The sequence below is a fragment of the Neorhizobium sp. S3-V5DH genome (assembly GCF_004343065.1).
Classification (GTDB): domain Bacteria; phylum Pseudomonadota; class Alphaproteobacteria; order Rhizobiales; family Rhizobiaceae; genus Neorhizobium; species Neorhizobium huautlense.
The window spans coordinates 232-110346 of sequence record NZ_SMCL01000001.1; the positions used below are offsets into that span (position 1 = coordinate 232).

Genomic DNA, 110115 nt, shown 5'->3' on the forward strand with positions numbered 1-110115 from the left:
TGGACGTGGCCTCTTTCATGCCACCTCCTTTGCGAGTGGGACGCGCGGTGCGGCGTGCCCGGATTCAGGCGCCGGCTTCGGTGAGCAGTTTCATCTCCTTCACTGAGTTCGCGAAAACCCAGGAAAGGTAAGCCAAACGGCGCAAAGCGTGACTGTCCTAAGAACATCTGCATCTCAGAGATCCGTTCTCTCCATGGACGTGGCCTCTTTCATGCCACCTCCTTTGCGAGTGGGACGCGCGGTGCGGCGTGCCCGGATTCAGGCGCCGGCTTCGGTGAGCAGTTTCATCTGGTCGTCCGAGAGCGTCAGGTTGCCGGCGGCGATGATCGCGTCGAGCTGGCCGATGCTGGTGGCGCTGGCGATCGGCGCGGTGATGCCCGGCCGCTGGATAAGCCAGGCGAGCGCGATGGAAGCAGGCTCGGCATTCGTCTCGACGGCCACCTCATCGAGAGCGGCAAGGATGCGGTATCCCTTGTCGTTCAGATAGGTAAGCGCGCGGCCGCCGCGGGCCTTGCCCTCTGCATCCGTCCTGTCGCGGTATTTGCCGGTCAGGAAGCCGGAGGCGAGACCGAAATAGTTGATGACGCCGATCTCTTCCCTAAGGCAGAGTTCGGCAAGCGGTCCTTCGAATGAGTTCCGCGTATAGAGATTATATTCTGGCTGGAGCACGTCGTAGCGGGGCAGGCCGGCCTTGCTTGCAGCGTCGAAGGAGTCCTGCATCATCCCGGCATCGTAATTCGAGCAGCCGATCGCGCGGATCTTGCCCTGTTCCTTGAGTTTTGCGAAGGCGCTGAGCGTTTCCTCGTGAGAGGTGGTCTCATCGGGCCAATGGGCGAGATAGAGGTCGATATAGTCCGTCTGCAGACGACGCAGCGAATTGTCGGCTTCTTCGAGGATCCATTTGGCCGAGAGGTCCCGCTTTCCCTGACCCATATCGGATCCGACCTTGGTGACGATGATCGCTTCGTCTCGCGAGCGGCCGCTTTTCTTTAGCCATGCACCGATGATCGCCTCGGACTCTCCACCCTGATGGCCGGGGACCCAGCGGCTGTAGGCGTCGGCGGTGTCGATCGTATTGAAGCCTGCATCGAAAAAACGATCGAGCATGGCGAAGGAGGTTTTTTCGTCCGCGGTCCAGCCGAATACGTTGCCGCCGAAAACGACGGGCGAAATGGAAAGACCGGTCCGGCCGAGTGCGCGCAGCTCCATGACATTCTCCAAAATTTCTAAATAAGCGGGGGTAGGTAGGGGAAAGGAACCTGAGATTAACGGATGTACCGCCGCCGACCAGCCTCTATTTCGATCGCCAGATCATTTTTTCAAGCGCGAGTAACCCTCGCGTCCATTGCGCCGGCCGGAGGGGCCTCATATGGTGCGGCCCCGCAATGTGTTGATGGAGGGCCTTATGCTGCGTTTTGGAATCCTGTCGACAGCGAGGATCGGCCGCGAGCTGGTGGTGCCGGCCATTCAGGATGCTGAAAACTGCGTGGTGACCGCGGTTGCCAGCCGCGATATCGCCAAGGCCCGCGCCATGGCGGACCGTTTCGGCGCGCCCCATGCCTTCGGCTCCTACGAGGAGATGCTGGCCTCGGACGTCATCGACGCCGTCTATATCCCGCTGCCGACGAGCCAGCATGTGGAATGGTCGCTGAAAGCGGCGGAAACCGGCAAGCATGTACTGTGCGAAAAGCCGATCTCTCTGAAAGCCGCCGAAATCGAGAAGCTGATTGCTGCGCGGGATCGCCACAAGGTGCTGATCGCGGAAGCCTTTATGGTGACCTATGCGCCGGTCTGGCTGAAGGTGCGCGAGCTTCTGAAGGATAAGGCGATCGGCGAGCTGAAACACGTGCAGGGCGCCTTTACCTATTTCAACCGCGACCCTTCCAACATGCGCAATATCCCGGAGCTTGGTGGCGGCGCTCTGCCGGACATCGGGGTTTATCCGACCATCACGACGCGCTTCGTAACGGGTGCCGAGCCGGAGCGCGTGCAGGCCGTCACGAGACGGGATCCGGAATTCGGCACCGACATCTATTCGAGCGTCAAGGCGGATTTCGGTTCGTTCGAGATGACCTTTTACGTGGCGACCCAGATGGCCGGCCGCCAGGTCATGGTCTTCCACGGAACCGAAGGCTACATCGAGGTGAAATCACCCTTCAATGCCGATCGCTGGGGTGCGGAAGAGGTCGAGCTTACAAACCAGAAGCACGATATTTCCCAGATCTTCCGTTTCCAGGACAGCCGCCAGTATCGCAGGCAGGCGGAAGCATTCGCGCATGCCGCCAAGGGCGAACCGGCCGAGGTGGTGACGCTCGAGAACTCGCTGCTGAACCAGCGGTTCATCGACGCCATCTATCGCGCAAGCGACCATGATGGTTGGGAAAAAGTCTAGGGCTGTCGGTTCTTACTGGCGGAAGACGAAGCGCGAATAACCGAAGAAGCTGTAGAGCATGGCCGCAAGCGACGCGAAAACGATCGCCACAACGGGCTGCAGGAATGGCGCGCGGTAGAGAAGCAGGGAATAGACGGCGTAGTTGAGGAGCGCCGACGTGACGCCGACCGCCCAGTAACGAAAACCTTCGGCGGCCAGTGAATGGCGGGAGCGGCCGAACGTGCGGTTGCGGTTGATGAACCACGTCCAGGCCATGGCGGCCATGATTGCCGGAACGCGGGCCGCAAAAGGGCTGAGCCCGATGACGGTGATGAGGAGGTGAGTGAGGGCGGCATCGACCAGAAATCCGCTGCCGCCGGCAACCACGAACCAGAAGAGCCGTTTCATGCAGCACTCTTGTCGGTTCTGCCGCGTTTGTCGGAAAGGGTTTTCGGCTGCGGCTGCGAAGACGTCTCGCGTCGGGGCAGGTTCATGTAATGGATGCGGAGCTGTTCGGCGCGGGCGCGCGAGACGGAATCGAGGATCAGCGCTGCAGTAAATATCAGCAAGGACATCAGCATCAGCACCAGGGAGAAGACCCAGGTGGGCATGCGCTCGACGAGGCCGGTCTGGAAATAGGCAACTAATACAGGCGCCATGAAGATCATGCTTGCTGCCATGAAGGCGCTGCTGATGATGCCGAAGAAGGCGAAAGGCCGCGTTTCCTTCATCAGCATTGCGAACATCCAGAGGATCTTGAAACCGTCCCTGAACGTCGAAAGCTTGGAATGGGAGCCTTCCGGCCGCCGACCGTAGTCGAGTTCGATCTCGCAGACCGGCAATTTGAGCCGGGAGGCATGGACTGACATCTCGGTCTCTATTTCGAAGCCGCCGGAAACGGCGGGAAAGCTTTTGACGAACCGCCGCGAGAAGGCGCGGTAGCCGGAAAAGATGTCGGTGAAATCGGATCCGAAGATCGTCCGGTAGAGGAGATTGAACAGCCTGTTGCCGACTGCATGGCCTTGGCGCCCGGCATCGGCATGGACGCCGCGACGGGTGCCGACCACCATGTCTGCGCGCTCCGTCCGCAGCGTGCGGACCAGCTCTTCGGCGTCCTGCGGTGCATAGGTGCCGTCGCCGTCGGCCATCACGTAGATGTCGGCCTCGATATCGGCGAACATCCGCCGCACCACATGACCCTTGCCCTGCCGCCGTTCGCGCATCACCTCCGCGCCGGCAAGCATGGCCTGAAGCGCCGTACCGTCGATGGAATTGTTGTCGTAGACGTAGATGCGCGCACCCGGAAGCGCCTCCCGGAACCCGCGGACCACGGAAGCGATCGTCGTTGCTTCATTGTAGCAAGGCAGCAGGATGGCAATATCCGGATGGCCTGTCAGCGCGTCGGTCATGATTTTCACTCGATACACGGAAAATCCAACGCAGGAACTGACTGCGCCGTCGGCTTTACTATTTCTTGGGAAGGTTAAGGCTACGTTTCCGCCACCTCGCGAGATGAAAACTTCCCGGATGAATATGGCGGAAAGCACGATGGACAGGCCCGGTGGAATTGTGGCGGATCGGCTGGCCGCGCCGTTGTTCTCCAGGTTGTGGCCCTCGGTCGCAGTCTATTGGCTCGTGACTGCCGCGATGAGCCTCCTCATTTTTCTTCCCAGAAGTACCGACTATATCGGTCGCGACAACGACGATGTCATGCGACTCGTCGAGGTGCGCGATCTTCTGGCCGGGCAGAACTGGTTCGACCTGATGCAATACCGCCTGGGGCTTGCGGAAGGCACGCTGATGCACTGGTCGCGTCTGGTCGATCTGCCGATCGCCGGGCTGATCAAGCTGTTCTCGCTGTTTCTGGAGCCGTTGCAGGCCGAAGCTGTGGCGGCGACGCTCTGGCCGTTCCTGCTGATGCCTTTCCTGCTCTTCCCGCTCGGCCTTGCCTGCCGGCGACTCGGTGGCGCGTCCGCCATGCATGTCGGGCTCGGGCTTGGCGCGATTTTCATTTTCACCTGCGTGCGCTTCTCCCCCGGCGCGCTGGATCATCACAACGTCCAGCTTGTCCTCGCCATGTGGATCGCCGCCATGCTGGTTGATCCGCAGAAGAGGGCTTCGAGCTACGGAGTTGCGGCATTCGCCTGCGCCCTCGCGATGGCGGTCGGTGCCGAAACAGTGCCGCTCGTGGCCATTGCTTGCGTCATCGTCGCCCTGCAGTGGCTGTGGCATGGCGAGGCATTCGCCCGTCCCGCCCGAGCCTTCGGCCTTTCCCTGACCCTGTCGATTTCGGCCTTTTTCTTCCTGACGGTGCCGCCGCGTTTCTATAGCGTGGTTACCTGCGACAATCTCTCCTTCGGCTTTTATACGCTTTCGGCGCTGGGGGGTACGGCACTTTTCCTCATGGCGAGCCTGCCGAGAACGCCCCCGCGAGCCGGCCGCTTGATGTTGGTCGCGATAACCGGCGGCCTTATCCTTCTGGCGGCTGTCCTCGTCGCGCCGGCCTGTCTTGGAGATCCGCTCGGATCGCTGGACCCCATGCTGGTCGAGTTGTGGCTGAAGGCCGTGACCGAAGCGCGTCCATTTCTGACTGAGATGGCTGCCGAACCGGGTGTTGCGGGCGGCTTCTACGCTGTCGGCTTTTTTGCGATCGTCATATGTCTGTGCCGCAGCCTCAGAGGTGAGGCGGTGGAAATCCATATCATCCTCGCTGCGCTGGTCGGTGTCTCGTGGGGCGTGGCGTTGGTGCAGGTGCGGGGTGCGTTCTTTGCCAATATGCTGAGCATCCTGCCGTTGTCGCTGCTGATCGCCGACCTCAGACAGCGTGCTGCAGCCAGACCAAAGCATATCGGCCTTGCGCTCGGTTACATAGGCACCGTTTTGGCTTCCGTGCCGATCATCTGGGCTTTCGGCGGTGTGATTGTGATCAACGGCTGGAGAGACGGCTTCGACGTTTCCGCGCTTTCCCAGCCGGGAGAGCCCGATGCGTCCGGTGCCGAGACGGGCGAGTGCGGCAGCGCCGCAGACATGGCAAGCCTCAATAAACTCGACACCGGTGTGGTCGCAGCCCCGTCGAACAGCGGAGCGGATATTCTGCGTTGGACGCCGCACAGGGTCCTGTCTGCCCCCTACCATCGCAATCAGAAGGGCATGCTGACGGAACTGCACATCGGCCTCGCCCAGCCAGCGGAGGCCGAGGCCTTCCTCAGAGGGGCAGGTGTGACGATTGTCGCTTTCTGTGAGACCGATCCGCAGACCCGGAGCCTGATCCGCCTGAAGGCCGACGGCTTCTATGCGGGCCTCGCACGCGGCGCGGTTCCGGGTTATCTGCAGCCGGTGGGCGAAATCAGGAACGGAGGCTTTCAGTTCTATCGGGTGCTGCCGGCAGGCGGTTGAACTGAAAAATCGGTCAGGCTCAGGTAGCGCTCAGACGCCGGACGATGAGGAGACAAGCCAGGAAATTGATCAGGCCCGCATTGTAGCCGAGCATCGCGATGAGGAGATTGAGATAGGACGCCGGGCCGGGCGAGGTGATCGTCGCGAGCGCGAAAGTCACGACAATCAGGAACGCCACAAAGGCCATGGAGAAGGCGGACCGTAGCATGCCGGCACAAACGCCTATCGATGCAGCGGTCAGGAACAGCACCTCAAATCTCCGTTTTGCCCTGTATTGCCGGGAGGATATGAGGCACGTCCTAAGAAATGCTTACCCGCCTTCGTCAGAAATTCCCGGCATCGGGCGAAAATGGCTCGATCTGGGCCACAGCAGAATCCGATAACCTGGCCGCGACCGCGTCAGGTAGGACGTATGGCCTCAATGCGCGCGGGACCTCACCCTTCCAGACGAGGTTGATGTAGTAGCCCGACAGGGGAGATGTCAGCGCAACCACCTCACCTTCGAACGCAGCCGTCTCGCCAGTGGCTTCACTGAGGGTCCCGTCGCCCGGAATGGCATCCGCTCGGAGACCGACCGCGCTCAGTACGGAAACCGCCTGGGACCTATCCTGGAAGCGAAGCAACAGGCGTTCAGGCTGCATAAGGGGCCATCGTTATCAAAGCAGCCAGGCGATCTCGGTAAATGTCGCTCCATGCCATTGTCGCTCTCCTCTGCTCCCCGGAGGGGACAGGTCATTCTCCAGGGCAAGATGTGGCCGAGACAAAAAAAGAAAAGGCGCATGATAAGCAGGCAATCGCACCGGCCAACGAGAGCGGCGCGACTGAGGCGCCCAAGGGAATCGCCTTGAGATGAGCTATTTTGGATTTGATCGTCCACGGTTCTGTGGTTACGGCAGTGATGAATTTGCCGGCCATATCCTCTAGAAGGAAGAAATGAACAGCCTGATCCCCAACGATTCGCCGACGAACCTGACCGAGTTTTCGGTGTCGGAGCTTTCGGGCTCGATCAAGCGCACGGTCGAGACCGCGTTCGACCATGTGCGGGTGAGGGGCGAGATTTCCGGATACCGCGGCCAGCATTCGTCGGGGCATGCCTATTTCTCTCTCAAGGACGATCGGGCGCGCATCGACGCGGTGATCTGGAAGGGCACATTCCCCCGCATCAAGTTTCGCCCCGAGGAGGGTATGGAGGTGATTGCCACCGGCAAGGTCACCACATTCCCCGGTTCGTCGAAATACCAGATCGTCATCGAGAACCTCGAACCCGCAGGCGCGGGCGCGCTGATGGCGCTGCTGGACGAGCGCCGCCGCAGGCTTGCCGCCGAAGGATTGTTCGACCAAAGCTGCAAACGGTCCTTGCCGTTCCTTCCGCATGTCATCGGCGTCGTGACCTCCCCGACGGGGGCGGTGATCCGCGATATCCTGCACCGTATTTCCGATCGCTTCCCGGTGCATGTCATCGTCTGGCCGGTGAAGGTTCAGGGCGAGGGTTCCGGCGACGAGGTGGCGGCTGCCATCCGCGGCTTCAACGCGATCGAGCCGGGCGGCCCTGTAAGGCGGCCGGACGTGCTGATTGTCGCCCGCGGCGGCGGCAGCCTCGAGGATCTCTGGAGCTTCAATGACGAGGCGGTCGTGCGCGCAGCGGCCGATAGTCGGATTCCGCTGATTTCCGCTGTCGGCCATGAGACGGACTGGACGCTGATCGACCACGCTGCCGATGTCCGGGCGCCAACCCCGACCGGGGCTGCCGAAATGGCGGTGCCGGTGAAGGCTGATCTCGATGCCCAGATAGCGAACTTGACGGCGCGGCTGCGCGGCTGCGCCACCCGACAGATGGACCACCGGCGGCAATCCTTGCGGGCGCTGGTTCGGGCACTCCCTTCGCTCGACCAGTTGCTGGCTTTGCCACGCCGCCGGTTCGACGAGGCTGCCGCCGGCCTCGGTCGCGGGCTGGAGCGTACAACAGTCGTCAAACGGCGCAGTTTCGAGCGCGTTTCCTCCGGCCTGAGGCTCGACCTGCTCACCAACAGGCTGGCCCAGCAACGGCAATTGCTGGCAGACCGGCTCACGCGCAGCGAGCGCTGTCTGGAGCGTCAGCTGCTGAAGGAACATAATCGGCTTTCGAAGGCAGGCGCTTCGCTGTCCGCCTTGCCGCCGCGGCTGCTCGGTCAACTGGCGCGCGAACGCCAGCATCTGGTCTCGCTTGGCCGTCATGCCGATACGGCCATGTCGCATACGCTCCTACGCGGTCGCTCTGCGATTATGGCGCAGGATAGGGTGTTGCAGTCGCTTTCCTACAAGAACGTATTGAAACGCGGCTTTGCGGTCGTTCGCGGCGAGGACGACAAGCCGCTTACGCGCGCCGCCGGGATCGGCGAGGGGCTTGGTGTATCGCTGGAGTTCGCCGATGGCCGGATCGCCGCGATCACGGGCGGTGAGGGCGAGGCAACTGGTTCGACCCCGCCCCCCCAGGCGAAGAAACGGCCTGCCAAGACCGAACCCGCGGGCGACGCGCCGAAGCAGGGCAGTCTTTTCTGATGCATGTGCTCCTGGTTCTGGCCCATCCCTTGCCGGAGAGTTTCGCAGCCTCCGTTGCGCGGACGATACGGGAAACGCTGGAGGCGAATGGCCATACGGTCGACCTGCTTGATCTCTACGCCGAGAATTTCGATCCACGGCTGACCGAGAAAGAGAGGCGCGGTTATTTTGATGTGCCCTACGACACCTCCGATGTCGCCGATCTGGTTGCAAGGTTGCGTCAGGCCGAAGCGTTGATGCTGGTCTTCCCGCAATGGTGGTTCAACCTGCCGGCCGTGCTGAAAGGCTTCTTCGACCGCGTTTTCGCTCCCGGCGTGGCATTTCGCCATGACAAGGACGGCGGCAGGATCGTACCGCTTCTCACCAATATCCGCCACTTTTGGGCTTTCACGACGGCCGGTTCGCCGTGGTGGGTCGTCCGGTTCTACATGGGCGACCCGGTGCGGCGGCAGCTCAAGCGCGGCATCGCCATCTTCTGCAACAGGAAGGCCGATTTCCGCATGCTGGCCCTGCACGACATGGACCGTGCAACCGACGGCAAGCGCAGGCGGCACCTGGAACGCGTGAAGGCCGCGCTCCAGGATTTCCGGTAGATCTCAGCGAAGCCGCATCCCCGCCTTCTCGTCGAAATGCAGGGGCTTGTCGAATTTCTGCAGCGGCGCTTCCGGGACTGAGCCCACCGTCACGCCGTACTGCCAATCCGGCGGGCAGATCGCGATGTAGCGGGCATAACCGCCGACCCCGCCGCCGAATTTGGGATAACCGATCGCCACCAGCGCGCCCGTTTCCGGCACCTTGTCGAGATTGGCCACGCCTTCGGCCTGTGCGAAGCCATTGTGCATTAGCCAGTGCTCGCCTTCGAGTGTCGGCGTTGTATCCGTGTCCAGCGGCTCATGTCCGTGAAACAGGATCTTTCGTTCCAGATGCAGGAACTTCAGTGCGTCGAGGGAAACGCCGGGGAAGGGACGGGTGGTGGAGAGCGAGGGATCCGGCCATTTCTTGTACCAGCCGGATCGCACGAAGACGACGGAGCCTTCCGGAATGCGCCCGTGCTTTTCTTCGAAACCCGTGATGTCGGCGACCTGAAGGTGATAGCCCGCGTCAGCCTTCACCTTGTCTTCGATATTGATGACCACGAGCGGCCGCACCGCATAGGTCGCGGGGATTTCATCGATGGCGGCATATTCGGGCGCCCAGTGGGCCGGCGGATCGAGCTGGGTGCCGAGCTGATCGGTTGCGAGATTGTAGGTGGAGGCGTTGAAGCCATGTTTCTCGTAGGTGAAGGTGTCGCCCTTCTTGGCATAACCTTCGAGATCCGTGCCGGCTGCTGCCTGCCCGAAGCTCGATTTCCCGAAGCCCGCCCAGACAGGAATGTTCGGCGTGATGGTATGGGTGAGATCGACGTATTTGGCGCCTTTCAGCGTCTCGTTATAGACCTTCCACAGCCCGGGCTCCTCGGCAAATGCAGTGGTGATCGGGGCAATATAAAGAAGCGCCGCAGCAATCGGCGCAGCCAGACGAACAAATGAGCAAAACATCGCGACTTCCCTCTTTGGCTTTCGTCATCGTCAGCCGGAACCTGGAATATGCCGGCACTCTCAATCTCCTGCTGCAACGGAGGAAAAGTCAACTTCGGACCAGACACGTAAATGCAACAGAAACGTGTTACCTTCGACCGGATACAATGGGAGGGGCACATGAGATTGGCGGCATTCAACGTTGAAAACCTGTTCGACCGCGCCAAGGCGATGAACCTCGAAACCTGGGCCGAAGGTAGAAAGGTGCTGGAGCAGTTCGCCGAGCTGGACAAGCGCCTGGGGCAGGTAACATACAGCCCGGCGGACAAGGCGCGGATGGCGGAGCTGGTTGTCGAACTCGGCATGGAGAAGAGCGACACCGGCCCATTCGTCATTCTCAGGCGCAATAGAGGCAATCTCCTCAAGCGGCCGAGGACCGGTGGTGTTGTGATCACCGCAAACGGACGGTTCGATTGGGTGGGGTCACTCGAATTGCGTGATGAGCCAGTGGACGAAGAGGCCATGCGAAACACCGCCCGCGTGATGCACGACATTGAAGCGGATGTTCTGGGCGTTGTCGAGGCCGAAAGCCGACCGGTTCTTTGGGCCTTCAACAATCAGATTCTTCCCGCGATCGACGGCAAGCCTTATCGGCAGGCGATGGTGATCGACGGCAACGACGATCGCGGGATCGATGTCGGCATCATGACGCGCGAGAAATACGTCATAGACATGATGCGCAGCCATGTGGACGACCGCGGTGCGAATGGAGATCCGGTCTTTTCCCGCGATTGCCCGGAATATTACATCACGACCCCGAGGGGAACGAAGCTGGTGGTTCTGGTCAACCACTTCAAGAGCAAGGGTTTTGGCAGCGCTCAATCCTCCGACGCACGCCGCAAGGCGCAGGCGGCCCGGGTTGCGGAGATCTACGAACAATTGCTGTCCGCCGGCTTCGAACACATCGCCGTCATCGGCGATCTGAACGACACGCCGGACAGCGCGCCGCTGGCACCCTTGATGCAGACGTCGCTCAAGGACGCCTTCGTTCATCCGCAATTCGACGACGGCGGCTATCCGGGAACCTTCGGGCTCGGCAATGCCGACAACAAGATCGACTATCTTCTGCTTTCGCCCAAACTCTTTGAGACGGTGGAACGGGGCGGAGTCTTCCGCAAGGGCGTCTGGCCGGGATCAAGGCCGAAGCGCTGGGACACCTATCCGCAGGTGACAAGCCCGGAGCAAGCGGCGTCCGACCATGCCGCCATCTGGGTCGATCTGGATATCTAGGGTTTTCAGGCCCACTCACCCTTGCGCATGACCGCGACCCTGGAGCCGTCGGCTCGGATGCCGTCGATATCCACCTGGTTGGAGCCGATCATCCAGTCGATGTGGATGAGGCTGGAATTGCCGCCTTGGGCCTTGATCTGCTCCTGGCTGAGCGAGGCGCCGTCGAGGAAGCATTTCGAATAGCACTGGCCGAGCGCGATATGGCAGGAGGCGTTTTCGTCGAACAGGGTGTTGTAGAAAAGCACGCCGCTTTTAGAGATCGGCGACGAATGCGGCACCAGTGCCACCTCGCCGAGCCGCCGGGCGCCGTCGTCCGTGTCCAACACCTTGTTCAGCACCTCCTCGCCCTTTGAAGCCTTGGCCTCGACGATCCGGCCGGCCTCGAACTTCACCTGGATGTTGTCGATCAGCGTCCCCTGGTGTGACAGCGGCTTGGTGCTCGACACATGACCCTCGACCTTGAGCGCGTGCGGCGTGGTGAAGACCTCTTCGGTCGGAATGTTCGGATTGCAGGTGATGCCGTTCTTGGCGGTGGAAGCTCCGCCGTGCCACTCGTGGCCGTCGGCAAGGCCGACCGTCAGATCGGTGCCGGGACCGGTGAAGTGGAGGGCCGCGAATCGCTCGCCATTCAGCCAGGTCGAGCGCTTCTTGAGATTGGCGTTGTGTTCCGCCCACGCCGTGATCGGATCGGCGACATCGACGCGCGATGCCGCAAAGATCGCCTCGGCGAGTTTGCCGACGGCGACATCGTCGGGGACATCCGGAAATACCTGGCGAGCCCAGGAGGGATTGGGATAGGAAACGATGTTCCAGTTGATGTCGAAATTGGCGATCTTTTCGAGGGCCGGCTTGTAGGCCATCGAATTGGCCTTGTTGGCGCGGGCTACCTTGGCGGGGTCCTGAGCCGCGAGCAGCATCGGATTGTCTCCGGAAATCGCAAGCCGCGCCGCCCCATTCGCATAGGCCCTCGCCATGCCTTCGTAGAGCCAGTCGGAGGCCCTGTCGAAGCTGGCGTCCGGGGCATGCTCGTAGCGGGCAAGCGTCGTCTCTTCGTCGGAATAGAAGGTGGTGACGAGGCCCGCGCCGGCCTTGTAGGCATGTTTGGTGATCAGGCGCACGAGCGGCAGGGCCGGAAGTGGTGCCGTGATCACCAGATCCTGACCCTCTTCGAGCCTGAGCCCCACTTTGACGGCCACTTCCGCAAGCTTTTCGAGTTTCTGAGGATCGACGACGGTCTGAAAATTCGGCACGATTGTCATGGATGGCCCTCTGCTTTCTCTATCCGGTTCCTGAGACTTAAAGAGCTTTGGGGCGAAAATGAAGACGCGAGCCCGAGAAACCGGCTCAGGGCTTCATCTTGGAATCCGCTACCCTTGCCGCAGCGCGGCTTCGAGCGCTGCAATGTTATTTGCATGGACGTCCTCGTAAGGCGCGAAATAGATCACCGCGCCAGAGGCAATCTCCTCGGCGACGAAGGTACGGAGCGACGGCTCGACTGGTTTGCCGGCGGCGAAAGCGCCCGCCAGCCGCTGAAGATAGGCATGGTTGGCGTCGATCAGGCGCGGTCCATAGCCGCCGGAGGCGATACGATCCGCATCGCCATGCGCCGGCAGTACTTTTCCGATCGGCCAGTCCCGCATTCGCGCGAGTTCGGCGATATGGGTTCCGATCTCGGCCGCTTCCGAAATATAGGTGATCGTATCCTCGAGCGTATCGCCGGCAAACAGCAGCTTTTCATCCGGCAGCCAGAGCACGTTGCCATCGGCGCTGTGGATCGCGAAGTGATGCAGTTCCACATTGCGATGACCGACCGTGAATTCGAGCCGTCCTTCGAAAACCGTTGTCGGCATGACGAGTGGCCGGATCGGCGGATTGGCGTTTTCAATCTTGTCGCGGTTCTGCTCGAGTTTCTCCGCGGTCAGCCGAAGCGCGATGATCTCACAATCGGCGAATACCGCATTTCCGGCAATGTGGTCCTTGTGCCAGTGGCTCAGCACGACGCGGATCCTGGTGACGCCAAGGCCTTGCAGATGATGCCGGATCGCCTGGGCGTGCTCGATGGATATGTGCGTGTCATAGACCAGCGCCTCATCCCGGTCGACCACGACATAGGAGGCAACGCCGAGGGAATAGGCGCCGTCGTCCAACCAGTTGGCTGCCTGCGCATGGAGCCGCTTGCCCGCGACGCGGCCGTCGTAATAGGCGAAGATGCCTGGATAGGGTTCAAGGATGCGAAGCGTCTCGGTCGTTTCAAGCATTGCAAGCCTCATGCGACCAATGGGGCGGCAACCGCCTTCAGGACATCGCGAGCGGCCTTTGGATCAAGCCTGACCTGCAAGCCGCGCTGCCCGCCATTGATATACACGTACGGCTCGTCGAGCGCAGCGATTTCGATTGCCGTCGGAACCACCTTCTTCTGACCGAAGGGACTGATGCCCCCGACATGATAGCCGGTGGCGCGCTCCGCCTCGGCAGGCTTCATCATCGCCGCCGACTTGCCGCCGAAGGCCGCGGCGAGCTTCTTCATCGAAACCTCGCGATCGGACGGCACGACGACGCAGACCGGCTTGCCGTCCACCTCCGCCATCAGCGTCTTCAGCACCCGGCAAGGCTCCTCGCCGATCGCCTCCGCCGCCTGCAGGCCGATCCGGTCCGCGTTCGGGTCGTAGTCATAGGTGACGATCGTGAAGGCGACGCCGGCCTTCCGAAGGGTCTGGGTGGCACGCGTTGTCTTCGACATGGCTTCAGTCCCCGCCGAACGCCTCTTCGTAGATCTCGGGTTTGAAGCCGACGATCAGCTTGCCATCGGCTTCCAGCACCGGACGCTTGATCATCGAAGGCTGAGCAGCCATCAAATCGATCGCCTTCTGGCGGTCAAGGCCGTCCTTGTCGGTGTCATCGAGCTTCTTGAAGGTGGTTCCCGCCCGGTTCAGTACGGTTTCCCAGCCGGCGCGGCTGGTCCAGTCTTCCAGACTGGAGCGCTCGATACCGGCGATCTTGTAGTCGTGAAAGTCATAGGTGACACCTCTGCGGTCGAGCCATTCCCGCGCTTTCTTCATCGTGTCGCAGTTCTTGATGCCGTAGATCGTGATCGCCATCGAATACCCCATATGCCGTGAGGGATCGATATCAACAGGCACCCTCCTCATGCAAGTCGTTGATCTGGCGCAATCGGCGTTATGTGACGGTTGCATGGCTCCCCTGTGCTGTTGTGCGTTGCACAAACGAGGGTCCGAGCTCATATTTTAGCGGAAAGAAAAGGAGAGATTGTCATGATCGCACAGAAGAAGAACCGTGGCGCATTTGGCCGGGCCTTTGCCGTCGTCAGCGCCGCAATTGCAGTTTCGGCTGCCGTAGAAAACCATCGTCGCCCGAAGAGCCATGATCTGAACACCCTCGGCATCGACCCCAAGGCTTTTGATCAGCTCGTTTAACTGGCTTCCGGCGAAACAGCCGCGAGTGTAACGGCTTCATCCGAAAGTATAGTTTCGCGCGCATTGCGCGCGGAAACTGTCCGTTAACCATAGCTATCCTATTATCTCCTAATATTTTGGAGGTTGAGGTGAGCGGGCAGGTCCTGAAAATAGCCGAGCGGCCGGATGCGGACGCGCTCGATGCCGAAGTCCTGAAGAATTCCGTCGTAAAGCTGGCTGGTGAGGCTTCGGCTCTCGGTCTCCACCTCGTCGATATCGCGGGTGTTGTACAGGATACCGCCGCCCAGTCTTCGCAGCACGCAGCGCTTCTGGGGCGTCTGACGCAGTCGGCCCAATCGATCGCCGAAGTCAACGGCCAGATCGCTCGCTCACTGCATGAATCCGATGAATTGACCACGAGCGCCCGCCAGGTGTTGGGTGCGCAGGCCGAGCAGCTTTCCGGTTCCGTCACCGCCATCGATCATATGGTCAATGCCTCGCAGGAGATCGGCGCGGAAATCAAACTATTTTCCTCCGCATTGGGTGATGTCGGGCGGCTGGCGGACGCGATCGGCACGATTGCCCGGCAGACGAACCTTCTGGCGCTTAACGCGGCGATCGAGGCGGCGCGCGCAGGCGATGCGGGCAAGGGTTTTGCGGTGGTTGCGGCCGAGGTTCGGGCGCTGTCGCTGCAGACCTCTCAGACGACCAGTTCCATTCAGGCGACGCTCGACCAGCTGAACAGCCGCATCGACCGGCTTGTGGCGGCCGGCGAGGGCGCAAGCCGCTCCGCCGAAGGCGTGAAGACGACTGCGATGAAAGTGCAGGGCTCCTTCAAGGGCGTCGAAGACGTGATGACCCGGATCCTCGACAACGCATCCGCGTTGGCGGGCACCACCGAAACCGTCGACCGGCAATGCGGCGAATTCGCCTCCTCGATTGCCTCCGCTGCCAGCGCGATCCTGAAATCCAACGATCAGCTTCAGCAGACCTCTGCCCGTGTCGGCGATATGGTGACGATTTCCGAACGGATGATCCAGGCGACCGCCAACGCCGGCGTCGAGACGCCGGACAGTCCCTACATCCGGCAGGTGATAAAGCTTGCCGCCGACGTCTCGACCGCTTTCGAAGCAGGTGTCAGATCGGGCCGCATCGACATGGCCTCGCTTTTCGACCGGCAATATGCGGCGATCCCCGGCACGGATCCTGTTCAATACATGACCCGCTTTACCGAGTTCACGGACGCGGTCCTGCCGCCGATCCAGGAAGGCGCGCCGGAAGCCGACGAACGGATCGCCTTCTGTGCCGCTGTGGACGAAAACGGCTATCTGCCGACCCACAATCGCAAGTTCTCGCAGCGCCCGCGTCCCGGTGATCCGACCTGGAACACCGCCAACTGCCGCAATCGGCGCATCTTCAACGACCGCGTCGGGCTCGCCGCGGGCCGCAACAAGGAACCATTTCTGCTGCAGACTTACCGCCGCGACATGGGCGGCGGCCAGTTCGTGCTGATGAAGGACATTTCCGCGCCGATCACCGTGAACGGCCGTCATTGGGGTGGCCTGCGCCTGGCGATCCGGGTCTAAGCCCGCGCGGCCTCCAACGTGGAACCCTCTTCATAGGCTGCATCAAGCCTGGCGATGTCGATCTTCCTCATCGACAGCATCGCCTCCATGACCCGGTTGGCCCGCATGGCATCGCTGTCGGTCAGCATTTTCGGCAGTCTGGCGTAGTTGACCTGCCATGCGAGCCCGAACCGGTCGGTCAACCAGCCGCAGGGCTGTTCCTGCCCGCCTTCGGCGAGCTTTTCATAATATGCATCGATTTCCTCCTGCGTCTCGCAATGGATGAGAAAGGACACCGCGCCGTTGAACTTTGCCCACGGCCCGCCGTTGATCGCGGCAAAGCTCTGGCCTTCAAGCTCGAAACCCATGGCCATGACCTGCCCCCTGGGGCGCGGTCCGGCATCGCCATAACGAGAAACCTCGGTGATGCGGGAGTTTTCGAACACCGATACATAAAAATTGACGGCTTCTTCCGCATTGTCTTCGAACCAGAGATGCGGAACGATCTTGTGCTTCTCGATGGCCATTTTTCTCTCCTCTATCGGGTGACGTTCTTAGAACGTGGCGGAACCAGCCGATCCGACATCGCTCCGAAAAATATTTATGCCTTTAGACCATCAGTCTCAGTTGTTCGAAGCTTGGTGGGTAAGGTACGGTTTTCGGATCGAACGCCCATCGACCGAGTTCTTCGTGGCGGGTCTGGCCGTGATAGCTATAGACGAGCATGAATTCGCCGGAGATCCACGCGTAGTTGCGCGTGAGAGGCAGGGGTTCGATATTCCTGCAATCATAAGCGAGCGTTACATGCGGCGTGAGCGCGCTCGCCTGAAAACTCGGAAGATTGTGTTGTGCCAAGGCACGCCCGAGCATCCTCACGAACTGGCCAACCATGGCATTGCCCTTGGGACGATAAAGGGCAAGATGGCGACTGTTGCCAAACAAGCCGGCACTGTCGAGGGTTATTGGGATCGGTCGCGCCTGAATGCCGGCCGCGATAGCCCTGGCTCTCTCGATCAACCGTGAAGGAGGTTTGTCGAACCGCCCCATGCAGAGCAGGCTCAAATGCAGGAGATGTGGCGGATAAGCGTCCCGTCCGCGCTGAACCGCCAGATGAGTTGCGGCATCCTCATGCATCCGCAAGGCCACGGGGTTTGTAGGCCGCAGGACGAACATCAGGCTGCTTTCCGGTCGGGCAGGGACAACCGGCATCGACGGCCATCCGTCGCTGCCCAACAGCGGCAGCTGGTCGGTCGTAACTTTCCGATTCGTCCCCCTGCTTCCCATCTCCGTGCTCCGATTTGAGTTGGAAGCAGATTAAAGGGATCGATGCCTCTAGTAAAGAACAAAAGAAGAACATTTGCGTCGGCGAGGTTTTCGTGAGGATAGTCCCCTTCGAAGCAAGAAACGGGTTGAATCTCTTTGCGCGAAGGACGATTTTGGAGGATCGACATGTGGAGGTCTGCCCATGGCTGCGCATCAATATCTCGTTTTTGAAACGGCCGGCGGTTTCTGCGGCATTGCGTGGAACGACAAGGGGATCACGCGCTTTCAGCTCCCTACGAAGGCGGCGGAGTCGACGGAACGGCTGCTTCTCCGTCGCCTGCCGACGGCGAAGCCGGGACAACCGACGGTAAAAATCCACGAAGCCGTGGAGGCGGTGAAGCGGTATTTTGCCGGCGAATCGGTGGATTTTTCACGCTTCACGCTGGATCTCGACGATCAGGACGATTTATTCAGGGAAATTTATTCCGCCGCCCGGCGGGTGGGATGGGGCCATACCACGACCTATGGCGCCATCGCCAAGGAATTGGGGGCAGGCCCGCAGGCTGCCCGGGATGTGGGCCAGGCAATGGCAAAGAACCCCGTGGCGTTGATCATTCCTTGCCATCGGGTGCTTGCCGCCGGCGGCAAGCTGGGCGGCTTCTCGGCACCCGGAGGCGCCATGTCCAAAGCACGCATGCTCGAGCTGGAAGGCGTCAGGCTCGGCCCGCCGGAACCGGCCCAGCAATCGCTCGGCTTCTAGGCCCGGAACGCGTGTCTTCGCGGAAAGGGCGACCCGATGTTTAGGTCGCCTTTTCACTCGCGTCGGTTGACACAGAACAACCTGTTGCAAGGGCAGGCATGGCAGAAAGCGGGAAAGGAGGAAGGAGATGCCTGCCGCCGCCGCCAAACCCCAATTGAAAGAAATCACCGTCGAGGAATATGCCAAGCTCAGGAGCCTGATCGATAGGATCGGCGAAGAGCAGGCGATGAGAAAACGCGAAGACGATACGTCGATCAAGGACGTCGTCGCTCACCGGGCCCATTGGATCGAACTGTTCCTTGGCTGGTATCGTGACGGCCAGACCGGGCAAAAGGTTGAAATTCCCGCGAAGGGCTACAAATGGTCCGAGCTCAAAACCTTCAATGCCGACCTGCGGGCAAGGCAGGCGGATCTCAGCTGGCTTGACGCACGGGCGTCACTGGAAGGCTCTCATCGGAGACTTCTCGACTTCATCGATCGTCACGACGACGATGATCTTTATGCCGGTCCAATGAAAGGCGGAAACAGCCCGTGGACGACCGGACGCTGGGCCGAGGCGGCGGGCCGGTCGCACTATAGATCGGCTGCGAAATGGATCCGCGCTTGCCTCCGGTCCGACCTGTCCGGAAACTGACCTTCAGCGCGAATGTTCATCGCACATGCCAAGCGCGTTTTTATCCCGCACCAGTGGACGAAAGAGGTTGCTCCAACTGAGCCGACGGTCGTCCGCTATCCGTCGGATTTGGATACTGCCGGTTAAGCCGAAATCATTCCCACTCGATCGTGCCGGGCGGCTTCGACGTCACGTCATAAACGACCCGGTTGATGCCGCGCACCTCGTTAATGATGCGGGTGGCCGTACGGCCGAGGAAGTTCATGTCGTAGGGGTAGAAATCCGCCGTCATGCCGTCGACCGAGGTGACGGCGCGCAGTGCGCAGACGAAGTCGTAGGTGCGATAGTCGCCCATCACGCCGACCGTCTGCACCGGCAGAAGCACGGCGAAAGCCTGCCAGATCGTGTCGTAGAGGCCGGCCTTGCGGATTTCGTCGAGATAGATCGCGTCCGCCTTGCGCAGGATGTCGAGCTTTTCGCGGGTCACGCCGCCGGGGCAGCGGATCGCAAGTCCCGGACCTGGGAAGGGGTGGCGACCGACGAAACGGTCCGGCAGGCCGAGTTCGCGGCCAAGCGCGCGGACCTCATCCTTGAAGAGTTCGCGGAGCGGCTCGACGAGCTTCATGTTCATGCGCTCAGGCAGGCCGCCGACATTGTGATGGCTCTTGATCGTTACGGACGGGCCGCCGGAAAAGGAGACGCTTTCGATCACGTCCGGATAAAGCGTGCCCTGGGCGAGGAAGGCGGGTGCGCCCTTGCCGTCTTCGGCAATCTTGTTGGCTTCCGCTTCGAAAACCTCGATGAACAGACGACCGATCGTCTTGCGTTTCACTTCCGGATCAGAGACGCCGGCAAGCTCCGTCAGGAACAGGTCGGAGGCATCCACATGCACGAGCGGAATGTTGTAGTGGTCGCGGAACATCTTGACCACTTCCTCCGCCTCGTTGAGGCGCATCAGGCCATGATCGACGAAGACGCAGGTGAGCTGGTCGCCGATTGCCTCGTGGATCAGCACTGCCGCGACCGAAGAGTCGACGCCGCCCGAGAGGCCGCAGAGCACGCGGCCGGAACCGACCTGTTCGCGGATCTTGCGGATCATCTCGGCGCGATAGGCCGCCATCGTCCAGTCCGACTTCAGCCCGACGATCTTGTGCACGAAGTTGGAAAGCAGCTTCGCGCCATCCGGCGTGTGCACCACTTCAGGATGGAACATGGTCGTGTAGTAATGGCGGCTCTCGTCGGCGGCGATCGCGAAAGGCGCGTTCTCGGACGTCGCGATGACCTCGAAACCTTCGGGCAGCTTGGTGACGCGGTCGCCATGGCTCATCCAGACCGGATAACGGTTACCCGTTTCCCAGAAACCATCGAAGAGCGGGCTCTTTGCCCTGATCTCCACGTCGGCGCGTCCGAACTCTGCTGCGTGACCGCCTTCCACCTCGCCGCCGAGCTGCAGGCAGAGCGTCTGCTGCCCGTAGCAGATGCCGAGGATCGGAACGCCGGCATCGAAAACCGCCTGCGGCGCACGCGGGCTGCCTTCCGAGGTCACGGAGGCCGGACCACCGGAAAAGATCACGCCCTTGGGCCGAAGCTTCTCGAACGCGGAGGCCGCGTTCTGGAACGGATGGATTTCGCAGTAGACGCCGGATTCGCGGATGCGACGCGCGATGAGCTGCGTCACCTGGCTGCCGAAATCGATGATGAGGATGCTGTCGGGATGAGCTGCCAAGGTCGTGTTTTGGGTCATGGCGAGCCTTTAAAGAAAAGTTGTTTTTAACGCAACTGCTCAGAGGACCAATTTGCCATTCTCAAGCGCGTTAAAAAGGCCGTCCACCGCGTCCGCCAGCTTCACGTCGATCACGTGCAGATATTCCCTCCAGTCGTTGACGTGCTTGAGCTCTTCCTTTCCGTCCGAAATACCACGCAGGCCGATCAGGGGAATTGCGAAAAGCTGGCAGCAGCGCATCACTGCGAAGGTTTCCATATCCACCATGTCGGCTTCGATGAGATCGTATGCGGCGCCGGAGACGACGTTGCCGCCTGTCGAAAGCGAGGCCTCCGGAATGCCGGGGATGCGCAAGAGGAGCGGCATGGTCGCCGGATGTTCGAGGAAAGGCGTCCGGCCTTTCTCGAAACCGAGCGGCGAGGCGTCCATGTCGCGATAGGCGACCGAGGAAACCTGGCAGATTTCGGTTTGCTCGAGACTGCGCGAACCGGCCGAGCCGAGCGAGACGATAAGATCGGGCAGCTTGCCCGATGCCTCCAGCTTCGTCAGCGCATGGCTCAACACAATCGCGGCCTCGACAGGCCCGACACCGGTCATCAGCGGTTTGATGCGGGATCGGAGCGCCGGGCCGTATTCGGCGTCGACCGCCATGACGAAGAGAATGGATTTGCCGCTGGCGGACGTCGGTTCGGCCATGGAAAGTGCGGTGATCATCCGATGATGTCCTCCCGGCCGCGGATCACCATCATGGTGCCCGTCATGGAGGCGATGAGTTTGGCGGGACCGTCTCCGATGGCATAGGCACGGCCATCCGCGACGATGATCGTGGATCCCGGCTTGGTGATCTCGCCGCGGAAGAGAAACCGTTCGCCGCGGCCCGGCGACAACAGGTTCACCTTGAATTCGATCGTCAGGATGGAGGCTTCCGGCTCGATCACCGTATAGGCGGCATAGCTGCAGGCGGAATCAAGCGCGGCAGAGATGACGCCGGCATGCAGAAAGCCATGCTGCTGGGTGAGCTTCGCATCAAACGGCAGCTCGATCTCCACCATGGCCTGTTCGACGCGTGCCAACTCCGCCCCAAGCAGGCCCATGGCGCCCTGGCGTGCGAAGCTTTGCTTGACGCGTTGACGAAAATCGCCCGTATCTCTCCCGTCCATGTTTCATCCCTTTCGCAGCTGCGAAATTGGCATGGGCAAAAGTGTTCCGCAAGCGGGGGCCGTTGACGTCGTTAATTCAGGAGAACGATCGCGAGATTGAGCAACGTCGCGAAGCCGACCCAGAAGGCATAGGGGACAAATAGCCAGGCCGCCCAGCGGTTCGGCCGCCAGCTTGCGGCGATGAACAGCAGGATCGAGATCAGCAGCGGCACGATGATGACGAGACCAAGTTTAGGGTTCTGCAGACCAAAGAAGGCGGGCGACCAGGCGAGGTTCAGGACGGCTTGAATGGCGAAGATCTGCAGGCGACGCCTGTTGTTTTCATCATACCAGGTGGCGGCAAGCGCCCCGCCGATCATGCCGTAAAGGACGGTCCAGACCGGACCGAAGACCCAGTTCGGAGGATTGAAGAAAGGCTTGTTCAGCGACTGGTACCATTCGCCGGGCTGGTTGCTGAGGCCACTCAGCGCGCCGATCGCCACGCTGGCCAGGATGAAGATGAAAAATATGAGGGTCTTGTTCATGAGGCCGCAATTAGGGCGATGCGCCGACGGAAAAAGATCACGCTAATCGAACGATATGCTGATCCCAGGCCACCTTGCTGCGGGTCTCGTTGAACTGGCCGTCATAGGAGGAAACGGCGATGCCGCTTGCTGCGGGGGCAACCCCGGCGGCGTCGCGGACCAGCTCTTCCTTCAGTACGGCCCCGGTCCTTGCGTCGAGAGTGACGGCCGCACCGACGGGGGAAGTCATGCCGACGATGCCTTCGCGGCGGTTGACGGCGATCGCGCCGACATAGTTGCCAAGCCGGATGGTGGTCTCCTCCGGCAGCGAAACGAACGAGAGGTCCCCGCCTTCCGAGAACCAGCCGGCGAGTGGCGGCAGCGCATTGCGCGGGCCTTCCCACTGGCAGGCGAACCAGATGCGGCCATCCGCGCCGATATCGAGATGCCGGGTCGAAAGCTGGCGGAGCGCGGGAGGCAGGCCGTGCCGCTGGACGAGCGCACCCGTCCCGGCATCGAGCAGGACCAGCGACGGTTCCATATGGTCGAGATTGAGCTTGGTGCGGCCGAAGTCCGGGTGGGTTTCGATGCCGCCATTGGCGATGATCAGGAGCGTGCCATCATCCGAGACGGTCATGTCATGCGTTCCGATACCGTGCGCGTCGAATTCGCCGATGCGGCGGAACTTGTCTCGCGCGTCGTAGACACCGATCATGCCGCGATTGCCGTCGAAATCGTTCTCGCTGGCGTAGAGCAGGGCGCCATTGGACGAAAAGTGCCCGTGGCCGTAGAAATGCCGGCCTTCGGGCGAGGTGATGACGACCGGCTCCGTCTGCCTCGACAGATCGAAGACCATGGCGAATGTCCCGGGGCGCCGGGCAAATGCGACGGTACGGCCGGTGGCTGAGCTATGGGCCAAGCCATGGGCGCGAGCGGGTAGTGACGCTCGATCGATGATTTCGCCGCGCTCGGAAATCGTGGCGATGCCGAAGGAACCGTCAGATTCGCGAAAGCCCGCCGCATAGACCGCATCGGCCCGTTCCAGCGCCATCAGCGAGCGTGGCGAAAGCGAGGCGGTAAAAGATATACCCGCCGCCTTCAGGAAGCCGCGCCGGTCGATCGCCTCGCCGCGCCACATGGCCGTCAGTCTCCATCCGAAAAGGAAAAGCCGGAGCCGAGGCCGATCGCGCCGCCATAACCCTCGCTCAGGCTGATAATCACTTCGCGACCCTGGAAGAGCAGCGTGTCGAGCTTTTCGCGCTCCTTTGGATCCTCCACCGCTCTTTCAAGGTCGGGCGTTACCTGCTGTGAAAGCTCGGCCATGGATTTGAGGAGAGCCTTTGTGGAGGCGAGGATCGGCCGGTCGGATTGCTTCAGGAGGTTCGCCATCCCGGACGCCTCCAGCAATGCTGCCAGACCCTCGATATTGCCTTTGACGGAAGGCCAAGTCGTTCCGGAGCGCCAGAACAGCGCCTGTTTGGGGAATTTCGCCTTTTCCGGCCCCTTGTAGAAGGTCTCGATGCGTTGATCGCGCACGGTTTCGGCCCCGTGCACCAGGATGCCGAGGAGCGCTGTGGCCGCCTCGCCGCCGGTGCGGAAGACGGGATTGGAAGGCCCCGGTTGTTTCCAGGCTTCTTGAATGCCGTTCGGCGCATCCCAGATGCCGGAAATCTCCTCGGAAACATTGGTGATGTTGCCAGCGACAGCAGCGGCGTAGCGGCAGCGAAAGCCGTTCTTCTCCCTCGAAAGGGCCTCCGACCCGGTGCCGAAGAGGAGATATTCCAGGGCGCCGAAACCTTGCGTCGCGACGCTCTTCGTCGCAAGCGTGGCGGGATCTGTGGCCGTTTCATCCGATTTCGACAAGATGCCCTGAACCTGCTTGAGGCCGGTGCTCTTGCGATCGGGATAAAACAGGATGCGTTCGAAGCGGTTCTGCTCGATGACAGGCCCGACCCGAATGATCTCTATGTGAGCCCAGCTTACCGCGGCGGCACGGAAGGCGCTCTTGGCAGAGTCGTGATTTGCCGCCGAGGGCGTCCCGCAGAGCGTCTTCACGACGGACGTCATCTTCTCCGCCGATCGATGGAAGGCGCTGTAGCCTGGCCGTATAAAGCCGTCCACGGCCGCCGTCATGACTTTGGAGACCTCCGCTTCCGGCAGATCGATCGAGGATGCGGGTTCGCTCTCCTGCGCCAAAGCCATGGCGGGCAGGAGCGAGATCAGGCCGGCGGCAAGGATCATGCGCATCAGAGCGACTCCAGGAATTTGACCAACGCGGCGCGGCCGTCTTTGGAAAGCGAGGCGAATGCATCCCGGGCATTTTGCCCTTCTCCGCCGTGCCAGAGGATGGCTTCCGTGAGGTTGCGGGCTCGCCCGTCATGTAGGAAGAAGGTGTGTTCGTTGACGGTTTCGGTCAGCCCGATGCCCCAAAGCGGCTGGGTGCGCCACTCGCGGCCGTCGGCAACGCCGACCTGCTGCCCGTCGGCCAGACCTTCGCCCATGTCGTGCAGGAGGAAATCCGAATAGGGCCAGATCAGCTGGAACGCATGCGCCTTATTGCCGGCATCGCGGCGGGTGACGAATTTCGGCGTATGACAGGCAGTGCAACCGGACTGGTAGAAAAGCTCCTTGCCCCTGAGTACGGTGGGGTCCGCGATATCGCGTCTTGCCGGCACCGCTAGATTCTCGGAATAGAAGGTGACGAGTTCCAGCACCGGATCTGGCGCTTCGACCGGTCCGAGCCTTTCCTGCACGCCGGTCGGCATCGCAAGGCATTCGGCTTCCGCCTTGGTGCAATCGCCATGATCGAAGGGTTTGTCCGGCGTTGAAATGCCAAGGTCGCCAGCAAACGCTCCGGAGCTCTGGTCACGGACGGAGCCATTCTGGGCTTTGAAGCCGAAGCGGCCGAGTTTCAGGTCGCCCGTCTTGTGGTCGCGTGTCAGCGCGGGCTTGCCCGATATCCCATCGCGGTCCTTGTCGTCGGGATCCGCCTTGGCGAGGATATCCGCCTCATGGATCGCCTGGATGAGGCCCATGCCGATCATCGGAGGCGCCACGCGCGGCGATAACGTCACGTCTCCTTCGAGCGGACCATGGCCGAGATCGACGGCGGAATAGGTGGGTTTGCGCAGTTGCACCACCTCCCCATCACCAAGCGTTATCGGGATCTCCTCATAGGAAATCTGCATCTGGCCTTCCGATTTCAGCCCCGGCACCGCCAGATCCTGCAACTGCTCACCATAGGTCGCGTCGGGAAAATTGAGCTTTCGGATATCGGCGATCGCCTCGCGCTCGTCGTCCGTGCGGGCGGGGCGGGCAAGCCGGAGGAACATGGAAGTCGAATCCGCAGAACCTTCGGGCGGATGCCCGCGTCCATCCTTCAGATGGCAGCTTTGGCATGCCCGGGCATTGAAGAGCGGCCCCAGGCCGTCGGAAGCCTGGGTCGAGGAGGGCGAGGAAACCCAGAGCTTGCGGAACAACGCGTTGCCGAGCTTGAACTTTTCTTCCTCGTCGAAATCGAGATTGACGGAAAAATGCGAAAAGGCGTCTCCGTTGACGAGCGCCCTGGTCGTCGCCGCGCCGCCCTGCATCGTCTCGAATTGCTCCGGCTTGGAAAAATCGGTTGCGGGCCGCGTGACGCTTTCCACACGTCTCTGATCCTTCGGATTGATATCCGTGCGTGATGTCGGAAAAAGCGTCTCACCGCCGACAGCCATGAGCGGCGCGAGAAGAAGAGCGCCCGAAACAAGCGGGAGCAGGAACAGCGAGGATATGGGCGCTCTCATCGGTCATCGGGCCGCAAGCTCATCAAGCCGCGACCCGCCTTTATTGGAAATTACTTGAAAACGGCGTCAGGATTATCAAGGCTGTCGGAACCTTCAAGCTCGATCTTGCCGAGATCCAGCGACGCAATGACGCGCTCGATCGTCTTGGTCTGATCGATCAGGCCGTCGATCGCCTTCTGGACCACGGCATTACCCTTGACATTGTTCTCACCGATCATCTGGTCATAGGCCTCGACCTTCTGGCCCCGATCAGCCATGGCGTTCATGGCGGCGAGCGTCGCATCGAGCTTGCTCTTCATCTCGGTGTCGAGCGCCTTGTCCTTGGCGACGACCAATTCCGAAACCGAGGGTCCCTTCAGCTTCGTACCGTCGACCCGGAGATATTCGCCCGTATAGGCCGACTTGATGCCGATCGCGTCGTTGAGATGCGACGCATAGGTATTGTCCGAGAAACAATCGTGTTCTTCTTCCGGATCGTGCAGCAGAAGGCCGAGTTTCATGCGTTCGCCGGCAAGTTCGCCGTAGGATAGCGAACCCATGCCGGTAAGGATCGCCGACAGCCCCGCCTTGGGGTCGCCTGTGACGTTCTTGGTGGCGTCGCCATCGGGGGCCCAGGCTTTCACCATGTCCTCGAGGTCGGTTACGAGCAGGGTCGATGCAGCCTTCAGGTAGGCGGCGCGGCGATCGCAGTTTCCGCCGGTGCAATTGGCCTTGTCGTAGTCGGTAAAGGGGCGCTTGCCGGCTCCCGCGCCGGTGCCGTTCAAATCCTGCCCCCAGAGAAGGAACTCGATCGCGTGATAGCCGGTCGCGACATTCGCCTCGATCTCGCCGGCTTCGTGCAGGCTCTGAAGGGTCTCGGGCGTGATGTTGGTGACGTCGATCTCTTCGCCGTTGACCTTGATTTTCGGATTGGCGATGACATTGGCGGTGTAAAGCTCGTTCTCGTCGCTCTCCTTGCCGTAGGAGGCGTCGACATAATCGATCAGGCCTTCATCGAGGGGCCAGGCGTTCACTTTGCCTTCCCATTCGTCGACGATGGGGTTGCCGAAGCGATAGACTTCCGTCTGCTGATAAGGAACGCGCGCGGCGATCCAGGCGGCCTTGGCGGCCTTCAGCGTTTCCTCGCTGGGCTTTGCGATCAGCGCATCGATTGCAGCGTCGAGCTTCTTGGCCGTCGTCAGCGAGTCCTCGTATTTGGCATGCGCGAGCTCGGCATAATGCTTGAGGACGGCGGCGGCATCGGCGGCCTTTGCCGGCGTGACGGTATAGGCCGCGGAGGCGGCAAAAAGCGCCAGCGCGGCGCTCAGAACGGTCTTGCGGATCATGGTCCCTCTCCTTCGGCGGCCGAGGTTCCCTGGCCGCTCGATCGAGTTCTTCGCGCAAATGGAAACTGGTGTCAAACGATCTAGTTTAGAACGCTTTGAAAGAAGGGGAGGCCTCTTACCATCTTGCCCTCCGGTTCAGCGCTCTCGCTGCATCCGGCAGAAAAAGAAGCCGTCGGTATCGGTGCTTGCGGGGGTGAGCGTGACGGAGAGATGATCCTTCGATCGCGGCTGAGGAGCATCTTTGCCGAAAGCCTGCTCCCATCGCGGCTCGGTTGGTACCACTGAAAACTGCGGGTTCTCCGCGCAGAACCGGGCTGTTTGCCGGTCGTTTTCTTCCGGCAGGATCGAGCAGGTGACGTAGAGCAACGCGCCGCCCGGCTTCACGAAGGCTGCCGCTTCCGTCAGCGCCTCCTGCTGTTGTGCGATGCGCTCGTCCAGGTTTTTGGGCGTCAGGCGCCATTTCGTGTCCGGACGCCGGCGCCATGTTCCCGTGCCGGTGCAAGGCGCATCGACAAGAACCGCATCGATTTTCCCTCTCAGGGGCTCGAGCTGACGCGCGTCGTCATGGACCTGAACGTTGCGGGTGCCGGCTCGGCGCAGCCGTTCGATAATCGGAGCGAGCCGCTTGCGGTCGGCGTCATAGGCGTGGATCTGCCCCTTGTTGTGCATCGCGGCCGCCATGGCGAGGGTCTTGCCGCCGCCGCCGGCGCAATAGTCGAGAACCTGGTCATGTTCGCCCGGCTGCACGAGCTCGGCGACGATCTGCGATCCTTCGTCCTGAACTTCGAACCACCCTTTTTGGAACGAAAGCTCGGCGGTGACGTTGGGCAGACGGGATGCTCCTTCGCCGGCGGCAATCCGAATGCCGTTGCGGGCGATGCGCGCGGGTTTGGCACCTGAGCGTTCCAGCGCCTTTACGACCTTCTCTCGCGACGCCTTCAGGGTATTGGCGCGGAGATCGAGGGTCGGCCGGCCGTTGAGTGCCTTGGCCTCGACAAGCCAGTCCTCGCCGAAATTGGCTTCGAAGGATGGCTGTATCCAGTCCGGGATGTCGCCCTGAACATGGAGCGGCGCATCCTCGAGATTGCGGGAGGCAAGTGCCGAAAGGTTCGCTTCGGTAAGAGCAGGCGGCGCAAAGCGGTCATCGGCGAACTCGGCATGCAGAGCCTCGGGCGAGAGGCCCCATTGCCGGATGAGGACCGCATAGGCGAGAGCAGTCGGGCTCTCGTCGTCCATGATCCAGGCATGCGAGAGCCGCATCCTCAAGGCGTCATAGACGATGTTTCCGACAGCTGCGCGATCGCCCGAGCCGGCAAAACGATGCGCGAGGCCCCAATCCTTGAGGGCGTCGGCGACAGGCCGCTTCCGCGTCTCTATATCGGACAGAACCTCGATGGCTCCGGCCACTCGTCCGCCCAGTCGCATGTTGCTCTCCGTATCGGTTGCACCCGTATGGGAGGGCTCCTAGCTGCGATTGCTCCGAAGAGCAAGAGGCGGTGCGGTCCAGCCTTAGCCGTCGATTGCCTTCAGGCCCTTGCCGGCGATCTTCTGGTTTCCGGCGTCGACGATCTGATAACAGACCTGCGCGGTGCCGGAGCTGACCATGCCGATGTTCTTGGCGGCAGCCTTGGAAACGTCGATCACGCGTCCGCGGATGAATGGTCCGCGGTCATTGATCCGTACGACGACGCTCTTGCCGTTGCGCTTGTTCGTCACCTTTACTTTGGTGCCGAAAGGCAGCGAGCGGTGAGCGGCGGTAAGCAGCGACGCATTCATCCGTTCACCGGATGCGGTCTTGGAAGTCAGAGCATACCAGGATGCGTGGCCGCACCCGGGCGCAGCATTGGCCTGCGCGGAGCCGAGAAGTGCAAAAGAAGCAGTTGCGGCCACGGCGAAAGTCGAGCGTCGAATTGTTGTCAAGTCGGTCGTCCCCGTTCGATTGGTCCCTGCACGTTGCGTGCAAGAATGGCTAAGCGGGGCGAAAAGTGGCGGAAAAGTGGGACTTTTGATCACGGAGTATTACGTAGCGTAACATTTGTGATCCAGATTCTACTGAATCGTTTAAGAAGCCAGCTAACCTTTCTAGGAAGAAAACCTTTAAAAACAGGCATAAAGAGGAAAGCTATTCCGGGATGATGGTCGCGTCCCGGGCGATCACGAAAATCGCGGAAAAAAATTTGTTGCGATGCAAGATTCTTTGCCTCATTTGGACAAATATTATGGCCGGTTGCCGCAGATCCTAAGAAATAATAACCAGCAGAGTGGCTGAAGATGGAATTTTCACCCGTTTCAAAATGGGAAAATTATCCTCTCCATCGGCCTGTCGACCACATCTCGTCGAGTGACATGCGGTAGTTCGGGAAGCGGAACTGGAACCCCAACGCGCGGATTTTGGCATTGGAAACGCGCTTGTTGGCTCCGTAAAAGGACCGGGCCATGGGGGTCATGTCGGCTGTCTCGAAGTCCTGTTCCGGAGGGGGCTCGACACCCATCAGCCGGGCGGCTTCGATGATGACGTCCTGCGGCGGACCGGGCTCGTCATCCGTGACGTTATAGATGCCTTCCATCTCGCGCTTTGCGAGGAACAAGGCGGCGCCGCCGATGTCTTCGACACGGATCCGGTTGAAGACCTGGTCTTTCTTTATGATGCGCCGCGCCGTGCCGCGCGCAAGATTGACGAAGGCGTTGCGGCCCGGTCCGTAAATTCCTGCAAGCCGCAGGATTGCCACCGGTATGCCGCCGCCTTTGCCCTCGGAGATCCAGGCTTCCTCGGTATCGACCCGCTCGATCGAGCGGCCGAGTATCGGGCTGCCGGGCGTCTCCTCGGTCACCCAGCCTCCGCCGTGGTCGCCGTAGACGCCGACGGTGGAGAGGTAGCCGATCCATTGAAGCTTCGGGCAAAGTTCGCGGAGCTGTCTCGCGAGGAGTTTCAGTAACGGGTCGCCTTCCTTGCCAGGCGGAATGGACTGAACGAGATGCGTAACCTCCCTCAGTTCGATCAGGAGTTCGTTGCTGAAGGCACTGCCGTCGAAGACGAATGCATGGATGTCTTTGGTTGCGAGATCCTGCGCCTTTTCCGTGCTCCTCGCGGTGCCGGAAACCCGCGCGCCTTCCGCTTCAAAGGCCTCGGCAATTGCCTGGCCGGAATAACCGCATCCGAAAATCATTACGCGCATCAGGCCACTCCCGCCAATTTCCATTCATCCACCACCTCGGGCTCGTCCTCAAGAAGGCGTTTCTGCGCAAATCGCAGGAATTCGTCGGCAGGCATCAGGCGTTTCAGAGCCCATATGACCATGCCGCGCACCGCTGGCGAAGGGTCGTCCGCAAGGTCGCGGCAACGCTCAATCAGCGAGGCATCGCCGGAGTTGCCGGCGGCGATCAGCACGTTGCGAATGAAGCGGTCCCGGCCGATGCGTTTGACGGGAGAGCCGCTGAAGAAGGTGCGGAACGTCGGATCGTCCAATGTCAGCAGGAAGGCGATCTCCGGTTCCTTCAGGTCCTCCCGGGCCTTCAGCTTCATTTCCGATGCGCTTGCCGCGAACTTGTTCCAGGGACACGCGGCCAGGCAATCATCGCAACCATAGATGCGGTTGCCGATAAGCGATCGGAATTCCGGATCGATCGGCCCTTTGTGCTCGATGGTCAGATAGGAAATGCAGCGGCGCGCATCGAGCCGGTAAGGCGCGGGAAAAGCGGCGGTCGGACAGGCGTCGAGGCAGGCGCGGCAGGAGCCGCAATGATCGTCCTCTGGCTTGTCCAGAAGAAGGTCAGCTGTTGTGAACAGGCTGCCGAGGAAGAGCCAGGAGCCGTGGGTGCGGCTGACGAGATTGGTATGCTTGCCCTGCCATCCAAGTCCGGCCGCTTCCGCCAGCGGCTTTTCCATGACAGGAGCCGTATCGACAAAGACCTTGACGTCCTCGCCGGCGCGGGCGGCGAAGCGCGTGGCGATTTCCTTCAGCCGCCCCTTGATGATGTCGTGATAGTCGCGGTTGCGGGCATAGACGGAGATCGCCGCTTTGTCGGGCTTCTCAAGAATGCTGCGTGGATCTTCCTCCGGCCCGTAGTTGAGGCCAAACATGACGATCGATCGCACCTCCGACCAGAGTACTTTCGGGTCGGCGCGCCGTTCGCGGGTCTCAGCCATCCATTCCATCGTGGCATGGTGACCATCAGCCAGAAAGGCGCCGAGCCGTTCGGGAGCTCTGGGAATGCTGTCGGAGCCGGTGATGCGGCAGAGGTCGAAGCCCGTCGCGGCCGCCTCCTCGCGGACGAAGGCGGTCAGCTTCTCCCGCCGCCTCCGTGCCTTGTCCTCCTCTCGCGCCGTGGCTTCAGAAATCAAGGTCCGCATAGTGAGATACCGGAGTGATGCCGCGGATGCGTTCGGCAAGCAGCGGCCGGAAGGAGGGGCGGGACTTTAGACGCTGATACCAATCCTTGGCCACCGGCGTTTCGGCCCATTCGATTTCGCCGAGGTAGTCGAGCACCGAGATGGAGGCCGCGGCGGCAAGGTCTGCGTAACTCAATCGATCCCCTGCGAGCCAGGGCCGCGAGCCTGCGAGCCACGAGAGATATTTCATGTGCTGCCTGATATTGGCGCGCGAGGTGCGCAGCACTTTGGAATCCGGTGCACCGCCGCCCTGGGCGGCCGTCATCTGCAGCTTGTAGATTCGCTCGCGGGTCAGAGGACGCGTCACGTCCTGTTCCATCTTCTGGAGGAACCATTCCGTCAACCGGCGGATCTCGGCGCGCTGCCATGGGTCTTCGGCGAGCAGCCGGCGGTCGCGCTTCAAGACGCCATGCGTCTCATCCAGAAATTCCAAGAGCACGGAAGGGCCACAAAGTACTCTCATGCTGTCGTCCACATAGACGGGAAGGGTGCCCGCCGGATTGAGCGTCAGGAATTCGCGACGCTTTTCCCAGGGCTGCTCTTCGACCAGATCCGCCTGAAACCCGTATTCGGCCAGAATCAGCCGGACGAAGCGGGAGGCCGAAGACATGGAGTGATGGTAGAGAGTGGGCATGGATATTTGAACTTCACGAACATTGTCTAGGAAGGGTAAGGCTGCTTTACGCGCCCGCCTGACATATGACAGCTATATGGATTTGGTAGGGCCAAGACAAGCAATGGCTCATAGAGTGCTTAAAACTGCCCTTATCTACTCAATAAAGGATTAAGAATGGCGGATCAGTCCATTATCAGCGCCCTCGTTCTTGGCTTGATCGAGGGGCTTACGGAGTTTCTTCCCGTATCGTCCACCGCCCACGTTCTGCTAGCCGGCCATTTTCTCGGTTTTCAATCTCCAGGCAACACATTCGCCGTATTGATTCAGCTGGGTGCGATCCTGGCTATCCTGCTCGTTTATTTCCGCAAGCTTCTGCAGATCGCCACCGACCTGCCCAGCAGCGCAAAGGCCCGAGGTTTTGTCGCAACCGTCCTCATCGCCTTCCTGCCTGCGGCCGTCATCGGCGCTCTGGCGCATGATTTCATCAAGACGGTTCTCTTCGAAACACCGATGCTGATCTGCGTGGTGCTGATTCTCGGGGGGCTTGTGCTGCTGGCGGTCGACAAGATCAAGTTCCGGCCGGTCTATCACGACGTGATGGACTATCCGCCGTCGCTCGCGTTCAAGATCGGGCTTTTCCAATGCCTTGCGATGGTTCCAGGCACGTCCCGTTCAGGCGCGACCATCGTAGGCGCGCTGCTTCTCGGCGCCGACAAGCGTTCGGCAGCGGAGTTTTCCTTCTTCCTCGCCATGCCGACCATGCTCGGCGCGTTCACGTTGGATCTCTATAAGAACCGCGCAGCGTTGAGCTTCGATGACGGCGCGGTAATTGCCGTGGGGTTTATCGCCGCTTTCGCCACCGCCCTCATCGTCGTGCGCTCCCTCTTGGATTTTGTATCGAGCCGAGGTTATGCGCCCTTCGCCTGGTGGCGGATCATCGTCGGCGTCGCAGGCCTGATCGCGCTTCTCCTGGGAGCATGAACGAAAAAAGGCGGCCGAGAGGCCGCCTTGCATCCGGATCAGGTTACCTTAGTGCTGGATGGACGCCGTGCTGCACGGGTCGACGCCATAGGCCGGCGCGCATCCGCTCTTGGTGGCTGCGTCTGTCTTCGGAGCCATGAAGGAGCCCGCCAGGATGATCAGTGCAGCGCATGCAAAAAAGAGCGCGATGGGCTTGCCCATGAAGGAATGCCTTTCCAAGGATGGTTTGATCGTCACGATTGAATGTCTTGTTGGGAGGCGAGCTTTATTGCTCGCATTCAAGGAATTCAATAAAGGATTTTGCTGAATCCGGCGTTAACGCCACTGCATTGGTCTGTGCGGCCTTTGTGCCACATCTCATGCTCGAAAGATAAGCCAAAACAAAAGACTGCTCGCTTTTTAGGCGAGCAGTCGGTCTTTCCGCAAGGGTAAGTAAAGTCTCGGCAAGGCAAAGAAAAATCAGGCGGCCCGGCCAGACCCGGTATATTGGCCCTGCGGACGATATTGCACGAGGTAGGATGGCAGGATGGATGTGGCGAGCGTCGGACGGATGCCCATCCCCTGGAGCGTACGGCCTTCCTTGGCGGCGGCCTCGGAAACGACGTTATCAACCTTGAGCAGCTTCACCTGATCGCTGGTAATCGGCGGCTTCACGAAGGGAATGAGCGACGCGATGCTGCCGATCAGCGACGCAATGCCGAAAGGCAGCGAGACCAAGGCATTGGAGCGGTTGGTAATACGCAGCATCGTCTCGAGACATTCGCGGAAGGTCATGACCTCAGGGCCGCCCAGCTCGTAGATCTTGCCGGGGGCTATCGTGCCGTCCACCGAACGGGCAACGGCCTCGGCGACATCTTCGACATAGACCGGCTGGAATTTCGTCCTGCCGCCGCCCACGAGCGGAAGCGCCGGGAAGACCTTCGCCATCGCGGCGAACTTGTTGAAGAAACTGTCTTCATGGCCGAACATGATCGACGGGCGCAGGATGACGGCATCCGGAAGGAGCGACAGGATGGTCGCCTCAGCGCGCGCCTTCGTGCGGGCGTAGGAGGAAGGGGAGTTCGAATCGGCGCCGATCGCGGAGATATGCGTGAGCTTGGCGCCGACCGCCTGGGCGGCTTCCGCGATCGAGCGGGCTCCGAAATCCTGGACGGCATCGAAGGTGTTGCGGCCTGACTCGAACATGATGCCGACGCAGTTCACCACATGAGAAGCACCTTCGACGGCCCGGAAGATCGACTGACGGTAACGCAGGTTCGCCTGTACGAGCGCGATCTGGCCGACATAACCGGCCGGCAGAAGGAAACCTGCAAGATCGGGACGGCGCACTGCGACCCGCACTCGATAGCCCCGCCTGACGAGCGTTCTGACCACGTGCCGCCCGACGAACCCGGATCCTCCGAAAACGGTGACGAGGGGCGGAAGGTTACTGACGGTCATGACATGCTCCGGGAGCCGATTGGAAGGGTTGAATGGTCTTTAGCCGAATCGTGGCAGAGGTGGAAGTACCCACACTGCCGCATCGCTTTTGGTTTCGAGGCTTCAGATGCCTTCGACCACCACCAGTTCCCCATCCGCCGCTTCCTGGCGGATTTTCGCGGCGATCTGGTATTCCGGCGAGTTATAGCAGTCTATCGCGGCCTGTGCCGAGGGGAATTCGAGCACCACATTGCGCGCCCGCGCCTTGCCTTCCAGTTCGGTGAACGGACCGCCGCGGGCAAGCGGCTTCGCGCCGTACTTCGCGAAGGGGGCCTTCGTCGCGGCAACGTAATCCTTATAACGTTCCGGATCGCGGATATCGATGCGGGCGATCCAGTATCCCTTGGCCATGAGAATTCCTCCAATACGGCGTGTGAGCGGGCTTCGATGAAATTGTGCGCGGGTCGAGATGATCAAGGCCGACAATCGCCATCATGCCGGATTGCTGTGGCGGGAAGGCCCTGGAGGAGCCTAGAGGACGGTTTGCATCTCGGCCAGGATGGCCTCCGCCGCCGCCTGCGGGTCTAAGGCCTTGACGATCGGGCGACCGACGACGAGATGGCTCGATCCGGCCTGCAGCGCGTCCGCGGGCGTCATCACCCGCTTCTGATCCCCGGCGTCCGAGCCGGCCGGCCGGATGCCCGGTGTGACGACCGCCATATCCGGGCCGACGATCTTGCGAACCGCAGCCGACTCCTCCGCCGAGCAGACGATGCCGCCCATGCCTGCTGAAAGCGCCTGTTCGGCGCGGCGCAGCACCAAGGTATGCGGGTCGTATTCGTAACCGGCGTCAATGAGATCGGTTTCGTCCATCGACGTCAGGACGGTCACTGCAAGCAGGCACAGGCCGGAGCCCTCTGCTGCCTCGACCGCGGCACGCATCGCCTTCGGATAGGCATGCAGGGTCAGCATGGTCATGCCCATCTTGGCGATATTCTCGACGCCCTTCGCCACCGTATTGTCGATATCGAGCAGCTTCATGTCGAGAAAGACGTTCTTGCCGTCTCTGGCAAGGTCGCGGGCAAATTCGAGCCCGCCGGCAAAAGCGAGCTGGTAGCCGATCTTGTAGAAGGAAATCCTGTCGCCGAGCGTCGCGACCATCTTTTCCGCTTCGCCGACGGTCGGGATGTCGAGGCCTACGATCAGACGGTTACGTGCGTTCATCGGCTTGAACTCCCTGCCATGTCTCGATTGCCGTCCAGTCGCATGAGACGGTTCGATCCGCAAGGGTGAAGTGGAAGAGATTTCCGCCGCCGCCCGGCTGATCCCGGTCCCGCGAAATCGGCAGGCCGAGAAGGTGGCATTTCAGAAGGGTGCCGACACCGCCATGGCCCACGAAGGCGATCGGCACGTCGGGATCATGACTGTCGAGGATCCGAACAACGGAGGAGACGATCCGGGCTTGCGCGTCGACAGCCCGCTCCCAGCCCTTGAAGCTCTCCTGCGGATGGGCAAAGAACCAGTCCGCCGCTTTTTCGAATTCGGGTGGCAGCAGGAAGCCGGTGGCGGACCGGTCGTTCTCGTGCATGCGAGGGAAGATCTCGACCTCGATGCCGGCCGCCGAGGCGAGTATTCTTGCCGTCTCGGTTGCCTTCACCTCATCGCTGGAAACGATCCGGCCGAGCTTTTTCGCCCAGCCCGAACGGCTCGCCTGTTCGGCGCGCCCCCGTCCTATATCCGAAAGTCCCCACTTCGGCACCGGTACGCCGGGGTCGATCCGAACCTGAGGATGCGTGATGTAGAGGCCGAACATCAGGGGCGCGTATAGGTCCACAGCTGCGCCGGCGGAATATTGCGCATGACGAAATCGTAGTGCTTGATCTTGTAGCGGTCCGGATTGGCGATGATCGGCGAAATGGGGCCATAGGTGATCTGCATCATCGGCCGGCCCGCCGGCATGCGGTCGAGCAGATCTTCCAGCAGGGCGATGCGACGCTCCATCGGGAAGCTCAGCAGCGGAATGGCGGAGATCACGCTGTCGAAGGTCGTGTCTTTCAAATTGCCCAAGGTGCGGTCGAGGTCGAAGGCGTCGCCGTTGATGAAATTCACGCCGGGGAAGGCCTTCAGGAGATGCTGATAGAAGTCCGTCGAATATTCGACGGAGACGAGTTCCTCAGGCCGAACGCCGTGCTTCAGGATAGCCTTGGTGATGATGCCCGTGCCGGGGCCCAGTTCCAGCACAGGCAGACCGGACCCGGTATTGATGACGCTTGCCATCCGTTTCGCGGTGACGGAGGAAGTCGGAAGAATGGCGCCAACCTGTTTCGGTCCGTCGATCCAGCCTTTGAAGAACCGGATTTCCTCATTGAACTTGCGGCCCAGCCGCTCTTTCAGACGCAATTCCATCGTCTGTCCTCCCTCTTGAATGCCTTATGCCGATGTTCATGCCGCAAAGGCAAGAGCAAATGTCGCATCTGGCGTAGGTCATGAAAAAAGCGGCTGGTTGCCAGCCGCTTCGATGATTAGACGCGCATAGGCATCAAGACGTAGAGTGCATCGTCGCCGGCCGTGTCCCGTACCAGCGTCGGAGAGCCGGCATCCGCCAGCATGAAGATCGCATCATCACCGGACAACTGCGCCGTGATGTCGAGCAGGTATTTGGCGTTGAAGCCGATTTCCATCGGATCGTTGTCGTAGCCGACTGCCACTTCTTCCGTAGCGCTGCCGGAATCGGGGTTGTTGACCGTCAGCATGAGCTGACCGTCCGTAAGCGACAGCTTGACGGCGCGGCCACGCTCCGAGGAAATGGTGGAGACGCGATCGACCGCCTTGGTGAAGCTTTCGCAATCGACCCGCATTTCCTTATCGTTGCCGGTCGGAATAACCCGCTGGTAGTCGGGGAAGGTGCCGTCGATCAGCTTTGAAGTCATCACCACCGTGCCGATCGTCAGGCGGATCTTCGCGTCGGAAACTTCGACGGTGACGATTGCCTCGGCGTCGTCCATGAGCTTCTGCAATTCGCCGACCGTCTTGCGGGGAATAATGATCCCCGGCATGCCTTCCGAACCGGCCGGCGCCTGGACATCGGCGCGGGCCAGGCGGTGTCCGTCGGTCGCGACGGCGCGAAGCTTCAGGTCGCCGCCGGCCTCGATCGTGTGGAAGAAGATGCCGTTCAGGTAATAGCGAGTCTCCTCGGTGGAGATCGCGAACTGCGTGCGGTCGATCAGCATCTTCAGATCGGTCGCCTTCAGCTTGAAGGTATGTGTGAAGCTGCCGGCGGTGAGATCGGGGAAATCCGATTCCGGCAGGCACTGCAGCGAGAACTTCGAGCGGCCGGACTGTACGGTCATGGAGCCGCCGTCCGGATTGGTCGCGAGCAGCACTTCCGAACCGTCGGGCAGCTTGCGGACGATTTCATAAAGCAGATGCGCCGGAACCGTCGTCGCTCCCGCATTCTCCACCATGGCCGGGAGGGACTCGGTGATCTCGAGGTCGAGGTCGGTCGCTTTCAGGTCGAGGCTGTTGCCCGAGGCGCGCATCAGCACGTTGGAAAGGATCGGGATCGTGTTCCGCCGCTCGACCACGCGATGTACGTGGTTCAGCGATTTCAGAAGGTTGGACCGCTCAAGAGTAATACGCATGGACGCTATCGCTTTCGACCGTGACGGATCCGGCAGGGCCGGACCCTGATATTGTGCCGGCTCCAAGGCAGCCGGATGATGTGGACGCGCAAAATGGCAGACAACGGCGGCGAAAAGCAAGAGGTGAACAAGGAGTTGCCATGCCAAATCGCCCGATCGGCTTGCACTGCACACAGAAAACATCTCCTCCGTTTACTTGCCGAACCGGGCTAGGATGCTCATAAAGAGGCATGAGCATCCTATCCCCTAAGGTATCCCGTGGCAGACGAACATAAAGCCGCCCAGCGCGGCTATCGCGTTGCCAACACATTCGTGCCTGCCAGACCGCAGGAGCCGGCGCTTTATCTGGTGGCGACGCCGATCGGCAATCTCGGGGACATCACCTTGCGCGCCTTGGAGACGCTCGCGGGCGTCGACGTGCTGGCCTGCGAAGATACGCGCGTCACCCGGGTCCTGCTGGACCGTTACGGTATCGTCAACCGGCCCTTTGCCTACCATGAGCATAATGCGGATGAGGCCGGGCCGAAGCTGATTGCCGCCCTAGAGGAAGGAAAATCGGTGGCACTCGTCTCCGATGCCGGCACGCCGCTGGTCTCCGATCCGGGCTACCGGCTTGGGCAGATGGCAGTCGAGGCTGGTCATAGGGTCGTGCCGATCCCCGGCGCGTCTGCGCCGCTTGCGGCTCTTGTCGGCTCTGGCATGCCTTCGGACGCCTTTCTTTTTGCCGGTTTCCTGCCGGCCAAGGACAAGGGACGGCGAGATCGGCTGGCGGAGCTTTCCAAAGTGCCTGCCACGCTGATCTTCTTCGAATCGCCGCATCGGATCGGCGCCACTCTTGCGGCGGCGGCGGAGGTGCTTGGGAAAAACCGTCGCGCCTGTGTCTGCCGGGAGCTCACGAAGACCTTCGAGGAGTTCCGTCGCGGATCGCTGCAGGAACTTGCCGCTTATTATGATGAGGAGCGGACCGTGAAAGGCGAGATCGTACTGCTTGTCGCGCCTCCGCAGGCGGAAGAGGCGCCGGGCGAGGTGGAGGTGGAAGCACTGCTACGGGAACTCTCGGCCACGATGCCGACGGCCAAGGCGGCAGCAGAAGCCGCCCGCCTCACGGGGCTTGGCCGAAAAGACCTCTATCAGCGGCTCCTGGACCTGAAGGAAACGGGTGGCGGTGGAAAATGACCCCGGCTTGAAGCGGCGCAAGGCCGAACGCCGAGGCCATGTCTCGGAATATCTGGCCGCGTTGTACCTGCTGGCAAAGGGCTACCGGGTTCTGGCGATCCGCTATCGCACCAAACTCGGCGAGATAGATCTGATTGCCCGCAAAGGTGATCTCGTCATCTTCGTCGAAGTGAAGGCCCGGATCGGCGAACAGGAAGCGATCGATGCCGTTGGCTTCACCACGCAGGCTCGCATCCGCGCGGCAAGCGATCTGTGGCTTTCGAAGCGGAAGGATGCGGCGAGGCTTTCGCAGCGTTACGACATTATTGCCGTATTGCCGAGCCGGCTTCCTCGGCATTTTCCGGACGCGTTTTAAGGAAACTTCCAACGATCCTTGCTCTGTTAGAAAAATGACATAAAACTGTAAAGTCGGTGTCATGGGAGGACCCTATTCGGGGCCGGCACCAATCAAGGTGGAGGACATAAAATGTTGAAAAAACTTTCGATGGCCGCATTCGCGGTCGCTCTGTCGGCAACCTCTTCGCTTGCTGCGACGGAAGTCACCTGGTGGCATGCCATGGGTGGCGAACTCGGCAAGAAGCTGGAAGAAATCGCTCAGAAATTCAACGAGAGCCAGACCGACTACAAGGTCGTGCCTGTCTACAAGGGAAGCTATCCAGAAACGCTGACGGCAGCGATCGCCGCTTTCCGCGCAAAACAGCAGCCGGCTATCGTTCAGGTCTTCGAAGTCGGCACAGGCACGATGATGGCTGCCAAGGGTGCCGTATATCCGGTTTACAAGCTGATGGCCGATGAGGGCGAAACCTTCGACCCCAAGACCTTCCTGGCGCCGGTCACTGGTTATTATTCCGATACCCAGGGCAACATCCTGTCGCTGCCCTTCAACTCCTCCACGCCGATCATGTATTACAACAAGGACGTCTTCAAGAAGGCCGGCCTTGATCCGGAAGTCGCTCCGAAGACCTGGAAGGAAGTCGAAGAGTTCTCGAAGAAGATCGTCTCTTCGGGCGCTGCCAAGTGTGGCTTCACCTCCGCCTGGATCACCTGGGTTCAGACGGAGAACCTGTCGGCGATTCACGACAAGCCTTTCGGCACTCTGCAGAACGGTTTTGGCGGCGTGAAGTCCGAATTCAACTTCAATGGCCCGCTTCAGGTCAAGCATTGGGCAAATCTGAAAAAGTGGCAGGACGAGGGCCTGTTCAAGTACGGCGGTCCGGTCGGTGGCGATCAGGCGGCGACGATGTTCTACGCGCAGGAATGCGCAATCACCATGAACTCGTCTGCAGGCCGCGCCGGCGTTATCAACAACGCCAAGACCTTCACTCCGGGCTTTGCTCCGCTGCCTTATTATGACGACGAGATCAAGGAGCCGAAGAACTCCATCATCGGCGGCGCGACCCTCTGGGTGCTGAACGGCAAGGACAAGGCCACCTACAAGGGTGTTGCCAAGTTCTTCAGCTACCTCTCCAAGGCGGAAGTCCAGGCCGATTGGCACCAGTTCACCGGTTACCTGCCGATCACCAATGCCGCCTACGATCTTGGCCAGAAGCAGGGCTACTACGAAAAGAACCCGGGTTCCGACATCGCCATCAAGCAGATCACCCGCGGCACCCCTTCGGACAATTCGAAGGGCTTGCGGTTTGGCAATTTCACGCAGGTCCGCACCATTGTCGACGAGGAGTTCCAGGCGCTGCTCGCCAACAAGAAGGACGCCAAGCAGGCGCTCGACAGTGCCGTTCAGCGTGGCAACGCGCTGCTGCGTGAATTCGAAGCGGCTAACTCGAACTGATCACGCCGATTCACTGCAGGGAGGGCCGGCGCCTGCCGGGCCTCCCTTGCTCGTTTCCTATTTTGTGGTGAGGGATCGGTGGATACCAAGAGAACAACCTTCAACAACCGCCTGCTGCCTTATCTGCTGCTTGCGCCCCAGCTCGCTATCACGCTCATCTTCTTCATTTGGCCTGCTGCGCAGGCAGTGAAATCCTCCTTCGAGCGGGAGGACCCATTCGGGTTCTCGACCGTCTTTGTAGGGCTGGCGCATTATCAGCAGCTGCTCGCTGATCCGAACTATCTGGATTCTCTCTGGCGCACCGCGGTATTCGCCGTGTCGGTTACGTTGCTTTCGATGGTGCTGGGTCTTGCATTTGCGGCCGCGGTCGACCGTCTGGCGCGGACCTCGAAGATCTACACAACGCTCTTGGTCTGGCCCTACGCCGTCGCCCCGGTGGTCGCCGGTGTCCTCTGGTGGTTCCTGTTCAATACGTCCACCGGCCTTCTGCCTTTCTTTCTGGAGCGGTTCGGCATTCTCTGGGATCACGATCTCAACGGCACCCATGCCATGATCCTGATCATCATCGCCGCGGCCTGGAAGCAGATCTCCTACAATTTTCTTTTCTTCCTCGCCGGCCTGCAGTCAGTGCCGCAGGCGCTGATGGAGGCCGCGGCGATCGACGGTTCCGGGCCGGTCAAGCGCTTCTTCACGATTTCGCTGCCGCTTCTGTCGCCGACGACGTTTTTCCTGTTCATCATCAACGTGAACTACACGATGTTCGATACCTTCCCGATCGTGGACGCCACGACGGGCGGCGGACCTGCTCAGGCGACGACCACGCTCGTCTACAAGGTCTATCAGGATGGTTACGTCGGCTTGAACCTCGGCTCCTCTTCGGCGCAATCGGTGCTTTTGATGCTGATCGTGATGCTGCTGACCTTCGTCCAGTTCCGCTTCGTCGAACGCCGCGTCCAGTATTGAGGAACGATCATGGTTGAAAACCGCCCCTTCCTGACCTTCCTCACCCACGCTTTCCTGATCCTGGGATTCTTGATTGTCGCTCTGCCGGTCTATGTCGCGATCATGGCGTCGACCCATGATATTTCGACACTGATGAGCGGTCCTGTTCCGCTCTTGCCGGGCTCGCATTTCATCGAAAACTACTCGACCATCCTGACCAGCGCCTCTGCTGCCCACGGCTTGCCCAACTACTCGCATATGGCATTGAATTCGCTGGTCATGGCGCTGGCAATCACGGTTGGGAAGATTTGCATCTCTATCCTTTCTGCCTTCGCGATCGTCTACTTCCGCTTCCCTTTCAGGCTTCTGGCCTTCTGGATCATCTTCGTCACGCTGATGCTGCCGGTCGAGGTGCGCATCATGCCGACCTACAAGATCGTCGCCGATCTCGGCATGCTGAACTCCTGGGCCGGGCTGACCATTCCCCTGATCGCATCGGCCACGGCGACTTTCCTGTTCCGCCAGTTCTTCATGACGGTGCCGGACGAGCTTCTGGAAGCGGCGCGTGTGGACGGAGCCGGCCCGCTGAAGTTTTTCAGGGACATTCTGCTGCCGCTCTCGCGCACCAATATCGGCGCCTTATGCGTCATCCTCTTTATCTATGGCTGGGTGCAGTATCTCTGGCCGCTCCTGGTGACCACGGATCCCGGCTACTACACGCTGATGATGGGCATGAAGCGCATGGTCACCGTTCAGGACGGCGTCATCGAGTGGCACCTCGTCATGGCAGGTTCGGTACTTGCAATGCTTCCCCCCATCCTGGTCGTGGTCTTTATGCAGCGGTTGTTCATCCGCGGCCTTACTGAAACGGAGAAATGAAATGGCCGGCATCCACATCGCCGAGGTTTCGAAGGTTTATGCCGGCGGCGTAAAAGCCGTGAATTCGGTGTCGATCGACATCGCCGACGGAGAGTTCATCGTGCTGGTCGGTCCGTCCGGCTGCGGCAAGTCGACACTTTTACGCATGGTCGCGGGGCTGGAGACGATCTCGGGCGGTGAGGTGAAGATCGCCGACCGCGTCGTCAACAACGTGGAGCCGGCCGATCGCGATATCGCGATGGTCTTCCAGAACTATGCGCTCTATCCGCATATGACGGTCTACAACAACCTCGCCTACGGCCTGAAAAACCGCGGCACGCCCAAGGCGGAGATCGATGCCCGCGTGACGGAGGCGGCGCGGATGCTGGAGATCACCCAGTATCTCGACCGCAAGCCGCGCGCTCTTTCCGGCGGCCAGCGCCAGCGCGTCGCAATGGGGCGTGCGATCGTGCGCAAGCCGGCCGCCTTCCTGTTCGATGAACCGCTGTCGAACCTCGATGCGAAGCTGCGCGTTTCGATGCGCGGCGAGATCAAGCGCCTGCAGCGACGGCTCGGCACGACGTCGATCTACGTCACCCACGATCAGCTGGAGGCAATGACGCTCGCCGACCGCCTCGTCGTGCTGAACGGCGGCAGGATCGAACAGATCGGAGCTCCTCTGGAGGTCTATCACGCGCCGGCATCCACCTTCGTCGCGAGCTTCATCGGCTCGCCGGCCATGAATCTCGTCAAGGGGGAACTGCACGGCGACAAGCTGGCGATCGGCCCGTCGGTGATCGGACTCAACGGTTTTGCGCCCGCATCCGGCACCGTCACCGTGGGCGTCCGCGCCGAGGATATCCGGATTGCACGTGCGGATGAGGAGGCTCTGCCCTTCCGTCTGGAATATGCGGAGGAACTGGGCGCCCAGCGCCTTATCCACGGCACGGTGGGCGATCAGCAGATCACGGCGGCCGTATCGCCTGAACTCGAACTTGCGCCCGAGATGCAGATCGCCATCGACGCGAGCCGCCTGCATTTCTTCGCCGTCGACACCGGCAAGCGGTTGCCCGGCAATGTGCCGGCGGAGGCGAAACTTGCTCCTGTCGAGCCGGTCGCCTGACCGCCGTCCTGAAATCGGGCCGACCGCTAAAATTGTAGTGTCGGCCTGAACAGCCAGGTTACGCTTTGCCGCTATTGTTTCCCGGTCTGGGAACTATAGGGGGCAATATGAGCTGGCAAGTTCTTGCTGTGAGTGTGGCGGCCATGGCCGTTCGGCACAAGTCCTACGCGCCGGAGCAGGCGCCTGTTAAAGCATTTGTCGGCGCCTGTCCGGATTCTCTCGAAATGGCTCCGCTGCCGATCGAGCCCTCCTGGATTATCTCCGGCAATCCGCAGGCCCGTGCCGCCTCTCATTCAAAGGCCGACGATCAATGTGCCGCGACGGGCGTATGGGACTGCACGGCCGGCACCTTCCGCTGGTTCTTCGGCTGGGACGAGACGGTCGTGATCCTGGAAGGCGAAGTGCATGTAACCGCCGAAGACGGCACCGAGCGCACCCTGCGCAGTGGCGATGTGGCCTATTTCAAGGGCGGCACCTGGGCCACCTGGCAAATCGATAACTATGTCCGCAAAGTCGCTTTTCTGCGCAAACCGTTCCCGGCGCCGCTCGCGATGCTCTATCGTCTCCGCAACATGCTGCGCCCCAAGGCCCAGGTCGGCCTGGCGGCTTGATATCGGTTTGATTGCCGTTGCCTTCGAGCGCCCGCCGTCCTACATCAGGCGGGCATTTTTTGAGGGGCTGAAGTCATGGCAAAAATCCGCACCGTCGCATTCCAGATGGACCATATCTCCGGCGTCAACATAGCCGGCGATTCGACATTCGCCATGGCGCTGGAAGCACAGGCGCGAGGCCTGGAGCTTTTCCACTATACGCCCGACCGGTTGACGCAGCGGGACGGCAGGATCTTTGCGACCGTCGAGCCGCTGCAGGTCCGGGACGTGAAGGGCGATCACTTCACGCTTGGGGAAAAGCAACGTGTCGACCTTTCGACCATGGACGTCGTTCATCTGCGTCAGGACCCGCCCTTCGACATGGGCTATATCACGTCGACTCACCTGCTCGAGCGCATCCATCCGAAGACCCTGGTGGTGAACGATCCGGCCTGGGTGCGCAACTCGCCGGAAAAGATCTTCGTGACCGAATTTGCCGATCTTATGCCGGCGACCCTCATTTCGCGCGATCCGATGGAGATCGCCCGCTTCCGGGAGGAGATGGGCGATATCATCCTCAAACCGCTCTACGGCAATGGTGGTGCGGGCGTCTTCCATTCGGCGCGCGACGATCGCAACTTTACCTCGCTTCTCGAAATGTTCGGCCAGATGTATCGCGGCGAGCCCTATATCGCCCAGGCTTATCTGCCCGCCGTGCGCAAGGGCGACAAGCGGATCCTGCTGGTGGATGGCGAACCCGTTGGGGCCATCAACCGGGTGCCGGCCGAACATGACAGCCGCTCCAACATGCATGTCGGCGGGCGTGCAGAGCCGACCGAGATAACGGCGCGCGAAAGGGAGATCTGCGCTCGGATCGGGCCGGCATTGCGCGAACGCGGCTTCCTCTTCGTCGGTATTGATGTGATCGGCGACTATATGACCGAGATCAACGTCACGTCCCCGACGGGAATCCGTGAAGTCAAGAAGTTCGGCGGCGCCGATGTCGCAAGTCTGCTGTGGAACGCCATCGAAGCAAAGCGGGGCTGAGTCCCCTTCTCGCGTTCGCTTTTGTTCCAGCGATGCAACCCGATACAACCGAGTTGCATCGCAAGCGCGAATTTGTTCCCTTAATGTTCTTGTATTTCTATTGATCCTGTGTCAGGTTGCAATCGCTGGCGCGGAATGCGTGTATCGCTGACGCTCCGGACATGATGTTTTGGGGGCAGGGTCACATGGTTTCGCGCGTCAGCACGGTTGCATTTCAGGGCATAGAGGGCGTTCCGGTCGACGTGCAGGTCATGGTCGGCCCGGGCAAGATGAACATGCATATCGTCGGCCTGCCGGATAAGGCTGTGGCCGAAAGTCGGCAGCGGGTGCAGGCTGCGCTCCACGCCTCGGGGCTTGCGATGCCGCCGAAGAAGGTGACGGTCAATCTTGCGCCGGCCGATCTGCCCAAGGAGGGCTCGCATTACGATCTGCCGATCGCGCTCGGGCTGATGGCGGCTCTCGGGGCTATCCCTGGCGATGCGCTGACCGACTATGTGGTTCTCGGAGAACTCAATCTCGACGGCACTCTGGCACCCGTTGCCGGGGCTCTTCCGGCCGCTATCGGCGCCAATGCGATCGGCAAGGGCCTGATCTGCCCGGCCGATAGTGGCGCGGAGGCCGCATGGGCCGGCCCCGATATCGATATCCTGGCCCCCGCAGCCTGATTGCGCTCGCCAACCATTTCCGAGGCACGCAGGTGATCTCGCGGCCGCAGCCGGCAATCCGCGCGCTACCGGCCAACCTGCCGGATCTGGTGGACATCAAGGGGCAGGAAAGCGCCAAGCGCGCGCTGGAAGTGGCCGCCGCCGGAGGCCACAACCTCCTGATGGTCGGCCCGCCCGGATCGGGAAAGTCCATGCTTGCCGCCCGGCTGCCATCGATACTGCCGCCGCTTTCGGCGGTCGAGCTTCTGGAAGTATCGATGATCCATTCGATCGCCGGCCAGCTTTCCGGCGGCAAGCTTTCGGATCGCCGCCCGTATCGCACGCCGCACCATTCCGCCACCATGGCGGCTCTGGTCGGTGGGGGCTTGCGCGCCAGGCCGGGCGAGGCCTCGCTTGCCCATCATGGCGTACTCTTCCTGGACGAATTTCCGGAATTCTCGCCGCAGTCGCTCGATGCGCTACGCCAACCGCTCGAAACCGGCGAATGCATCATCGCCCGCGCCAATCACCGGGTCTCCTACCCGGCCAGCATTCAGCTTGTCGCGGCCATGAACCCCTGCCGTTGCGGAATGGCCGGCGAACCGGGACACACTTGCGCCAGAGGTCCGCGTTGCGCTGCCGACTACCAGGCTCGCATTTCCGGGCCGCTGATGGATCGTATCGATATCCGCATCGATGTCCCGGCGGTTTCTGCGGCCGATCTTATCCGTCCCATGCCGGCGGAAAAGAGCGCTGACGTCGCCAGGCGCGTCGCCGCGGCGCGTGAAAGGCAGCGGGAGCGTCTGGAGCATGCCGGCTATCCGGCTATCCTCACCAATGCCCGGTGTTCCACGTCGTTGATCGAAAAATTCGCTGAGCCGGATGCGAGCGGCCTGCAATTGCTGCGGGATGCGGCGGAGAAATTGAAATTCTCCGCCCGCGGTTATCACCGGGTGCTGAAGGTCGCCCGCACGCTCGCCGATCTCGACGACAAGGATACGGTCGGCCGCATCCACCTGGCCGAGGCCATTTCGTACCGCATGGCCGGCGAGCGGCTGGCAACCGCGGCGGCGTGACGTTGCACGGCGGAGGACGCTAGGCTCCGAGCCCTTCAAAAAGCGCGGTCGAAAGATAACGTTCTGCAAACGAGGGGATGATGACCACCAGGTTCTTGCCGGCATTCTCCTCGCGACTGCCAACCTTGACGGCGGCGACGAGGGCTGCACCGGAGGAAATGCCGACGGGCACGCCTTCCAGTCTGGCCACCAGGCGGGCCATTTCCATGGCCTCCGGGCCGTTGACGGTGACGATCTCGTCATAGATCTTCGTGTCGAGGATCTTCGGCGCGAAACCGGCGCCGATACCCTGGATCTTGTGCGGGCCGGGCTGGCCGCCGGAAAGCACAGGAGATTCTTCGGGCTCGACGGCGATGACCTTGAGGTTGGGGTTGCGGCCTTTCAGCACCTGGCCGGCGCCGGTGATCGTACCGCCGGTGCCGATGCCGGAAACGAAGATATCCACTTTTCCGTCGGTGTCGTTCCAGATCTCTTCGGCGGTCGTCTTGCGATGTATTTCCGGATTGGCGGGGTTTTCGAACTGCTGCGGAATGATCGCGTCAGGCAGCGAAGCGGCGAGTTCTTCCGCCTTGGCGATCGCGCCCTTCATGCCTTTCGGGCCTTCGGTCAGCACCAGTTCCGCGCCGAGCAGTGCCAGCATCTTCCGGCGCTCGATCGACATGGTTTCCGGCATGGTCAGGATCAGTTTGTAGCCCTTCGCGGCAGCGGCGAAGGCAAGTGCAATACCGGTATTTCCGGACGTCGGCTCCACCAGCGTCGTCTTGCCGGGGGCAATCTTGCCTTGGGCTTCCAGGCTCTCGATCATCGCGACGCCGATGCGGTCCTTGACGGATGCGATCGGGTTGAAGAATTCCAGCTTGGCCAGGAGATTTGCCTTGACGTCCTTCTCCTTGGCGAGTTTGTCGAGACGCACGATCGGCGTATCGCCGATGGTTTCGGTAATCGAGGAATAGATCTTGCCGCGGCCCGGCTTTCTGGTCTCTGACATGGTGCTCTCCCTGAGTTTGAGGGAGAAGGTAGGGCTTGTGCCGGTCGAATGCCAGCAACGTCACACCGGTGGAGGCGAGAAATCGAAATTTTGTTCCACGAGAAGGCGGAACCCGAAAATGGCGTTGCGGTCAAACGCCGGTCGAGCCGAAGCCGCCGCTGCCCCGCGCGGTGGCGGTCGCCTCGGTGATCTCCCCGATCCGCGCCTGGATCACAGGCGCCACGACCAGTTGGGCGATCCGCATGCCGCGCGTGATCACGAAATCCTCCTCGCCGAGATTGATCAGCAGCACCTTCACTTCGCCGCGATAGTCGCTGTCGATCGTGCCTGGAGTGTTGAGGCAGGTGATGCCGTGCTTGAAGGCGAGACCGGAGCGCGGCCGCACCTGCATTTCGAACCCGTCTGGAATTTCGAAGATGAAGCCGGTCGGGACCAGTACTCGCTTGCCCGGCGGGATTGTCAGTGGCGCATCTTCAGCCACCGCCGCACGCACGTCCATTCCGGCCGCCCCGGAAGTCTCGTAGGACGGCAGGTCCATGTCCATGCCATGCGGCAGGCGGATGAGGCTGAGCTTGGGCGCGGAGGGGGTGTGCATGTTCATAAGGTATTACTTTGTCTCCGTAGCCGGCAGGTCAATTGCAATGGCGGGCTTTAATCGCTAGATACGCCGGCAATTCACAGGATTTATGTCATGCCCGAAACTATTGCCGAGGCGGTTGCCCGCCGCCGCACATTCGCGATCATTGCCCACCCGGACGCCGGCAAGACGACGCTGACCGAAAAGCTGCTGCTTTTCGGCGGCGCCATTCAGCTCGCCGGCGAGGTCAAGGCGAAGAAGGATCGCATCCAAACCCGGTCCGACTGGATGAAGATCGAGCGGGAGCGCGGCATCTCGGTGGTCACCTCGGTGATGACCTTCGAATATGGCGGCAATGTCTTCAACATTCTCGATACCCCCGGCCACGAGGATTTCGCCGACGACACCTATCGCACGCTGACCGCGGTAGACGCGGCCGTCATGGTCATTGACGCGGCAAAAGGTATCGAACCGCGTACGCTGAAGCTCTTCGAAGTCTGCCGCATGCGGGACATCCCGATCATCACCTTCGTCAACAAGATGGACCGCGAAAGCCGGGATCCCTTCGAGATTCTCGACGAGGTCGAGGAGAAGCTGGCGCTCGATACGGCGCCGGTCACTTGGCCGATCGGCCGCTCCAAGACCTTCTGCGGTTCCTATCATCTCGCCGACAACACGGTGCGGGGATCGGACACGGAAGTGAAGCCGACCAAGGTCAATGGCCCGCAGTCGGTTGCCGATCGCCTGCCGGAAAACGAACGGGCGGCTTTCATCGAGGAAACGGAACTCGCGATCGAGGCCTGCAGGCCTTTCGATCGACAGGCCTTCCTCGAAGGCCATTTGACCCCGGTGTTCTTCGGCTCGGCTTTGCGTAATTTCGGCGTCCGCGATCTCATCGATGCACTGGGGGATTTTGCGCCGCCGCCGCGCGACCAGGTCGCCGACATCCGCAAGGTCCACGCTGCCGAAGACAGGATGACTGCCTTCGTCTTCAAGATCCAGGCGAACATGGATCCAAACCATCGCGACCGCATTGCCTTTGCGCGCGTCTGCTCCGGCAAGCTGGAGCGCGGCATGAAGGCGCGACTGGCGCGGACTGGAAAGCAGCTTGGTCTGACAGCGCCGCAATTCTTTTTTGCTTCGCAGCGTCAACTGGCAGACACGGCCTATGCCGGCGATGTGGTCGGCATCCCGAACCACGGCACCCTTCGTATCGGCGATACGCTGACCGAAGGTGAGCCGCTGGTCTTCCAGGGCGTGCCGAACTTCTCGCCGGAAATCCTCCGCCGCGTGCGGCTGGAGGATGCCATGAAGGCGAAGAAGCTCAAGGAGGCCCTGCAGCAGATGGCGGAAGAAGGCGTCGTGCAGCTCTTCTCGCCGGAAGACGGTTCGCCTGCCATCGTCGGTGTCGTGGGCGCGCTGCAGCTCGACGTGTTGAAGGAGCGTCTATCGGCCGAATACGGTCTGCCGGTCTCTTTTGAGATGTCGCGCTTCTCGGTCTGCCGCTGGATCTCCTCGGATCAGCCGGCCGATCTTGAAAAGTTCCTCACCGTGAAGCGCGGCGACATCGCCCGCGATCTGGACGGCGATCCGGTCTTCCTGGCGCAGGATGCCTTTTCCCTGCGCTACGAAGCAGAGCGCTATCCGAGCATCAAGATGGTGGCCATCAAGGAATATCACGTCGCCAAGGCGGCGTGATCTCCGTCAGGCAGCGGCGATGATCTCGATCTCCACCAGCCAGTCGTCGCTCAGCGTTTCGACGACGATGGCAGTCGTCGGTATGCGGCGGTTTCCGAGTGCCGCGAGGCGTGCATTCTGGTTTGCCTCCACGTAAGCCGCATCGCGCAGATAGCTCGTCAGCCGCACGATATTGCCCGTGCCCATATGCGCTTCGGCGAGGATCCGCTTCAGGTTTGACCAGATCAGCTTGAGCTGCATATCAAGGTCTGCTCCGGCAACGCCCGCTTCATCGAGGCCCATCGTCCCGCTGACGAAAAGCAAGCGCTCCGGCTGGCGCACCTCCATGGCATGTACGTAGTCGGGCGTAGCGGCATAGACACCCTCTTGTGGATTGCAGACGATCATTTCCATCTCGGCCTCCTCTGGAATTTTATCTGGAATTGAAGCAGTTTCGCCGAAGATTATTCGCCAGAAAAGCAAAGGAGGCGGCTGGATGGAAAATACAGAAGACATTCGGCCGAAGCGGCGGGGGCCACCCCCGCTCGATCCCTTTGACCGAAAGATATTAGCCGCACTGGCTGCCGATGCCGATCAAAGCTATGCGGCGCTCGGCGAAAAGGTGGGGCTTTCGCCGCCCGCGGTGCACGAGCGGGTCAAGCGATTGAAGCGGGCAGGCGCCATCCGGGATACGGTAGCCCGGCTCGATGGAACTGCTGTCGGCAAGCCGCTGACTGCCTTCGTGCATGTGGAGGCGGCCGGCTGGGGCAAGAGCGAGCGTTTGATGCAGCTTGCCCGCTTTCCGGAGGTGGAAGAGATGCACTCCGTCGCTGGCGACGCGAGCGTGATCTTCAAGGTTCGGATGGAAAGCCCGCAGGCGCTGGAATTCCTGCTTGGGCAGATCCATTCGGTGCCGGGCGTACGCGGCACGAAGAGCTATATCGCGCTTTCCACCTATCTGGACCGGCCGGTCCAGGCGGAGGTCACGACCGACTGGCTGGGCGTGCCTCTTCCGCCGGAATAGGTGCCGGCGTTTAGCCGAACTTGACGGCGGTCGTATTGGAGCCGCAAACGAGCACGCAGACCTTTTCATCCTGCTCCGGCACGTATTTGCCGGAAAGCAATGCCGCCAATGCCGCCGCTCCACCCGGCTCTGCGACGAGCCGTGCGCCCGCCCAGAGCGCCTTCTGTGCCGCAAGGATCTCATCGTCGGAGACAAGCACAGGCGGCTCAACGTATTTTTTCGCAATCGGAAACATCATCTGGCCGACCTGCTTCGGTGCGAGCGAATCCGCAGCGATGCCGCCGGCCGGCGCATCCACCGGCTTGCCGGCCTTGAAAGCGTGGTCGAGTGTCGGCGCGCCGTCCGATTCGACCGCGACGATCTTCACCCGGCCGCGGAACCACGAGGCGATGCCGCCGATCAGCCCACCGCCGCCGACTGCGACGAGCAGCGTCGTCATATCCGGCAAATCCTCTTCGATCTCCTTGCCGAGCGTGCCCTGGCCGGTCAGCGTTTCTGCCTGATCATAGGCATGGATCGGCAGCGCGCCGCTTGCCGCCGCATAGGTCTCGCTTGCCGCAAGAGCATCCGCATAACGCTCGCCACCAACCACCAGTTCGGCGCCATAGGAGCGGATCAGGTCGATCTTCGCCTGCGAGGCGACGCTTGGCACGAAGATATGCGCCGGCACGCCGCGTTCGCGGGCGGCATAGGCGACCGCCGCACCGTGATTGCCGCCGGATGCCGCCACCACGCCGGCTGCCGGGATATCGCGGGTCAGCAGGCTGGTGAAGGCACCGCGTACCTTGAAGGAACCCGAATGCTGAAGCAGTTCAAGCTTCAGGTCGACCGGCCGCGCCGTGCCGCAAAAATCTTTGAGGTCGACCCGCATCACCGGCGTGTGGCGAATGAACGGACGGATCAGCGCCTCGGCTTGCGCAATGCGTTCGGGCGTGACTTCGAAGGCGGTTGGGGTTTCGATCGACATGCTGGCCTCTTTCGAATGAAAGGCGATGAGGTAGCCCGTAATTGGCCGGATGGAAAGGGTCAGTCACTGATCCGCTCTGCAAGAAAGTCGACCACTGCGCGCACTGAGGGAAGCTGCCCGCGCCGATGCGGCATCAGGATCGTCGTGGTGATGCTGCCGGCCGTCCAGTTGGGCAGCAGACGGACGAGCTTTCCCTCTGTCAGTATTTCCCGACAAACCGATGTCGGCAGGCACGCCACGCCAAGCCCCGCAATAGCGGCCTTCATCATAACCATGGGTTCGTCCGCAGCGATCACCGGCTTCGGCGCGATCTCAACCTCTTCTCCCTCCTTGGACGTCAGCCGCCAGCGGGTGTCGCCGAGGCCGGCCGTGATGGCATGGTGTCCGGTAAGGTCCTCCGGCCGTTTCGGCTCGCCATGAGTTATGAGATAGCCGGGCGAGGCGACGACGAAGAAGGCATGGGTGGCGAGCCTGCGCTGCAGCAGTGTCGAATCCGGCAGAGGCGCCTGATGGCTGCGGACCGCGATATCGAATCCCTCCTGTACGATATCGACGAACCGGTCGCTTACATGCAGCGAGAGCTGCAGCTTGGGGTATCGCGCCGGAAGTTCGACCAGATGTTCAGCGAGCACGAATTGGGCGGTCGGCACGGCTGCGGTCATTCGCACGATGCCGCTCGGTTCGCCGAGATGGGTGCGAACGATCGCCTCGGCCATTTCCGCTTCGATAACCGAGGCCTGCGCATGCCGGAGGAATTCCCGTCCCAGGTCGGTAAGCGTGAAGCTTCTCGAAGTACGCTGGATCAGCCGTACCCCGAGCCGGCTTTCCAATTCGGCCACCCGCTTGCTCACCGTGGATTTTGGCACGCCGAGCATTCGTCCGGCAGCCGAAAAACCGCCATGCTCCACCGCTTGAACGAAAAAGTTCAGGTCGTTGAGGTTGAGTGGATTGCTCATGCAGCTTCCAGATTTGTGAACTTTAAGGCGCCAAACTGGCATCTATTCCTTCAGCGTCCATGCCTCATATTGGTTTCATTCCAATATCAACGCAAGGAGTGATGCATGACACCGATCCTGTTTTATGGGGTGCCCGAAGGATGTTCGTTCGGTTCGATCGTCGCGCTTGAATGGACGGGAGCGCCTTATCGCCTCTGCCGCATCGACATGCCGGGCGTCGTCTCGAGTGACGTTTACAAGCCGCTGAACCCGATTGGCGAGACGCCGTCGCTGATGCTGCCGGACGGTCGGGTGATGAGCGAGAGTATGGCAATCCTCAATCATATTGCCGTCCGTACCGTTCACAAAGGCTGGGGTTTTCCTCCGGACTCGGAAAAGTTCGATCGGCTGAACCAGATGCTGGCCTTCCTCAATACCAGCTTCTTCAATGCGTTCGGCCCGCTCTGGCATACGGTCGAGCATGAACTGGAACCGCAAGCCAAGGAAGCCTTGCAAGCCTATGGCATTGCCAAGGTGGAGAAGGCGCATGCGCAGCTGGAAACGCTGCTCGATGGCCGCCCATGGCTGCTCGGCGAGGAAAAGAGCTTTGCGGACGCCTATTTCGCCGGCATCGCCCGCTGGAATGATTTCCACCAGGTCGTCGACAGGCGGAAGTTTCCGGCTCTGAACGCCCTGTACGAACGGCTCCAACTGGATCCTGCAGTGCGCTTCGCCTGGGCGATCGAACACGAAGAGGATGCCCGGACCACCGGCAAGTTCCTGGGGCATGTCAGCCTCGAAGAGGCGCTCGGATCGCTGAAACAGGCAGCTTAAGAAGGACGTCGGGGGATATTCGACTGGATATCCCCCGATGCCGCTGGGGCGTATATCCCGCGACTCCTTGGTCAGGCTGCGGTGAGATCCTTTAGGAAGTCATCGCACCAGCGGTTGATATCGTGTTTCAGGAGATGCTCCATCATCTTCTCCCAGCGCTGCTTGCGCTCCTCCAGCGACATCGTCAGTCCGCGTGCGATCGCGTGCGCTGTGCCTTCGATATCATAGGGATTGACGAGTAGGGCGCCGGTGAGCTCGCGGGCGGCGCCGGCAAAGCGCGAGAGCACAAGCACGCCTGGATTCTCCGGGTCCTGGGCAGCGACGTATTCCTTGGCGACGAGGTTCATCCCGTCCCGCAGCGGCGTCACAAGCCCGATCCGCGCCAGCCTGTAGAGGCCTGCCAGCACCGGTCTGGCCACGGAGCGATTGACATAGCGGATCGGCACCCAATCCACGGTACCGATCGCACCGTTCACCCGCCCGGCCTGTTCGGCGACGGTGCGCTGCATCTGCTCGTATTCGGGCACTTCCGAGCGGGACTTGGGGGTGATCTGAAGATAAGTCACCTTGTTCTGGTAGGCCGGGTTGAGGGTGATGAACTGTTCGAAGGCGTCGATGCGCTGGGTGATGCCCTTGGAATAGTCGAGCCGGTCGACGCCGATGATGAGGTCCCGGCCCTCGACGCTCTGGCGCGCCTTGCGCACCATCGCATTGGAGGCGGCTTTGCGGGCGAACTCCGCGAAGGCAGCCGTCTCGATGCTGATCGAATAGGCGCCGCCTTTGAAGGTGCGGCCATAGGTGCTGAACTTGCCTTCGCTGAGGCGCTCGCCAATGCCCTCGCGCACCAGCCCGCCGCCGAAATTGTCGAGGTCGAAATCCGTCTGGAACCCGACGAGATCGTACTCGGACAGCCCACGCATGATCTGCTCGTGCACCGGCATGGAAAACAGCACGTCTGCGGGCGGCCACGGGATATGCAGGAAAAAGCCGATCTTGTTCTTGAAGCCCATCTGGCGCAGCTCGGAAGCAAGCGGGATCAGATGGTAGTCATGGACCCAGATGACATCGTCTTCTTTGATGAGCGGCGCCAGCCGTTGGGCGAAGAAGCGATTGACGCGGAAATAGCCGGCCATTTCCTTGCGCCCGTATTCGGCGAGATCCAGCCGGTAATGGCAGATCGGCCAGAGCACGCGGTTGGCGAAGCCGTGATAATATTCCTCCACATCGGTCTTTGTGAGGTCGGTCAGCGCATAGGTTATGTTGCCATGCGTCTGCAAATGGAGGGCTGCGGGCTCTTTCGCCCCGCTCGACTTTCCGGACCACCCCATCCATATGCCTCCGCGTTCGGCAAGGGCTGCCTGCAAGGCGACAGCCAATCCGCCTGCCGGGGCGGCCCCGCCTCTTTCCGGGACGGTGACACGGTTGGATACGACCACGAGACGACTCAAGATTTCTTCCTTTTGTTCATGTAGCGGTTTTATCGCCAGCAAGCGTGGCGACTATGCCTCGGAGCACTGAGGCCGACCGGATGATCGATTTCGCCTCGGTTCCATCGAGCACCTCGGCGATCCGGATCGAATGCCCGCCAAGTTCATTGGCGATGCGGAACATCGCTTCGTCGGTTACGTCGTCGCCGATGGCTATCGGCTTGCGGCCCTCGAATGGGGCTTGCTCGAGAAAGGCCTGCAGGGCATGGCCCTTGCTCGCGCGTGCCGGGCGGATCTCCATCACCATCTTGCCGCGCTGAAGCGTGAAATCAGGCCCGGCCATTTCCAGGTAGCGAGGCATGGCCGCCTCAAGCGCCTGCTGCCGGTCGGGTGCCAGGCGATAGTGAGCGGCGACCGCAGCTCCCTTGTCCTCCACCAGAACGCCGGGCCATTGCTCCGCTTCACGGGCAAGCGCGGCTTTCAGGTCCTCGAACGAGGCGTCTGGTTCGATCCGGCTGATGGCGCCGGATGGATCGCGCCGCTCCGCCCCATGCAATCCCGCGATCGGAAACGCATAGGGCCTAAAAAGCTGGTCGGCATACGGCAGTGCCCGGCCCGTTACCAGCGCGAGCGCACCGCCGAGTTTCATGGAAAGCCGGTGGAGGTGTTCCGGCAGATCCGGCGGGACGACGATCCCACCGGGGGTTTCGGCCAGATCGAGCAGCGTGCCGTCGATATCGAGGAATAAGGCCCATTCGTCGGGTTCGCTTGCAAGTTTGGAGAGGACCCGGTCTCCGGGCAGAGCAGGTACTTGTCCTGCCGTGGTGGGATGTTGCTGATGCGACATAGTGCCTGATTTAGGCCACAAGTTCACGCCGACAACCGCACGCGGCAACATTACGTTGCAAAAAGTGATGTTTGCTCCGCCGAAAATCTGGCATGAAAGCCCTTGGTTGACGTCCCGTTAACCATTTGCCGGGACTCTGAGTTTTCCAAATATCGGGCCGCGAACGGGCGGCAATGTCGGAGCAGCAGATCTATGTGCCGTTGGGCAGCCTATCGCGGAGAACCTCTTTATCTGGAAGAGCTCGTATCCTCGCCGGCCCATTCCCTCATCGAACAGTCCCATTGCGCCACCCGCGCGAAAACAGCCACCAATGGCGATGGCTTTGGCATCGCCTGGTATGCCGACCGGCCCGAGCCCGGGCGGTATCGCGATATCCTGCCGGCCTGGTCGGACTGCAATCTGCGAAGCATCGCCCGGCAGATCCGTTCGCCGCTCTTCCTTGCCCATGTAAGGGCCGCAACCGCCGGCGGCACGCGGCGGGATAACTGCCATCCTTTCGTTCACGGTCACTGGTCGTTTATGCACAATGGCCAGATTTCCGGTTTCGAACGCATTCGCCGCGCGATGGAAGCGATGCTCGGTGATGAGCTTTTCCATGCCCGCACCGGCACGACGGATTCCGAACTTCTGTTCCTGCTCGCGCTGGAGCTGGGGCTTGATACCGATCCGTTCGGAGCGATGGAAAAGGTGATCGCGACGGTTGAGGACCTTTCGGTGGAGAAATCCGGCAACGCGCTGGTGCGCTTCACTGCGGCCTTCTCGAACGGCCGCGAGCTTTTTGCCGTGCGTTATGCTACCGATCACAAGCCACCGACCCTCTATGCCGCTCCGATGGGCGGCAAGACGGGTTATTGCCTTGTCTCCGAACCACTGAACGACGACGTCGACGCTTGGGCGGAGATTCCCGACGGCAGCGCCGTGAAGGTCGGTGGCGAAGGCGCGAAGGTGTCTGTCTTCGCGCCTCGCCGCGAGGACGAAGAAGCTGTCAGGAAGTTGGCGTAATTCCCAATTCCTGTCGGAGTTTCTTCGTCAGGCTCGCCGCCACGAGGTGATAAGACTGGGTGAGATAGTGAATTACCTCGTCATCTGAAAGCGGCGAGGATCTGCCGATCTCCACCCATTTGCGCTTGGCGAAATAGGGAGCCTGCCGGATCCCGTCGAGTGCCGTCAGGATTTCGAAACTTTCTTCCGGGCATTTCGCCACCACGCGCGCCTTGCCGTCTTCTGCCGAAAGCAGCGTAAAGACCTTGCCGCCCACCTTGGCAACGTGGCTGCCCCACTGGTCGACAAAGGACGTGCCCGGCAGGCTTTTGACGAAGGCGTCGAAACCTTCAGGCTCGAAAACGCTCATGTCAGGCTCCTGCCAGCCGCTCGGCGATAAGCCGGGCCAGTCGTTCCGCGACTTCATCCTTTCCGAGATCGGGCCATTCCTCGATCCCACCGGCAGAGATAATCTTCACCCGGTTGCGGGTGCCGCCCATGATGCCTGTCCCGGGGGAAACGTCATTGGCGATAATCATATCGGCGCCCTTGCGTTCGAGCTTGGCGCGCCCGTTCTTTTCGACATCCTGCGTCTCAGCGGCAAAGCCGACGACCAGTTTCGGCCGCTTGTCGTGATGCCCCACCGTTTTAAGGATGTCAGGATTTTCAGCAAGCTGCAGCGGAGGTGGCGCCTCTCCCGGCCGTTTCTTGATCTTATGTTCCGCTGAAGAAACGACGCGCCAGTCGGCGACGGCTGCCACCATGACTGCGATATCGGCCGGGAAACGGGAAAGCACCGCGCCAAGCATCTCCTCCGCGCGTTCCACATGCACTGTCTTGACGCCGGCCGGATCGGGAATGGTCACGGGGCCGGAGACCAGCGTCACCTCGGCGCCAAGTCTTGCCAGTGCCGCCGCAATCGCATGGCCCTGACGGCCGGAGGAGCGGTTGGCGATGTAGCGGACCGGATCGATCGGTTCATGTGTCGGGCCGGAGGTGACGATTGCCGTCTTTCCGGCCAAGGGTTTCGGTGCCTCGTCCAGCAACCGTTCTATTGCCGCGACGATCTCCAGCGGTTCGGCCATCCGGCCAATCCCCGCCTCGTTGCTTTCGGCCATTTCGCCAGCCATCGGGCCGATGAAATGGATACCGTCCGCGTTCAGGGTTTCGGCGTTGCGCCGGGTCGCGGCTGCGGCCCACATTTTCGGATTCATGGCGGGTGCGATGAGCACCGGCCGGTCCGTCGCCAGCAATACGGCGCTGGCGAGATCATCGGCAAGCCCGTGCGCCATCTTTGCCATCAGGTCGGCGCTTGCAGGCGCCACGACAACCAGATCGTTTTCGCGGGCCAGCCGGATATGGCCCACATCCTGTTCGTCCTCCCGCGAAAACAGATCCACATAAACATGGCCGGAAGAGAGTGCGCCGACGGCAAGCGGCGTGACGAATTCTTGCGCAGCCTTGGTCATGATCGGCCTCACCGAGGCTCCGCGTTCGCGCAGCCTGCGGATCAGGTCGAGGCTCTTATAGGCCGCGATGCCGCCGGAGATGATCAGAAGGATGCGCTTGCCTGTCAGTGTCATGCTCTTGCCCGGATATAGGATGTGTGCGGAAGCTAAGCCCTTGCCCGCCAAGTTGCAATCGGCGCCACCTTTGGTCTTTTGGAACTGCGACGAGAGGGTGGGCGTTCTTTTCCCCAAAGGAGAACACAGATGGCCAAGAAGAATGCAATCCCGAAGAAAGTCGCCGGCTTCAAGGTGCCGAAATCGATCCGCAAGTCTTCCTTTCTCAAGAGCATGCTGGCCAGCAAGACCGGCCGGGACATTCTTGGCAAAGCGCTCTTGGCCGCAGCCGGTGCGGCTGCCGCCGTGCTGACGGAGGAACGGGAGGACATCGCCAGGGCAGGCAAGAAAGGCGCACGCAAGAGCGCTCGCGCGGTGGGAATTGCCGGAGAGGCACTGCAAAGTGCCGCCAACGCAGCCATGGATGTGGTTGCCGACCAGACCCGTTCTATCTTTCCTGCCGCCAAGAAGAAGGAAAAAGACGACCGCCCTTTAGCGGACGCGGTAAGACATTAGCGAGAAAACGTGCCTCCTCTCGCGGCAAGCAGAAATCTCGCCTGCCGGGCCCGTTGAAGCGCCTGGTTCTGAAACGCTACGGCAAAACTGCGGCGGGCCGCATAGGCGCGGCTGCCGTGTTGAAGGCGCTCGGTGTGCTTGTCAGGCGACATCCAAAGACGGCATTGGAAATGGCGGGGGCCGGCTTGAGCGAAGCCGGCCGGGCAAGTTTCCAGGAAATAAAGGCAGCCGTCATACCGTCGTCTGACAACTATCAGGAGGGGAGCGCCGCCGCTCCGGCCGCATCTCCCAACGATACTGTCGAAACGAAAACCGTCTGAACGTCCTTGCTCCAAGCTATGAGGCAGATTGATCCTTCTGCAGGTGTGATGCTATCGATGGGTTGGCCGGATGCGGCCAGCCGTCCGCGGGATCAAAGCCCATGGTGAACGCATCCACCGCCTCTCATCCTTAGCCACCCGGCCAACGATGACGAACGGATCAGCAATGCGGACCCTGATCTTGCCGTTCGTCCTTTGGAGGGTGATGAGATGCGCGACTTTCGCGATGCCAAACTGATGGCAAAAAGCCTGCGTGAGGCGCTGGCAGAACGTAAGATAGATCTTACCCATAGCCAAGCGCTCGAACTCGTCGCGAGCCAGTTCGGCTACGACAGCTGGAATGTGCTTGCCGCCAAGATCGAGGCGGTAGAGCCTCCGACGAGGCGGGAGGCTGCGTCGATCCAGCCGGCGATCCCGATCTTCCGCATATTCTCCGTCGATAAGGCCATGGAGTTTTATTGTGGCTTTCTGGGCTTCGAGGTGGATTGGGAATACCGCTTTGGCGACAACGCACCGCTTTATTGCCAGATTTCCCGCAGCGGCATGCTGATGCATCTGAGCGAGCATTCGGGCGATGCTTCACCCGGTGCGCGGGTCTTTGTGCCCATGCAGGGCATCAGGCACTTCCATGCCGAACTGATCGGCAAGGACTATTCCTATATGAGGCCGGGGCTTGAAGAGGTGCCCTGGGGCCTGGAGGTCACGGTCACTGACCCTTTCAGCAACCGGATTACCTTCTGCGAGCGCCAGCAAGGCTAGCGGTCGCCGCTAGCTCTTTTTCTTGGCAGTCGCGACCGGCTCGGTTGTCAGCTTGAAATCCGCCATTTCCTTTGGCGTCAGGTAATAGAGCCGGTCCGGCGGCGTTTCCAGGGCATTGATCCAGAGCCCGGCACCTATGCCCATCGCATCCAGATGCCGGGCTACCCGCGCGGTCGTCGCCTGCGCGGCCGACATGGCCTGTTCGGCGGTGGGCCTGTCCTTGCCACCATTGAAGACCTGATGCACGCCGACAACCGCGTCCTTCTCCGCCATGCGCCCAATACCGCCGGCGAAAACGATCGGGCAGGAGGAGGCGCAGAGGCCCTTCGTGGCCACCTTGGTGTCCAGCTTCTTCTCCCGGATCAGCTTCGACATGGTAAGCGCATCTTCGACCGAGCCGCCGGGCGAATTGAGCATCACCGTCTTCACATATTCGCCGCGGGCCTCGATCTCCTGTGCAAACCGACCCGCGGCACCAGGATCGATTGTCCCCTCGGCCAGAAGAACACCGCTCGGTTTCAACTCGAATTTCATCGGCTGGCGCAGCACTTCCTTGGAGCTCGCCGGCTGGACCGGCGGCGCGGCAGGCACTCCGTCCGTCAGTGCCGGAGGCAGGACGGGTTGGTCCTGGCGCAACGGGTCGTAGCCCGGAAGCTCCGCATTCATCGCGGTAATGTCGCGCACGTCGATGACAAGAAAAACCGCCGCGGCCGACAACAGGATAAAGAAGGCGCCCCGCATGAGAACGCCGTCGTCCAGCTTCAACAGCGCCTCGATCGGCTTATCGATCCTCATGAGAGCGGTCCCGTGTGCGCGACTTGAGATCGATCGCGGTTATATTGTTCGGCTCTTGCGCGTCGTTCTCCGGTTCTGCCCTGGCGACGGCTTCTTCGATGCTGATGCCGCCAGCGGTGATCGCCCGCTGGACTTGCAGCGCCTGAAGCAGTTCCGCGGCAGTAATGCGTTCGGCAAAAGGCAGCTTTTCGTCCTGCCTGCGGATAGCGCCGTGGACGACCGCGAGAATGAAGACCAGCACGCCGGGCAAAAGATCGATCGAGATTGCGCCAGCCCAGGCAGGAATGAAGTCGGATGCGTAGCGCAGCACCGCTTCCGCGGAAGAGAGGGGTACGAACCGCCGTTCGGGCACGGGAGCACGAGCGAGGATCTCGTCGGCGGCCTGAGAGAGGACCTTCGACTGTGCCGCGACCGACGCCCGCACCGTCTCCATGACCTGGTCCTGGCGGCTGACGAGATTGGCATCACCGCCATCGGCCACCGGAGCGATGAAGCCGAGAGACAGGTCGTCCGCCGCCCGGCGGATCGACGGCGCGATCGATGTCTGCCCGAGCGAAGCAATGACGCCGGTGAGTGCGACGACTTCTGAGGAAAACTGGTCGGCGCGCGGTTCTATGGCGCCCGGGGCCGAAACGAGCGTCCGCATCGTCTCCAGCCGCTTCTGCCCGTCGTTGAAGAGGTTCGTCACCTGCTCACGCGACGTGTTGATGCCGTTTTCGAGATCTTTAAGCTGTGCCGACATCTGCGAAAGGAGCGCTACGACGCTGCCGGATCCGTTCGTTCCCGTAAGTGCGCCCGATTGCCGTTCGGAGGCCGCGAGCTGGGCGAAACGCTCGGATGCCCGCTGGATATCCGGCAGCAGGCTTTGCGCCGCCAAGGCGTTTTGATGTGCCTGGTCGAGATCGGTAGTATAATCCTCCACCGTTTCGGCGAGATGCTGTTCGAGTGCCGCCGAACCTGCCAGCGCCGCCGCGTTCAGCCAGCTCGACATCGCAATGATCATGGCAGCGCCGAGTGCCATGACGCCGAGCATGGCGGTTCGGCCGGCGCGGGTCGTCACATGCGGATAAAAGCGTGCCATGTAGGACCAGAAGGCGTAGATCCCCACGGAAACGGAAGCGGAATATATGATCGCCGCAAAGAAGACGGCGGTCGGCGAGCCGTCGAGGATCGAACGTACGCCGAGATAGGTATAGACGCCGGAGGCGAGCGCGAGCACAGCCAGTGCAAACCGGGTCATGGTTTCGACGGCCGCGACGCCGTCCTGCAAGCGTTGGGAAGCGCCGAGCGCCATGGGCAAGGTCTCCGGAAAGGAATGTATTCCTTAACAGAGAATGAAGAACCGGGCGGAATAAAGGCGTATGCGGTTCGCGCTGCCGGCGCGTGTCAGCCGAGCGTGAAGACGAAATAGAGCAGCGAGAGCGCGATGATCCACAATGCGATGCGGCCAGAACGGCTGTGTCGGGCTTCCGACCTGCCGATCGCTTCGGCCGTTTCGGGGTCGAAACGCAAGCCGTGCTCGCTCATATGAATGAGTTCTTCGTGGAACCTCTCGGTCTTGGCGGCAATTTCAGGCGCGGCTTCCGCGAGTTTGACCATTGCCTTCAGGCCGTCCTTCAGATCGGAGACCAGTCGCTTCGGCCCCAGATTGCTGCGGATCCAGTCGCCAACCACCGGCTCGGACGCCTTCCACATGTTGAACCGCGGGTTCAGCATCCGCGACACGCCTTCGACGACGACCATCGTCTTCTGCAAGAGGATCAGTTCCGGCCGGGTCTGCATCTCGAAAAGGTCGGTCACCTCAAAGAGCAGCGCCAGAAGGCGGGCCATGGAAATCGTTTCCGCCGGCTGTCCGTGGATAGGCTCGCCGATTGCCCGGATCGCCTGGGCAAAGCTCGATACGTCATGGTGCGCAGGCACGTAGCCAGCCTCGAAATGCACTTCAGCGACCCGTGTGTAGTCGCGCGTGATGAAACCGTAGAGAATCTCCGCGAGGAAGCGCCTTTCCTTCTTGCCCAGTCGACCGACGATGCCCATGTCGACGGCGACGATCGTGCCGGTTTTGTCGACGAAGAGATTGCCGGGATGCATATCGGCATGGAAGAAGCCGTCGCGCAGCGTATGGCGAAGGAACGACTGGATCAGGACCTCGGCAAGCCTCTCCAGATCATGGCCGGCAGCCTGCAATGCGCCCACGTCCGACATTTTGATGCCGTCGATCCATTCCATGGTGACGACATCGCGGCCGGTCCGCTCCCAGTCCACGCTCGGCACGCGGAAGCCGGGATCGTCCTTGATGTTTTCGGCAATCTCGGAAAGCGCTGCCGCTTCCAGGCGAAGGTCCATCTCCACCTTGGTGGTCTGTTCAAGCGTGCGCGTTACCTCGACCGGCCTGAGGCGCCGGGAGGAGGGTACGAAGCGCTCCTGCATGCGCGACAGGAGATACATGCTCTCGATGTCGTGGGCGAAGCGCTGCCTCACACCCGGCCGCACCACCTTCACAGCCACCTTCCGGTCGCCGATCATGCAGGGATGCACTTGGGCGATGGAGGCCGCGGCGATAGGCTCTCCGAATGAGGAGTAAAGATCGCTGATGGGGCGGCCGAGCGAGCCTTCGATCGCCGCCTTGGCAGTCTCCGTCGGGAAATAGGCCATGCGGTCCTGCAGGAGCGCAAGGTCCACGGCCCAATCCACGCCGACCACGTCCGGGCGAGTTGCAAGGAACTGACCGATCTTGACATAGGACGGGCCCAGCCTGTCCACGGCGCGCGTCAGCCGCTCGCTGCGTGCCTGCTTGAGCGAATGGTTGCGGGCCAAGGGCTGGAGGAGCGACTTAATAAGGCCGACCGAAGGCGGCAGGCCCTGCGAAGGGAGGGCCGATACCACCCCTTCGCGCACCAGGACCCAGCCGACACGCACAAGTCGGAAATAAGCGCCGATCGTGCTCATGCGGTCAAAGCTTCCAACCGGAATGCAGCGCCGCAATGCCGCCGGTATAATTGGTGTAGGTCACGCGGGAGAAGCCGGCGTCGCGGATCATCGTGGCGAAATTTTCCTGGTTGGGGAATTTGCGAATCGATTCCACCAGATATTGATAGGGCTCGGCCTCCCCGGTGATCATCTTGCCGAAGCGCGGGATCGCCTTGAAGGACCATTCGTCATAGAAGCGCTCGAGCAGCGGCATCTCGACCTCGGAAAATTCCAGCACCAGCAGCCTGCCGCCCCGTTTGAGCACGCGGTAGGCTTCTTTCAAAGCGACATCGATATGCGGCACATTGCGAATTCCGAAGGCGATCGTATAGGCGTCGAAGGAATTGGCTCCGAAAGGCAGGGCTTCCGCATTGGCTTCGACGAAATCAAGGTTCTCCGATAGCTTGCGCTTGGCGGCCCGCTCGGCGCCGACGGCCAGCATCGAACCGTTGATATCGAGTACGGTGACATGGGCCTTGCGACCGGAGGCCTCGACGATCCGGAAGGCGATGTCGCCAGTGCCGCCTGCCACATCGAGGGTCCTGTAGTTGCTGTCCTTGCGCGGGTTGAGTGCCGCGATCATGGCATCTTTCCAGACCCGATGCATGCCGGCCGACATCACGTCGTTCATCACGTCGTAGCGCTTTGCCACCTTGTGAAAGACATCGTTGACCAGCCCCTGCTTCTCACCCTCGGCAACCCGGCGGAAGCCGTAGGAAGTCTCCATTCCGCCTTCGGCGCTGGTACGGGCTTCGGTCATCGGTGAACTCCTTGACTCCATTCGCGAGCGACCATAGCGAAATCACCTGCGCCTCGCTATCTGTGGTCCATGCATTATAGATGCATGCGACATCCGGTCCGCTCTATAGAGCAGGAACGGTGCGGTTGGAACAGGAAGTTAGGTAGCTATGCCCGAATTGCCAGAGGTGGAAACCGTCCGGCGTGGTCTCGCGCCGGCAATGGAAGACGCCGTCGTCTCGAAGCTGGAACTGAACCGGCCGGATCTGCGCTTTCCGCTTCCGGAAAACTTCGCCGACAGAGTGAAAGGGCGCCGGATCGTGTCGCTGGGCAGGCGTGCCAAATATCTGCTGATCGATCTGGAGGACGACCTGACGGTCATCAGCCATCTCGGCATGTCCGGCTCCTTCCGGATCGAAGACAACACGCTGGGTGAGTTCCATCATCCGCGATCCAAGGACAGCAAGCACGACCACGTGGTCTTTCATCTTACGAAAGAAAGCAGACCGCTACGGGTCATCTATAACGACCCGCGCCGCTTCGGCTTCATGCACCTATGGAAGCGCAGCGAACTCGACCTTTATCCCGCCTTCGCCGACCTGGGACCCGAGCCGACCGGCAACGCGCTCAATGCGGACTATCTCGCGGCTCGCCTTGCCGGCAAGAGCCAGCCGCTGAAGGGTGCCTTGCTCGACCAGACGGTGATCGCCGGTCTCGGCAATATATATGTATGCGAAGCGCTGTGGCGCTCGCATCTTTCACCCAGACGCGCGGCCGGCGGCGTGGTCACCAAGACGGGACGACCGAAGAAAGAGCTTTTCGCGCTTCACGAAGCCATCCGGAACGTCATTTCGGATGCGATCGCCGCGGGCGGCTCTTCACTTCGGGATCATATTCAGGCTGACGGTTCTCTCGGGTATTTCCAGCATTCCTTCTCGGTCTACGACCGGGAAGGCGGGGCTTGCCGCACGCCCGGCTGCAGCGGTACGGTCGCCCGCATCACGCAGGCGGGCCGCTCCACTTTTTATTGTCCTGTCTGCCAGAAATAGGAGAGGAGACACCGGATGAGCTACGAAACCCTGTTGACCGAAATCCGCGAGTCCGTGGCGTTGATAACGCTCAACCGGCCGAAGGCGCTGAACGCCCTCAATTCCACCGTCATGGCAGAACTAACCGATGCATTGGCGGGTTTTGGCAAGGACGAAGGCATCGGCGCGATCGTTCTGACCGGCTCTGAAAAGGCCTTCGCCGCCGGCGCTGATATCAAGGAGATGCAAGGGATCGATTTTGTCGATGCTTATGTGAGTGATTTCATTTCCGGCTGGGAGGCGATCGCCGCAACCCGCAAACCGATGATCGCGGCCGTCTCCGGCTTCGCCCTCGGGGGCGGTTGCGAGCTTGCCATGATGTGCGACTTCATCATCGCTTCTGAGACCGCGAAATTCGGCCAGCCGGAAATCACCCTCGGCGTCATCCCCGGCATGGGCGGCTCGCAGCGCCTGACACGGGCGGTCGGCAAGGCGAAGGCCATGGACCTCGTCCTGACCGGTCGGATGATGGACGCGGTCGAGGCCGAACGCGCCGGTCTGGTATCGCGGATCGTGCCGCCTGAACGCTTGGTGGATGAGGCAGTGGAAGCGGCCGCCACGATCGCTTCCTTCCCCAGGGCTGCCGTCCTGATGGCCAAGGAAGCGGTCGCCCGCTCCTTCGAGGCGACGCTCGGAGAAGGCCTGCGTTTCGAACGCCGGCTCTTTCATTCGCTGTTTGCCACGGCCGACCAGAAGGAAGGCATGAGCGCCTTTGTCGAAAAGCGTAAGCCGCAATTCTCGAACCGGTGAAACAGGCACGCGATTGGTCAAAATGCGCGTTGACTGGAGCGGGTATTCCGGCTATATGCCCGCCCACAGTTGGGAAAGCCTGATCACGGCTTCCTCTATTGCTCCCGAATTGCTGGATCGAGGGTCGCAGGACCGACGCGGCAACGGCGGAGTTTTGGTTCGAATTCGTAGAGAGGCATGAAATGGCCAATACAACTTCGGCGAAGAAGGCGACCCGCAAGATCGCTCGCCGTACCGCAGTCAACAAGGCTCGCCGTTCGCGCGTCCGTGGCTTCATCCGCAAGGTTGAGGAAGCCATCGCATCCGGCGACATCACGGTTGCTGCCGAGGCTCTCAAGGCTGCGCAGCCTGAGATCCAGCGTGCCGCTACCAAGGGCGTGCTTCATAGCAATACAGCGTCCCGCAAAGTGTCTCGCCTGGCGGCTCGTGTGAAGGCTCTTTCGGCCTAATAGCACTCGACAAAATTAAGTCACAAAAAAGCCTGGTCGCTTGACCGGGCTTTTTCTGATTCTCTCAGCTAACCATATATTTACCCGGCTCAATAACAATTTCGTGTCAGCGGCGTGACAGAAATTTCTGTATAATTTCAATATGTTGGTGGAGGTGGTTAGGCAAGGGGGCAGCTCGGGCGCCCGGCGGATGGCCCCCAACTGAGTCAAGAAGATTTTTATTTTTTTTGTGAACGATCGCGCCGAATGTATGTCATTTTTGAATCCCATTGATTCAAAAGCGATTCTCCATGAAGCCGTCTGTGACATTCAAATCACGCTGGGAGAGTCAACGCCCAGCTCTTAATTTTGCGTAAAATTCATCATTGATCTTGGCATTTGATCCTGCCTAAATGGCCTCCAGCAAGGGGCGCGGGGATTACTTCAGAGGGCTGCCGGCAGTCGTTCTTCCAGGACGGCGCGGAGACTTTCTGCCCCTTGCTACGGGACAAGTTTTGCCCGTTTTCCATATAACTATCGGTTGTGATCCGGAAATTTGACGTTTCCGGAGACGGTCGGATTTTGTCGAGGCCAGACCCGCGCTGCGGAGCTGGGGCAAAGGAGGAGAGGCAGGTTCGAGCGGCCATGATGAGGATGGGCGTTCGGTGTTGTGCGAGGTGGCTCTCGCGAGGCTTTGGTCCGAATACGAGGCGGACTGGGCAACGCTTTCGATCCGCTGTTGAGGCGGGGAAGCATAAAAAAATGGAACGGGCGGCGATGTTCTCAATGATTGGGAAGGGTTTGCTGTGCCCGGGAAAATGAGGTTTGTCCTGGCGGCGTAACGAGAACCGCCGGGCTATGAATTTGGAAGGCGGCGCATAATGCAAATCAGTATCGTACCGAACCGTGCGGGTAATGGGGACCAATCACGGCAGTCATTTGATTCAGTTTGCTCTCAGGCGGCAGGGGAACCACCGGAAATGAAGCATAATGCTCTTTTCGAGCGATTCAGCACGCGTTTGAAGGCACAAGTCGGTCAGGATGTTTATGCAAGCTGGTTTGGGCGTTTGAAGCTGCATTCGGTCTCGAAAAGCGTGGTTCGGCTGACGGTGCCGACGACCTTTCTGAAGTCCTGGATCAACAATCGTTACCTCGATCTCATCACGTCCATCTTTCAGGCGGAAGACGCGGAAATTCTGAAGGTGGAAATCCTGGTGCGCAGCGCAAGCCGCAACACCCGCGCCCCGGTAGCGGGAGAAGAACGCGGGACCGCGCCGGACCCGATTCCCACACAATCCTTCCAGCGTCCGCAGATGCCGCGCGAAATCGGCAAGATCGCAACTTTTCCCACGCCGGCGGCTTCGGCTGCCCGTCCCACGCAGGCGCCGAGCCCGCTGTTTGGCTCGCCGCTGGACAGTCGCTTCACCTTCGACACCTTTGTGGAAGGCGCATCGAACCGCGTAGCTTTGGCCGCAGCGAAAACCATCGCCGAAGCTGGCGCCGGTGCGGTCCGCTTCAATCCGCTCTTCATTCATTCCGGCGTCGGTCTCGGCAAGACCCATCTCCTGCAGGCGATCGCCAACGCTGCGGTCTGCAGTGAGCGTATGCCGCGTGTCGTCTACCTGACGGCGGAATATTTCATGTGGCGCTTTGCGACCGCCATCCGTGACAACGATGCACTGACGCTTAAGGACTCGCTGCGCAATATCGACCTCCTGATCATCGACGACATGCAGTTCCTGCAAGGCAAGATGATCCAGAACGAGTTCTGCCACCTCCTTAATATGCTGCTCGACAGCGCCAAGCAGGTGGTGGTCGCTGCCGACCGTGCTCCCTGGGAACTGGAATCGCTCGACCCGCGGGTCCGCTCGCGTCTGCAGGGCGGCGTGGCCATCGAAGTCGAGGCGCCGGATTACGAAATGCGTTTCGAGATGCTGAAGCAGAGGCTCGCCGTCGCACGCCAGGATGACCCGTCGCTCGATATTCCGGTGGAAATCCTCTCCCATGTCGCGCGTAATGTCGCAAACAGCGGCCGCGAACTGGAAGGCGCGTTCAACCAGCTGATCTTCCGCCGCTCTTTCGAGCCTTCGCTGTCGATCGAGCGCGTGGATGAACTGCTGGCCCACTTGGTCGGTGCGGGGGAAGCCAAGCGCGTCCGCATCGAAGACATCCAGCGCATCGTCGCGCGTCATTATAATGTCTCGCGCCAGGAACTGGTGTCCAACCGTCGTACGCGGGTAATCGTAAAGCCGCGACAGGTGGCCATGTATCTTTCGAAAACCCTGACGCCGCGGTCTTTCCCGGAAATCGGGCGCCGGTTCGGCGGCCGTGATCACACCACAGTGCTCCATGCGGTCCGCAAGATCGAGGAATTGATCTCCGGCGATACCAAACTCAGCCACGAGGTCGAACTCTTGAAGCGGCTGATCAACGAAAACAACGCCTGAGACCATGTTTCTTCTGTCCGTCGCAACGATATGGGCCGTGGCGTGCATTACGCCAGGGCCTAACACGTTGCTCGTGATGCGCTACGCACTGACAGCGCCGAAACGGGTACCGATTGCTGCGGCGATGGGCACTATCACCGGCACCTTCTGCTGGGGCCTTGCCGGGTGGCTCGGCATCAACGTCCTGTTTCAGGCGGCTCCATTCGCCTATGTGGCGCTGAAGACGGCCGGCGGGCTTTATCTCGTCTGGCTGGGGGCGAAGATTTTCCTGGATGTTCGCAAGGCCCGGCATGCGCCGGACCTGACGGCGCAACGGGTCGATATGCCGTTGAAGACTGCTTACAGAATGGGATTGGCGACCAATCTCGCCAATCCGAAATCGGCGCTTTTCGTCGCAAGTCTTTTTGCGGCAACCATGCCGGCCGGCACCCCTTTCTTTTATGGCTTGATCGCAATTGCGGTTATGCTTGTCGTCTCGACCGTCTATTATGCCTGCCTGATCGGCCTGATCACGCATCCGGCAATCGCAGCCGGATACATCAGGGCCAAAAAGAAGATCGACGTCGGCGTCGGCCTAATCTTCGTGGGCTTCGGTACGAAACTCTTGCTGTCGCAACGATAGGATAAACGTAGATGCACGGCGATCCGACCTCCTCGTTTTATGCCGAAAATGCTGCGGCATATGCGGGAAGCGCAGCCGGGCCGAGCACGCGCCGGCTGGATCTGTTTCTCGCAAAGCTCCAGCCCGGTGCTCAAATTCTCGAACTCGGCTGCGGCAACGGGCGCGACAGTGCCGAGATGATCAGACGCGGCTTCCGCGCCGTGCCGACGGATGGTACGCCGGAGATGGCCGAAGAGGCAACGAAACGCCTGGGCGTGCCGGTTTCGGTGCTGCGTTTTAAGGATATCGATGCGGTCGAAGCCTTCGACGGCGTCTGGGCAAATGCGTGCCTGCTGCACGTGCCTCGCGCGAAACTTGGCGCTGTCCTTGGAAAAATCCACGCCGCGCTCCAGCCGGGGGGCCTGTTTTACGCGAGCTTCAAGGCCGGTGAGGCGGAAGGCCATGACGATCTCGGCCGCTTCTACAATTATCCGTCCAAGGAGTGGTTGGAAGAGCTCTACGGGAGCTTGTCCTGGACCTCGGTCGAGATCGCCGAGGAGCAGGGCACCGCCTATGACAAGCGGCCGACCGATTGGCTCCATGTAGTGGCCGTAAGAGCGTAGCTTCCAGTCGTCAGCAAGCCAGATCGGCTACGACGGAATCGAGGATCAGCATGCCCGACGGCGTGCAGCGGAGCCGCGAATTGCCGAGCCTTTCGATAAATCCGTGCTCCAGCAGTCGCTCCTCGCGCACGGGATCGGGATCGCGGCCGGAAAGCTGCTGCCAGCGCGCAAGATCGACGCCCTCACGGAGCCGAAGACCCATCAGCAACAGTTCGTCGGCCTGTTCTTCGAAGCCGAGGACCTCTTGATCGAGCATGCCGTGTCCCTGGCTTTCGACGAGGTCGAGCCAGCTTTCCGGACGCCGTTCCGTGGCGGTGGCCAGCTTCTGGTTCCCCCGGCTCAGCCGGCCATGGGCCCCCGGGCCGATGCCGGCATAGTCGCCATAACGCCAGTAGGTCAGGTTATGGCGGCTTTCGGCGCCCGGCCGGGCGTGGTTGGAGACTTCGTAGGCAGGCATGCCGTGCCTTTCCGTAATCTCCTGCGTGGCTTCGTAGAGCGTAGCCGATTGGTCGCCATCCGGCACAATCAGTTTGCCCGCCTTGTGGAGCCCGTAGAAGGGTGTGCCTTCTTCGATCGTGAGCTGGTAGAGCGACAGGTGGTCGACCGCGTAGGAAATCGCCTCGTTTAGCTCGGCTTCCCACGCCTCCACTGTCTGTTTCGGCCGCGCATAGATGAGATCGAAGCTCATGCGCGGAAAGATCTCGCGAGCAAGCCGGATCGCCTTCAACGCATCGGCGACATCATGAAGCCGCCCGAGGAATTTCAGATCCGTGTCGTTCAGTGCCTGGACGCCGAGCGATACGCGATTGACGCCAGCACTCCGATATCCGCGAAAACGGGTCGCCTCGACGCTGGAGGGATTTGCCTCCATGGTGATCTCGATGCCGTCGGGTACGTGCCAGTGTCTGGCGATCCCGTCCAGGATCGCTGAAACGGTGGCCGGATCCATCAGCGAGGGCGTGCCTCCGCCGAGGAAGATGCTGGTGACGGTTTTCGGGCCGCTCATCTTCCGCATCGTCTCCATCTCTTTCAGGAAGGCGGCGGTAAAGCGCGGCTGGTCCACCGGCTGGTGGCGGACATGGCTGTTGAAGTCGCAATAGGGACATTTGGCCACACAGAAGGGCCAATGCACATAGACGCCGAACCCCGGTTCACCCGTATCGGGCAAAAGTGTATCGGAAGGAAGAGTGAGGGAGGGGGTCAGTTCATGCCTCCAGGCAGGTTTCGACGAAGCGTTTGAAGGCGCGGGCGCGGTGAGACAGGGCCTCCGGCTCCCCGGGCCGCCAGCCATGCTTCTGTTCGCTGCTCATTTCCCCGAAGGTGATGTCATAGCCTTGCGGCTGAAAGACGGGATCATAACCGAAACCCTGGGTGCCGCGCGGCGGCCATACGACGGCGCCTTCCACCTCGCCGCGGAAAAACTCCGTATGCCCGTCGGGCCAGGCAAGGCAGAGCACGCTGACGAAGCGGCCGGCGCGCTGTTCGGCCGTCGTCGCGCCGCGTTCTTCCAGCGCCTTTTCGACCTTCTCCATCGCCATCTGAAAATCGCGCGTCCCGTCCTCACGCTCCGCCCAGTTGGCGGTATAGACGCCGGGCGCGCCGTCCAATGCGTCGATCACCAGGCCGGAATCGTCGGACAGCGCCGGCAGGCCGGAGGCCTTTGCCGAGGCAAGCGCCTTGATCGCAGCGTTCTCTTCGAAAGTCGTGCCCGTCTCATCCGGTTCGGCAAATTCCAGCTCGGCGGCCGATTTTGCTGAAAAGCCGAGTGGGCCGATCAGTTCGGCGATCTCGCGAATTTTCCCGGCATTGTGGCTGGCGACGACGATGGTCTTGGTATCGAGCTTGCGCATCAAAGTTCCTATTCGATATTCCACAGCTTCGGCTCTGCGCATTCCAGGCTGTTTCCGGCCGGATCGCGGAAATAGATCGAGCGGGCGCCGTTCGGCCAATGAAAGTCGCTTTCGATTGCTACGCCCGCCTTGTTCAGCTTTTCCCGGAGCCTGTCAATCGCCTCGCCGCTGATGCGGAAACAGGCATGGCCGGCTCCCCTGGTGCCGTGCGGCGGCACCGGCAGCGCATCCCTGGAGGGCGGCTTCATGGTCTCGGCTGGATTGAAGATCAACAGTATCCCCGGACCGCAGCGGAAGAAGACGTGCCGGTTGCCGGCACGCAGGACCTTTTCCAGGCCGAGAACGCCGCCGTAGAAAGCTTCGGCGGCGTCAAGGTCGTCGGCATAGAGCGCGGTTTCGAGGATACCTTCGATCAACGCGCCCTCCCTCCGTCAGGCAATCGCCTGTTTTTGCATCGCCACCAGTTCCTGCGTACCAGCCTGCGCCAACGCCAGCAGCTTCAGGAATTCGTCCTGGCTGAAGGGCGCGCCCTCGGCCGTGCCTTGAACTTCGACGATGCCACCGGCACCGGTCATCACGAAATTCGCGTCCGTTTCGGCGGCGGAATCCTCCAGATAATCGAGGTCGATGACCGGCTGAGTGGCGAAGATCCCGCAGGAAATGGCCGCCACATGATCCCTCAGCACCTTCTCGACCTTGATCATCGAGCGGGCCTCCATCCATTTCAGACAATCGTAAAGCGCCACCCAGCCGCCGGTGATCGACGCCGTGCGGGTGCCGCCATCGGCCTGGATGACGTCGCAGTCGACGGTGATCTGCCGTTCGCCGAGTGCTTCGAGATCGATGACGGCGCGAAGCGATCGGCCGATCAGACGCTGGATCTCCTGCGTCCGGCCGCCCTGCTTGCCTGCTGCCGCTTCACGTTTCATGCGCTCGCCCGTCGCGCGCGGCAGCATGCCGTATTCGGCAGTCACCCAGCCCTTGCCGGAATTGCGCAGCCACGGCGGCGTCTTTTCCTCAAGGCTGGCCGTGCACAGGACATGCGTGTCGCCGAACTTGACGAGGCAGGAGCCTTCCGCATGTTTGGAAAAATTGCGCTCGAACGAGACCTTGCGCATCTGGTTTGTCTGTCTGCCTGAAGGCCTCATGCTCTGCTCCTGAATTGCGTTGGCGTCTTCTAAGACCGCCGCCGCTCTTTTGCAAAGGAAAAGCCCCGGCCGGTTACAGCGGTGTCACGGAAGAACAATTATTTCCAATTTGCGCCGGCCGGGGGAATGACTATATTTCCCTTGGAGATCAACGGCACGGTGAAGGATTGATGGGTTTTTCTGGACCGACGGGTAGAGACAACGGGTCCGTGCTCGATGACCGTTCGCGGGAAATATTCCGTCGCATCGTCGAAAGCTATCTCGAAAACGGTGAGCCGCTCGGCTCCCGAAATCTTTCGCGTCTCCTGCCCATGTCGCTCTCGCCGGCTTCCGTGCGCAATGTCATGAGTGATCTGGAGGAGCTCGGCCTCATCTATTCGCCGCATGTCAGTGCCGGCCGTCTGCCGACGCAGACAGGCCTCCGCTTCTTTGTCGACGCCTTCATGCAGGTCGGAAACCTCTCGGAGGAGGAGCGCTCTGCAATCGACCGGCAGGTTCGCCGCGCCGATCGCGATCAGCCGATGGAAAGCCTGATGGCGGAAGCGAGCCTGATGCTCTCCGGCGTGTCGCGTGGCGCCGGCCTCGTCATCACAACCAAAAGCGATCCGGTCCTCAAGCATGTGGAATTTATCCGCCTGGAGCCGACAAAGGCGCTTGCCGTATTGGTCGGCGACCATAACCAGGTGGAAAACCGCATCATCGAATTGCCGGCGGGCGTCACGTCCTCGCAATTGGTGGAGGCTGCGAATTTCCTGAATGCGCACCTAACGGGGCAGACCCTTCCGGAACTGCGCAACCAGCTCACGAAGCTGAAGGATGCGGTCCAGAGCGAGCTTTATGCCCTCTCCCAGGATCTGGTCGAACGGGGGCTGGCGGTTTGGTCCGGCGACAGCGAGGAAGGCAAACCGAGCCAGCTTATTGTCCGCGGCCGCGCCAACCTGCTTCAGGGCCTCGACGAGACGGCGGATCTCGACCGGCTTCGGCTTCTCTTCGACGATCTGGAAAAGAAGGACAGCCTGATCGAGATCCTGGAGCTTGCCGAGAGGGGGCCTGGTGTCCGCATATTCATCGGTTCCGAAAACAAGCTTTTCTCGCTCTCAGGTTCTTCCTTGATCGTCGCGCCCTATCGCGACGGCGAGGATCGTATCGTGGGGGCCGTCGGGGTTATCGGGCCGACCCGTCTCAATTATTCCCGCATCGTGCCCATGGTGGATTATACGGCCCAGCTTCTGGCAAGGCTGTCGCGGTGAAACCGGCTGAATGCCGGCTCAAGTTTCCCGGCGAGCCTTGATTTTTCCACTTTAAACCTCGATATCGGGCACAAATCCAACGCCATATATCCCAGTGAAGAATAACCGGAGACCGTCATGACCGACGAAACCAAGAAGCACGGACCTGACGCAGCCGCCGCCGAAAATACGGCGGAAGCCGTGGCGTCTGCTCTTCAGGACGCGGCCAACCAGGGCGCAGCCGAAGCGCCGGCCGCGGCCGAGCCCGACCCCATCGAGGTTTTGAAGGCGGAGAACAACGAATTGCGTGATCGCTTCCTGCGCCTTGCCGCCGAAATGGACAATCTGCGCCGCCGCACCGACCGCGATGTCAAGGATGCCAAGTCCTATGCAGTCGCTGGCTTTGCGCGCGACATGCTTGCCGTTTCCGATAATCTGCGCCGAGCATTGGATGCCGTTCCGACGGAAATGCGCGCAGCTGCCGACGCGGCGTTGACGACGCTTCTCGAAGGCGTCGAACTGACGGAGCGCTCCATGCTCTCTGCGCTCGAGCGTCACGGCATCAAGAAGATCGAGGCGGAAGGCCAGAAATTCGACCCGCACTTCCATCAGGCCATGTTCGAAATTCCAAACGCAGACGTGCCGAACAACACGGTCGTTCAGGTCGTCCAGGCAGGATATACGATCGGCGAGCGCGTGCTGCGTCCCGCCATGGTCGGTGTCGCCAAGGGCGGCCCCAGGTCCGAAGCCACGGCTGCGGAACAGGCGGGTGAAAAGAACGCCTGAGACGTGTGAAGGCGGGCGGTTTCGCCCGCTCTCTCGGGATGAAGGTGAGGGTGCCCGCGCGCTCTCATGGCTTGCCGCCCTGCAAGATCAGTTATAAAAATATAACGTGTCAGCCGATTCGGATATCGATGCCGTTTTCAAAGCTCTCGCCCATCCTCGGCGACGGCTGATCCTCGACCAGTTGAAGGATCGCCCGCAAACTACCGGATCGCTCTGCGAAACCTTCTCGGACATGGATCGCTGTACGGTGATGCAGCATCTGAAGGTTTTGGAGGACGCCGATCTGGTGATCGTAAGAAGGGAAGGGCGCGAGCGCTGGAACTACCTCAACGCGCTGCCCATTAAGGCAATCCAGGATCGCTGGATCGGCGACTACGCCGCCCACGCCGTCCGCCTGCTCGATCGGCTTCAGGCCGACCTCAAGGATTGAAGTTTAAACGGATCCACCCGGCGCTCGATCACGGGCCGGGCGAACTGATTTCGTCTCCACGAAAATCGTCAAGCCGTCAGGCGGCGTGATTTGCCTGTTCCTCATTCAGGAAGGCATAGATGGCGGTGGCGGAATCCGTCTTGCGAAGCTTTGCCACCAGCTCTTGATCTCTGAGCACGCGCGCGATGCGAGACAGTGCTTTCAAGTGGTCGGCGCCGGCCCCTTCCGGAGCGAGCAGCAGGAACACGAGATCCACCGGTTCGTCGTCCAGCGCCTCGAAGTCGACCGGCGTCTCGAGTCGTGCAAAAATGCCCTTGATCGACGAAATGCTGTTGAGCTTGCCGTGCGGAATGGCGATCCCATGGCCGACGCCGGTGGAACCGAGCCGTTCGCGCTGCAGAATGATGTCGAAGATTTCCCGCTCGCCGACGCCAGTAAGCTTGGAAGCCTTGGCTGCCAGTTCCTGCAGGAGTTGCTTTTTGGAATTTACTTTTAAGGCAGGAATAATCGCATCTTGCTGCAGCAAATCTGCCAATGCCATTCTAGTCATCCTTTGTGCCGCAAGAGCTCCCGCTCCAGGCGAGGGGAAGCGCCGCTTCCGACGCTCTCCCCAAGATTGTTCAGTTCTTGATATTGGTGGAATCGATCCAGCCAATATTGCCGTCGTTGCGGCGGTACACGATGTTCAACTCTTCCTTGCCGGGGCTGCGGAACAGCAGCACAGGCTCGTCGGTCATATCCAGCGCCATCACGGCGGTTGCGACCGACATCGTCTTCAAAGGTTTTGAGCTTTCCGCGACGATGGTCGGCGCAAAATCCTCAGGCACTTCGTCTGCTTCATCCGGTACGCGGTCCATGACCGTATATGCGACTTCGGCATGGCCATTCAGGTGGTTGCCGGCATGATGATCCTTGAGGCGCCTCTTGTAGCGGCGCAGCCGCTTTTCGATCCGCTCAGCTGCGGCATCGAAACTGCCCTGTGGATCGTTTGCTTCCCCTGCCGCATGCAAGACGATCCCGGTGTCGAGATGCACTTTGCAGTCGGCCGAAAAACGCGAGCCGGATTTTTCTACGATGACTTGGCTCGAATATCCCCCGTCGAAATATTTCGTAACCGCCTCACCGATCTGTCCCTCGATCCGCTGACGGAACGATTCGCCGATTTCCATATGCTTACCGGATACACGGACACCCATGGAATTTTTCCTTCTTGTCGTGACTTGCGTGTTCAGTCTACGCCAAGCCGTTCCCTCATCCAAGCCACTCGCATGCGACAAGGTCAAATTGCTGCAATCTTTGCCCAGCTGGTTGTCGGGGATGCCTAAAGCCTATGTCCCGTGCAATTGCGGCGGGCTTCTAGCCCCCGGAGCCTTAAATGTCAACGGTTGGGGAACTTGGGAATTTTACGTAGCCCTCCACGACGTCAGGGCAGGTTTTTCGTCAAGATGAGGTTAGAAGGCAGCCACTTTTGCAAGCGCTCGCTTCTCCCGGCGTCGCTGAACAGAAGACGGAATGTTCATTGCCTCCCGGTATTTGGCGACCGTCCGGCGGGCGAGATCGACGCCGCCGCGTTTCAGGCTGATGACGATGTCATCGTCGGATAGGACCGCTTCGGGCGTTTCCTGTGCGATCAGTTGGCGAATACGGTGCCGCACCGCTTCGGCGGAGTGATTGTCCCCGCCTTCTTCCGCCGAACCGATCGAGACGGTGAAGAAATATTTGAGCTCGAACAGACCCCGGGGCGTAAGCATGTATTTGTTTGAGGTGACCCGGCTTACCGTCGATTCATGCATTTTGATCGCCTCGGCCACCGTCTTGAGATTGAGCGGTCTCAGGTGATCGACGCCGTGCATCAGGAAGGCGTCCTGCTGGCGGACGATTTCAGCCGCCACCTTGATGATCGTCCGGGCGCGCTGGTCGAGGCTGCGGGTCAGCCAGTTCGCGTTCTGCATGCATTCCGAAAGGAAATTGTGGTCCTCGCCACTTCTCGGGCAGCTCTTCGAAACCGTCTGGAAATAGGCCTGGTTGACCAGGACGCGCGGCAGTGTGTCGGGATTGAGTTCGATCATCCAGGTGCCATCAGGCGCAGCGCGGACGACGATGTCAGGGGAAATCGTCTCCGAGGCGCCACGTTCGAAGCTGGCGCCCGGTTTCGGATTCAGCCCGCGAATTTCCGCCAGCATATCGATCAGGTCCTCGTCGTCGACGCCGCAAATCTTGCGAAGCGAGGCGAAGTCGCGTTTGGCGAGCAGTTCGAGATGCCGGACGAGAGCGTCCATGGCGGGGTCCAGCCGATCCTTCTGACGAAGTTGGATCGCCAGGCATTCGCTGAGCGACCGTGCAAAGACGCCGGGCGGATCGAGCGTCTGCAGCTTGTTCAGGATGGCTTCCACATCCTCGCAGGACTTGCCGAGCCGGGTGGCTGTTTCTTCGATGGCGCCTTGCAGGTAACCCGCCTCGTCGAGTTGATCGACCAGATGCTGCGCGATCAGCCGGTCGGCCGTGCCGGTGATGAGAAACGGGATCTGTTGGTTCAGGTGGTCGCGCAATGTCACCTGGCCGGCAACGAACTCATTCAGATCGTAATCGTCGCCGGATTCTCCACCCGGCATCGACTTCCACTGACTCAGCAATTCTGGTGCATCGGCACGGCGGGCTGGTCCGTCGTCCGGAAAGACGTTTTCAAATCCCGTATCGAGACCTTCGCCAAGGCGCTCGGCAGTTATGGCGGAGTTGCCCTCGTACCAGTGGCCGTCGCTGGAGATGTGGAGGGCTTCGCCGCTTCCGCCGTCGGCTTCCGGGAAGGGTTCCTCGTTTTCAAAGCCTGTTTCCGTGCCGCCATCGATCTCGCCTGGCGCAATTTCGAGCAGCGGGTTCTTCTCGACTTCCTGTGCGATGAACTGGTTGAGCTCGAAATGCGTCATCTGCAGCAGTTGAATGGATTGCATCAACTGCGGCGTCATCACCAGCGACTGGGTCTGCTTCAGAAAAAGGCTGGCGGATAAACCCATGGCGGACGCGAAACTCCCCTGATATCCCCTTGGCTGTTCCGTCATGAAACAGCGCAGCGCGCCTTCGGCCACCCCCGCACATAGCCAAATTTGCATCTGGCACAAGAATTGCTTTTTTGAAAGATTTGGTCAAGCGCCGCAGTACGGGAAAGTAAATTTCTTCCGCGCGCTACAGGCTGAACTTGTCGCCCAGGTAAAGGCGGCGAACATCGGGATTGTTGACGATGTCATCGGCCCGACCATGGGTCAGGACTTCGCCTGCGTGAATGATGTAGGCGCGATCGATGAGGCCGAGCGTCTCGCGAACGTTGTGGTCCGTTATCAGAACGCCGATGCCGCGTGCCGTCAAGTGGCGCACGAGGTTCTGGATATCGGAAACCGAAATCGGGTCGACGCCCGCAAAAGGTTCGTCGAGCAGCATGAAGGCCGGGTCGGTCGCAAGTGCGCGGGCGATTTCGAGCCGCCGCCGTTCGCCGCCGGACAGAGCGACTGCCGCGGACTTGCGAAGCTGGCTGATATGGAATTCTTCCAGAAGCTCGTCGAGCTTGCGCTCCCGCTTGTCCTTGTCCGGTTCGTGCACTTCGAGCACGGCACGAATATTTTCCTCCACCGTCAGGCCGCGAAAAATCGACGCTTCCTGGGGCAGGTAGCCGACGCCGAGCCGAGCCCGGCGATACATCGGCATATGGGTGACCTCGTTGCCGTTGATGGCGATCATGCCTTCATCGACCGGTACGAGCCCGGTAATCATGTAGAAGCAGGTTGTCTTGCCCGCGCCGTTCGGCCCTAGCAGCCCGACCGCCTCGCCGCGGCGCACGACCAGCGAGACGCCGTTGACGACGCGGCGCGTATCATAGGTCTTGGAAAGGCCGTGCGCCACCAATGTCCCCTCGTAGCGCGCTTTGTCGCGTGCAACGAAGGGTTCTGGCGCAGACGGCTTCCTGGCCGACAGACGGGATAGCAACGGTGTTTTCACGAGATATGTCTATTATTGCTTCTGTTGCGGCTGCCGCGACTTCGGGTCGAGCAGGATTTCGACCCGGCCGCCGCAGGCATCGAGCTTGGCCTGGCCCGTTTCCATCAGCACCGTCAGCTTGCAGCCCTTAAAGACGTTGGGGCCTTCCGACAGGACAACCTGCTTTCCTGAAAGCACGAAGGTTTGTGTCGCCATGTCGAACTCGCCTTTTTCGGCGGTCGCCTGCTGGGTGCCGGAGGTCAGGAAAACGGTATCGTCCAGGAAGATCTTGTCGATATTGGCGTTGCCGGACGTTACGGACGCGCCTTCACCGGTATAGAGGACGGTCATCTTGCCGGCCTTCATCGTGGTCGAGCCTTGCACGACCTGGACGTTGCCGGTGAAGAAGGCTTTCTTTTCCTGTTCCTTGATCTCGAGCTGATCGCTCTGGATCTGGATCGGCTGGTCGTTGGAGAGCTTCAGGCCCTCCATCTGGCTGGTTGTCGATTGGGCGGAGGCTGTTGCGGCAAAACAGCACGCGAAGCTTGCCGCGATCAAGAATGCGGTATTCCGGTTGAGAAGGCGGCGATTGGTCATGACGGCCGGGCTCTATTTGCCTTGGTTGCGGATGGCGGTAGGATCGAGATGGACGCGAACCTGACCTTTGAAGGTGATGGTGCGTCCCTTATCCGTTATCTTTAAAGAGTCTGCAACAATCGAACCTTCCTTCATCGAAATGTCGACGGGATCGGGCGTATCCATGACGCCGGCATTGACATCGAGATGTGCGGATTTGAAGCGGGCGGTGATCCCGTTGGAGAGGTTGACGTCGAAGGGAGCGGTGAGGTCGAGCATGTCGGTGCCGCGGTCGAAATCGGCACCGGTGGCAATCACGCGGGCGATCACGTCGTCGTTGACGGGTACGGCGGCCTTGACGTTTTCGAGCGTGATCTTGTTCGGGTTCTCGATATCCTGAAGCGCGCGGTTAGCCGTCATCGAATAGCTGATGCCGTCATTGTTGCGGCCGGAAATGGCCGGCCGTTCCATGACGATCTTGCCGTTCTCGATGCGGGCGTTTTCGATGGACAGATTTTCCGGCAGATAGGCGCGGATGATGGAAACGCCGATGAATGCCGCCGAGATCACGGCTGCAGCGATCGGCAACAGGACCTTCAGCTTCCGCACCATGGCGGAATGCGCAAGCGCGGCTTGATATGCATCCGCCTGGGGCTGCAGCGCCAACGCAAGGCCTGCCGTTTTTCGGATATTCTGCAGCATGGGTGCCGGATAGGTCCTTCTTTGCCTGCCACCGCCGCGGCGCCATTCGAATGGCGCCGGCATGCATCGGGCAGGCTTTCGTTGTCCGCCAATATGGTTTTTATTCATCAACAAACAATAACGGACAATATAAAAACGTGATGTGCGCCGCTGCAAAACGCGCTAGAGAGCCTATTTAGCAACGGAAGCGCATTTCAAAGGGCATTTTCCATGGATCAAATGGCAATCGCGGACAGGCGGAACCTGCGCCGCAAGCTGAGCTTCTGGCGCGTCGTCGCCCTGGTTTTCCTGGTCGGCATCGGCTTCGCGCTCTATCGCACTGCTTTTGGCGAAGGCGCCGGATCCACGGTGCCCCATGTTGCCCGCATCGAGATTTCGGGGCTGATCACCGATGACAAGGAACTGCTGGAGCGGCTGGAGCGGATCGCCGAGAGTGACCGCGCCAAAGCCCTCGTCGTTTCGATCTCGTCGCCCGGCGGCACGACCTACGGCGGGGAGCGCATTTTCAAGGCCATCCGCAAGGTGGCGGAAAAGAAGCCCGTCGTTTCGGATATCCGCACCCTTGCTGCCTCGGCCGGTTACATGATCGCCACTGCAGGCGATCAGATCGTCGCCGGCGAGAGCTCGATTACCGGTTCGATCGGCGTGATCTTTCAGTATCCGCAGGTCGATGAGGTGATGAAGAAGGTCGGCGTTTCGCTGGAAGAGATCAAATCGGCGCCGCTGAAGGCTGAGCCTTCTCCCTTCCATCCGGCGAGCGAAGAAGCAAAGACGATGATCCGCAACATGGTGATGGACAGCTATGCCTGGTTCGTCGATCTCGTTGCCGACCGCCGCAAGCTGCCGCGCGACGAGGTGCTGAAGCTCGCCGACGGAGCGATCTTCACGGGCCGGCAGGCGCTGACCGCCAAACTGGTGGACAAGCTCGGCGGCGACGAGGACATCCGCGTTTATCTGGAATCGCGCGGCGTCTCCAAGGACCTGCCGGTCGTCGACTGGAAGGAGCGGAACTCGTCGTCGTCCTTCTGGCTTGCGAGCATGCTTGGCCAGTTCGTCAAGCAGACCGGTCTGGGCGAGGCCATCGCGCCGGATATGCTCCGCATCTTCGGCGCGGACAAGTTGTTCCTTGACGGTCTGGTCTCGGTTTGGCAGGTTGGGCGCGGTTGAAAATCTAGTTTTTTCAGGGGGCAACCGTGATCAAGTCAGAACTGGTGCAGATCGTTGCAGCTCGCAATCCGCATCTCTACCATCGCGACGTCGAGAACATCGTGAACGCCGTGCTCGACGAGATCACGGATGCCCTTGCCGCCGGAAACCGGGTCGAATTGCGTGGCTTCGGCGCCTTTTCGGTGAAGAATCGTCCTTCCCGTTCCGGCCGCAATCCGCGCACCGGCGAAAGCGTCTTCGTGGAAGAGAAATGGGTTCCCTTCTTCAAAACCGGTAAGGAACTCCGTGAACGCCTGAATCCGGATCTTGCCGACGAAGAGGATTGATCCTCTGTGGCGCGGCTTTGCGTCGCCCTTGAAACCCCATAAAGCGCGCCTATTCTGCAACAGACGCCGGTAAAGCGGCGATTGACCTGTTGCCGGAGATTACCCATGGACAAGCTCAAAAAGATCCTCAGCCTCGTGATCTTCGTGCCGCTCGGGATCATATTGATCGTGCTGGCGGTGGCGAACCGTCAGATGGTGACGCTTGCACTCAATCCATTCCGGCCGGAAGACAGCGTGCTGGCCGTCAGCGCGCCTTTCTTCCTGTTCCTGTTTCTTGCCCTTCTCTTTGGCATGCTGGTCGGCGCGGCTGTGACCTGGTGGAGCCAGGGCAGGCATCGCAAGCAGGCTCGTGTCGAGGCACGCGAGGCGGTGCGCTGGCAGAAGGAACACAAGGCTGCCGTCGGCGGTCAGCCGGCCTCTCGGCAGCTGGTTTCCAAATAGACGGGCCTTGGCCTAAGCTTGCCCGGTCTTTGCCATCACCGCTTTGTTGAAGTCTGCAAAGAACTGGCCGGCGAGTTTTTGCGATGTCGAATCGATGAGGCGAGAGCCGAGCTGGGCGAGCTTGCCGCCGACCTGCGCTTTCGTCGAATAGCGCAGCAAGGTTTCGGAGCCGTCTTCCAGCAGCGTCACGGTCGCCGATCCCTTGGCGAAGCCCGCGATGCCGCCCTTGCCTTCCCCTGAAATCGTGTAGCTCTCTGGCGGGTTGACGTCGGACAAGGTCACTTCGCCGGAAAAATTCGCCGAAACCGGCCCGATCTTCAGCTTGACCGCCGCCACAAGTTCGGTTGGCGATTTCTGCTCCAGCGTCTGACAGCCCGGAATGCACTGGCGGAGAATTTCCGGATCGTTGAGGGCCTCCCACACCACCTGGCGGGGTGCTGCAATTCGTTCTTCGCCGCCCATATCCATGTCGTGATCCTCCCAAGACCTGTGGCGGTACTATTGCTGCGGCGTCTCGTTTTGCCAAGGGGAACATTGGTGGGCGTGTGGCCCGATGAATAAAACGCGGCATCTGTCCGGCAGTGACTTTGAAGAATGCCGGGCAAATGCTATCTGCTGCCCCACGATCACCAATCTGAGCGGATGAACGCATTGAAGAACAAGGAAAGGCGGCCGGCAAAGAGGGTTCAGGCCGCTGCCCCAAAAAGGGCTGCTCGCAGCCCGGAGGCGTCAGCCAGGCCGCAACCGGCGAGGCAGGCAGCCCGTCCCCCGGAGAAGGCCGCAAAGCCGGCGGCCGTGACAGCACCGGCGGAAACGCGTGCGCTTCTTGCCCGCCAGGGGGAGAGGCCGGCCGAGCGGGTGCCGGTCATCCTGGAATCCTCCGGCGCAGGTGATTTCCACCTGATCGATAGCGGCAAAGGCTTGAAGCTGGAGCAATATGGCCCCTATCGGATTGTCCGGCCGGAGGCACAGGCGCTCTGGCAGCCGTCGCTTCCCGCCCATGTATGGGAAAAGGCGGATGCGGTCTTCACCGGTGATACGGACGAGGACGGCATGGGCCGCTGGCGCTTCCCGAAGGATGTTCTTGGCGAAACCTGGCCGCTATCGCTGCTCGGGGTCGATTTTCTCGGCCGCTTCACGGCCTTCCGGCATGTCGGCGTCTTTCCCGAGCAGATCGTTCATTGGGACTGGATGAAGCGTCGGGCCGAGGAGGCGAACCGCCCTGTCAAGGTGCTGAATCTCTTTGGTTACACCGGTGTGGCCTCACTTGTTGCAGCCGCCGCCGGCGCCGAGGTCACGCACGTTGATGCCTCCAAAAAGGCAATCGGCTGGGCCCGCGAAAACCAGGCTCTGGCGCGGCTTGAAAAGGCGCCGATCCGCTGGATCTGCGAGGATGCCATGAAGTTCATCCTGCGGGAGGAACGCCGTGGCAACCGCTATGACATCATCCTCACCGATCCGCCAAAATTCGGCCGTGGCCCGAACGGTGAGGTCTGGCAGCTCTTCGATCATTTGCCACTGATGCTGGACATCTGCCGGGAACTGCTTTCGCCGAAAGCGATCGGTCTGGTTCTCACGGCCTATTCAATCCGCGCGAGCTTCTATTCCATTCACGAACTGATGCGCGAGACGATGCGCGGTGCAGGCGGCGTGGTGGAATCCGGCGAACTTGTCATTCGCGAGGCTGGACTGGACGGCAAAAGCCCCGGCCGGGCCTTGTCCACGTCCCTTTTCAGTCGCTGGGTACCCGCATGACCGACGAATATCACAAGACTGGGCCACGACGCGTCGGCCAGGTGAAGGAAGTCACTTCGCTCGCCAACCCGATCATCAAGGATATCAAGGCGCTAACCAACAAGAAGGACCGCGAGGAGAGCGGCACCTTCATGGCCGAAGGCCTGAAACTCGTCATCGACGCGCTGGAACTCGGCTGGTCGATCCGCACGCTCGTCTATTCCAAGGCAGCCAAGGGCAAGCCGCTGGTCGAACAGGTGGCGGCAAAGACCGTGGCACACGGCGGGCTGGTTCTGGAAGTGAGCGAAAAGGTGCTGTCGTCGGTCACCCGCCGCGACAATCCTCAAATGGTTGTCGGCATCTTCGAACAGCGCTGGAAGAAGCTCGACGATCTGAAACCGGCTAGGAACGAAACGCTGGTGGCGCTCGATCGGGTCCGCGATCCGGGCAATCTCGGCACGATCATCCGGACGGCTGATGCGGCGGGAGCGTCCGCCGTTGTCCTCGTCGGCGAATCCACCGATCCCTTTTCGCTGGAGACGGTACGCGCCACCATGGGCTCGGTCTTCGCCATGCCTGTGGTGAAATGTTCGGCGGAAGAATTTCTCGCCTGGCAGAAGCGCTCGGGAGTGGAGGTTGTCGCCACCCATCTCGCCGGCGCCGTCGATTACCGGACGATCGATTACGACAAGAAGCCGGTCGTGCTGCTGATGGGCAATGAGCAATCCGGCCTGCCTGACAATCTTGCCAAGGCGGCTGACCGCACGGTTCGTATCCCGCAGCAGGGCAGGGCCGATTCCCTCAATCTTGCCGTTGCGACCGCTGTGATGCTCTTTGAGGCGCGCCGCCATCTGTTGACCCTGGACGAGAAGAAATGACCCAACGCGCCAGTTTTCTGTCGAGGCCGTTGGTGGCCCTGATCGTCATCGTCGTAGCTGTCGTCCTCGATCAGATGGTGAAGATTGCCGTCGAAAATTATCTTCCCATGGAAGAAGCCGTGCCGTTGCTGCCCGTCCTGGCGCTTTACCGCACCTATAATCTGGGCGTCGCTTTTTCCCTTCTGTCCGGCATGGAGCGCGAATTCATCATCGGCATGCGAATCGTCATCGTCGCCTTCGTCGTCTGGCTCTGGCGGCGCACTCCGAAGGATCGGGCTTTCGCCCATGCGGGCTTCGCATTGATCATTGCCGGTGCGATCGGCAATCTGATCGACGGTTTTCTGTATGGCCACGTGATCGACTACATTCTTTTCCACACGGCAACCTGGTCCTTTGCGGTGTTCAATCTGGCCGATAGCTTTATCACCGTCGGTGCCGGCCTGGTGGTACTCGACGAGCTTTTCGGACCGAAAACCGCCGATCAGTAAAATTTTACCTGATTGCTCTAAGGATTGGGAAAGAAACCTCGGTAGTCTTCCCCATATGCGCGACATTGCCGAAATACATGAGCGTATCGCCAAAGCGTTCGCGTCTCCCACCTCGGTCGAAAATGCCGAACCGGTGGAGGAGCAGGCTGTGCCTGCCTTGGGCCTTGGTCCACGCGAACAACCCCGCCCACCGGCCAATGCGGTCGCGGCGCTGTTTTCCCGCATCTTCGAATGGCGCCGCAGGCGCACGGTTTCCCGCCTGCATCAGGCCTGGAAAGATGCCGAGGCAGCCAGCGCGGCAAAATCCCGGCAGATCGCGACGGTTGTGCATGAAATCCGGACACCGCTGAACGGCATCCTCGGGATGACCCATCTGCTCGGCCAGACGAAGCTGACCGCAGAGCAGCAGAACTATCTGAGCGGCATCCGCCAATCCGGTTATGCCCTGGCGCAGCTCGTGGAGGACCTGCTCGACTACTCGACACTCGAGGCAGGTCGTTTCAAGCTTAACAATCGGGCCGAGAACCTGCGCCACGTGATCGAAAGCGTGGTTGAACTGCTGGCGCCTCGTGCCCACGAAAAGCGCATCGAGATCGCTGCCACCGTGGACGCCGATCTACCTGATCTGCTCGACTTCGACCCCGCGCGCATCCGGCAGGTGCTTTTCAACGTGATCGGCAATGCCGTTAAGTTCACCGCGGAGGGCGGCGTTCTGGTGCGGGCCTGTGTCGACAACGGAAATGTAGCGATTGCGGTTATCGATAGCGGTCCCGGCATGACGCCCGACGAACAGCGGCGGATCTTCGGCGAGTTCGAACAGATGGGCACCGCAGAAGCGCGCAGCGGAGGCACCGGCCTCGGCCTCGGAATTGCCTCTCGCATCCTCACCGAATTCGGCGGTTCGCTGTCCGTTGCGAGCCGCAAGGGAAGCGGCAGCACCTTCACGATCCGCTTTCCGCTGCAGCTTGCGGAAGTCGCGCAATCGGGCACCGTCGAGCGTAACCAGTTGCTGGCCCGCTCCCGTGTCCTCCTTCTGGCTCCCGATGGCCCGGCGGCGAGGGCGACGGTTGCGACCATCGAGACCCTGGGCGGTCGCTGCCGGCACGTGTCGAATACGGCGGAGGCCCAGATGCTGATCGACCGGGCGGAAGCCGGGCCTGTGCCCTATACCGATCTCATCGTCGACCACCGGCTGGCATCCGACTACGCCAATGAAAAAGCGCATGCGCCGCTGCACCGTATCCTGCTTGTCAACCCGGAGGAACGAGCCTCCCAGCCGCAGGATTTCTTCGATGCCTGGCTCATTCGACCGCTTCGCGAGAAATCGTTGATCGACGTGCTGAGCGGCCTGCTCAGGGGGTTCGGCACACGCGACGCGTTGAACGACAACCAGGTGCCGCCGGCGCCCGTCATCGAAAAACCCGTCGATGGGCTTTCTATCCTGCTTGGTGAAGATGATCCGGTCAGCGCCCTGCTCACCCGTTCCATTCTCGTAAAGGCAGGGCATCGCGTCATCCTCGCCGAAGATTTTCCCGCATTGCTGGAAGATGCGCTGCGGGAAGAGGCCCGGCCCGATCTGGTTATCTCGGATATACATATGCCGGGAGGGACGGTACTCGACCTACTATCGGCATTGCGCAAAGTAGAGAACCAGGGCGGCCTCGCACCCGTTCCGGTCATCGTCCTCACCGGCGAAAGCCGGGAGAATATCCGGCGGGAGGCCCTCCTTAATGGCGCGAGCGTTGTCTTGGGCAAACCGGTCGACCCGCTGAAGCTTCTGGACGAGATCCAGGCTCTGGACGCGGCCGCGTCCGGTCGTCAACAGATCCGTTGACGGAATCACTACCGGAACATATTGTCACAAAAGTTGTCACGTTCCTGTTGCAGAGACGTGATTTATGGCGGTGATCCAACCGGTACGGGACGAATCACCATGACACTTGAACTCCTGAACCGTAACTTGACCTCTGAAAAAACCCAGTCGCCGGCACCTGCCCCGGCAAGCGGCGATACCTTCGGCCGCATAGGCACGCTGGAAACCCGGCTTGCACGCAATGATCGCGAGATCGACGCCGCGCAGGCCGTGCGTTACCGCGTCTTTGTCGAAGAGATGGGCGCGACCCTGAATTCGGACGCCATGCGGCGCCGGCGCGATGTCGATTCCTATGACGCTATCTGCGACCATCTGCTTGTGATCGACCATGCGATTGAGGGCGATATCGAGGACCAGATCGTCGGCACCTATCGCCTGCTGAGGCAGGACGTGGCGCTCGCCAACGGCGGCTTCTATTCGGCCTCCGAGTTCGACATCGAGCCGCTGCTCTCCCGTCACCCGGACAAGCAGTTCATGGAACTTGGCCGTTCCTGCGTATTGCCGGATTATCGCACCAAACGCACCGTCGAACTGCTCTGGCAGGGCAACTGGGCCTACTCGCTGAAACACGGCATGAGCGCCATGTTCGGCTGTGCCTCCTTCCCGGGGATCTACCCGGAGGAGCACGCGCTGGCGCTGTCCTTCCTGCATCACACGGTTTCTACCAAGGGGGAGTGGGCAGTCTCCGCCCGTCCGGAACTCTATCGCAAGATGGATCTGATGCCATTCGAAGGCGTCAACGCCAAGAAGGCGCTGATGGCCCTGCCGCCGCTGATCAAGGGCTATCTGCGTCTCGGTGCGATGATCGGCGACGGTGCCGTCGTCGACCACGCCTTCAATACGACCGACGTGCTCGTCGTCTTGCCGATCGCCTCGATCTCCAGCCGCTACGTCAACTACTACGGCGCCGACGCCGGCCGGTTTGCGAGCTAACGCACCAGCCTGATTGGCCCGTTATATTGCTCGATCGTTCGTCCGGAGTCAGCAGCGGCATGCCTTCGGTTATGCTCTGCTTGCCAGCTCTGGCGATCACAAAACCCTCTCCTTTTGCCGCCTCCTCGACAAAGTGCGACAGATGAGTTTTCGCTTCATGAATATCGACCGTCTTCGTGGCAAAAGTAATCGGGTGGACTTAGTTTACTAACCTTCGTACACCCGGGTGTTGTCTTCACTCGGGCTCACGTCCCGGCATTATAAGCTGCGATCGCCGCCATATTGACGATGTCGCTGTCCTTGGCGCCCATCGAGGTGATCTGCACCGACTTGTCGAGTCCGACGAGTAGCGGTCCGATGACTGTCGAAGCGCCAAGCTCCTGCAGCATTCGAGTCGAAATCGATGCCGAGTGGATCGCCGGCATGACGAGCACGTTGGCGGTGCCGGAAAGCCGGCAGAACGGGTACTGCTCCATGCGGTGCGGATTGAGCGCCACGTCGGCTCCCATCTCGCCATCGTATTCGAAGTCCACCCGCCGCTGGTCGAGGATCTTCACCGCCTCGCGCACCCGTTCGGAACGCTCTCCGATCGGTTGACCGAAGGTGGAATAGGCAAGCAGCGCAACGCGCGGCTCGTAACCCATGCGCTTGGCAACGCGTGCGGCCTCGACGGCGATATCGGCGATGTCCTCGGCATTCGGCATGTCGTGGACCGCCGTATCGGCGACGAAGATCGTCCGGCCGCGCGAGATCACTAGCGAGACGCCGATCACCTTGTGGCCGGGCTTGGGGTCGATGCAGCGGCGAATATCCTGCAGTGCGGTCGCGTAGTTGCGGGTCGTGCCGGTTACCATTGCGTCCGCGTCTCCGATCGCCACCATGGTCGCGGCAAAGTGGTTGCGGTCGTTGTGAATGAGGCGCTGGACGTCGCGATGCAGGAAGCCTTGCCGTTGCAGGCGGGCGTAGAGATGATCCGTATAAGCCTCGACCCGATTGGAAAGGCGGGCATTGAGGATTTCGATGCCGGGGCGGTCGAGCTCTATGCCGGCCTTTTCCGCTGTCGCGCGGATCACGTCGTCGCGGCCGAGCAGGATTGCGGTTCCGAGTTCCTGATGGCAGAAGGAGATCGCCGCCCGCATGACCTGTTCTTCCTCCGCCTCCGCGAAGACCACCCGTTTCGGAAAGCGGCGCACGCGCTCGTAAATGCCTTGGGTGGTAGCGGCGATGGGGTCGCGGCGGGCGGAGAGCTCGCGGCCATAGGCGGCAAGGTCCGTAATGTTCCTGCGCGCCACGCCGCTTTCCATTGCCGCTTCCGCAACGGCGACCGGGATCGCCGAAATCAGCCGCGGATCGAACGGCACGGGGATAATATATTGAGCGCCGAAGCGCGGCCGGTTGCCCTGGTAGGCCGCGGCGACATCGTCCGGCACGTCTTCCCGTGCCAGTTTGGCAAGGGCTCTGACAGCCGCGATCTTCATCGCATCGTTGATCTGGCTTGCCCGAACGTCGAGAGCGCCCCGGAAAATGTAAGGAAAGCCGAGGACGTTGTTGACCTGGTTCGGATAGTCCGAGCGGCCGGTCGCCATAATCGCATCGTCACGGATACGGGCGACTTCTTCCGGCGTGATTTCCGGATCCGGGTTCGCCATGGCGAAGATGATCGGCTTGTCGGCCATGGAGCGGATCATCTCTTCGCTGAAGGCGCCTTTCTGGGAAAGGCCGAACACGACATCCGCGCCCTTCATCGCCTCTTCAAGCGTCCGCTTGCTCGTCTTCACCGCATGCGCCGATTTCCACTGGTTCATACCCTCGGTGCGCCCCTGGAAGATGACGCCCTTGGTGTCGCAGAGGATGATGTTTTCCGGATTGAAGCCCATCGCCTTGATGAGTTCGACGCAGGCGATCGCCGCAGCCCCCGCGCCGTTGCAGACGAGCTTCGTCGTCTTGAGGTCGCGTCCGGTCAGTTCCAGCGCATTGATGAGGCCGGCGGCGGCAATGATTGCCGTGCCGTGCTGGTCGTCATGGAAGACCGGGATGTCCATCAGCTCGCGCAAGCGGCTTTCGATGATGAAGCACTCCGGCGCCTTGATATCTTCGAGATTGATGCCGCCGAAGGAGGGGCCGAGGAAGCGCACGCAGTTGATGAATTCGTCGACGTTCTCGGTATCGACCTCGAGATCGATGGAATCGACGTCGGCAAAGCGCTTGAAGAGGACGGACTTGCCTTCCATGACAGGCTTGGAGGCAAGTGCCCCGAGATTGCCGAGGCCGAGGATCGCCGTGCCGTTGGAGATGACGGCGACCATATTGCCGCGCGTCGTGTAATCGTAGGCGGTGGCAGGATCGGCCGCGATCGCCTTGACGGGCACGGCGACGCCAGGTGAATAGGCGAGCGAAAGATCGCGCTGCGTCGCCATCGGTTTGGTCGGATTGATCTCGAGTTTCCCGGGTCGGCCTTCGGAATGAAAGTCGAGCGCCTCCTGTTCGGTCACGGATGTGCGCGTGCGGGCCTTGTCGTTGACGGGCATGTCTCCTCCAGCTTTCAGCTTTTTGTGGGCAGCCGTCCTCCAGGCCGCGGCAGATATTGTCTTTCAGGGGCCAACATCGATAGTGTCGCCAATTCCTGTGCGCAACAAAAAATCGGTTCTGTGACCCAATTTGAAAGATTCTCCATCGAAGCCCTGAATGCAGCCGAGCTTGCCTCGGAGGAAAGCCGCGCGTCCGCGACGCCGATGATGGAGCAGTATATCGAGATCAAGGCGAACAATCCCGGTTCGCTGCTCTTCTATCGCATGGGTGATTTCTACGAACTGTTCTTCGAGGATGCGATCGATGCGTCCCGCGCGCTCGGCATCACCCTGACGAAGCGCGGCCAGCACATGGGCCAGGATATTCCCATGTGTGGCGTGCCCGTGCATGCAGCGGACGACTATCTCCAGAAGCTGATCTCGCTCGGCTTCCGCGTTGCCGTCTGCGAACAGGTGGAGGACCCGGCGGAAGCAAAGAGGCGCGGTTCGAAATCGGTCGTAAAGCGCGATGTCGTCCGGCTCGTGACGCCGGGCACGATCACAGAAGAAAAGCTGCTCGTCGCCTCCGAATCCAACTATCTGATGGCGCTCGCCCGCATCCGCGGCTCCTCGGAAGCGCAAATGGCGCTTGCCTGGATCGACATCTCGACCGGCGTCTTTCGGGTCGCTGAAACCGATCCGTCGCGCCTGCTCGCCGATATCCTGCGCATCGATCCGCGCGAGCTGATCTTGGCTGACACCATTTTCCACGATGCGGAGTTGAAGCCGGTCTTCGACGTGCTGGGCAAGGTTGCCGTGCCGCAGCCATCCGTTCTGTTCGACAGCGCCAGCGCCGAAGGCCGCATCGCCCGCTATTTCGGTGTCGGGACGCTGGACGGCTTCGGCACCTTCTCCCGCTCCGAGCTGGCCGCCGCCGCGGCCGCGGTCGCCTATGTGGAAAAGACCCAGATTGCCGAACGCCCGCCGCTCGGCCGGCCGGAACGCGAAAGCGGCGCCTCGACGCTCTTTATCGATCCCGCCACCCGCGGCAACCTGGAACTCACCCGCACACTGTCCGGTGAACGCGAAGGCACTCTCCTGAAGACGATCGACCGCACCGTCACCGGTGGCGGCGCTCGTCTGCTCGCCGAGCGGCTGATGTCACCGCTGACTGATCCCGACCGCATCAACCGGCGGCTCGACTCGATTTCGTTCCTCTTGGAGGAGCCTGGGCTCTGCTCCGAGCTTCGTTCTTCGCTGAAACACGTGCCGGATATGCCGCGTGCGCTGTCCCGTCTGGCGCTGGATCGCGGCGGTCCGCGCGATCTCGGCAGCATCCTGCAGGGGCTGGAAGCGGCGCGCGGCGTGGCGGCCTTTCTTGATGGTGCTCTGCTGCCGGAAGAGCTCGGCAATGCGCTCACCGATTTGAAAGCCCTGCCGCTGCACCTGGAATCGATGCTTTCCAACATGCTGGCCAGGGAACTGCCGCTCCTGAAGCGCGACGGCGGCTTCCTGGCTGACGGCGCCCATTCGGAGCTGGACGAGGTGCGTGCGCTGCGCGATCAGTCCCGCCGCGTAATCGCGGCGCTCCAGCTTCAGTATGCCGAGGAGACCGGCATCAAATCGCTGAAGATCAAGCACAACAACGTGCTTGGTTACTTCATCGAAGTCACTGCCGGCAATTCCGGCACCATGACCGACACGCCGGAAGGCAAGGCGCGCTTCATCCATCGCCAGACGATGGCGAGCGCCATGCGCTTCACCACGACGGAGCTTGCCGATCTCGAAAGCCGGATCGCCAACGCCGCCGATCGGGCGCTGACGATCGAACTCGAAGCCTTCGGAAAAATGGTCGAGGCCGTTACCGCCGAAGCCGAGGCGATCAAGGCCGGCGCCCGCGCGCTCGCGGTCGTCGATGTGGCGGCGGGCCTCGCGATGCTCGCCGAGGAGTGGAACTACCGCCGTCCGGTGGTGGATGCCTCCTGCATGTTCGCGATCGAAGGGGGTCGGCATCCGGTGGTCGAGCAGGCATTGCGCCGCCAGTCCTCGGGTCCCTTCATCGCCAACGACTGCGATCTTTCCCCGTATGGGACCGGCGAGTTCGGCGCGCTCTGGCTGCTCACCGGCCCGAACATGGGCGGTAAATCAACCTTCCTGCGCCAGAATGCGCTGATCGCCATCCTTGCGCAGATGGGCTCCTTCGTGCCGGCGACCTCCGCCCATATCGGCATCGTCGACCGGCTTTTTTCCCGGGTCGGCGCTTCGGACGACCTGGCGCGCGGCCGCTCCACCTTCATGGTGGAAATGGTCGAGACGGCGGCGATCCTCAACCAGGCGACCGACCGGTCGTTGGTGATCCTCGACGAGATCGGCCGCGGCACCGCCACCTTCGACGGCCTGTCGATCGCCTGGGCGGCGGTCGAGCACCTGCATGAGGCGAACCGCTGCCGCGGCCTCTTCGCCACCCACTTTCACGAACTGACCGTGCTGTCGGAAAAGCTCAATCGTCTCTCCAACGCCACGATGAAGGTCAAGGAATGGGACGGCGAGGTGATCTTCCTGCACGAAGTCGGCCCAGGTGCCGCCGACCGCTCTTACGGTATCCAGGTCGCCCGGCTCGCGGGACTTCCCGACAGTGTCGTGGCCCGCGCCCGTGATGTTCTGACCAAGCTCGAGGATTCCGACCGCAAAAACCCGGCAAGCCAGCTGATCGACGACCTGCCGCTCTTCCAGGTCGCAGTGCGCCGCGAGGAGGCCAAGCGCGCCGGGCCGTCGAAGGTGGAGGAGGCACTGAAAGCAATCAACCCCGACGACATGACCCCGCGCGAGGCATTGGACGCGCTTTATGCGCTGAAGAAGCAGCTGAACTGACAGCTTTTGATCTGAGAGCAAGACGGCCGGCGCATCCTGCGGCGGTCTCTTCATGCTTTTCGACTTGGAACATGATAGGCATCGAAATCTGGATTTGAGGCGACTTTCGTCGGATATCTGCATTGCTCTCCATTCCCTTGCCATTCCTTGCCGGCCTTGTCTTCGCGCTGACGCTTTATCGCAGCCTGAAGGGCGTCGAAGTCCCCGGCACCCGCCGTTATTTTTATGCTTTTCTCGCCCTTTATGCCTTGCAGGGCATCGGTGTGGGTCTGCGCTTTGGTTATGGTGTCGAGGGGTTGACACCCTTTCTTCCAGTCTCGGCATCCATCATGCCGCCGCTTGCTTTTCTGGCGTTTCGCGGGTTGACGTCGAAGCCTCTCCCGAGGCCCTGGCTCCATCTGCTGCCGCCGCTTGCCGTTTCGATCACCGTTGGGCTCTTTCGGGATCTGGTCGACCCGCTGCTGCTGGCCGTCTTCGTCGGCTATGCTTTCGCGCTGTGGCGGCTCACCGTTGCGAACGGCGCCGAGGTGATGGCCGAGGCCTCGCTGCAGCGCATGCGCCCGGCGTTTCGTGCGGCCCGTCTGACCGCAGGTCTGATGTTATTCTTTGCTGTAAGCGACGCTGGGCTCGCCGTCTATGCAGGCCTCTACGGCTCCGATGATGTGCCTCTCGCGGTCGCCATCATGAATATCGCTGCAATCGCCGCCGTGGTGGTCTATTACTTCGCGCCGGAGCTTGCGGTCTCCGGCGCTCCGGCAAGGCCGGCCATGAAGGCGACTGCCGAAGAGGGCGCCATCCTCGCCCGTGTGGAGGTGGCGCTGGAGGATCGCGAACTTTACAAGAGTGAAGGTCTGAGCCTCGCGAAGCTTGCCCGCAGGACCGGCCTCTCCGTGCGAGATGTCTCTTCCGCCATCAACCGCGCGACCGGCCTCAACGTCTCGCAATTCGTCAACAACCGGCGCGTCGCCGAAGCCTGCCGTCTCCTCAGGGAGAGCGAGCAGACGGTCACCGCGATCATGTTGGATGTCGGCTTTTCGACGAAATCGAACTTCAACCGCGAATTTCGTCGCGTGACGGGCATGAGCCCGGCGCAGTACCGCATACGGGCCAATCAGGCGCAAAGCGGCTCCGCAGAACCGAAGCGGACTTGAACTTTGTGTCGGGAAGAAACAACTTTGAAACGACCGGCAGTGATAATTGTTGGTCAAGGTGCCCCGAAATCGCTATAGCCTCCCCGGCAGGCCGGCACCGGCAGGATAACATGGCCAGACACGATATCGATTTTTCTGAACTGCTCGACGCAACCCGGCTCAGGGCCGAATGCAAGGCGATCGCCGAGGACAAGAACCGCTCGCAGCTGGAATTGCGCGCCGCTCTCTTGCCGGTCCTGCGCCGCGCCAGCGTCGAAGGACGCGAAAAGGCGCGGGAACTGTTGGCCAGGGACGGCAGCGGGCTCGCCTGCGCGCGGCGCATTTCCTGGCTTCAGGATCAGCTGATCTGCGCCCTGCACGAAACAATCGCAGCCGGCGTCTATCCGGAGAGCAGCGCGATCGCGATCGCGGCTGTCGGCGGTTATGGACGCGGCACATTGGCGCCGGGGTCCGATATCGACCTTCTCTTCCTTCTCCCGGAGAAAAATTCGGAGAATATGCGCAAGGCCGTGGAGTTCCTGCTTTACGTCCTGTGGGATCTGGGCTTCAAGGTCGGCCATGCCACCCGCACCCTGGAGGAATGCATCCGCCTGTCCAAGACGGACATGACGATCCGCACGGCCATCCTCGAGAGCCGGGACATCTGCGGCTGCGAGCGTCTGGTGAAGGAGCTGGAGACCCGTTTCGACAGGGAGATCGTCGCCGACACAGGCCCTGAATTCATCGCCGCCAAACTCGCCGAGCGCGACCAGCGTCACCAGAAAGCGGGTGATACCCGCTATCTCGTGGAGCCGAACGTGAAGGAAGGCAAGGGCGGTCTTCGCGACCTCCATACCCTCTTCTGGATCGCGAAATATTATTACCGCGTCCGCGATACGGCCGATCTCGTCAAGCTCGGCGTCCTCTCGCGCGAGGAATGGCGCCTGTTCGACAAGGCGGATGACTTCCTTTGGGCCGTTCGCTGCCACATGCATTTTCTGACCGGCAAGGCGGAGGAACGCCTTTCCTTCGACATCCAACGCGAAATCGCCGAAAGCCTCGGTTACCATTCGCGTCCGGGCATGTCCGCCGTCGAGCGCTTCATGAAGCATTATTTCCTGGTCGCCAAGGATGTCGGCGATCTCACCCGCATCCTCTGCGCCGCGCTCGAAGAACATCAGGCGAAGGCGGCGCCGGGCCTGACCCAGCGTGTCATCTCGCGCTTTACCAAGCGGCTGCGCAAGATCCCCGGCACGGTCGAATTTGTGGAAGATCGCGGTCGCATCACGCTTGCCGACCCGGATGTCTTCAAGCGCGATCCGATCAATATCATACGCTTCTTCCATGTGGCGGATATCAACGAGCTTGAGCTGCATCCGGACGCGCTGAAGCACATGACCCGCTCGCTCTCGCTGATCGACAACGACGTGCGCGAGAACGAAGAGGCCAACCGCCTCTTCCTCTCCATGTTGACCTCCCGCCGCGATCCGGCCCTCATGCTCCGCCGGATGAACGAGGCGGGCGTTCTCGGCCGCTTCATTCCCGAGTTCGGCAAGGTCGTGGCGATGATGCAGTTCAACATGTATCATCACTACACGGTCGACGAGCACCTGATACGCTCGGTGGAAGCGCTGTCAGAGGTGGATCAGGGCAAGGCCGCCGATATTCATCCGCTCTCGAACAAATTGATGCCGAGCATCGAGGATCGGACGGTGCTTTACGTCGCCGTCCTGCTGCATGATATCGCCAAGGGTCGCCAGGAGGATCACTCGATCGCCGGCGCCCGCATAGCGCGCAAGCTCTGCCCGCGGCTCGGGCTCAACCCGAAACAGACCGAACTGGTCGTCTGGCTGATCGAGGAACATCTCCTGATGTCGATGACCGCCCAGACGCGCGACCTGCACGACCGCAAGACCGTTACCGACTTTGCCGAAAAGGTGCAGTCGATGGACCGGCTGAAGCTGCTCCTCGTGCTGACCATCTGCGATATCCGTGCGGTCGGTCCGGGCGTCTGGAACGGCTGGAAGGGCCAGCTGCTGCGCACGCTTTATTATGAGACCGAGCTGCTCTTGTCCGGCGGCTTCTCGGAGCTGTCGCGCAAGGAGCGCGCCAAGCAGGCTGAAGAGGAGCTTTTCAAGGCGCTTGGCGACTGGAGCCAGAAGGAGCGCCGCACCTATTCCAAGCTGCATTACCAGCCTTATCTGCTCTCGGTATCGCTGGACGATCAGGTCCGCCACGCCAAATTCATCCGCGATGCGGACAAGGCCGGCCAGGCGCTTGCCACCATGGTCCGCACCGACTCGTTTCATGCGATCACCGAGATCACCATTCTGGCGCCGGACCATCCGCGCCTCCTGTCGATCATCGCCGGCGCTTGCGCCGCGGCGGGCGCCAATATCGCCGACGCGCAGATCTTCACCACATCCGACGGGCGTGCGCTGGACACGATTCTCATCAATCGCGAATTCCAGGTGGACGAGGACGAGCTTCGCCGCGCCGGCACGATCAGCCGCATGATCGAGGACGTGCTGTCGGGCAAGAAACGCCTGCCGGAGGTCATTGCCACCCGGGCCAAATCCCGCAAGCGCAACAAGACCTTCGTCCTGCCGCCCTCCGTCACCATCTCGAACGCGCTTTCGAACAAGTTCACCGTCATCGAGGTGGAGTGCCTGGACCGTACGGGCCTGCTTGCGGATATCACCGCGGTCCTGGCCGACCTGTCGCTCGATATCCATTCAGCGCATATCACCACCTTCGGCGAAAAGGTCATCGATACCTTCTACGTCACAGATCTCGTCGGCTCGAAGATCATCAACGAGAACCGCCAGGGCAATATCTCTGCGAGGCTGAAGGCCGTCATGTCGGAACAGGAAGACGAGTTGAGAAGCGGCATGCCGACCGGCATCATCGCGCCTGCGCCGACGCCTGCCCAGCGCAAGACCAAGGCAAGCGCGTGAGCCGTCTTTGATGAACATCTTTGCTTGGAAGTACACCCCCCTCTGGCCTGCCGGCCATCTCCCCCACAAGGAGGGAGATCGGCTGGCGGAAACGGTGTCACCAAACAATAGGCGCCCCTATTCGGCTCTTCGCCAATTTGGCGGGAAAAGCGCGCCGCTTGTAATCTCCCCCCTTGTGGGGGAGATGGCCGGCAGGCCAGAGGGGGGCGGGCTTGCTGAAGCCGGTGCTATTTCGCACGACACGATGAGCCCCGCCCTATGAGCCTTGTCAGAAAATTCGCGACCGTCGGCGGTGCGACGCTTGGCAGCCGTATCTTCGGTTTCGCGCGTGAGACGCTGATGGCCGCCGCCTTGGGCACCGGGCCGATGGCCGATGTCTTTTATGCCGCCTTCCGCTTTCCTAACCTTTTCCGGCGCCTGTTCGCCGAAGGCGCCTTCAACGCAGCCTTCGTGCCGCTCTTTTCTAAGGAAATCGAGGCGAACGGCATAGAAGGCGCCAAGCGGTTTTCGGAAGAGGTCTTCGGCGTTCTGTTTTCGGCCCTGATGATCATCACCATCGTCATGGAACTGGCTATGCCGTGGCTGGTGGAATGGGTGATCGCGCCGGGTTTTGCTGATGACCCGGAAAAGACGTCGATCACGATCCGCATGGCGGCCGTGATGTTCCCCTACCTGATGTGCATGTCCTTGACGGCGATGATGAGCGGTATGCTCAATTCGCTGCATCATTTCTTTGCGGCAGCGATCGCCCCGGTCTTCCTCAATGTCGTGATGATCGCGGCCCTGTTTTATGGGCTTTGGATCGGCGCTGAACCGCTCACCATCGCCTGGTATCTCTCCTGGAGCGTGCTGGTCGCCGGCATCCTGCAATTGGCTGTGGTCTATGTCGGCGTGCGCCATGCCGGCATCAATATCGGCTTCCGCCGCCCGAGAATGACGTCGAACGTCAAGCGCCTTCTCGTCCTCGCCGTGCCGGCGGCGGTGACCGGCGGCATCACCCAGATCAACCAGATCATCGGCCAGGCGATCGCATCCGGCAAGGAGGGCGCGATCGCGGCACTTCAATACGCCGACCGGATCTATCAGCTTCCGCTCGGGGTGGTCGGCGTTGCGGTCGGGGTCGTCCTGCTGCCGGAGCTCGCAAGAGCCTTGAAGGCTGGCCATGTGAAGGAAGCTGCCAATACCCAGAACCGATCGATCGAGTTCGTGCTGTTCCTGACGCTGCCGGCCGCCGCAGGTCTTTGGATACTTTCGGAAGCGATCATCCGGGTTCTCTACGAGCGCGGTGCCTTTTCGGCGGAAAACACTGACGTCGTGGCTTCCATTCTCGCCATTTATGGTGTCGGTCTTCCGGGCTTCGTGCTGATCAAGGCGCTGCAGCCGGGCTTTTATGCCCGCGAGGATACCAGGACGCCGATGCGTTTCACCATGGTCTCCGTCGTCCTCAATTCCGTCCTGGCGATCTCGCTCTTTCCGCTGATCGCCGAGCGCGGCATCGCGACGGCGGAGGCGGCCGCCGGCTGGATCAATACCGTCCTGCTCTTTTCGACGCTCCTCTGGCGCGGCGACCTTGCTTGGGAATGGGCGCTTGCGAAGCGGCTCATCCTGCTGCTGGTCGCCGCCGGCATCATGTCGGCAGCACTGATCTATGCGCTGCCCTATGCCGGGCCGTGGCTGGCGCCGCAGGTTTCGCTGCTTTATCAGGTTGCAGCACTCGGCGCCCTGCTGATGCTTGCCATGGTGGTCTATTTTGCCGCGGCTTTCCTGATCGGCGGCGCCGATATCGGCATGATCCGGCGGAACCTGAAGCGAAAGCCGAAGATAGGCTAGCCTCTCGACCGTCGCCCGCAATGGACCCAGCGCCGTTTAGGCCCGATATCCACGTGGACGATGCCGTTGCAGTAGCGCCCGATGCCGCCGATTCCAGGCGCGCTGGAAGCCGCCGCAAGGATCGTCCGTTCCGAAACGCCGGGCACGCGGATATCTGCGGCGTAGCAGTTGCTGTGCTGCGATCGGCCTGATCGTGGCCGGTGACCGGACGTCACCATCGGCTTTCGGCCGGTCTGCTTTGCGATATGGGCAAGAATGGCTCCGAGTTTTTCCGGAAAACAGTTCGTCCGGACGCTCACCCGTTGCACGGTGTAAAAGGCGGTATAGTCGTGTCTGAAAATGTTGCCTCGGCGTTTCTGGCTTTCGCCGGCTTCGGCGTTCACATTGAATCCGAGCGCCAGAAGGCAGGTAAGCGCGACGCGAAAAATATTGCGCATGACATCCCCCGAGATGAGACCCGTCGTTCATGACGGATTAACCGTGGTACGGGGAGAGTATTTCTTTTCCAAAAGAGGCGCGAATAAGGAGGCTTTTGCTCAAAAATGGGAAAGTTCCTGCCTTAAAGGCTAATAGACGTTAATCTTTTCGGATGATGGGGAGCAAGAAATTCCCCTTTATAGGTAGGCGACGGAAAGCTTGAGACCAAAAGTGGTAGGTGGATCGGCTTTCGCCATTCCTTTCCCGGCATCGGCTGTCCGGGGACGATTTTCTTCCATCCCCTCGCATCCCCGTCCGCGCCGGCTCCGCCTAGAATTTGCCTGTCCCGCTTCGGCTACACCGGCCCGCATAACCGGCGAGGCGGGACCGGTGATCTGGCGAACCGCCCTTATGCAAGCGGATCGTCAGGGGCTGCGCAGAAAATGGTTCCCCCCTCGCCGGAACCGGCGGGGCGTGCGTGTGTCGCACACAAACCGGCCCTGATAAACATCATCGACAAACGGGTCGCCGCAGAGGAACCGGAGTTGCGCGGAAAAACACACCGAACGGGACACGTCGCGTGTCACCTAAACTAATTTATACGAGGCACACGACGTGTCCCGGCCGAAACTGAAAAATCACGACAGCACCAAGGGACGAGTCTGCCTTTAAATAAAGCCCCGCGCGCCCCTTGATCCCGCATCCTCCACCGTGCATAAGCCCGCGCGTTAGCAACATGGCCCTTCGGGCCTGGGGCCCTCCACCAGCCTATCGAGGACGATAATGAATTCCTTCAAGCCGCTTGTTTTTTCCGGCGTTCAACCGACCGGCAATCTCCATCTTGGCAATTATCTCGGCGCAATCCGCAAATTCGTCGCACTCCAGGAAAACAACGACTGCATCTATTGTGTCGTCGACCTGCATGCGATCACCGCCCAGCTCGTCCATGACGATCTTCGCGGCCAGATCCGTTCCATCGCCGCAGCCTTTATCGCCTCGGGCATCGACCCAAAGAAACATATCGTCTTCAACCAGTCGGCCGTGCCTCAGCATGCCGAACTTGCCTGGATCTTCAATTGCGTCGCCCGCATCGGCTGGATGAACCGCATGACCCAGTTCAAGGACAAGGCCGGCAAGGACCGCGAAAACGCCTCGCTCGGCCTCTTGGCCTATCCGAGCCTGATGGCCGCCGACATCCTCGTTTACCGCGCCACCCATGTGCCGGTCGGCGACGACCAGAAGCAGCACCTCGAGCTTGCGCGCGATATCGCTCAGAAATTCAATATCGATTTCCAGGAGAAGATCCGTGCGACCGGCACCGGCGTCGACATGGTCGTCGGGGAGGAGCCGATCCACGGTTATTTCCCGCTGGTCGAACCGCTGATCGATGGTCCGGCGCCCCGCGTCATGTCGCTGCGCGACGGCACCAAGAAGATGTCGAAATCCGATCCGTCGGATCTTTCGCGCATCAACCTGATGGACGAGCCGGAAGAGATCGCCAAGAAGATCCGCAAAGCCAAGACCGACCCTGAAGGTCTCCCGAGCGAGGTCGAGGGACTGAAGGGCCGCCCGGAAGCGGACAATCTCGTCGGCATCTATGCCGCGCTCGCAGACAGGACGAAGGCCGATATTCTTTCCGAGTTCGGCGGTCAGCAGTTTTCGGTCTTCAAGCCGGCGCTTGCCGATCTCGCGGTCAGCGTGCTTTCGCCGATTACCGCCGAGATGCGGCGGCTTCTGGGCGATACGACCCACATCGATGCGATCCTTCGCGATGGCGGCGAGCGCGCCCGCGCCCGGGCCGAGAAGGTCATGGGCGAGGTCTTCGATATCGTCGGCTTTCTGAAATAAGTCAGGCGTCACGTAAAGATTGCATACCCGCCATGGCTTTCATGGCGGGTTTTCATTTTTCGCTGTTGGTATAAGTTCGCCATCGCGACCGCTTCGGTCGTGAACCGGCGAAGAGGGGGCAGCATGGTTTCAAAACGGCTTTCTCGGCTTGAAGGGCACCGTCGCAAGTTCATGGCGGTCATCGATGGAACGCCGGAATGTGAAAAGGCCGTCCATTATGCCGGCCGTCGCGCCAAGAACTCGAATGGAGGCCTGGTTCTCCTGTTCGTGATTCCCGAAGGCGATTTCCAACAATGGCTCGGCGTCGAGCAGATCATGCGCGCCGAGGCGATGGAAGAGGCCGAAGCGGTCATGGCGAAGGCGGCGCAGCGGGTGCGCGAAACGATCGGCATCGACCCGGAAATCGTCATCCGCGAGGGCAGTGCCACGGAACAGATCAATCAGCTGGTCGAGGAGGACCGCGACATCGCCATCCTCGTTCTCGCCGCTGGTTCCGCCAAGGAAGGTCCGGGACCGCTTGTATCGTCCATCGCCGGCCGGGCGGCGGCTTTCCCGATCCCGGTTACCGTGCTCCCGGATACGCTCACGGCCGAGGAAATTGACGCCCTCTGCTAGAACAATTCGAGGAAACGTGCAGCGGTTTTGCGTCCGAGATCGCGTCAAGACAAAGAGCCCGCTTGACCTCGAAATGGTAAAGACGCACTTGAACCAAAAGATGATACGGCTTATCTTCTTTTGAAGAATTCTAAATTTCAGGGGCGACATTGCCCGGGAGAAACAAAATGTTCATTCAGACGGAAGCCACACCCAATCCGGCGACCCTGAAGTTCCTGCCGGGCAAGGTGGTGATGGAAAAGGGGACTGCCGATTTCCGCAATGCCGGAGAGGCAGAGGCTTCCCCGTTGGCGACGCGGCTCTTCGCGATCAACGGGGTGAGCGGCGTCTATTTCGGTTACGATTTCATCACGGTCTCCAAGGAAAGCGCCGAATGGCAGCACCTGAAGCCCGCGATCCTCGGTTCGATCATGGAACATTTCATGTCGGGTCAGCCGGTCATGGGCGGCACCTCCACGCTTGCCGAAGTCTCGGACGAGGAAGGCGAGTTCTTCGACGAGGATGACGAAACCATCGTTGCGACGATCAAGGAGTTGCTGGAGACGCGTGTTCGCCCGGCCGTCGCTCAGGATGGCGGCGACATCACCTTCAAAGGTTTCCGCGACGGTACCGTCTATCTCAACATGAAGGGCGCATGCTCGGGCTGCCCGTCCTCGACGGCAACGCTGAAGCACGGTGTGCAGAACCTGCTGCGCCATTTCGTTCCGGAAGTGCAGGCGGTCGAGGCTCTCTGAGCCCGCCGATTCCTCCGCATGATCGTTTTGGCCATTGATACCGCCGGGGTGGATTGTTCCGCTGCGCTGTTTGACAGCGCGGAGGGCAAGGTCCTGTCTGCCGTTACTGAAACAATCGGCAAGGGCCATGCCGAACGGCTGATGGCGGTGATCGATCAGGCGCTTTTCGAAGCCAATCTCCCGCTTGAAAGGGTGGGCCGGATCGCCGTCGTCATTGGCCCCGGCTCCTTTACCGGCATCAGGGTGGGGGTGGCCGCGGCTCGCGGACTTGCCTTGGCACTCGGCGTAGATTCCGTCGGCGTGACCACGCTGGAGGTCCTGGCTCGCAGCTACCTGGCCGGGCATCCGGGCAAAGGGGTGGTCGCCGCCATGGACGCCAAGCGCAACGAGATTTATGCGCAGGCATTTTCCGGCGAAGGCACGGCCCTCAACCAGGCTGCGGCCCTTTCTGCCGAGAATGTGGCCGGGCTTGCCCGGACTTTCTCCGCCGTGGTCATCGGCTCGGGTGCAGCCGCTTCCGCCGGCAGCGGCGAAGGCGCCGGTTCCGACCGGTTCGATATCGCCATGGTCGCCCGTATTGGTGCTGAAAAACCGCTGGATGCGGAACGTCCGAAACCGCTATATCTTCGCGGACCCGATGCGAAGCCGCAGACCGGCTTCGCCCTTGCACATATCTGACTGCTCCGATGTTCGACGACTACCTGAGTTGGAAGCCCTTTTTCGAAATCGTGCCGATGGAAGTCGCCGACTGTCCGGAAATATCCCAGCTGCACGGTCAGCGGTTTCCGCGCCAGTGGAATGACGGCGAGTTTCAGAGCCTGCTCCTGCAGCAGAATGTTTTCGGCTTCGTGGCGCGCCAGACCAATGCCTTTTTCTCGAAGCCGCTTGGTGGTTTTGTCCTGTCGCGCGAGGCGGCGGGTGAAGCGGAAATCCTGACTTTGGCGGTGAACGAGAAGTTCGGCAGGCAGGGGCTCGGCTGGCGGTTGATGCAGGCCGCCCTCAGGGAGGCCGCAGCCCGCGGCGGTGAGAGTATGTTTCTCGAGGTCGAGGCCGCAAACCGTGGGGCGGTCGGACTTTATCGCAAGCTCGGTTTCGAGACGGTCGGGGAGCGGGCGGCCTATTATGCGGGGACGGATGGGACACGATCCGCGGCGCTTGTCATGAGCCGCGTTCTTCGTTAGTCCCTAACTTCAGACTGGAACGTTTCGAGGCCAAACGACATGACAGACCTTTCCAAAACCCTGGAGGAGCTGTGTGCGGAAAAGGGCATGCGAATGACGGACCAGCGTCGTGTGATTGCCCGTATCCTGCAGGAATCCGCCGACCATCCGGATGTCGAGGAACTTTACCGCCGCTCCTCCAAAGTAGATCCGCGTATCTCGATCTCGACTGTCTATCGCACCGTCAAGCTGTTCGAGGACGAGGGGATTATCGAAAGGCATGATTTTCGCGATGGCCGCTCGCGTTATGAAACCGTGCCGGAAGAACATCACGACCACATGATCGACCTCACTACCGGCAATGTCATCGAATTCCGCTCGGCGGAAATCGAAGCGCTGCAGGAGCGAATTGCCCGCGAGCACGGCTTCCGCCTCGTCGGCCATCGGCTGGAGCTTTACGGCATCCCGCTCGACAAGGACGATAAGTGATAACCTGGCTGCGGATCGGCCTCATTGTCGTCTCCCTCTTCGCAGTCACGCTGATCCTTTTGCCGTTCCAGCTGGCCGGCCTCCTCTTCGACCTCAAGATCCGGCGTCGTGTCCCGCGCTACTGGCACAGGGCGGCCTGCTGGTTGCTCGGGATCCGCATCCACGTACACGGGCATCTCGAGTACCGCCGGCCGCTGATGCTCGCCTCCAACCATGTGTCATGGAAGGACATTCTGGTGCTCGGCGCGGTGGCGGATGTCGTCTATATCGCAAAGGCGGAAGTTGCCGACTGGCCTATTTTCGGCACCTTGGCAAAGCTCCAGAAGAGCATTTTCATCGCCCGCGAGCAGAAGCGTCGGACGGGAGAGCAGGTAAACGAGATTGCCGAGCGGATGAAGGCAGGCGAGATCGTAGTGCTTTTTCCCGAGGGCACGACATCGGACGGCAACCGGCTCATGGAGGTCAAATCATCGCTCTTTGGAGCGGCGGCCGCCGCGGCGCCTTACACGTCCGGAGGCGTCGTGCATGTCCAGCCGGTGGCGCTCGCCTATACCCGTGTGCATGGCATGGCGATGGGCCGCTTCCACCGGCCGATCGCGGCTTGGCCGGGCGATATCGAACTCGTCCCGCATCTGATGGGCGTGCTGAAGGAAGGCGCGCTCGATGTCGATGTGGCGTTCGGCGAAACGGTGGATTTCCGCACCGGGGACAATCGCAAACATCTGAGCCAGGCAATCACCAGCCGCATCCGGCGCATGCTGATCAGGCACCTGCGCGGCCGCGACTATGAAGGCATGTAGGAAATGCTTCATTTCCCGGCCCTCTTGCGGTAAAGAGCCCGCATGAACGAACACGTCTCCCTCTCAGTTCCGGCCGACGAGCCGCCAGCGCGTCAGAATGAGCGCACCAACAGCCGGAAGGTCTTCATCAAGACCTACGGCTGCCAAATGAACGTCTACGATTCCGGCCGCATGACCGATGCGCTGGCAGGCGATGGCTATGTGGCGACTGAAGAGATGGGTGAGGCGGACCTGATCCTCCTCAATACCTGCCATATCCGCGAAAAGGCGGCGGACAAGGTCTATTCGGCGCTCGGGCGTCTGCGCGACATGAAGAAGGCAAGGGCCGCCGAGGGCAAGGAACTGATGATCGGCGTGACGGGCTGCGTCGCGCAGGCCGAAGGAGAGGAAATCCTCCGCCGCGCCCCCGCCGTCGATGTCGTTATCGGTCCTCAAACCTATCATCGGCTGCCGGAAGCGCTGAAGCGTGCGCGGGCCGGTAACCGCGTGGTCGACACCGAATATGCGGTCGAGGACAAGTTCGAACATCTGCCGGTAACGGAAAAGGCAAAGATCCGCGCCCGCGGCGTGACCGCTTTCCTGACGGTGCAGGAGGGCTGCGACAAGTTCTGCACCTTCTGCGTGGTTCCTTACACGCGGGGTTCGGAAGTTTCGCGGCCGGTGCAGCAGATTTTGGACGAAGCCCGGCGGCTGGTGGATGCGGGTGTCCGCGAGATCACGCTTCTCGGCCAGAACGTCAACGCCTGGCGCTCTGAAGGCGAAAAGGGCGAATGGAGCCTCGGCGATCTTCTCTACAGATTGGCGGAAATCCCCGGACTGGCGCGGCTGCGTTACACGACGAGCCATCCGCGCGACATGGACGACAAGCTGATCGAGGCGCATCGCGATCTGCGTGCGCTGATGCCCTATCTCCACCTGCCGGTGCAGTCGGGGTCGGATCGTATCCTCAAGGCCATGAACCGGCGTCACACGGCGGCGGAGTATCTCCGTCTCGTCGAGCGCATACGCACTGTCCGTCCGGATATCGCGATGTCCGGCGATTTCATCGTCGGATTTCCGGGAGAGACCGATCAGGATTTCGAAGATACGCTGCGCATTGTCGAAGAGGTGCACTATGCCCAGGCCTTTTCCTTCAAGTACTCCACCCGTCCAGGCACTCCCGGCGCGGATCTGTCCGATCAGGTTCCGGAGGACGTGAAGGCCGAAAGGCTCGAAAGATTGCAGGCCTTGCTCTTGAAACAGCAGGCCGACTTCGCCAAATCCTGCGTTGGAAAGGTCATCGACCTGTTGCTGGAAAAGCCCGGCCGCATGCCCGGACAAGTTATTGGACGTTCTCCATGGCTCCAGTCTGTGAATGTTGATGCAAAAACTTCGCAAATCGGTGACATTGTTAAGGTGCGAATCATCGGAACCGGCCCAAACAGCTTGTTTGCCGAACCGGCAGAGAGTTTAATCGGGCCCTGAACCCAGAATAGGAGCTTGCCTGCTTGAACGGACATGAATTGGTTTCTTCACCCGCGCGCCAACCCCGATCCGCCGTGACCGACGCCAATCACTTCGTCCTGACGTTCGAGAACAACAGGTTCGCAAGCGAGCTTTTCGGACAGTTCGACCAGAATTTGAAGCTTCTCGAGGAGCGGCTGCATATCGATGCCCGTCCACGTGGCAATTCGGTCGCCATTTCCGGCGACCTGACCGCCACCAACCAGGCCCGCCGGGCTCTGGATTTTCTTTACGACCGGCTTCAGAAAGGCGGCTCTGTGGAAGTATCCGACGTTGAAGGTGCTATCCGCATGGCGCAGGCGGCCGACGATCAGCTCACTCTTCCCACGTTGGAGCGTAAAGCCAAGTTGTCGATGGCTCAAATTTCCACCCGCAAGAAGACGATTGCGGCACGCACTCCCACCCAGGACGCCTATATGCGGGCGCTGGAACGGTCGGAGCTTGTTCTGGGGGTAGGGCCTGCCGGTACCGGCAAGACCTATCTTGCTGTCGCCCATGCTGCCCAGCTTCTGGAGCGTGGCGCCGTCGACAAGATCATCCTGTCCCGCCCAGCCGTCGAAGCCGGCGAGCGCCTCGGCTTCCTGCCGGGCGACATGAAGGAAAAGGTCGATCCCTATCTCAGGCCGTTGTACGACGCGCTCTACGACATGATGCCCGGCGACAAGGTGGAGCGGGCGATCACCGCCGGCGTCATCGAGATCGCGCCGCTCGCTTTCATGCGCGGCCGGACGCTTGCCAATGCCGCGGTTATTCTCGACGAGGCCCAGAACACCACATCGATGCAGATGAAGATGTTTCTGACACGTCTTGGCGAAAATTCCCGGATGATCGTCACCGGCGACCCGAGCCAGATCGATCTGCCGCGTGGGGTTAAGTCCGGACTGGTCGAGGCGCTGCAAGTGCTGAAGGGCGTGGAAGGCATTTCCGTCATTCGCTTCAAGGATACCGATGTCGTCCGTCATCCGCTGGTCGGCCGCATCGTCAAGGCCTATGACGCGCAATATGCCGTTCACGAGGAAAGCGAGGACTTCGATCGTTGAGATCGAAGTCGCAGCTCATGCCGAGTTTGGATATCCAGATCAGCGTCGAAGACGAGGGTTGGCCTGACGAGTCGGCCCTCCTAGCGCTGAGCGAAAAAACCCTGAGTGCCGCCGCCGAGCTCCTCTCGAAGGAAGAAGCGCAACCGTTCCCGAAAACCGCCCCGGAGCTTTCGCTGGTCTTTACGAACGACGCCTCCATCCGGGAAATCAACGCCGAATGGCGCGGGAAGGACAAGCCGACCAATGTCTTGTCTTTCCCGGCGTTTCCGCTGGCGCCGGGCAAAATGCCGGGGCCGATGCTTGGCGACATCGTCATCGC

Annotated in this window: 114 protein-coding genes and 1 pseudogene (1 of these 115 only partly in view); 57 read left to right on the top strand and 58 right to left on the bottom strand. The window is 61.0% G+C overall.

Going from position 1 to position 110115, the window contains the following annotated elements; translation table 11 throughout:
* Positions 1 to 258: 258 nt before the first annotated feature.
* Positions 259 to 1209 carry an aldo/keto reductase gene (locus EDE09_RS00005; RefSeq protein WP_132408253.1) on the bottom strand — a complete coding sequence of 317 codons (951 nt, stop codon included), beginning with the start codon at positions 1207 to 1209 and terminating at the stop codon, positions 259 to 261.
* 196 nt (positions 1210 to 1405) lie between these two features.
* Here EDE09_RS00005 and EDE09_RS00010 point away from each other — a divergent pair, with 196 nt between their 5' ends.
* Positions 1406 to 2392 (top strand): Gfo/Idh/MocA family oxidoreductase, encoded by a 987-nt coding sequence (locus EDE09_RS00010; protein ID WP_112802508.1) that lies wholly within the window; start codon positions 1406 to 1408, stop codon positions 2390 to 2392.
* A gap of 12 nt (positions 2393 to 2404) precedes the next feature.
* Here EDE09_RS00010 and EDE09_RS00015 read toward each other — a convergent pair whose 3' ends face one another.
* The gene (locus tag EDE09_RS00015) at positions 2405 to 2779 is read right to left on the bottom strand and encodes a GtrA family protein (protein ID WP_105370376.1); all 375 of its coding nucleotides are present in this window, start codon (positions 2777 to 2779) and stop codon (positions 2405 to 2407) included.
* On the bottom strand, positions 2776 to 3780 hold the full coding sequence (locus EDE09_RS00020) for a glycosyltransferase (RefSeq protein WP_112802367.1): 1005 nt from the start codon (positions 3778 to 3780) through the stop codon (positions 2776 to 2778). The genes EDE09_RS00015 and EDE09_RS00020 overlap by 4 nt, the downstream gene beginning before the upstream one ends.
* Before the next feature lie 139 nt (positions 3781 to 3919).
* Here EDE09_RS00020 and EDE09_RS00025 point away from each other — a divergent pair, with 139 nt between their 5' ends.
* Positions 3920 to 5767 (top strand): hypothetical protein, encoded by a 1848-nt coding sequence (locus EDE09_RS00025; RefSeq protein WP_245505047.1) that lies wholly within the window; start codon positions 3920 to 3922, stop codon positions 5765 to 5767.
* A 19-nt stretch (positions 5768 to 5786) separates the two neighbouring features.
* Here the strand turns inward: EDE09_RS00025 and EDE09_RS00030 are convergent, their stop codons facing one another.
* Positions 5787 to 6017, bottom strand: coding sequence for a hypothetical protein (locus tag EDE09_RS00030; protein WP_112802371.1), 231 nt, complete (start codon positions 6015 to 6017; stop codon positions 5787 to 5789).
* A gap of 73 nt (positions 6018 to 6090) precedes the next feature.
* Entirely contained in the window at positions 6091 to 6408 is a 318-nt protein-coding gene (locus tag EDE09_RS00035; RefSeq protein ID WP_112802373.1) for a hypothetical protein, read from the bottom strand.
* A 292-nt stretch (positions 6409 to 6700) separates the two neighbouring features.
* On the opposite strand from EDE09_RS00035, the gene xseA reads away from it, so the two are divergent.
* Positions 6701 to 8305 carry an exodeoxyribonuclease VII large subunit gene (gene xseA, locus EDE09_RS00040; protein WP_112802375.1) on the top strand — a complete coding sequence of 535 codons (1605 nt, stop codon included), beginning with the start codon at positions 6701 to 6703 and terminating at the stop codon, positions 8303 to 8305.
* Entirely contained in the window at positions 8305 to 8898 is a 594-nt protein-coding gene (locus EDE09_RS00045) for an NAD(P)H-dependent oxidoreductase (RefSeq protein ID WP_112802377.1), read from the top strand. Before xseA ends, EDE09_RS00045 begins: the two co-directional genes overlap by 1 nt.
* Before the next feature lie 3 nt (positions 8899 to 8901).
* On the opposite strand, the gene EDE09_RS00050 is transcribed toward EDE09_RS00045, so the two are convergent.
* The gene (locus tag EDE09_RS00050) at positions 8902 to 9843 is read right to left on the bottom strand and encodes a cyclase family protein (RefSeq protein ID WP_112802379.1); all 942 of its coding nucleotides are present in this window, start codon (positions 9841 to 9843) and stop codon (positions 8902 to 8904) included.
* Positions 9844 to 10002: 159 nt separating this feature from the next.
* On the opposite strand from EDE09_RS00050, the gene EDE09_RS00055 reads away from it, so the two are divergent.
* Positions 10003 to 11112, top strand: a complete 1110-nt coding sequence (locus tag EDE09_RS00055) for an endonuclease/exonuclease/phosphatase family protein (protein WP_112802381.1) — start codon at positions 10003 to 10005, stop codon at positions 11110 to 11112.
* A gap of 5 nt (positions 11113 to 11117) precedes the next feature.
* On the opposite strand, the gene EDE09_RS00060 is transcribed toward EDE09_RS00055, so the two are convergent.
* The 4 genes from EDE09_RS00060 to EDE09_RS00075 form a co-directional block, all read right to left on the bottom strand.
* Positions 11118 to 12371 carry an aminopeptidase gene (locus EDE09_RS00060; RefSeq protein ID WP_112802383.1) on the bottom strand — a complete coding sequence of 418 codons (1254 nt, stop codon included), beginning with the start codon at positions 12369 to 12371 and terminating at the stop codon, positions 11118 to 11120.
* A 108-nt stretch (positions 12372 to 12479) separates the two neighbouring features.
* A complete protein-coding gene (locus tag EDE09_RS00065; RefSeq protein ID WP_112802510.1) occupies positions 12480 to 13370 on the bottom strand; it encodes an MBL fold metallo-hydrolase in 891 nt (296 codons plus the stop codon).
* Between the two features lie 8 nt (positions 13371 to 13378).
* Positions 13379 to 13852 carry a Cys-tRNA(Pro) deacylase gene (gene ybaK / locus EDE09_RS00070; RefSeq protein ID WP_112802385.1) on the bottom strand — a complete coding sequence of 158 codons (474 nt, stop codon included), beginning with the start codon at positions 13850 to 13852 and terminating at the stop codon, positions 13379 to 13381.
* A gap of 4 nt (positions 13853 to 13856) precedes the next feature.
* A complete protein-coding gene (locus tag EDE09_RS00075; RefSeq protein WP_112802513.1) occupies positions 13857 to 14210 on the bottom strand; it encodes an ArsC family reductase in 354 nt (117 codons plus the stop codon).
* Positions 14211 to 14384: 174 nt separating this feature from the next.
* On the opposite strand from EDE09_RS00075, the gene EDE09_RS27960 reads away from it, so the two are divergent.
* Positions 14385 to 14546 carry a hypothetical protein gene (locus EDE09_RS27960; RefSeq protein WP_165924078.1) on the top strand — a complete coding sequence of 54 codons (162 nt, stop codon included), beginning with the start codon at positions 14385 to 14387 and terminating at the stop codon, positions 14544 to 14546.
* A 128-nt stretch (positions 14547 to 14674) separates the two neighbouring features.
* Positions 14675 to 16111: a methyl-accepting chemotaxis protein gene (locus tag EDE09_RS00080; protein ID WP_112802387.1), complete on the top strand. Its 1437-nt coding sequence runs from the start codon at positions 14675 to 14677 to the stop codon at positions 16109 to 16111.
* Here the strand turns inward: EDE09_RS00080 and EDE09_RS00085 are convergent.
* Together EDE09_RS00085 and EDE09_RS00090 are read right to left on the bottom strand one after the other, a co-directional pair.
* Positions 16108 to 16617 carry a VOC family protein gene (locus EDE09_RS00085; protein WP_112802389.1) on the bottom strand — a complete coding sequence of 170 codons (510 nt, stop codon included), beginning with the start codon at positions 16615 to 16617 and terminating at the stop codon, positions 16108 to 16110. The two genes, EDE09_RS00080 and EDE09_RS00085, sit on opposite strands and share 4 nt — an antisense overlap.
* A gap of 82 nt (positions 16618 to 16699) precedes the next feature.
* Positions 16700 to 17299, bottom strand: a complete 600-nt coding sequence (locus EDE09_RS00090; RefSeq protein ID WP_165924079.1) for a 2'-5' RNA ligase family protein — start codon at positions 17297 to 17299, stop codon at positions 16700 to 16702.
* 256 nt (positions 17300 to 17555) lie between these two features.
* Here EDE09_RS00090 and EDE09_RS00095 point away from each other — a divergent pair, with 256 nt between their 5' ends.
* Together EDE09_RS00095 and EDE09_RS00100 are read left to right on the top strand one after the other, a co-directional pair.
* Positions 17556 to 18113 carry a methylated-DNA--[protein]-cysteine S-methyltransferase gene (locus EDE09_RS00095; RefSeq protein WP_112802393.1) on the top strand — a complete coding sequence of 186 codons (558 nt, stop codon included), beginning with the start codon at positions 17556 to 17558 and terminating at the stop codon, positions 18111 to 18113.
* 127 nt (positions 18114 to 18240) lie between these two features.
* Positions 18241 to 18747 (top strand): ClbS/DfsB family four-helix bundle protein, encoded by a 507-nt coding sequence (locus tag EDE09_RS00100; protein ID WP_112802395.1) that lies wholly within the window; start codon positions 18241 to 18243, stop codon positions 18745 to 18747.
* A 133-nt stretch (positions 18748 to 18880) separates the two neighbouring features.
* On the opposite strand, the gene guaA is transcribed toward EDE09_RS00100, so the two are convergent.
* The 13 genes from guaA to EDE09_RS00165 form a co-directional block, all read right to left on the bottom strand.
* Positions 18881 to 20470, bottom strand: a complete 1590-nt coding sequence (gene guaA, locus EDE09_RS00105) for a glutamine-hydrolyzing GMP synthase (RefSeq protein WP_112802397.1) — start codon at positions 20468 to 20470, stop codon at positions 18881 to 18883.
* A gap of 39 nt (positions 20471 to 20509) precedes the next feature.
* Positions 20510 to 21163, bottom strand: coding sequence for a 5'-methylthioadenosine/S-adenosylhomocysteine nucleosidase (locus tag EDE09_RS00110; protein ID WP_132408257.1), 654 nt, complete (start codon positions 21161 to 21163; stop codon positions 20510 to 20512).
* Complete coding sequence (locus EDE09_RS00115) at positions 21160 to 21609, bottom strand: PaaI family thioesterase (protein WP_132408259.1); 450 nt, start codon at positions 21607 to 21609, stop codon at positions 21160 to 21162. The genes EDE09_RS00110 and EDE09_RS00115 overlap by 4 nt, the downstream gene beginning before the upstream one ends.
* 71 nt (positions 21610 to 21680) lie before the next feature.
* On the bottom strand, positions 21681 to 22133 hold the full coding sequence (locus EDE09_RS00120; protein WP_132408261.1) for a TspO/MBR family protein: 453 nt from the start codon (positions 22131 to 22133) through the stop codon (positions 21681 to 21683).
* A 37-nt stretch (positions 22134 to 22170) separates the two neighbouring features.
* Positions 22171 to 23250, bottom strand: coding sequence for a DUF1513 domain-containing protein (locus EDE09_RS00125; protein ID WP_132408263.1), 1080 nt, complete (start codon positions 23248 to 23250; stop codon positions 22171 to 22173).
* Between the two features lie 5 nt (positions 23251 to 23255).
* Positions 23256 to 24359: an imelysin family protein gene (locus EDE09_RS00130; RefSeq protein ID WP_132408265.1), complete on the bottom strand. Its 1104-nt coding sequence runs from the start codon at positions 24357 to 24359 to the stop codon at positions 23256 to 23258.
* Complete coding sequence (locus tag EDE09_RS00135; RefSeq protein WP_245505058.1) at positions 24359 to 25828, bottom strand: di-heme oxidoredictase family protein; 1470 nt, start codon at positions 25826 to 25828, stop codon at positions 24359 to 24361. Before EDE09_RS00135 ends, EDE09_RS00130 begins: the two co-directional genes overlap by 1 nt.
* A gap of 119 nt (positions 25829 to 25947) precedes the next feature.
* Entirely contained in the window at positions 25948 to 27222 is a 1275-nt protein-coding gene (locus tag EDE09_RS00140) for an imelysin family protein (protein WP_132408269.1), read from the bottom strand.
* 135 nt (positions 27223 to 27357) lie between these two features.
* Complete coding sequence (locus tag EDE09_RS00145; RefSeq protein WP_132408271.1) at positions 27358 to 28647, bottom strand: RsmB/NOP family class I SAM-dependent RNA methyltransferase; 1290 nt, start codon at positions 28645 to 28647, stop codon at positions 27358 to 27360.
* An 84-nt stretch (positions 28648 to 28731) separates the two neighbouring features.
* A complete protein-coding gene (locus tag EDE09_RS00150; protein ID WP_245505059.1) occupies positions 28732 to 29112 on the bottom strand; it encodes a septal ring lytic transglycosylase RlpA family protein in 381 nt (126 codons plus the stop codon).
* A gap of 413 nt (positions 29113 to 29525) precedes the next feature.
* Entirely contained in the window at positions 29526 to 30398 is an 873-nt protein-coding gene (locus EDE09_RS00155; RefSeq protein ID WP_132408273.1) for an SDR family oxidoreductase, read from the bottom strand.
* The gene (queG, locus tag EDE09_RS00160; protein WP_132408275.1) at positions 30398 to 31573 is read right to left on the bottom strand and encodes a tRNA epoxyqueuosine(34) reductase QueG; all 1176 of its coding nucleotides are present in this window, start codon (positions 31571 to 31573) and stop codon (positions 30398 to 30400) included. Before queG ends, EDE09_RS00155 begins: the two co-directional genes overlap by 1 nt.
* The gene (locus tag EDE09_RS00165) at positions 31554 to 32246 is read right to left on the bottom strand and encodes a glutathione S-transferase family protein (protein WP_105370404.1); all 693 of its coding nucleotides are present in this window, start codon (positions 32244 to 32246) and stop codon (positions 31554 to 31556) included. Before EDE09_RS00165 ends, queG begins: the two co-directional genes overlap by 20 nt.
* A 156-nt stretch (positions 32247 to 32402) precedes the next feature.
* On the opposite strand from EDE09_RS00165, the gene EDE09_RS00170 reads away from it, so the two are divergent.
* Positions 32403 to 33209, top strand: coding sequence for an undecaprenyl-diphosphate phosphatase (locus tag EDE09_RS00170; RefSeq protein ID WP_112802419.1), 807 nt, complete (start codon positions 32403 to 32405; stop codon positions 33207 to 33209).
* Positions 33210 to 33257: 48 nt separating this feature from the next.
* Here EDE09_RS00170 and EDE09_RS27965 read toward each other — a convergent pair whose 3' ends face one another.
* From EDE09_RS27965 to dnaN, 7 genes are all read right to left on the bottom strand, one after another.
* Positions 33258 to 33410: a hypothetical protein gene (locus tag EDE09_RS27965; RefSeq protein ID WP_165924080.1), complete on the bottom strand. Its 153-nt coding sequence runs from the start codon at positions 33408 to 33410 to the stop codon at positions 33258 to 33260.
* Between the two features lie 258 nt (positions 33411 to 33668).
* The gene (locus tag EDE09_RS00175) at positions 33669 to 34649 is read right to left on the bottom strand and encodes a complex I NDUFA9 subunit family protein (protein ID WP_132408277.1); all 981 of its coding nucleotides are present in this window, start codon (positions 34647 to 34649) and stop codon (positions 33669 to 33671) included.
* Between the two features lie 102 nt (positions 34650 to 34751).
* The gene (locus tag EDE09_RS00180; protein ID WP_132408279.1) at positions 34752 to 35039 is read right to left on the bottom strand and encodes a DUF1330 domain-containing protein; all 288 of its coding nucleotides are present in this window, start codon (positions 35037 to 35039) and stop codon (positions 34752 to 34754) included.
* A 120-nt stretch (positions 35040 to 35159) separates the two neighbouring features.
* A complete protein-coding gene (pyrF, locus tag EDE09_RS00185; RefSeq protein ID WP_132408281.1) occupies positions 35160 to 35852 on the bottom strand; it encodes an orotidine-5'-phosphate decarboxylase in 693 nt (230 codons plus the stop codon).
* On the bottom strand, positions 35839 to 36441 hold the full coding sequence (locus EDE09_RS00190) for a histidine phosphatase family protein (protein ID WP_132408283.1): 603 nt from the start codon (positions 36439 to 36441) through the stop codon (positions 35839 to 35841). The genes pyrF and EDE09_RS00190 overlap by 14 nt, the downstream gene beginning before the upstream one ends.
* The gene (gene pmtA, locus EDE09_RS00195; RefSeq protein WP_132408285.1) at positions 36441 to 37034 is read right to left on the bottom strand and encodes a phospholipid N-methyltransferase PmtA; all 594 of its coding nucleotides are present in this window, start codon (positions 37032 to 37034) and stop codon (positions 36441 to 36443) included. The genes EDE09_RS00190 and pmtA overlap by 1 nt, the downstream gene beginning before the upstream one ends.
* A gap of 116 nt (positions 37035 to 37150) precedes the next feature.
* Positions 37151 to 38269 (bottom strand): DNA polymerase III subunit beta, encoded by a 1119-nt coding sequence (dnaN, locus tag EDE09_RS00200; RefSeq protein WP_105370702.1) that lies wholly within the window; start codon positions 38267 to 38269, stop codon positions 37151 to 37153.
* Positions 38270 to 38527: 258 nt separating this feature from the next.
* On the opposite strand from dnaN, the gene rsmI reads away from it, so the two are divergent.
* The 9 genes and pseudogenes from rsmI (at position 38528) to EDE09_RS00245 (ending at position 47514) form a co-directional block, all read left to right on the top strand.
* Positions 38528 to 39445 (top strand): 16S rRNA (cytidine(1402)-2'-O)-methyltransferase, encoded by a 918-nt coding sequence (gene rsmI, locus EDE09_RS00205; protein WP_112802432.1) that lies wholly within the window; start codon positions 38528 to 38530, stop codon positions 39443 to 39445.
* Positions 39435 to 39800 (top strand): YraN family protein, encoded by a 366-nt coding sequence (locus tag EDE09_RS00210; protein ID WP_132408287.1) that lies wholly within the window; start codon positions 39435 to 39437, stop codon positions 39798 to 39800. Before rsmI ends, EDE09_RS00210 begins: the two co-directional genes overlap by 11 nt.
* Positions 39801 to 39911: 111 nt before the next feature.
* Positions 39912 to 41234 carry a sn-glycerol-3-phosphate ABC transporter substrate-binding protein UgpB gene (gene ugpB / locus EDE09_RS00215; protein ID WP_132408289.1) on the top strand — a complete coding sequence of 441 codons (1323 nt, stop codon included), beginning with the start codon at positions 39912 to 39914 and terminating at the stop codon, positions 41232 to 41234.
* A 78-nt stretch (positions 41235 to 41312) separates the two neighbouring features.
* Positions 41313 to 42197 (top strand): sn-glycerol-3-phosphate ABC transporter permease UgpA, encoded by an 885-nt coding sequence (gene ugpA / locus EDE09_RS00220; protein ID WP_132408291.1) that lies wholly within the window; start codon positions 41313 to 41315, stop codon positions 42195 to 42197.
* A 9-nt stretch (positions 42198 to 42206) separates the two neighbouring features.
* A complete protein-coding gene (ugpE, locus tag EDE09_RS00225) occupies positions 42207 to 43055 on the top strand; it encodes a sn-glycerol-3-phosphate ABC transporter permease UgpE (protein ID WP_132408293.1) in 849 nt (282 codons plus the stop codon).
* A gap of 1 nt (position 43056) precedes the next feature.
* Positions 43057 to 44157: a sn-glycerol-3-phosphate import ATP-binding protein UgpC gene (locus EDE09_RS00230; RefSeq protein ID WP_105370418.1), complete on the top strand. Its 1101-nt coding sequence runs from the start codon at positions 43057 to 43059 to the stop codon at positions 44155 to 44157.
* 107 nt (positions 44158 to 44264) lie between these two features.
* Positions 44265 to 44768, top strand: a complete 504-nt coding sequence (locus EDE09_RS00235; protein ID WP_132408295.1) for a cupin domain-containing protein — start codon at positions 44265 to 44267, stop codon at positions 44766 to 44768.
* A 75-nt stretch (positions 44769 to 44843) separates the two neighbouring features.
* Positions 44844 to 45794, top strand: a complete 951-nt coding sequence (gene gshB / locus EDE09_RS00240) for a glutathione synthase (RefSeq protein ID WP_112802438.1) — start codon at positions 44844 to 44846, stop codon at positions 45792 to 45794.
* Positions 45795 to 45979: 185 nt separating this feature from the next.
* A pseudogene (locus EDE09_RS00245) lies at positions 45980 to 47514 on the top strand (YifB family Mg chelatase-like AAA ATPase).
* Positions 47515 to 47533: 19 nt separating this feature from the next.
* On the opposite strand, the gene cysK reads toward EDE09_RS00245, so the two are convergent.
* Together cysK and dut are read right to left on the bottom strand one after the other, a co-directional pair.
* Positions 47534 to 48502, bottom strand: coding sequence for a cysteine synthase A (cysK, locus tag EDE09_RS00250; protein WP_112802442.1), 969 nt, complete (start codon positions 48500 to 48502; stop codon positions 47534 to 47536).
* Positions 48503 to 48632: 130 nt separating this feature from the next.
* Positions 48633 to 49103 (bottom strand): dUTP diphosphatase, encoded by a 471-nt coding sequence (gene dut / locus EDE09_RS00255; protein WP_132408297.1) that lies wholly within the window; start codon positions 49101 to 49103, stop codon positions 48633 to 48635.
* A 90-nt stretch (positions 49104 to 49193) separates the two neighbouring features.
* Here dut and EDE09_RS00260 point away from each other — a divergent pair, with 90 nt between their 5' ends.
* The gene (locus EDE09_RS00260; RefSeq protein ID WP_132408299.1) at positions 49194 to 50777 is read left to right on the top strand and encodes a peptide chain release factor 3; all 1584 of its coding nucleotides are present in this window, start codon (positions 49194 to 49196) and stop codon (positions 50775 to 50777) included.
* Positions 50778 to 50783: 6 nt separating this feature from the next.
* Here EDE09_RS00260 and EDE09_RS00265 read toward each other — a convergent pair whose 3' ends face one another.
* Entirely contained in the window at positions 50784 to 51170 is a 387-nt protein-coding gene (locus tag EDE09_RS00265; RefSeq protein ID WP_132408301.1) for a RidA family protein, read from the bottom strand.
* A gap of 82 nt (positions 51171 to 51252) precedes the next feature.
* Between EDE09_RS00265 and EDE09_RS00270 the strand changes: the two genes are divergently transcribed.
* Positions 51253 to 51780 carry an Lrp/AsnC family transcriptional regulator gene (locus tag EDE09_RS00270; RefSeq protein WP_132408303.1) on the top strand — a complete coding sequence of 176 codons (528 nt, stop codon included), beginning with the start codon at positions 51253 to 51255 and terminating at the stop codon, positions 51778 to 51780.
* 10 nt (positions 51781 to 51790) lie between these two features.
* On the opposite strand, the gene EDE09_RS00275 is transcribed toward EDE09_RS00270, so the two are convergent.
* Positions 51791 to 52747, bottom strand: coding sequence for a threonine/serine dehydratase (locus EDE09_RS00275; protein WP_132408305.1), 957 nt, complete (start codon positions 52745 to 52747; stop codon positions 51791 to 51793).
* Positions 52748 to 52806: 59 nt separating this feature from the next.
* Positions 52807 to 53703 (bottom strand): LysR substrate-binding domain-containing protein, encoded by an 897-nt coding sequence (locus EDE09_RS00280; protein WP_132408307.1) that lies wholly within the window; start codon positions 53701 to 53703, stop codon positions 52807 to 52809.
* Between the two features lie 105 nt (positions 53704 to 53808).
* Between EDE09_RS00280 and EDE09_RS00285 the strand changes: the two genes are divergently transcribed.
* On the top strand, positions 53809 to 54516 hold the full coding sequence (locus tag EDE09_RS00285) for a glutathione S-transferase family protein (RefSeq protein WP_132408309.1): 708 nt from the start codon (positions 53809 to 53811) through the stop codon (positions 54514 to 54516).
* 71 nt (positions 54517 to 54587) lie between these two features.
* Here the strand turns inward: EDE09_RS00285 and otsA are convergent, their stop codons facing one another.
* A complete protein-coding gene (gene otsA, locus EDE09_RS00290) occupies positions 54588 to 55964 on the bottom strand; it encodes an alpha,alpha-trehalose-phosphate synthase (UDP-forming) (protein ID WP_105370430.1) in 1377 nt (458 codons plus the stop codon).
* Positions 55965 to 55980: 16 nt separating this feature from the next.
* Positions 55981 to 56790: a trehalose-phosphatase gene (gene otsB, locus EDE09_RS00295; protein ID WP_132408311.1), complete on the bottom strand. Its 810-nt coding sequence runs from the start codon at positions 56788 to 56790 to the stop codon at positions 55981 to 55983.
* A 192-nt stretch (positions 56791 to 56982) separates the two neighbouring features.
* On the opposite strand from otsB, the gene EDE09_RS00300 reads away from it, so the two are divergent.
* The gene (locus EDE09_RS00300; RefSeq protein ID WP_132408313.1) at positions 56983 to 57792 is read left to right on the top strand and encodes a class II glutamine amidotransferase; all 810 of its coding nucleotides are present in this window, start codon (positions 56983 to 56985) and stop codon (positions 57790 to 57792) included.
* Here EDE09_RS00300 and EDE09_RS00305 read toward each other — a convergent pair.
* Together EDE09_RS00305 and coaBC are read right to left on the bottom strand one after the other, a co-directional pair.
* Complete coding sequence (locus tag EDE09_RS00305) at positions 57776 to 58141, bottom strand: MmcQ/YjbR family DNA-binding protein (protein ID WP_105370433.1); 366 nt, start codon at positions 58139 to 58141, stop codon at positions 57776 to 57778. The genes EDE09_RS00300 and EDE09_RS00305 overlap by 17 nt on opposite strands.
* Position 58142: 1 nt before the next feature.
* Entirely contained in the window at positions 58143 to 59354 is a 1212-nt protein-coding gene (gene coaBC / locus EDE09_RS00310; RefSeq protein ID WP_132408315.1) for a bifunctional phosphopantothenoylcysteine decarboxylase/phosphopantothenate--cysteine ligase CoaBC, read from the bottom strand.
* 129 nt (positions 59355 to 59483) lie between these two features.
* On the opposite strand from coaBC, the gene EDE09_RS00315 reads away from it, so the two are divergent.
* The 3 genes from EDE09_RS00315 (at position 59484) to EDE09_RS00325 (ending at position 60928) form a co-directional block, all read left to right on the top strand.
* Positions 59484 to 59849 (top strand): hypothetical protein, encoded by a 366-nt coding sequence (locus EDE09_RS00315; RefSeq protein ID WP_105370435.1) that lies wholly within the window; start codon positions 59484 to 59486, stop codon positions 59847 to 59849.
* A 53-nt stretch (positions 59850 to 59902) separates the two neighbouring features.
* Positions 59903 to 60169, top strand: coding sequence for a hypothetical protein (locus EDE09_RS00320; RefSeq protein WP_112802462.1), 267 nt, complete (start codon positions 59903 to 59905; stop codon positions 60167 to 60169).
* A 210-nt stretch (positions 60170 to 60379) separates the two neighbouring features.
* A complete protein-coding gene (locus tag EDE09_RS00325) occupies positions 60380 to 60928 on the top strand; it encodes a glyoxalase superfamily protein (protein ID WP_132408317.1) in 549 nt (182 codons plus the stop codon).
* 9 nt (positions 60929 to 60937) lie between these two features.
* Here EDE09_RS00325 and EDE09_RS00330 read toward each other — a convergent pair whose 3' ends face one another.
* From EDE09_RS00330 to ubiE, 4 genes are all read right to left on the bottom strand, one after another.
* The gene (locus tag EDE09_RS00330; RefSeq protein WP_105370438.1) at positions 60938 to 61723 is read right to left on the bottom strand and encodes an ATP-dependent Clp protease proteolytic subunit; all 786 of its coding nucleotides are present in this window, start codon (positions 61721 to 61723) and stop codon (positions 60938 to 60940) included.
* Positions 61710 to 63017: a hypothetical protein gene (locus EDE09_RS00335; RefSeq protein WP_105370439.1), complete on the bottom strand. Its 1308-nt coding sequence runs from the start codon at positions 63015 to 63017 to the stop codon at positions 61710 to 61712. The genes EDE09_RS00330 and EDE09_RS00335 overlap by 14 nt, the downstream gene beginning before the upstream one ends.
* 92 nt (positions 63018 to 63109) lie before the next feature.
* A complete protein-coding gene (gene ubiB, locus EDE09_RS00340; RefSeq protein ID WP_132408319.1) occupies positions 63110 to 64672 on the bottom strand; it encodes a 2-polyprenylphenol 6-hydroxylase in 1563 nt (520 codons plus the stop codon).
* Between the two features lie 4 nt (positions 64673 to 64676).
* Complete coding sequence (gene ubiE / locus EDE09_RS00345) at positions 64677 to 65453, bottom strand: bifunctional demethylmenaquinone methyltransferase/2-methoxy-6-polyprenyl-1,4-benzoquinol methylase UbiE (protein ID WP_112802468.1); 777 nt, start codon at positions 65451 to 65453, stop codon at positions 64677 to 64679.
* A gap of 148 nt (positions 65454 to 65601) precedes the next feature.
* On the opposite strand from ubiE, the gene mutM reads away from it, so the two are divergent.
* From mutM to EDE09_RS00375, 6 genes are all read left to right on the top strand, one after another.
* Positions 65602 to 66480 (top strand): bifunctional DNA-formamidopyrimidine glycosylase/DNA-(apurinic or apyrimidinic site) lyase, encoded by an 879-nt coding sequence (gene mutM / locus EDE09_RS00350; protein WP_132408321.1) that lies wholly within the window; start codon positions 65602 to 65604, stop codon positions 66478 to 66480.
* A 15-nt stretch (positions 66481 to 66495) separates the two neighbouring features.
* A complete protein-coding gene (locus tag EDE09_RS00355; RefSeq protein WP_132408323.1) occupies positions 66496 to 67269 on the top strand; it encodes an enoyl-CoA hydratase in 774 nt (257 codons plus the stop codon).
* 182 nt (positions 67270 to 67451) lie between these two features.
* Complete coding sequence (gene rpsT, locus EDE09_RS00360) at positions 67452 to 67718, top strand: 30S ribosomal protein S20 (RefSeq protein ID WP_105370704.1); 267 nt, start codon at positions 67452 to 67454, stop codon at positions 67716 to 67718.
* Between the two features lie 860 nt (positions 67719 to 68578).
* Entirely contained in the window at positions 68579 to 70144 is a 1566-nt protein-coding gene (dnaA, locus tag EDE09_RS00365) for a chromosomal replication initiator protein DnaA (protein ID WP_112802472.1), read from the top strand.
* Between the two features lie 37 nt (positions 70145 to 70181).
* Positions 70182 to 70766, top strand: coding sequence for a LysE family transporter (locus tag EDE09_RS00370; RefSeq protein ID WP_245505048.1), 585 nt, complete (start codon positions 70182 to 70184; stop codon positions 70764 to 70766).
* 11 nt (positions 70767 to 70777) lie between these two features.
* Positions 70778 to 71368 carry a class I SAM-dependent methyltransferase gene (locus EDE09_RS00375; RefSeq protein WP_112802476.1) on the top strand — a complete coding sequence of 197 codons (591 nt, stop codon included), beginning with the start codon at positions 70778 to 70780 and terminating at the stop codon, positions 71366 to 71368.
* 10 nt (positions 71369 to 71378) lie between these two features.
* On the opposite strand, the gene hemW is transcribed toward EDE09_RS00375, so the two are convergent.
* Genes hemW through rph form a run of 4 tightly spaced genes read right to left on the bottom strand, consistent with a single transcriptional unit; the run spans position 71379 to position 74366 of the window.
* Positions 71379 to 72572 carry a radical SAM family heme chaperone HemW gene (gene hemW, locus EDE09_RS00380; protein ID WP_112802521.1) on the bottom strand — a complete coding sequence of 398 codons (1194 nt, stop codon included), beginning with the start codon at positions 72570 to 72572 and terminating at the stop codon, positions 71379 to 71381.
* A 1-nt stretch (position 72573) separates the two neighbouring features.
* Complete coding sequence (rdgB, locus tag EDE09_RS00385) at positions 72574 to 73218, bottom strand: RdgB/HAM1 family non-canonical purine NTP pyrophosphatase (protein ID WP_112802478.1); 645 nt, start codon at positions 73216 to 73218, stop codon at positions 72574 to 72576.
* 8 nt (positions 73219 to 73226) lie between these two features.
* Complete coding sequence (locus EDE09_RS00390; protein ID WP_112802480.1) at positions 73227 to 73634, bottom strand: VOC family protein; 408 nt, start codon at positions 73632 to 73634, stop codon at positions 73227 to 73229.
* A gap of 15 nt (positions 73635 to 73649) precedes the next feature.
* Complete coding sequence (rph, locus tag EDE09_RS00395; protein ID WP_112802482.1) at positions 73650 to 74366, bottom strand: ribonuclease PH; 717 nt, start codon at positions 74364 to 74366, stop codon at positions 73650 to 73652.
* A 170-nt stretch (positions 74367 to 74536) separates the two neighbouring features.
* Between rph and hrcA the strand changes: the two genes are divergently transcribed.
* The 3 genes from hrcA to EDE09_RS00410 all read left to right on the top strand — a co-directional run bounded on the left by hrcA (position 74537) and on the right by EDE09_RS00410 (position 76811).
* On the top strand, positions 74537 to 75616 hold the full coding sequence (hrcA, locus tag EDE09_RS00400) for a heat-inducible transcriptional repressor HrcA (RefSeq protein WP_132408325.1): 1080 nt from the start codon (positions 74537 to 74539) through the stop codon (positions 75614 to 75616).
* A 117-nt stretch (positions 75617 to 75733) separates the two neighbouring features.
* Positions 75734 to 76381, top strand: a complete 648-nt coding sequence (gene grpE, locus EDE09_RS00405; protein ID WP_105370451.1) for a nucleotide exchange factor GrpE — start codon at positions 75734 to 75736, stop codon at positions 76379 to 76381.
* Between the two features lie 106 nt (positions 76382 to 76487).
* Positions 76488 to 76811, top strand: coding sequence for a helix-turn-helix domain-containing protein (locus EDE09_RS00410; protein ID WP_105370452.1), 324 nt, complete (start codon positions 76488 to 76490; stop codon positions 76809 to 76811).
* Between the two features lie 76 nt (positions 76812 to 76887).
* Here EDE09_RS00410 and ptsN read toward each other — a convergent pair whose 3' ends face one another.
* From ptsN to lptC, 6 genes are all read right to left on the bottom strand, one after another.
* Positions 76888 to 77352 carry a PTS IIA-like nitrogen regulatory protein PtsN gene (ptsN, locus tag EDE09_RS00415; protein WP_105370453.1) on the bottom strand — a complete coding sequence of 155 codons (465 nt, stop codon included), beginning with the start codon at positions 77350 to 77352 and terminating at the stop codon, positions 76888 to 76890.
* A 79-nt stretch (positions 77353 to 77431) separates the two neighbouring features.
* On the bottom strand, positions 77432 to 78007 hold the full coding sequence (raiA, locus tag EDE09_RS00420) for a ribosome-associated translation inhibitor RaiA (protein ID WP_105370454.1): 576 nt from the start codon (positions 78005 to 78007) through the stop codon (positions 77432 to 77434).
* 255 nt (positions 78008 to 78262) lie between these two features.
* Positions 78263 to 79822: an RNA polymerase factor sigma-54 gene (gene rpoN / locus EDE09_RS00425; protein ID WP_112802523.1), complete on the bottom strand. Its 1560-nt coding sequence runs from the start codon at positions 79820 to 79822 to the stop codon at positions 78263 to 78265.
* Positions 79823 to 79991: 169 nt separating this feature from the next.
* Positions 79992 to 80774, bottom strand: a complete 783-nt coding sequence (gene lptB, locus EDE09_RS00430; protein ID WP_105370707.1) for an LPS export ABC transporter ATP-binding protein — start codon at positions 80772 to 80774, stop codon at positions 79992 to 79994.
* A gap of 36 nt (positions 80775 to 80810) precedes the next feature.
* Positions 80811 to 81269: an LptA/OstA family protein gene (locus tag EDE09_RS00435; RefSeq protein ID WP_245422742.1), complete on the bottom strand. Its 459-nt coding sequence runs from the start codon at positions 81267 to 81269 to the stop codon at positions 80811 to 80813.
* A gap of 117 nt (positions 81270 to 81386) precedes the next feature.
* Positions 81387 to 82055 (bottom strand): LPS export ABC transporter periplasmic protein LptC, encoded by a 669-nt coding sequence (lptC, locus tag EDE09_RS00440; protein ID WP_105370708.1) that lies wholly within the window; start codon positions 82053 to 82055, stop codon positions 81387 to 81389.
* Positions 82056 to 82265: 210 nt separating this feature from the next.
* Between lptC and sppA the strand changes: the two genes are divergently transcribed.
* From sppA to EDE09_RS00455, 3 genes are all read left to right on the top strand, one after another.
* Entirely contained in the window at positions 82266 to 83222 is a 957-nt protein-coding gene (sppA, locus tag EDE09_RS00445) for a signal peptide peptidase SppA (RefSeq protein ID WP_112802484.1), read from the top strand.
* Between the two features lie 26 nt (positions 83223 to 83248).
* On the top strand, positions 83249 to 83548 hold the full coding sequence (locus EDE09_RS00450; RefSeq protein WP_105370457.1) for an integration host factor subunit beta: 300 nt from the start codon (positions 83249 to 83251) through the stop codon (positions 83546 to 83548).
* Between the two features lie 105 nt (positions 83549 to 83653).
* Positions 83654 to 83989, top strand: a complete 336-nt coding sequence (locus EDE09_RS00455; RefSeq protein WP_105370458.1) for a lipopolysaccharide assembly protein LapA domain-containing protein — start codon at positions 83654 to 83656, stop codon at positions 83987 to 83989.
* Between the two features lie 12 nt (positions 83990 to 84001).
* Here EDE09_RS00455 and EDE09_RS00460 read toward each other — a convergent pair whose 3' ends face one another.
* The gene (locus tag EDE09_RS00460) at positions 84002 to 84457 is read right to left on the bottom strand and encodes a carbon monoxide dehydrogenase subunit G (RefSeq protein WP_105370459.1); all 456 of its coding nucleotides are present in this window, start codon (positions 84455 to 84457) and stop codon (positions 84002 to 84004) included.
* Positions 84458 to 84631: 174 nt separating this feature from the next.
* Between EDE09_RS00460 and EDE09_RS00465 the strand changes: the two genes are divergently transcribed.
* The 5 genes from EDE09_RS00465 to EDE09_RS00485 all read left to right on the top strand — a co-directional run bounded on the left by EDE09_RS00465 (position 84632) and on the right by EDE09_RS00485 (position 89895).
* Positions 84632 to 85744 carry a class I SAM-dependent methyltransferase gene (locus EDE09_RS00465; RefSeq protein ID WP_112802525.1) on the top strand — a complete coding sequence of 371 codons (1113 nt, stop codon included), beginning with the start codon at positions 84632 to 84634 and terminating at the stop codon, positions 85742 to 85744.
* Positions 85741 to 86601, top strand: a complete 861-nt coding sequence (locus tag EDE09_RS00470) for an RNA methyltransferase (RefSeq protein ID WP_112802486.1) — start codon at positions 85741 to 85743, stop codon at positions 86599 to 86601. The genes EDE09_RS00465 and EDE09_RS00470 overlap by 4 nt, the downstream gene beginning before the upstream one ends.
* A complete protein-coding gene (lspA, locus tag EDE09_RS00475) occupies positions 86598 to 87089 on the top strand; it encodes a signal peptidase II (RefSeq protein ID WP_112802488.1) in 492 nt (163 codons plus the stop codon). Before EDE09_RS00470 ends, lspA begins: the two co-directional genes overlap by 4 nt.
* Before the next feature lie 55 nt (positions 87090 to 87144).
* Positions 87145 to 88923, top strand: a complete 1779-nt coding sequence (locus EDE09_RS00480; protein ID WP_112802491.1) for a response regulator — start codon at positions 87145 to 87147, stop codon at positions 88921 to 88923.
* A 99-nt stretch (positions 88924 to 89022) separates the two neighbouring features.
* Positions 89023 to 89895 carry a GNAT family N-acetyltransferase gene (locus EDE09_RS00485; RefSeq protein ID WP_105370463.1) on the top strand — a complete coding sequence of 291 codons (873 nt, stop codon included), beginning with the start codon at positions 89023 to 89025 and terminating at the stop codon, positions 89893 to 89895.
* Positions 89896 to 90140: 245 nt separating this feature from the next.
* Here EDE09_RS00485 and EDE09_RS00495 read toward each other — a convergent pair whose 3' ends face one another.
* Positions 90141 to 92423 (bottom strand): NADP-dependent malic enzyme, encoded by a 2283-nt coding sequence (locus tag EDE09_RS00495; protein ID WP_105370464.1) that lies wholly within the window; start codon positions 92421 to 92423, stop codon positions 90141 to 90143.
* Positions 92424 to 92627: 204 nt separating this feature from the next.
* On the opposite strand from EDE09_RS00495, the gene mutS reads away from it, so the two are divergent.
* The 4 genes from mutS (at position 92628) to murJ (ending at position 101190) form a co-directional block, all read left to right on the top strand.
* Positions 92628 to 95273, top strand: coding sequence for a DNA mismatch repair protein MutS (gene mutS, locus EDE09_RS00500; protein ID WP_245505060.1), 2646 nt, complete (start codon positions 92628 to 92630; stop codon positions 95271 to 95273).
* Positions 95274 to 95395: 122 nt separating this feature from the next.
* The gene (locus tag EDE09_RS00505) at positions 95396 to 96424 is read left to right on the top strand and encodes an AraC family transcriptional regulator (RefSeq protein WP_112802500.1); all 1029 of its coding nucleotides are present in this window, start codon (positions 95396 to 95398) and stop codon (positions 96422 to 96424) included.
* 110 nt (positions 96425 to 96534) lie between these two features.
* Positions 96535 to 99360, top strand: coding sequence for a [protein-PII] uridylyltransferase (locus tag EDE09_RS00510; RefSeq protein ID WP_112802502.1), 2826 nt, complete (start codon positions 96535 to 96537; stop codon positions 99358 to 99360).
* A 258-nt stretch (positions 99361 to 99618) separates the two neighbouring features.
* A complete protein-coding gene (gene murJ / locus EDE09_RS00520) occupies positions 99619 to 101190 on the top strand; it encodes a murein biosynthesis integral membrane protein MurJ (RefSeq protein ID WP_112802506.1) in 1572 nt (523 codons plus the stop codon).
* Here the strand turns inward: murJ and EDE09_RS00525 are convergent.
* A complete protein-coding gene (locus EDE09_RS00525) occupies positions 101187 to 101627 on the bottom strand; it encodes a DUF882 domain-containing protein (RefSeq protein WP_105370469.1) in 441 nt (146 codons plus the stop codon). The two genes, murJ and EDE09_RS00525, sit on opposite strands and share 4 nt — an antisense overlap.
* A 763-nt stretch (positions 101628 to 102390) precedes the next feature.
* On the opposite strand from EDE09_RS00525, the gene trpS reads away from it, so the two are divergent.
* The 10 genes from trpS to ybeY form a co-directional block, all read left to right on the top strand.
* A complete protein-coding gene (trpS, locus tag EDE09_RS00530; protein WP_112797500.1) occupies positions 102391 to 103455 on the top strand; it encodes a tryptophan--tRNA ligase in 1065 nt (354 codons plus the stop codon).
* 123 nt (positions 103456 to 103578) lie between these two features.
* Complete coding sequence (locus tag EDE09_RS00535; RefSeq protein WP_105370471.1) at positions 103579 to 104070, top strand: universal stress protein; 492 nt, start codon at positions 103579 to 103581, stop codon at positions 104068 to 104070.
* Between the two features lie 167 nt (positions 104071 to 104237).
* Positions 104238 to 104804 (top strand): NifU family protein, encoded by a 567-nt coding sequence (locus EDE09_RS00540; RefSeq protein ID WP_112797497.1) that lies wholly within the window; start codon positions 104238 to 104240, stop codon positions 104802 to 104804.
* Positions 104805 to 104822: 18 nt separating this feature from the next.
* The gene (gene tsaB, locus EDE09_RS00545; protein WP_132408329.1) at positions 104823 to 105482 is read left to right on the top strand and encodes a tRNA (adenosine(37)-N6)-threonylcarbamoyltransferase complex dimerization subunit type 1 TsaB; all 660 of its coding nucleotides are present in this window, start codon (positions 104823 to 104825) and stop codon (positions 105480 to 105482) included.
* Positions 105483 to 105490: 8 nt separating this feature from the next.
* On the top strand, positions 105491 to 105985 hold the full coding sequence (locus EDE09_RS00550) for an N-acetyltransferase (RefSeq protein WP_132408331.1): 495 nt from the start codon (positions 105491 to 105493) through the stop codon (positions 105983 to 105985).
* 39 nt (positions 105986 to 106024) lie between these two features.
* Positions 106025 to 106453 carry a Fur family transcriptional regulator gene (locus EDE09_RS00555; RefSeq protein WP_105370475.1) on the top strand — a complete coding sequence of 143 codons (429 nt, stop codon included), beginning with the start codon at positions 106025 to 106027 and terminating at the stop codon, positions 106451 to 106453.
* Positions 106450 to 107253 (top strand): lysophospholipid acyltransferase family protein, encoded by an 804-nt coding sequence (locus EDE09_RS00560; protein WP_132408333.1) that lies wholly within the window; start codon positions 106450 to 106452, stop codon positions 107251 to 107253. The genes EDE09_RS00555 and EDE09_RS00560 overlap by 4 nt, the downstream gene beginning before the upstream one ends.
* Positions 107254 to 107295: 42 nt before the next feature.
* Positions 107296 to 108717 (top strand): tRNA (N6-isopentenyl adenosine(37)-C2)-methylthiotransferase MiaB, encoded by a 1422-nt coding sequence (gene miaB / locus EDE09_RS00565; RefSeq protein ID WP_112797489.1) that lies wholly within the window; start codon positions 107296 to 107298, stop codon positions 108715 to 108717.
* Positions 108718 to 108740: 23 nt separating this feature from the next.
* Complete coding sequence (locus EDE09_RS00570) at positions 108741 to 109796, top strand: PhoH family protein (protein ID WP_105370478.1); 1056 nt, start codon at positions 108741 to 108743, stop codon at positions 109794 to 109796.
* Between the two features lie 17 nt (positions 109797 to 109813).
* Positions 109814 to 110115, top strand: the 5' portion of a protein-coding gene (gene ybeY / locus EDE09_RS00575) for an rRNA maturation RNase YbeY (protein WP_132408335.1). 208 nt of this gene lie beyond the right edge of the window; the window shows 302 of its 510 coding nt (coding positions 1-302); its start codon is at positions 109814 to 109816; the stop codon falls past the right edge of the window.

What these genes read in the sequence shown, in the direction of transcription:
- EDE09_RS00005 (WP_132408253.1), bottom strand. Translation starts at nt 1,209, where the DNA reads ATGGAGCTGCGCGCACTCGGCCGGACCGGTCTTTCCATTTCGCCCGTC.
- EDE09_RS00010 (WP_112802508.1), top strand. Translation starts at nt 1,406, where the DNA reads ATGCTGCGTTTTGGAATCCTGTCGACAGCGAGGATCGGCCGCGAGCTG.
- EDE09_RS00015 (WP_105370376.1), bottom strand. Translation starts at nt 2,779, where the DNA reads ATGAAACGGCTCTTCTGGTTCGTGGTTGCCGGCGGCAGCGGATTTCTG.
- EDE09_RS00020 (WP_112802367.1), bottom strand. Translation starts at nt 3,780, where the DNA reads ATGACCGACGCGCTGACAGGCCATCCGGATATTGCCATCCTGCTGCCT.
- EDE09_RS00025 (WP_245505047.1), top strand. Translation starts at nt 3,920, where the DNA reads ATGGACAGGCCCGGTGGAATTGTGGCGGATCGGCTGGCCGCGCCGTTG.
- EDE09_RS00035 (WP_112802373.1), bottom strand. Translation starts at nt 6,408, where the DNA reads ATGCAGCCTGAACGCCTGTTGCTTCGCTTCCAGGATAGGTCCCAGGCG.
- xseA (WP_112802375.1), top strand. Translation starts at nt 6,701, where the DNA reads ATGAACAGCCTGATCCCCAACGATTCGCCGACGAACCTGACCGAGTTT.
- EDE09_RS00045 (WP_112802377.1), top strand. Translation starts at nt 8,305, where the DNA reads ATGCATGTGCTCCTGGTTCTGGCCCATCCCTTGCCGGAGAGTTTCGCA.
- EDE09_RS00050 (WP_112802379.1), bottom strand. Translation starts at nt 9,843, where the DNA reads ATGTTTTGCTCATTTGTTCGTCTGGCTGCGCCGATTGCTGCGGCGCTT.
- EDE09_RS00055 (WP_112802381.1), top strand. Translation starts at nt 10,003, where the DNA reads ATGAGATTGGCGGCATTCAACGTTGAAAACCTGTTCGACCGCGCCAAG.
- EDE09_RS00060 (WP_112802383.1), bottom strand. Translation starts at nt 12,371, where the DNA reads ATGACAATCGTGCCGAATTTTCAGACCGTCGTCGATCCTCAGAAACTC.
- EDE09_RS00065 (WP_112802510.1), bottom strand. Translation starts at nt 13,370, where the DNA reads ATGCTTGAAACGACCGAGACGCTTCGCATCCTTGAACCCTATCCAGGC.
- ybaK (WP_112802385.1), bottom strand. Translation starts at nt 13,852, where the DNA reads ATGTCGAAGACAACGCGTGCCACCCAGACCCTTCGGAAGGCCGGCGTC.
- EDE09_RS00075 (WP_112802513.1), bottom strand. Translation starts at nt 14,210, where the DNA reads ATGGCGATCACGATCTACGGCATCAAGAACTGCGACACGATGAAGAAA.
- EDE09_RS27960 (WP_165924078.1), top strand. Translation starts at nt 14,385, where the DNA reads ATGATCGCACAGAAGAAGAACCGTGGCGCATTTGGCCGGGCCTTTGCC.
- EDE09_RS00085 (WP_112802389.1), bottom strand. Translation starts at nt 16,617, where the DNA reads ATGGCCATCGAGAAGCACAAGATCGTTCCGCATCTCTGGTTCGAAGAC.
- EDE09_RS00090 (WP_165924079.1), bottom strand. Translation starts at nt 17,299, where the DNA reads ATGCCGGTTGTCCCTGCCCGACCGGAAAGCAGCCTGATGTTCGTCCTG.
- EDE09_RS00095 (WP_112802393.1), top strand. Translation starts at nt 17,556, where the DNA reads ATGGCTGCGCATCAATATCTCGTTTTTGAAACGGCCGGCGGTTTCTGC.
- EDE09_RS00100 (WP_112802395.1), top strand. Translation starts at nt 18,241, where the DNA reads ATGCCTGCCGCCGCCGCCAAACCCCAATTGAAAGAAATCACCGTCGAG.
- guaA (WP_112802397.1), bottom strand. Translation starts at nt 20,470, where the DNA reads ATGACCCAAAACACGACCTTGGCAGCTCATCCCGACAGCATCCTCATC.
- EDE09_RS00110 (WP_132408257.1), bottom strand. Translation starts at nt 21,163, where the DNA reads ATGATCACCGCACTTTCCATGGCCGAACCGACGTCCGCCAGCGGCAAA.
- EDE09_RS00115 (WP_132408259.1), bottom strand. Translation starts at nt 21,609, where the DNA reads ATGGACGGGAGAGATACGGGCGATTTTCGTCAACGCGTCAAGCAAAGC.
- EDE09_RS00120 (WP_132408261.1), bottom strand. Translation starts at nt 22,133, where the DNA reads ATGAACAAGACCCTCATATTTTTCATCTTCATCCTGGCCAGCGTGGCG.
- EDE09_RS00125 (WP_132408263.1), bottom strand. Translation starts at nt 23,250, where the DNA reads ATGTGGCGCGGCGAGGCGATCGACCGGCGCGGCTTCCTGAAGGCGGCG.
- EDE09_RS00130 (WP_132408265.1), bottom strand. Translation starts at nt 24,359, where the DNA reads ATGCGCATGATCCTTGCCGCCGGCCTGATCTCGCTCCTGCCCGCCATG.
- EDE09_RS00135 (WP_245505058.1), bottom strand. Translation starts at nt 25,828, where the DNA reads ATGGCTGTCGGCGGTGAGACGCTTTTTCCGACATCACGCACGGATATC.
- EDE09_RS00140 (WP_132408269.1), bottom strand. Translation starts at nt 27,222, where the DNA reads ATGATCCGCAAGACCGTTCTGAGCGCCGCGCTGGCGCTTTTTGCCGCC.
- EDE09_RS00145 (WP_132408271.1), bottom strand. Translation starts at nt 28,647, where the DNA reads ATGCGACTGGGCGGACGAGTGGCCGGAGCCATCGAGGTTCTGTCCGAT.
- EDE09_RS00155 (WP_132408273.1), bottom strand. Translation starts at nt 30,398, where the DNA reads ATGCGCGTAATGATTTTCGGATGCGGTTATTCCGGCCAGGCAATTGCC.
- queG (WP_132408275.1), bottom strand. Translation starts at nt 31,573, where the DNA reads ATGCGGACCTTGATTTCTGAAGCCACGGCGCGAGAGGAGGACAAGGCA.
- EDE09_RS00165 (WP_105370404.1), bottom strand. Translation starts at nt 32,246, where the DNA reads ATGCCCACTCTCTACCATCACTCCATGTCTTCGGCCTCCCGCTTCGTC.
- EDE09_RS00170 (WP_112802419.1), top strand. Translation starts at nt 32,403, where the DNA reads ATGGCGGATCAGTCCATTATCAGCGCCCTCGTTCTTGGCTTGATCGAG.
- EDE09_RS27965 (WP_165924080.1), bottom strand. Translation starts at nt 33,410, where the DNA reads ATGGGCAAGCCCATCGCGCTCTTTTTTGCATGCGCTGCACTGATCATC.
- EDE09_RS00175 (WP_132408277.1), bottom strand. Translation starts at nt 34,649, where the DNA reads ATGACCGTCAGTAACCTTCCGCCCCTCGTCACCGTTTTCGGAGGATCC.
- EDE09_RS00180 (WP_132408279.1), bottom strand. Translation starts at nt 35,039, where the DNA reads ATGGCCAAGGGATACTGGATCGCCCGCATCGATATCCGCGATCCGGAA.
- pyrF (WP_132408281.1), bottom strand. Translation starts at nt 35,852, where the DNA reads ATGAACGCACGTAACCGTCTGATCGTAGGCCTCGACATCCCGACCGTC.
- EDE09_RS00190 (WP_132408283.1), bottom strand. Translation starts at nt 36,441, where the DNA reads ATGTTCGGCCTCTACATCACGCATCCTCAGGTTCGGATCGACCCCGGC.
- pmtA (WP_132408285.1), bottom strand. Translation starts at nt 37,034, where the DNA reads ATGGAATTGCGTCTGAAAGAGCGGCTGGGCCGCAAGTTCAATGAGGAA.
- dnaN (WP_105370702.1), bottom strand. Translation starts at nt 38,269, where the DNA reads ATGCGTATTACTCTTGAGCGGTCCAACCTTCTGAAATCGCTGAACCAC.
- ugpB (WP_132408289.1), top strand. Translation starts at nt 39,912, where the DNA reads ATGTTGAAAAAACTTTCGATGGCCGCATTCGCGGTCGCTCTGTCGGCA.
- ugpE (WP_132408293.1), top strand. Translation starts at nt 42,207, where the DNA reads ATGGTTGAAAACCGCCCCTTCCTGACCTTCCTCACCCACGCTTTCCTG.
- EDE09_RS00230 (WP_105370418.1), top strand. Translation starts at nt 43,057, where the DNA reads ATGGCCGGCATCCACATCGCCGAGGTTTCGAAGGTTTATGCCGGCGGC.
- EDE09_RS00235 (WP_132408295.1), top strand. Translation starts at nt 44,265, where the DNA reads ATGAGCTGGCAAGTTCTTGCTGTGAGTGTGGCGGCCATGGCCGTTCGG.
- gshB (WP_112802438.1), top strand. Translation starts at nt 44,844, where the DNA reads ATGGCAAAAATCCGCACCGTCGCATTCCAGATGGACCATATCTCCGGC.
- cysK (WP_112802442.1), bottom strand. Translation starts at nt 48,502, where the DNA reads ATGTCAGAGACCAGAAAGCCGGGCCGCGGCAAGATCTATTCCTCGATT.
- dut (WP_132408297.1), bottom strand. Translation starts at nt 49,103, where the DNA reads ATGAACATGCACACCCCCTCCGCGCCCAAGCTCAGCCTCATCCGCCTG.
- EDE09_RS00260 (WP_132408299.1), top strand. Translation starts at nt 49,194, where the DNA reads ATGCCCGAAACTATTGCCGAGGCGGTTGCCCGCCGCCGCACATTCGCG.
- EDE09_RS00265 (WP_132408301.1), bottom strand. Translation starts at nt 51,170, where the DNA reads ATGGAAATGATCGTCTGCAATCCACAAGAGGGTGTCTATGCCGCTACG.
- EDE09_RS00270 (WP_132408303.1), top strand. Translation starts at nt 51,253, where the DNA reads ATGGAAAATACAGAAGACATTCGGCCGAAGCGGCGGGGGCCACCCCCG.
- EDE09_RS00275 (WP_132408305.1), bottom strand. Translation starts at nt 52,747, where the DNA reads ATGTCGATCGAAACCCCAACCGCCTTCGAAGTCACGCCCGAACGCATT.
- EDE09_RS00280 (WP_132408307.1), bottom strand. Translation starts at nt 53,703, where the DNA reads ATGAGCAATCCACTCAACCTCAACGACCTGAACTTTTTCGTTCAAGCG.
- EDE09_RS00285 (WP_132408309.1), top strand. Translation starts at nt 53,809, where the DNA reads ATGACACCGATCCTGTTTTATGGGGTGCCCGAAGGATGTTCGTTCGGT.
- otsB (WP_132408311.1), bottom strand. Translation starts at nt 56,790, where the DNA reads ATGTCGCATCAGCAACATCCCACCACGGCAGGACAAGTACCTGCTCTG.
- EDE09_RS00300 (WP_132408313.1), top strand. Translation starts at nt 56,983, where the DNA reads ATGTGCCGTTGGGCAGCCTATCGCGGAGAACCTCTTTATCTGGAAGAG.
- EDE09_RS00305 (WP_105370433.1), bottom strand. Translation starts at nt 58,141, where the DNA reads ATGAGCGTTTTCGAGCCTGAAGGTTTCGACGCCTTCGTCAAAAGCCTG.
- coaBC (WP_132408315.1), bottom strand. Translation starts at nt 59,354, where the DNA reads ATGACACTGACAGGCAAGCGCATCCTTCTGATCATCTCCGGCGGCATC.
- EDE09_RS00315 (WP_105370435.1), top strand. Translation starts at nt 59,484, where the DNA reads ATGGCCAAGAAGAATGCAATCCCGAAGAAAGTCGCCGGCTTCAAGGTG.
- EDE09_RS00325 (WP_132408317.1), top strand. Translation starts at nt 60,380, where the DNA reads ATGCGCGACTTTCGCGATGCCAAACTGATGGCAAAAAGCCTGCGTGAG.
- EDE09_RS00330 (WP_105370438.1), bottom strand. Translation starts at nt 61,723, where the DNA reads ATGAGGATCGATAAGCCGATCGAGGCGCTGTTGAAGCTGGACGACGGC.
- EDE09_RS00335 (WP_105370439.1), bottom strand. Translation starts at nt 63,017, where the DNA reads ATGGCGCTCGGCGCTTCCCAACGCTTGCAGGACGGCGTCGCGGCCGTC.
- ubiB (WP_132408319.1), bottom strand. Translation starts at nt 64,672, where the DNA reads ATGAGCACGATCGGCGCTTATTTCCGACTTGTGCGTGTCGGCTGGGTC.
- ubiE (WP_112802468.1), bottom strand. Translation starts at nt 65,453, where the DNA reads ATGACCGAAGCCCGTACCAGCGCCGAAGGCGGAATGGAGACTTCCTAC.
- mutM (WP_132408321.1), top strand. Translation starts at nt 65,602, where the DNA reads ATGCCCGAATTGCCAGAGGTGGAAACCGTCCGGCGTGGTCTCGCGCCG.
- EDE09_RS00355 (WP_132408323.1), top strand. Translation starts at nt 66,496, where the DNA reads ATGAGCTACGAAACCCTGTTGACCGAAATCCGCGAGTCCGTGGCGTTG.
- rpsT (WP_105370704.1), top strand. Translation starts at nt 67,452, where the DNA reads ATGGCCAATACAACTTCGGCGAAGAAGGCGACCCGCAAGATCGCTCGC.
- dnaA (WP_112802472.1), top strand. Translation starts at nt 68,579, where the DNA reads ATGCAAATCAGTATCGTACCGAACCGTGCGGGTAATGGGGACCAATCA.
- EDE09_RS00375 (WP_112802476.1), top strand. Translation starts at nt 70,778, where the DNA reads ATGCACGGCGATCCGACCTCCTCGTTTTATGCCGAAAATGCTGCGGCA.
- rdgB (WP_112802478.1), bottom strand. Translation starts at nt 73,218, where the DNA reads ATGCGCAAGCTCGATACCAAGACCATCGTCGTCGCCAGCCACAATGCC.
- rph (WP_112802482.1), bottom strand. Translation starts at nt 74,366, where the DNA reads ATGAGGCCTTCAGGCAGACAGACAAACCAGATGCGCAAGGTCTCGTTC.
- hrcA (WP_132408325.1), top strand. Translation starts at nt 74,537, where the DNA reads ATGGGTTTTTCTGGACCGACGGGTAGAGACAACGGGTCCGTGCTCGAT.
- grpE (WP_105370451.1), top strand. Translation starts at nt 75,734, where the DNA reads ATGACCGACGAAACCAAGAAGCACGGACCTGACGCAGCCGCCGCCGAA.
- ptsN (WP_105370453.1), bottom strand. Translation starts at nt 77,352, where the DNA reads ATGGCATTGGCAGATTTGCTGCAGCAAGATGCGATTATTCCTGCCTTA.
- raiA (WP_105370454.1), bottom strand. Translation starts at nt 78,007, where the DNA reads ATGGGTGTCCGTGTATCCGGTAAGCATATGGAAATCGGCGAATCGTTC.
- rpoN (WP_112802523.1), bottom strand. Translation starts at nt 79,822, where the DNA reads ATGGGTTTATCCGCCAGCCTTTTTCTGAAGCAGACCCAGTCGCTGGTG.
- EDE09_RS00435 (WP_245422742.1), bottom strand. Translation starts at nt 81,269, where the DNA reads ATGGAGGGCCTGAAGCTCTCCAACGACCAGCCGATCCAGATCCAGAGC.
- lptC (WP_105370708.1), bottom strand. Translation starts at nt 82,055, where the DNA reads ATGCTGCAGAATATCCGAAAAACGGCAGGCCTTGCGTTGGCGCTGCAG.
- sppA (WP_112802484.1), top strand. Translation starts at nt 82,266, where the DNA reads ATGGATCAAATGGCAATCGCGGACAGGCGGAACCTGCGCCGCAAGCTG.
- EDE09_RS00455 (WP_105370458.1), top strand. Translation starts at nt 83,654, where the DNA reads ATGGACAAGCTCAAAAAGATCCTCAGCCTCGTGATCTTCGTGCCGCTC.
- EDE09_RS00460 (WP_105370459.1), bottom strand. Translation starts at nt 84,457, where the DNA reads ATGGATATGGGCGGCGAAGAACGAATTGCAGCACCCCGCCAGGTGGTG.
- EDE09_RS00465 (WP_112802525.1), top strand. Translation starts at nt 84,632, where the DNA reads ATGAACGCATTGAAGAACAAGGAAAGGCGGCCGGCAAAGAGGGTTCAG.
- EDE09_RS00470 (WP_112802486.1), top strand. Translation starts at nt 85,741, where the DNA reads ATGACCGACGAATATCACAAGACTGGGCCACGACGCGTCGGCCAGGTG.
- lspA (WP_112802488.1), top strand. Translation starts at nt 86,598, where the DNA reads ATGACCCAACGCGCCAGTTTTCTGTCGAGGCCGTTGGTGGCCCTGATC.
- EDE09_RS00480 (WP_112802491.1), top strand. Translation starts at nt 87,145, where the DNA reads ATGCGCGACATTGCCGAAATACATGAGCGTATCGCCAAAGCGTTCGCG.
- EDE09_RS00485 (WP_105370463.1), top strand. Translation starts at nt 89,023, where the DNA reads ATGACACTTGAACTCCTGAACCGTAACTTGACCTCTGAAAAAACCCAG.
- EDE09_RS00495 (WP_105370464.1), bottom strand. Translation starts at nt 92,423, where the DNA reads ATGCCCGTCAACGACAAGGCCCGCACGCGCACATCCGTGACCGAACAG.
- mutS (WP_245505060.1), top strand. Translation starts at nt 92,628, where the DNA reads ATGATGGAGCAGTATATCGAGATCAAGGCGAACAATCCCGGTTCGCTG.
- EDE09_RS00510 (WP_112802502.1), top strand. Translation starts at nt 96,535, where the DNA reads ATGGCCAGACACGATATCGATTTTTCTGAACTGCTCGACGCAACCCGG.
- murJ (WP_112802506.1), top strand. Translation starts at nt 99,619, where the DNA reads ATGAGCCTTGTCAGAAAATTCGCGACCGTCGGCGGTGCGACGCTTGGC.
- EDE09_RS00525 (WP_105370469.1), bottom strand. Translation starts at nt 101,627, where the DNA reads ATGCGCAATATTTTTCGCGTCGCGCTTACCTGCCTTCTGGCGCTCGGA.
- trpS (WP_112797500.1), top strand. Translation starts at nt 102,391, where the DNA reads ATGAATTCCTTCAAGCCGCTTGTTTTTTCCGGCGTTCAACCGACCGGC.
- EDE09_RS00535 (WP_105370471.1), top strand. Translation starts at nt 103,579, where the DNA reads ATGGTTTCAAAACGGCTTTCTCGGCTTGAAGGGCACCGTCGCAAGTTC.
- EDE09_RS00540 (WP_112797497.1), top strand. Translation starts at nt 104,238, where the DNA reads ATGTTCATTCAGACGGAAGCCACACCCAATCCGGCGACCCTGAAGTTC.
- tsaB (WP_132408329.1), top strand. Translation starts at nt 104,823, where the DNA reads ATGATCGTTTTGGCCATTGATACCGCCGGGGTGGATTGTTCCGCTGCG.
- EDE09_RS00550 (WP_132408331.1), top strand. Translation starts at nt 105,491, where the DNA reads ATGTTCGACGACTACCTGAGTTGGAAGCCCTTTTTCGAAATCGTGCCG.
- EDE09_RS00555 (WP_105370475.1), top strand. Translation starts at nt 106,025, where the DNA reads ATGACAGACCTTTCCAAAACCCTGGAGGAGCTGTGTGCGGAAAAGGGC.
- miaB (WP_112797489.1), top strand. Translation starts at nt 107,296, where the DNA reads ATGAACGAACACGTCTCCCTCTCAGTTCCGGCCGACGAGCCGCCAGCG.